This window comes from Aeromonas sp. 2MA4, assembly GCF_029237305.1.
In the GTDB taxonomy this organism is placed as follows: Bacteria; Pseudomonadota; Gammaproteobacteria; order Enterobacterales; family Aeromonadaceae; genus Aeromonas; species Aeromonas salmonicida.
Window position 1 is genome coordinate 57,672 of sequence record NZ_JAACFY010000007.1, and the last position, 115,343, is coordinate 173,014.

The following is a 115,343-nucleotide window of genomic DNA, read 5'->3' on the forward strand; positions in this document are numbered from 1 at the left end:
TCTCGGTCACCAGTTTCCGTGGCACCGAGCAACTGAAAGAGCAGCAACGTTTCATCCAGGGGCTGGAGCGCGAAGGCAAGCTGGATCGGGGGCTGGAGTTCCTGCCCTCCGATGAGGAGCTGTCCGAGCGGATGGCGGCAGGGCAGGGCTTGACCCGACCCGAGCTGGCGGTGCTGGTGGCTTATGGCAAGATGGTGCTCAAGGAGCAGCTCAACTGCCCTGAGATCACCGAGGAGCCTTTCCTGGCCAACATGCTGGTCACCAGCTTCCCGGCCAAGTTGCAGCAGCAGTTTGGTGCCGCGCTTGCCCAGCACCCGCTGCGTGGCGAAATCATTGCGACCCGGGTGGCCAACATGCTGGTCAACGACATGGGGCTCAACTTCGCCAGCCGGATGAAGGACGAGACCGGTGCCTCCGTGGCGGAAGTGGCTTGCTGCTTCGCCATGGCCCGTGAGGTGTTTGGCCTGGGGGCCCTGTGGCGTGACATCGAAGGGTGTGACAACCTGGTGGATGCCCAGACCCAGCTCGAGCTGATGTTCTACAGCCGCCGCATAGTGCGTCGCGCTACCCGCTGGTTCCTGCGTGCCCGCAATCGCAGCTGGAGCATCGCTGAGAACATCGCTTTCTTCCGTCCGGCGTTCGAGACCCTGGCGACCCACCTCTACGAGGTGATGGACGAGAGCGAGGTCGCAGAGCACCAGCAGGCAGTCGCTGCGCTGGTGGCCAAGCAGGTGCCGGATGCCATCGCCCGTCAGGTGGCTCACATGAGCAGTCTCTTCTCCAGCCTGGATCTGGCGCAGATTGCCGCTGAGCACAAGACCGACATACTGCGTGCCGCCAATGTCTACTATCGTCTCGGTGCCAAGCTCGATCTGCACTGGTTCCTTGAGCAGATCAACCATCAGCCGGTGGGTAACCACTGGCAGGCAATGGCACGGGCATCGTTCCGTGAAGATCTGGACTGGCAGCAACGCAGTCTCACATCTGTGGTACTGGAAGGGTGCAAAGAGCAGGGAGAATGCGCTACCATACTGGCCGACTGGATTTCGGAGCATGAGCAACTCTTGTCCCGTTGGACCCATATGTTGGCCGACTTCAAGACCACGAGTACCCACGAGTTCGCCAAGTTCTCGGTGGCCTTGCGAGAGTTGAACCTGCTCCAGTTGAATTGCCGAACCTCGGCATAACCCCGAAAGCCCCGGCCAGTTGCCGGGGCTTTTTTAAGGAGCAAAAATGTTGTACCCCCTCGCCAGGCATTTCTTGTTCAAGTTCAATCCCGAACAGGCACACGATCTCTCCATCAAATATTTGCCCCGCCTTCTCGGTACGCCACTTGATTGTTTCTTCCGCCATTCATTGCCCAAACGCCCCGTCACTGTCATGGGGCTTTATTTTGCCAATCCGGTCGGATTGGCAGCCGGGCTGGATAAAGACGGGGAGTGCATCGATGCATTCGGGGCCATGGGGTTTGGCTTTATAGAAGTCGGTACCGTCACCCCCAAACCCCAGAGTGGCAATGACAAGCCCCGTCTGTTCCGGGTTATTCCGGCAGAGGGGATCATCAACCGCATGGGATTCAACAATAAGGGTGTCGATCATCTGGTGGCGCAGGTCAAGAAAGCCAAATACCAGGGGGTCATCGGCATCAATATCGGCAAGAACAAAGATACTCCCATAGAGCAGGGCAAGGACGATTATCTGATCTGCATGGACAAGGTCTATGATCATGCTGGTTATATTGCCGTCAATATCTCTTCCCCCAACACTCCGGGCCTGCGTTCGCTCCAATACGGTGATGCCCTCGATGAGTTGCTCGCAGCCCTCAAAATGCGTCAGCAAGAGCTGGCCGCCCAATATAAAAAGTACGTGCCGCTCGCCGTTAAAATTGCACCGGACTTGAGTCTGGATGAAATTAATCAGGTCGCTGCATCCTTGATCAAAAACAGGATCGATGGCGTGATTGCCACCAATACCACCCTGGATCGGGAGATGATCTATGACATGCCCCATGCCGGTGAAGCCGGTGGCCTCAGTGGGCGTCCGTTGCAGTACAAGAGCACAGAGGTTATTCGCCAGCTGGCCAAGGCTCTGGACGGTGCACTGCCGATCATAGGGGTAGGGGGTATCGACAGCGCCATGGCTGCGCGGGAGAAGCTCGCTGCGGGTGCCAGTCTGGTCCAGATTTATAGCGGCTTTATTTATAAGGGCCCGAGTCTGGTCAAAGAAATTGTGACTCATATTTAAGAAATAAACGGGTGCCCTTTATTTAAAGTTGCTGAAATTCTCGACATGGAATAAAGTCGAGTAACGACTTTCAGTAAGGGCACCCCCATGTGTATCCAACCCAATGACAATTGGCAGTGGCATTATGATGCTCATGATGATCGTCTGATGCTGGATTTATCCGATCACATGATATTCGCGACCGAATATAAAGGGCGACAATTGGTGCCCAGCTCCTTCACCACCCAGCCTTTTTGTGTGGATGATGCTGCCCTCTATTATCAATTGATGGACAAGGCTGTCGAACTCGACTGGAGTACGCCACATCAGGTCCAGCTGGTACTCAATGCCATCGCTGTTAGCCGCTTTTATAAACCACTGATGCCACAAAGCTGGTTCTTTGGTGAGGTCCACCCCTTTATTATTCCTGAAACCGGATCCTTGGTGTGCATGAATACACCTCATGGCAAGGGGGAGTTCATGGTGATCGAAGCCGGTGAACAGGCCAGCGTGTGCCTCAATCTGACCGAAGATCTGATACTGACTACCAGCAAGATCCTGCCGCGCTTTGGTGTGATCAAGGTGATGAACAACCGCATGGCCGCCAGAGTTGCAACCCAGACACAATATCGTCAGGTGAGCTGATACTCATCCAAGTAAACGTGCTCAATATTTAGTCTGATTTTGTTCGTCCGATATTTTTTTGCCCCTTTGTTGTTGCTCCTCAATGCCCATCCTATTTGGTGAATAGCCCCTTTTCTGTCGCACCATAGTACTTTTTGCCTCTCATGTTATGCCCACAAAAAAGCCCTCCTACCAAACAGGATAAGAGGGCGTAAAACACACACGACAGAAGGAATGGATGGTTTGTTTCAACAGCCGGGTCATGTTAGAGGGAATTGTTTCTTCTGAAACCTGATAGATATGACAGTCCGGCATAAATAGGCTATCGCCAGGCCGCGCCCAAAAAAATAGCCCTCCCGGTTTACGGACGATAACGGGAGGGCAAAACACGGGGTTACAGAAAGGACTTGCTCTGTCGGAAAAATAATAACGTAATGAGCCTTGTTTGACGCCTGTCAGATATGGCAATTACTGTGAAGAACGGTGGGCCATTCATACCTGGATATAGGTACCATTACCTAGCGTCTTGCTCTGACGAGGCAATGAATATCCGGGACCATCTGATGACCGCTCGTCTATAGCTGACCCACAAGCTGACCCACATGAGCATCACATCTCCATCAGGTTCCTATATGTCAATTGGCCAAGCCTTCTTGCGTATGTCAGATAAATGGGGGTGGGGAGCAGGCTTGCCTGTACCTGTCCACGGGCCCTGTTTGTAGAGCCAGCGCGAAGCTTTTGCTGCTCCGGATCGGCTCTTAAGGTATAATGCGGCACTATTTTTATGGCATCCCCGTGAGCGTGATGAAAGAATTTTTTGCAACCTGCCCCAAGGGGCTGGAAAACCTGTTGGCCGACGAGCTGACCACACTGGGCGCAGAGCAGGTCCGTGAGACTGTCGCCGGCGTTCACTTCAAAGGCGAACTGGCTATTGGTTACAAGGCCTGTCTGTGGAGCCGTTTTGCTTCCCGCATCGTGCTGGTGCTGTCCGAATTCCAGATGAACGACGATCTGGATCTCTATCTGGGCGCCCACACCATCCCTTGGGAAGAGCACTTCTCCGGCACCTCCACCATAGCGGTGGACTTTACCGGTACCAACCCGGCCATTCGCAATACCCAGTACGGTGCGCTGAAGATCAAGGATGCCATCGTTGATCGCTTCACCAAACGCGGTCATGTGCGCCCGGATGTGGACAAAAAGGCGCCGGATATTCGCATCATGGCGCATCTGGGCAAAGGCAAGGCCAATATCACGCTGGACTTGTCAGGCCCGGCGCTGCACCAACGTTTCTATCGTCAGGGCACAGGCGAAGCACCGCTCAAAGAGAACCTGGCCTGTGCCATGATTGCCCGTAGCGGCTGGGCCGGTGAGCCCATGATGGACCCCATGTGTGGTTCCGGCACCTTGTTGATCGAAGCGGCCTTCATCGCCGCCGACATGGCGCCGGCGCTGCGCCGCGAGCGCTTCGGTTTCGATCGCTGGCTGCAACACGACAGCGAACTCTGGCAGAGCCTGATGATGGAAGCCCAGGTGCGCGCCAAGCGTGGCATGCAACGCTGCGAAGTGAAGCTGTTTGGCTGCGATGCCGACCCCCGTGTGCTCATGAAAGCCCGCGACAACGCCAAGGCGGCCGGTGTGGCCCACCTCATCACCTTCAAGCAAGCCGATGTGACCCAGCTTGAAAATCCGCTGCCGATGCCGGCCGTTGTTGAAGGGGAAGTGAGTCAGGGGGAAGCCCGTCAAGTCGGCATGCTTATCTCCAACCCGCCCTATGGCGAGCGTCTCGGCGAGTTTCCGGCCTTGCTCGAAGTGCATCAGGCACTCGGCGATGCCTTGCGTCGTGGCTTCCAGGGCTGGCGCGTATCCATTCTCTCTGCCTCGCCCGAGCTGCTGAGCTGTCTGCGTCTGCGTGCCGACAAGCAATATCGTCTGTTCAACGGGGCGCTTGAATGTCAGCTGCGCAACTACCAGATTGCACTGGATTCCGTGGCCTCCCAGAAAGAGGTGGCGCAGGACTTTGCCAACCGTCTGCGCAAGAATCTTAAAACCCTCGAGAAATGGGCGAGCAAAGAGGGCATCGACTGCTACCGCCTCTACGATGCGGACTTGCCGGAATACAATGCCGCCATCGACCGCTATCAGGATTACCTGGTGGTGCAGGAGTACGCCGCGCCCAAAGACATCCCCACCCAGAAAACTCGCCAGCGTCTGCTCGACATGGTGCAGGCCGCCATTAAGGTGACTGGCATGGACGGCGAGAAGGTGATCCTGAAGGTGCGCGAGCGTCAGGAGGGCAAACAGCAGTATCAGAAGCTCGCCGCAGAGCAGCACCGGATGGAGGTGCAGGAGTACGGTGCCCGTCTGTGGGTCAACCTCTACGACTACCTGGATACCGGCCTTTTCCTTGACCACCGTCAGACTCGCCGCATGCTGGGCCAGATGGCCAAGGGCAAGCGCTTCCTGAACCTGTTTGCCTATACCGGCAGTGCCACAGTGCATGCGGGTCTGGGCGGTGCCAGCGAGACCACCACGGTCGACATGTCTCACACCTATCTGAACTGGGCGCAGGACAACATGCGTCTCAACTCGCTGGTGGGCCGTCAGCACAAGTTTGTGCAGGCTGATTGCCTGAAGTGGCTGTCGGAAGCGGACGATCAGTACGACCTCATCTTTATCGATCCGCCGACTTTCTCCAACTCCAAGCGGATGGATGAGAGCTTCGACGTGCAGCGCGATCACCTGCTGCTGATGCAGCACTTGAAGCGTCTGCTGGCGGCCGATGGCACCCTGGTGTTCTCCAACAACAAGCGTCACTTCAAGATGGATCTGGCCGGGCTCGAGGCCGCTGGCCTCAAGGCGCAGAACATCACGAGCAAGACGCGTCCCAAGGACTTCGAGCGCAACCAGCATATCCACAACTGCTGGAGCATCACCCACGCCGACGTGCCAGCGGAGGCTTGATGCTGACCCTGTTTCACACCGACGGCTGCCACCTGTGCGAACAGGCATGGCAGCTGGTGGAGGAGGCCGGATTGGCCAGCCAGACCCGCCAGTGTGACATCATCAATGATGCCGAATGGCTCGCTGCTTATCGGGTACGCATTCCGGTGCTGCGCGATGAGGCCGGTCGCGAACTTGGCTGGCCCTTTACGTTGGCAGAACTCGGTGTCTGGGTAACTGCCCAGGCCAATCACGGCTGAGCACGAATAGAGAAAAAGGGGGGCAGAGAGTATCTGGCCCCGCTTTTTTCATCAGGTAAAAAGGAAGAAACATGGCTTTATTAACATTGCACGGCGCTTGTCTGTCGTTCAGTGATTTCCCGCTGCTCGACAATGCCGAGCTCAGCATTGAGCGCGGTGAGCGTCTCTGTCTGGTCGGGCGCAACGGGGCGGGCAAGTCCACCCTGATGAAGATCATTGCCGGCGAACTGCCGCTCGATGACGGGCGCATGGTACAGCAGCAGGATCTGAAAGTGACTCGCCTCGAGCAGGATCCGCCTGCATCGAGTGACCTCACTGTGTTTGACTACACGGCCGAAGGGCTGGCCGGTGTCGGCGAGCTGCTCAAGCAGTATCACCATATCTCCATGGAGCTGGCCCACGATCCGAGCGATGCCAACATACGCATCATGAGCGATCTGCAAGAACAGCTCGACTATCAGAATGGCTGGCAGTTCGAGACCCGCATCAGCCAGGTACTGACCCTGCTGAACCTCGATCCCGATGCAACCCTGGACAGCCTGTCCGGTGGCTGGTTGCGTAAAGTGGCCCTGGCCCGTGCGCTGGCCTGCGATCCGGATCTGCTGCTGCTCGATGAGCCGACCAACCACCTGGATATCGAAGCCATCAACTGGCTGGAAGATTTCCTCAAGGATTTTCGCGGCGCCATCGTCTTCATCTCCCACGATCGGGAGTTCATCCACAAGCTGGCGACCCGGATCATCGATCTCGACCGCGGCGTGATCACCTCCTGGCCTGGCAACTACGACGAATATCTGCAAGGCAAGGAAGAGGCACTGCGGGTTGAAGAGCTGCAACATGCCGAGTTCGATCGCAAGCTGGCCCAGGAAGAGGTGTGGGTACGTCAGGGCATCAAGGCGCGCCGTACCCGCAACGAAGGCCGGGTACGTGCCCTTGAGGCGATGCGGATGGAGCGTTCCCAGCGTCGCGAGCTGCAGGGCAAGGCCAAGCTGCAAATGGACGATGTGAATCGTTCCGGCAAGCTGGTGTTCGAAACCGAAGGGCTGGGGCTGGACTTCGGCGATCGTACCCTGTTCCAGGGGCTGGATCTGCAGGTGCTGCGTGGCGACAAGATCGCCCTGGTGGGTCCTAACGGTTGCGGCAAATCGACCCTCATCAAGTTGCTGCTTGGCCAACTCGAGCCCAGCCGTGGTTTGGTCAAGGGGGGCACCAAGCTGGAAGTGGCCTACTTTGACCAGTATCGCGATCAGCTCGATCCCGAGCAGACGGTGATGGACAACGTGGGGGAGGGCAAGCAGGAAGTGATGGTGCGCGGCCGTTCCCGTCACATTCTGGGTTACCTGCAGGACTTCCTGTTTGAACCCAAGCGGGCACGTACCCCTGTGAAAGCCTTGTCAGGGGGCGAAAAAAACCGTTTACTGTTGGCCAAATTGTTCTTGAAGCCCAGTAATTTACTGATCCTCGATGAACCAACCAATGACCTGGATGTCGAAACGCTGGAATTGCTGGAGGAGCTGCTGGCGGACTATCCTGGCACCCTGTTGCTGGTCAGTCACGATCGTCGCTTTATCGACAATACAGTGACAGGTTGCTGGTTGTTTGAAGGGGATGGACGTATCAGCGATTACGTGGGCGGTTATGCCGACATGATGGCGACGCGGGCCCAGCAGAGCACACAGCTGGCGGCAAAAGCGGCTCAGGTCAAAACGCCAGAGCCTGTCGCTGTGGCAAGCCCTGCTGCCTCTAAAGTCAAAAAACTCTCTTACAAGTTGCAGCTGGAGCTGGATAATCTACCGGCCCGACTGGAACAGCTGGAGACTGAGCTGAATGCTCTGCAGGCGGAGGTAAACCATCCCGGTTTCTTCGCGTTGCCGAGCGATCAAACCCAGCTCAAACTGGATGCCCTGAATGCAGCAGAGGCTGCATTGGAACAAGCCTTCTCCCGTTGGGAGGAGTTGGAAGCGTTGAAACATCAGGACTAAGGAAGTAGATGAAAAAGCAATTATCCATGCTGGCCATTCTGGTCAGCGCCAGCCTGCACGCCCAGGCGGCACAAAGCCCCTTTTTCACCATTGTCGACGGGTCTGACAAGGGATTCGCCAGCGCGATCAGTGCCGATGGCAACGGGCTAGTCGGGATCAACACCAAAAACGACATGGCCGAGCACTTCTCGACTGTGCGGTTTGCTGACTTCCTGGTCGATCGTTTCCGTTTTGAGCAGGGCTGCATGCTCTCGAACTCGGTTTGCAACGCCTTCTGGAACGACAAGAGCAACTTTGCGTATCAGTGGCGTGTCGACTTTCTGGCCAAAACCGATCAGCGCAGCAACGTGGGTGACCTAGTCAGCAACGAAACTGATGGCTTGGTTACCGCTTTGGGTGACGTAGCTGGCACTCGTGTGGGCTACAAGATGGATGGCAAGCTGCGCACCGCATTTGCCATCGTCGAGGAAGGTAACGCCGTCAGCCTAAAGGATGGCGCCAGCACCCACAGCCTGAGCGTGCCAACCAGCATCAAAAAGCTGGATAACGGCCAGTACCTGGTGACCGGCACCGCTGCCACTGGCAAGAACATCGCCGTCAATTCCGAGACCTACAACTGGTGCTTCTCCGGTAACGACGGCCAGTATGGCGACTACCGCTACTGCCCGGGCCTCAACACCCAGGCCAGCTTCTGGTTGCTCAACAGCACTGGCACCTTCAACAAGCTGATCCAGGCCAACGAGTATTCCCGTGGCCGTAACGAAGTGATCCAGACGGCGTCGGCCCTCGGGGTCGCCAACGTCAATGGCAGCTTGTATGGTGTGGGTTACTCCTCCACCGGTGAAATTGGCAGCAACTACCTGGATGGCCGCAACCTGGCGGCATACTGGACGCTGGATCTGGCCGGTGGCAAGGTCGGTACCACCCAGACCATACCGCTGGCCGAAGGCGAGCCGGGCAAGGATGACGCCAAGCTGCAACACAGCTGGGCTGTGGGGGTCAATGACAACGGTTATGTGATTGGCAACCAGCGCTATCGCATCAACAAGGGTCAAAACCGCCCGGTCGAGATGTTTGTGTTCAACTTGAATACCAAACAGACGGCGAGTGTACCGTTGCAAGACAGCCCAATCAGCGGTGCAGGCTCGGAAGCTGCCGCCATCAACAACCACAACATGGTCGTGGGCTGGCGTGATTCTCGTCACCAGACCCAACCTGTGGTCAATGGCACCAACCGCATGCAGGAAGGTTTCCTGCTCAACGCCGCGACCGGTAAAAATTGGTATCTGAACGACCTGATTTGTGGTCTCGACGATGCTGGCGCCAAAAAATGCGCTCAGAACGGCTACTTCTATCACATCGCATATGCCAGCGGCATCAGCACGGATGGTACTGTCGCTGCGACGGCTTTTCGCTATAACAGCGAGAGCGATCTCAACAATCGTACCAATTCAACCATCGTTAGCGTGAAGCTGACGCCAGCCGTTGCCGATTACAAGAACAACGAGCCTGCAAGCTATGTGGTCGCCAATGCGCCGGTCAATAACCAGACCGGTCAGGATGGTGGCAGTGGTGGTGGTGGCAGCCTGTTCTGGCTGACTCTGCTGGCCCTGCCATTTACCTGGCTGCGCCGTTACCAACGATAAAATGGGATGTCACTAAAAATTAATGTGGTTCAGTGTCTTGTGTCACAATGACCGGATAGCATGACATTTTTTGTTTGACCCTGCCCATCTCGTGGGGTAAAGATGAAAGCGACCGATGAAAAATTGGTCGCTTTTTTTGTTCCACGAAGAGGGTCGTAGATGATGAAGAGACAAAAACGGGACCGTCTGGAAAGAGCTCGCGCTCGTGGTTATCAGGCTGGCGTGGTCGGCAAACAGAAAGAAGCGTGTCCGTACCAATGCCTGGATGCCCGAGGGCATTGGCTTGGTGGTTGGCGAGACGCCATGGAAGGGCGGGGTTCAGGCCTCTTCATGAAGTAATTGGTACTTCATCACTCATTACAAAAGGAAAGGGGCCATTGAGGCCCCTTTACGTTATCTCTTCATTACCACTAAATCAGTCGATCAGAATGCAGTGGTATCTTTGAACAGGCCCACTTTCAGATCGCTGGCGCTATAGATGGGACGGCCATCGACTTCCACGACGCCATCGGCGATCCCCATGACCAGTTTGCGGTTGATGACGCGCTTGAAGGTGATCTTGTAGGTCACTTTCTTGGCGGTCGGCAGGATCTGACCAGTGAATTTCACTTCACCCACACCCAGTGCACGGCCTTTGCCCGGACCGCCTTTCCAGCCGAGGAAGAAGCCGACCAGTTGCCACATTGCATCCAGACCCAGACAGCCTGGCATAACGGGGTCACCCGGGAAATGGCAGTCAAAGAACCAGAGGTCCGGCGTAATGTCGAGCTCTGCCAGGATCTCGCCCTTGCCGTGCTCACCACCGTTGTCGTTGATCTTGACGATGCGATCCATCATCAACATGTTGGGGGCGGGCAGCTGACTGTTACCCTCACCAAATAATTCGCCACGGCTGCAGGCGAGCAGCTCTTCACGGGTAAACGAGTCTTTGCCTTGTTCACACAGGGAAAGGCGGGGATCAATGGTGGTATTGTCTACGGTCACGCTGTTTATCCTTCATATGGGTCAAAGCCGGGCCAATTTAGCGTACACTTGTGCGCTAAACAACTCCGATCTCTTCTTTATTACAGGCTGAACAACCGGCCCAGCAGGCGGCGGATCAAGCCCCCCTTGAACGCGGTGCCATTCAATTCGTCCAGTCGCTGCTGGATCCGGCCAAACAGGGTATCCGGCATGTCCGGCTCACCCGCTACACAGCCAGTCAGCAGCTCGATAGCCTCTTCCACATGGTCCACCGGATGAATGTGGAACTGACCTGCTTCGACGGCGGCAATCACCTCGTCTGAGAGGTTCAACTGCTGGATGTTGGTGCTCGGCAGAATGATGCCTTGCTTACCTGTGATGCCATGGATTTTGCACACCCGGAAGAAGCCTTCAATCTTCTCGTTCACACCACCTACCGCCTGCACATTGCCGAACTGATCGACCGCGCCGGTGACGGCAAAGTGTTGATAGATGGGCTGGCGGGCGAGGGCAGAGAGGAGGGCGCACAGGCCGGTCAGAGAGGCGCTGTCACCATCGATCTCATGATAGGACTGCTCGAACACCAGATTGGCAGAGAGCGGCGAGGGGGTTTCTGCACCAAATTTGTTGGAGAGATAACCATGAATGATCATCATCGCCTTGGCGTGGATATGGCCAGCCAGCTCAGCTTTTCGTTCGACATCCGCTATGTCGCCATCGCCCAGATGCACGGTCGCGGTGAGACGTACAGGTTCGCCAAAATCATAGGGATGACCCGAGACCTGAATGACGGACAGGCCATTGATCTGGCCGATCTCCTCACCATCGGTTTGCAACAGGATCTGGCCGTCAATGACGCCCTGATCAGACTGTTCAACCAGATAATTTAGGCGGTAGTCCTGCTCTTCAAGGGCCAACCGGATATGCTCATCAGTCACGGTTTCGGCTTCCATTTCACGGGCCAGGCTGTCCGCCATGCGCATGATGGCACCGAGCTGTATCTCGGACAGAGAGAGCCACTCCTGATGGTCACACAGGCGACTGGCATGGCGACAGAGGGCGGCGAGGGCGGCCGGGGTGAAGTCCAGCAATGTCCAACGCTCGCGCAACCATGCCAGAAACTGCAGAAATTCGGACAGGTCTTCATCAATGTTGACCTCTGATACCAGATCCGCGCGAAGGAAGATACGCTCGGACATGTCCCTGTCCAGCATCTGGAACTCGGATACCTCGAGGCGGTCACCGACCAGGATCAGCTTGAGCTTGATGGGGGTCGCTTCCGGGGTAAAGAAGGGGGTCAGAGTCTTGCCTTCCTGATAGGCGTTCCAATCCAGCTCGCTTTTCTGAATGGCATTCTTGAGCTTGAACCAGAGGTGTGGCTGATCCAGCAGCTCGTCGAGTTGCAATATCAGATAGCCGCCGTTGGCCTGACGCAACAGACCCGGCTCCAACAGATGTTGGTTGGCATAAACAGAGCCTTGCTCGGTTTGATAGTTGATGGAGCCGAACAGGGTATCCCAGTTCAAATCCCGGCCATAAACCACCGGAGCTTCCTGATCTTCATGGTGGATCAGCAGGTTGATGAGCACAGGGTGCTGGAATTCGAGTCCTTTAGCCACATGAGCAGCCAGATCGGAAAGAAAGTCATCGATCTTGGGATCGTTGTTCTGCTTGCGCATGATGCGAGTGACCAGACGCTCGGCATCCAGATGGTGGCTCATCAGTTTGAGAAGTTCACCCACCATTTCGCAAAACTCGATACCGGTACCAGGTTGCAGACGCAACCAGATCGGTTTGAACGGGTTGTTCAGGTTTTCCGTATAGCAGAGATCAAACAGGTCACCATCCTTGCCATTGGAGGCGGCGATCAATGTCTGGCACACACCTTCATAGTCAGCGCCGGGGAAACCATTGAGCAGCATGACCGGGCAATCACCATCAAAACTGGCGAGGCGCTTGATGCCGGAAATCACTCTGGGTTGCAAGGCAGCGAAGGGAATGGGTTCTAGCTCGCTAAGTGCAGGGAACTGTTCAATCGCGAAAGCGGGTTTTAGTTGTTCTGATGTTAATTCAGCCACTTAAGATATCCGGTCGGAGATAGGATCATTTGTTTCCATTATACACAGTTCAATTTAGGGGAACAGAAAACAAGATACTCAATTTAACATAATATACATTATGCGCGGTTTTGTTTATGAGATGAAACACGATACCGAGTTGGTGCTCATCATGGTTCATGACGTCAGCTCTTGCTCCTATCAGCGCGCGTGTTCGGTTGGCCACTGTATCACTCACATTGATTTGTTATCTCTCACCTTTCATCGACACACCAATACACGTTCATTCATGCAACCTATCAAGCGGTTTATGGTTGGCGCTTTCGTGCCGTTCACTGTTGCCGGTGTGCAGATATTTGGAGGTGGTGTCTATGCTGTCATGACCCGCGTCAGCTTGAACATGGGATAAGGGTCGACCATTGAGATTGATGTCATGGGTAATGCCGGTGTGGCGAATGGAGTGCGGCGTCAGATTGCACATCTCGGCGGCGTCCTGGGTAAAGCCGTCCTGTTCGGCCAGATTGGCGGCAGTCTGGATCACCGTCATTACCAGTTCACGTAGTTGACGGATACCGAGATTGGCATTGAGCTCTCCCTGTTCACGGCCATGCGCAGCGGCTTTATGGCGTACAAAGAGTGGTGTTTGTTCATTTGGGGCCGGCAATGGCGCTAGCCCCAAGAAAGTGCGATAGCGCTTGAGTGCTTCCAGCAAGGCCTGAGACACCGCCACAGTGCGTCGTTTTCCGCCCTTGCTACGTGGAATGTAATAGCCCCAGACGCCGGTTTTACCGTCACGGCGAAACTGGCCCATGACGGGCGTGAACCCGGGTCTGGCTGCCACTTCCGAGATGCGCAGATAGCAGGCATACATCAGGCTTATCAGAAAGCGGCTGCGCTCGTGCTGATCCGGTGATTCGGTTGCCAGTCGCTCGGCCGCTTGCATGACATAGGACCACTGCAGCTCGGTGAAGGCCTGGCTCTGCTCATCGGTCTCCTGCTGGACTGGTCGCTTGACTCGTTGCAACAGCAACGCCGGATTCCTGTCCATGTACTCTTCCTGGATAAGAAACTGGAAGAAGGCCGACAAAATGGCGAGTTTGGTCTTCATTGCCTGCTCACTCAGACGATACGGCAGTTCACGTCCCAGCTCCCGTTTGCCGAGGAACGGCCGCCACAAGGGATTGGGTAGCCGTTCTCCCCACTCTTTGTCGAGGATGAACTGCGCCACATTGCGGTAAGCAATCAGCTGGTCTGGTGGCGCCTGGCAATAGTCGAGATAGCGCATCATGATGCGCCGGGTCAGGTCTTTCGGGCTGATGGCCAGCTCGCTGAAACACCAGTGCAGAAATGTCGTCAGCTCGCTACGGTACGTTTTGTAGTTGTTCTCGTTATGGCGTTGCTCCAGCAGCCAGTCGACCGCCAGTTCGTAGACGAGGCCTGCATCGGGCACGTCGTTCAGGCTGAGGTTGGCCAGATACTGATTGACCTGGGGATTGCCCGCCTCCAGGTGAGCCAGGCCGTCAAACAGCGGCATGGCGGGTGGAAGTAACATTGAGGTCATGGTGGCACTTGCTTGGTCTATAGGATGGGAGCCGTGTGCTCTGTTCAAAAGCTGATGCCGATAAATGGGTTTATCGGCATCATGATATGACAAAAAATCCAGCTGTGTACGATGCCGCATCGGCTGTTGTAACCCGTTTGGGCGACTTTCTATGTTTATTCAATGGATATGCACCCTTGTTCGAAATTTCTCGGGGTAAATATCCGTAAAATTGACTGTAAATTCTTAAATTGTGAATATCTTGGGGTGTTTGAGCTTGCTGTTTCACTGCTTCAACCTAGCGCCCTACTCCCCTTGCCTTCACGCCACGCTCTTGAGGGATTTTCCCTTGGGTTTGTCAGCGTCAGCCTTCTCTTCCATTGGTTGGGGATCCTCTTTGGTACTCCCCTGCGCCTTGCCACCGCGCAGTACGTTTTGCAGTACGTCACGCTGTTCGGCCAGGTAGAAGGCCAGGGTCTCTTGCTGTTCGGGTTCCAGATTGACAGGTGCCCCCGCCAGCAAGGTCATCAACTCGTCGGCGGTATCCAGCAGCTTGTCATAGGCATCCGCCTCTTTCTTGCTGGCAAAGGTCATCTTTTCCACTCCCCCACGCACGACAACATATTTGATTTCAACAGCCATAATGGCGTCCTCCTCATGATGGTGAACACAAGTATATGTACGGATATACAGTATTGCAAATATCCAGATCAAGCGGGTGATGATGAGAGACTGTGGCCGATTACGCGGCCATTATCACATTGATGAAAGGGTCATTTGACATCCGCTTTAAGCAAGCTGGATGATGGGCTCATGACGATCACAAGACAACTGCTCATACTGCTGCTGGTTGAGGTGATGCTCCTTGGGGGCATCGCGCATCTGGTCATTGGCCTCTCCCCCCTGCTCTCCCTGCTGTTTGTGGTATTGACGCTTTTGGGGCTGCGCTGCCTGGTGGTATTGCTGACCTGGGGGTTCTCCCGCTTCTATCCGGCACCGGCCATCGGCTTGCGGGCCTGGTTACGCATGGTGGTTTGGGAGATGCTCGCCTATCTGTTTACCTTCACCTGGCTGCTACCATTTGAGCGGCTGCTGATGACGCCGGACAGGCTTACCCCCTCCCCCCTGCCCTTGCTGCTGGTTCACGGTTACGGTTGCAGTCGCGGGATCTGGCGGGTACAAAGAGCCCGTCTGGAAGCGGCCGGTCACGTGGTCGCCACCGTTACCTTGACTCCTCCTTTCGGTCATCTCGATGACATGGTACCCCTGCTGGCCAAGCGTATCGATGAAGTGCTGGCTGCCACGGGTGCCGCTCAGCTGGTGTTGATTGGCCATAGCATGGGGGGGCTGGTGTGCCGTGACTATCTTGCCCTGGCCGGCGGTGGCAAGGTGGCGCAGCTTATTACCCTGGCGACGCCCCATCAGGGCAGCCAGCTGGCGACCATTGCACTGGGTGACAACGCGCGGGAGATGGAGCCAGGCTCCGGCTGGCTGCAACGCTTTGCCGCCGTGCCGCTGTGTGTGCCCGGAATTTCGGTGCGCACCAGTCATGACAACTTTGTGTTGCCCCAGTCCCGTCAGCTGATGGCGGGCATGGAGGACATAGAGCTCGCAGCCCTTGGCCACCTCTCCCTTATCTACTCGCGCCGTACCACGGCCCTGCTGCTGACCCTGCTTGCCCGCGCCCAGCCAGAAACGAAAAGGGCCTGATTGTTCGGGCCCTTGGTGTTTGTGCTCTCTCTTGATCGATGAAAGCAGGTTAGAAGTGAATCCCCTTGATAAGGGTAGAGACCGCCATCTGATCCGCAGAGGCCTTGGACTCGCCGCCCTCTTTGGGATCCGAGAAGGTGCGAAAGCTGGTGTTCATGATCACCTGGGCCACTCGTGGCGCCAGGGCATGGATCACCTGACCGAATACCCCGAGGCGGGTAGCCAGCCGTACATGCTTGTTGATGATGGTGTCGCACACCAGATCGGCGGCCTCTTCCGGTGTCATCATGGGCACCTGCTCATACACCTTGGTCGGCGCCACCATGGGGGTTTTCACCAGCGGCATGTTGATGATGGAGAAGTTGAGCCCTTTATCCGCAAACTCGGACGCCGCGGTGCGCACCCAGGCATCGAGTGCCGACTTGGAGGCCACGTAGGCGGAGAAGCGTGGCGCATTGGTCAGCACCCCGATGGAGGAGATGTTGATGATGTGACCCTTCTTCTTCTCGATCATGGTGGGCAGCACACCCATGATCACCTTGAGGGTACCGAAGTAGTTGAGCTGCATGGTGCGCTCCAGATCGTGGAAACGATCGAAGGAGTCCTCGATGGCGCGACGGATGGAGCGGCCGGCATTGTTGATGAGGATGTCCACTCCGCCATGCTCGGCCACTATCTGCCGGGTGATCGCCTCCCCTTGGGCGAGATCCGCCAGATCCCCCTGATAGACCTGCAGGGTCAAGCCCTGCTCGGCAAACTCGGCCTGGGTCTGTGCAATCTTGTGCTCGTCCCGGGCAATGGTCAGCACTGTTGCGCCCGCCTCGGCCAACTTTCTTGCGGTGGCCTTGCCGATGCCGGAGGTGGCGCCGGTGATCAGCACCACCTTGCCCTCGACGCGGCCGCGCAGAGTGCGGTCGATGAACAGTTCGGGGTCGAGGTGACGCTCCCAGTAATCCCACAACCGCCAGGCGTAGCTGTGCAGCGGCGGCACTTCAATGCCGGTTCCTTTCAGTACCCGCTGGGCTTCGCGGTTGTCGAAGCGGGTGGGATAGTTGATGAGCCGGAAGATATCCTTGGGCAGACCGAGATCGGCGATGGCGGCATCGCGAATGCGGCGCACCGGCGTCAGTGCCATCAGCATGGCCATCAGGTGGCGGGGAATAAAGCTGAACAGGGCCGCATTGATGCGAATAGCTGGCTCGGGCGCGTGGGCCGCGCGGGAGAAGGTGCTCAGCATGTCGCCAACCCGCATCGGATGGGAGTCGGTCAGGTGAAATGCCTTGTTGTCCTCTCCGTCCAGATGGGCGATGTGATCGATGGCATCCACCACGAAGTTGACCGGCACCAGGTTGATGCGCCCCCCCTCGACACCGATGGCGGGCATCCAGGGCGGCAGCAGGCGCCGCAGCTTCTGGATAGTCTTGAAGAAGTAATAGGGGCCATCCACCTTGTCCATCTCGCCTGTGTTGGCATCCCCCACCACTATACCGGGTCGGTAGATGCGCCAGGGGATGGTGCTCTCCTTGCGCACTATGCCCTCGGCCTCGTGCTTGGTCTGGAAATAGGGCATGTCGAGGTGTTCTGCCTCATCGAACATGTCTTCACGAAACAGGCCGTCGAACAGACCGGCCACTGCGATGGAGCTGCAATGATGGAAGCAGCGAGCGCCGAGTCGTTCGGCCAGTTGCAGCGCCTGACGGGTGCCCTCAGTGTTGACCTGCTGCTGAATGCCCGCCTTGGCGTTGAGGTCATAGATGGCAGCGAGATGGAGGAAGTGATCGATATTGCCGACGAGTGGTTCCTGCTCGGTGGCGCTCACTCCGAGTTGGGGATGGGTCATGTCTCCGACGATCGGGATTGCCCTTTGCTCGTCGACTCCCCAGTAAGCCAGCAATTCGGGTACCCGCTCAAGATGGGCTGCGCGCATCAAGAAATGCACCCGGCTATTCGGGCGCTGCAGCAGTTTTTTTATCAGTCGGCGGCCGATAAAACCGCTGCCCCCCGTGATGAAATAGTCCATGGTATTTATTCCCTTACTGATTGGGCTGTTAGTTGTCGTTAGATATATCACGCTTCAATTGGAAATATGCATTCGAACATCATCTTCGTGACCGAGACCAAAATTACCACGACTGCCTGTTTCGTTATTAGGTAGAACCCTCTATTTTTTCCCCATAGACTGAGAATGAAAGCTCAGTAATGCCACAACGAATGTTCCAAGGTTGTTGTCATTACCTCATCCCACTCTCCAGTAAGGAAGCAATCATGGCCAAGAAATTGAAATCGCTGGCAAGCTCGGTGACCGATAACCAGCTCACCTCGACCATCAAAGAATCCACCCAGCAGATCTGGCTGGCGGGCTTGGGTGCCTATGCCAAGGCACAAGAGGAAGGGGGCAAGATCTTCGAAGCCCTGGTGCAGGAAGGCGAAGCATTGCAAACCCGCACCCGTCAGAGTGCCGACGAAAAGATCGCGGCCATCACTGACAAGACCACAGGTACCTGGGGCCGTCTGGAACAAGTGTTCGAGGATCGCGTGGCCCGCGCCGTTGCCAGCCTCGGTATCCCGACCCGCAAGGATATCGACAAGCTCTCCAAGCGCATGGCCGAGCTGACCGAAGTAGTACAGCAACTGGTCGATGCACAGGATGACACGGTTGCACCGGCTGCCGAAGCCAAACCTGCCGCCGCCACTGTCGCCAAGAAACCGGCGGCCAGGAAGCCACCGGTGAAAAAGGCTGCAGCCCCCATCGCCAAGGTGAAAGAAGAGGTCAAGGCGTTGGCGTCCGAGGTAGAAAAAGTCGCCAAGGATGTCAAGGAGAAGGGCGAGACCACCCCCTCCTGATCTGACCGGCCAGACCTGCTTGGCCTGGCATAGTGATTGACCGGCCCATGCCCTCTTGCTGGGCCGGTTTTGCTTGAGAAGGGAGGCTGTGTCATGAGCACGATTGCGATTGCCCTCGCTGGAGGGGGTCCTCTGGGGGGGATTTACGAGATCGGAGCCTGCGCCGCCCTGGCCGACAGTATCAAGGGGCTGCGTTTCGAACAGGCCGATATTTATGTGGGGGTCAGTTCAGGAGCCGTCGTTGCCTCGGCGCTGGCCAATGGCATTTCCCCCGACAAGCTGGTGCGGATCCTGCTCAGCGATGACAGCAGCGAGTTTTTCGACCCCTCGACTCTGCTGCGCCCCGCTTTCGGTGAATACCTTGACCGACTGACCTCACTGCCGCCATTGGCGTGGGAGTGCCTGGCCGATTACCTCTCCGCCCCCTGGAACAAAAGCTTGCTCGGCTCCTTGCAAGGCATGTCCAAAGCGATCCCGACAGGTTTGTTTGACAGCCGCGGGGTGGATCGCTTCCTGACCCAATTTTTCTCTCGCCGTGGCCGCAGCAATGACTTTCGCAAACTCAAGAGCCGCCTGTTCGTCATCGCCACCGAGCTCGACACAGGCCGCGCCGTGGCATTTGGCAGCCCGGGGCTCGACGATGTGCCCATTTCGGCGGCGGTACAAGCCTCTGCTGCCCTGCCCGGCCTGTTTCCACCGTCATTGATCAATGGCCGTCACTATGTGGACGGTGCGCTGATCAAGACGCTGCATGCCTCGGTAGCACTGCAGGAGGGAGCCGATCTGGTGTTTTGCATCAACCCGCTGGTGCCGTTCGATGCGGGGATCGCCAGCGAGCGCCCCGCCAATCTGGTGGACAGTGGTTTGCCTGTGGTGCTGGCCCAGACCTTTCGCGCCATCATACATTCGCGCATGCACGTGGGGATGGATCGCTACAAGCATCAGTACCCGGATGCCGACGCCTTGCTGTTCGAGCCCTCCCAGGCTGATGGCGAAATGTTTTTTGCCAATGTGTTCAGCTATCGGGATCGCCGCCACCTGTGCGAGCACGCCTTCCAGCATACCCGTCGTGATCTGTGGCAGCGCCGGGCTGAACTTGGCCCCATCCTCGCCAAGCATGGGCTTGAGCTCAATCTGGGGGCGCTGGCCGATCAGCAGCGCTCCCTGCTCACTCCGGGGACTGGCTCGGTCGCGGCACTGGATGCCTCCCTGACCCAATTGCAACATTGGTTGACCCATCGTTATGGCGGCAAGAGCCGCCGGCAACCGAAGGAGTAGCATGGAGAGCAAACCAAAGCGGCGAACGCGGGAGCGGATCCTGGCCACCGCCCTCACCCAGTTCAACCTGCTGGGTGAGCCGACCGTCACCACCTCCGCCATCGCGGCCGAGCTGGAGATGAGTCCGGGCAATCTCTATTACCACTTTCACAACAAGGAAGAGATAGTCAACGCCCTGTTCGGCGAGTTCGAACAGGAGATGGCTCATCTGCTCGACACCGTCACCCCTCCGCTGGATGAAACAGAAGATATCTGGTTCTTCTTGCACCTGATGTTCGAACTCATCTGGAAATATCGCTTCTTCTACTACGACATCAGCACCCTGATGAGCGGCAATCACAAGGTGGAGCTGCGCTTCTCTGCTCTGCTGCGGCGCAAGGAACAGACCGCCGCCGCCATTTGTCACAGCCTGTCCGGCAGTGGCTTGCTGCAGGGCAGCGACGCCCAGATCGCGGCCCTGGCGGCCAATATCGCGCTGGTGGGCACTTTCTGGATCTCTTATCAGCGCGCACTGCACCCGCGGGCCGATGCCGACATCGCCCTCGGGGTGTTTCAGGTAATGCAGCTGGTGGCCCCTCGTCTGCGGCCCAATGCCCGTGCCCATCTGGATGCCATCGCCATGCATTACTGCCCGTCCCTTGCGACGCGGGCACCCAATTCCGATTTTTAACAGGGAGCATAACATGACCATTTCACAGCAAAAATTGTCCGAGTTCACCCCGTTCCCCTGGCCGGACGCGGCCTATGACTACGCGGGGGCGGGCCTCAAACAACATTGGGCTCGCCTGCATCAAGGGGATGCAGAACCCTGGCCTCAGGATACTCAGGTGCAGGCGGCCTGGCGTGCCTACCATGCCGGTGACTTCGGTCAGGCGGTGGCATTGGGAAATGCGGCGGGGGACGCTGGCCTCAACGTGGTGAACAAGGCCCTGGTGATCCACGCCAGCTACCTGTTGGATGACAAGTACGCCAAGCGGGCGGCGTTCGAGCTGGCCGCCAGCAACGCCGAACAGTTGCAAAAGCGTCAGCCCAACAATGCCAACGGCTGGTATTTCCACGCCTTGGCGCTGGGTCGCTATAGCCAGGTGATCTCGGTCTCCAAGGCCCTGTCACAAGGGATAGGTGACAAGATAAAAACCAGTCTGGAAAAAGCACTGACACTGGCCCCCGAGCATGCCGAGGCCCACATCGCCTTCGGTGCCTGGCATGCGGAGATCATCGACAAGCTGGGCGCCATGATCGGCGGGATCACCTATGGTGCCAAAAAAGACGAAGCTGAGCGTCACTTCAAGGCTGCGTTGGCCATAGTGCCCCACTCCGCCATCGCCCGCATGGAATACGCCAATGCCATGGTGATGATGCATGGCAAGAGCAAGATGGCGGCGGCCGAAGCGCTCTATGCCGAGGCTGCCGAGTGTGAACCCATGGATGCCATGGAGCGACTCGATGTGGAAGCAGCCCGTGAGGAGCTGGAGGACGAATAACGCCGCCTTGTGGCCATGAAAGAGGCCAACCCAAGGGTTGGCCTCTTTGTTTTCCTGTAAGACAGCTTGCTCGGTACGCTTAGTCTCCTTGCAGCAGTTGCTCGAGTACCGCAGGGTCATAGACCAGATCCGGTTCCATCAGCACCAGCAACAGCAGTTGTTCAAACTCCACGGCAAAACGGTCGACGATAAGGTCAGGGTCCGGCACCCGCTTCTTGTCGGTGATGAGGCCAAGTTGCACCTTGTTGTCATAGGAGAGGATGGAGACACCGACACCTATGTCACCCGCCTGGGGCACCCAGAACAGGGGCTGGCGCAGACGGGCACCGGCCAGATAAAGGGTCTGCTGGGGACCGGGCACATTGGTGATGACGGCGCTGGCCTTGGCCGAGAGAATATCGATGGTCTGCTGTTGCAAGGCCTTGGGGGCCATGCCCATTACCTCCAGCAGGTTCAGCACCACGGCTGGTTGCAGGGAGGACTTGAGCGCCTGCATCCGCTCTCGCACCGTATGCAGCCGTTGCAGCGGGTGTTCGATATCCAGAGGCAAGTCCAGGGCCACCAGCCCGAACCGGTTGCCAAGGGCACCGTTGTCGTCGGGGGCGCGCATGTTGACCGGCACCAGGGCCCGTATTGCGACACCATCGGCGTCATCCCCTTTCTCAATCAGATAGTGGCGAAGCGCTCCTGCGGTGGCGGCAATCAGCAGATCGTTGACCGAACAGCCGAGCACCCGTCCTACCGCCTTCACATCCGGTAGCGGTATCTGTTCAGACCAGGCTACCCGCTTGGTGCTGCCGGTCTCCCCTTTCAGCCGAGTCCTGGCATCGTCTGAGAGGGTGGCGATGGTGTAGAGCTCGGCGGTCACATCCCGGCTTATCTTGAGGTAGTCCATCGCCTTGGTGGGATGGGTCAGCACTTCGACATACTTGGACCAGAGGGTGCCGGTCAGCTTGAGACCGGCTCGCAGCAAGCGACTGCCCTGATGAGCGTCTTGGTCGTCATCATGGTCGCTGGCCAGGGGCTCGGGCTGCGGGCGCGGCGCGGACACCGGGCTCTCATCCATCATGGTGAGCAGGGCGCGCACCAGGGAGAATCCATCTCCCATGGCATGATGAAAGCGAACCACCAGCGCCTGACCACCGAGGGAGGTATCCACCAGGTGCATCTCCCACAGGGGGCGCTGATGGTTGAGCGGGGTGGAGGCAAAGTCGGCCACCAGCCGCTCCAGCTCGGCCTTGCCAGCCTTGCCCGGCAGGATCACCCGCTTGAGGTGCAAATCGAGATCGAAATCGGGATCGTCACGCCAGTAGTACTCACCCCCCTCCAGGCTGGCCTTTTGGTGAAATCTGGGCTGTACCCGTATGGTGTACTCGAGACTGGTACGCAGCTGGGCCTCGTCGAGCTGACCGTCAAACATCAGCACACCGACGATTTGCATCAAGTTGTTGGGTCTGTCCATCCGCAGCCAGGCGGTATCGACACAGGAGATAAGTTCACACGGTGACATGGTTTTTCCCTACCGTTTCGCTTATTTGTCCGCCATCTTCCCATGAAGACTGCAATATCGATGGCGAACAAACAGGAGTCGTATATGTTGGTGCCAATACGCTTCGATTAATTTATTTCTGCCTGGGCAGAATGAAACGTGGCGACGTGAACATGGCATCGTAAAAAATAATTGTTCCGCTCGTCTTGTCTCCGGTTTATTTGTTATTCGGAGGTCATCGCATCGTTCAGTTAATATACAGGTGTGCTGTCTGGCATCTATTTTCGGCGACAGACAGACAGACAGACAGACAGACAGACAGAGCGAGTGTTGATGTTTCTGTGCGGCTTATCCCTGACTGGGACAAGGCAGGCGGTTATCGACATATTCGAGGATCTCCTGCTCCAGCACGCTGCGCACCGGCAGCAGCATCAGGCCGAGACGCACCTCCAGTTGCAGGTTTGTGTCGGTCAGGCAGAGAAAGCCATTGACCCCGGCACCGCGAAACAGCAACCGGGTCTCTTCCTCATCTTCCCATTCACAGTCGAGTTGGTACTCCTCGCTCATGTCTTGTGCAATGGCTTCGGCGGCGAGCCGCACACCGGCCAGCCCCAGAGGGTGCTGGCGATTGACCTGGATGGTCGACAGGCTGCTGCCGACAAGGGGATCGTATAGGAACATGCTAACTCTCTGAGCGATGACAACATTTATTGATATTAAACACATGAATCAAACAAGTGAAAGCCATTTGCAACATAATTGGGACTCACTTAACAAAGCCGCTTGAGCAAGGGCACCACGCATTTATCCCCTGCCCGCCCGCGAGTTACACTCAAGGAGAAGGATGTATCGGCGCGGTAGTGCACGCTACTATCCGTCTCACTATCCACTTATCATGTGCCCTGTTTTTATCCGTTCGCCAAACCGTTCGTTGCAGGTCACCAGAGAGCTGAATATGACCCAAGAGACACTCCTATCCGATGACCCGCAGTCCGAAGACGAGAGCACTCTGGGGCGGCTCTATCGTCAGCTCAATCGGGTCGCCTCCTTGCGCGAGCAGATGCGTAATCACCCGGAAGATCAGCTAGACAGAGACAGATTGCGTCAATGGCAGGCAGATCGCTTGGGCCGCACCCACAGGGATCTGCTGGAGAGCGAGCGCTACGGCCCGGCCGCCGAATTTTTCCTGACGGATCTCTATGGCCCCGGGGATTGTGCCCGGCGCGATGCGGACGTGATGCGGGTAATGCCGACCGCCGAGCGATTGCTGCCGGAATCGGGCCTCAAGGTGCTGGCCCAGGCGATTGAGCTTGACGCCCTCTCCGAGGAGCTCGACTACCTGATGGTGGTGGCGCTGCGTCGCAGTGGCGCCATAGGTCGGTTGACGGCAACAGCGTATGCCCTCGCCTATCGGGAAGTGGGCGAACCCGGGCGGCGCGCCCATCAAATAACCCTGGTCACAGAGCTGGGAATGACGCTTGACAGGTTGGCCCGCAAGCCTTTCCTCGGCACCACCCTCAAACTTGTCTCTGGGCCGGCTCATCTGGCGGGGCTCGGCGAGCTTTTCTCTTTTGTCGAGCGCGGCTATCGGGTCTGTCATCAGATGGGGCGGGCCAACGAGTTTCTGGAAACCATCGCCAGCCGGGAAACAGCCATCATGGAAGCGCTGTTTGACGGGGATGCCAGCGTGCTGGCCTGACTGGCGGCGCATGACGCTCCAATAAGAAGCGGGCCCCTGCGGCCCGCGTCTATTTCTGGTGGGAAAACCTGCGGATCAGATCACCAGCAGATCCATAAAGGCATGGACCGGTATGCTGGCCAGCTGCTTGCCATCCTGGCAGAGGGCGAGAATATCGTGCACCCGTTTGGCCGGGAAGCGTGTCGCCAGATTGTGCTGGAATTTTTCCACCAGTAGGGGTATCCCCTCCTCCCGCCGGCGACGATGGCCAACCGGATATTCCACCTCCACCTTGGCGCTGTGGCTGCCATCCTTGAAGAAGACCTGGATGGCATTGGCGATGGAGCGTTTGTCTGCCTCCAGATATTCGCGGCTGTAGCGCTTGTCTTCCTGTACCACCATCTTGGCGCGCAGGGCATCGATACGGGGATCGGCGGCCACGTCATCTTCATAGTCCTCGGCTATCAGGCGCCCGAAGATGAGCGGCACGGCCACCATGTATTGCAGGCAGTGATCCCGATCCGCCGGGTTGTTGAGTGCCCCCACCTTGCTGATGATGCGAATGGCCGATTCATGGGTGGTGAGCTCGATACGGTCGATCTCGTCGAGCCGACCCTTCACCTCCTCATGCAACTTCATGGCGCACTCGACGGCTGTCTGTGCATGGAACTCGGCCGGATAGGCGATCTTGAACAACACGTTCTCCATCACATAGCTGCCATAGCCCTGATGCAGGGCGAACTGATTGCCCTTGAACAGCACATCGTAGAAGCCCCACTTGGGTGCGCTCAGTACGCCGGGATAGCCCATCTCGCCGCTCATGGTGATGAGCGCCAGACGCACGGCGCGGGATGTCGCATCCCCGGCCGCCCAGCTCTTGCGCGACCCCGCGTTGGGGGCGTGGCGATAGGTGCGCAGGCTCTGGCCATCGACCCAGGCCTGGGAGATGGCATCGATCACCTGATCGCGATTGCCCCCCAGCATATGGGTCACCACGCCGGTACTGGCGACCTTCACCAGCACAACGTGATCCAGGCCAACCCGGTTGAAGGAGTTCTCCAGCGCCAGCACGCCCTGGATCTCGTGAGCCTTGACCATGGCGGTCAGCACATCGGCCATGGTGAGCGGCGCCTTGCCCTCGGCGACACGAGTGCGCGACAACCAGTCGGCGGTAGCCAGAATACCCCCCAGGTTATCGGAAGGATGGCCCCACTCGGCGGCCAGCCAGGTGTCGTTGTAATCGAGCCAGCGAATGATGGCGCCAATGTCCCAGGCCGCCTTGACCGGATCGAGGCAGAGCTGGGTGCCGGGCACCCGGGCACCAAAGGGTACGACCGTGCCCGGCACGATGGGCCCCAGATGCTTGGTGCACTCGGGAAAACGCAGTGCCAGCAGGCCGCAGCCCAGGGTATCCATCAGGCAGTAGCGGGCGGTATCGAGGGCTGCCTGACTGGTAATGGGGTGGTTGCAGACATAATCGGCAATATCGACCAGCACCTGATCGGGAGAAGGTCTGTGGTTGACGTCGACGTTGGCGGACATCGTGATTTCCTTATCGTTGTTGCAAAGAGACGAAATGACGGGGGGCCGGGCCGACGTAATCGGCGCTCGGGCGAATGATCCTGTTGTGTTCCCGCTGCTCCATCACGTGGGCGCACCAGCCGGTGACCCGTGAGCAGACAAAGATAGGCGTGAACAGCTTGGTCGGGATCCCCATGTAGTGGTAAGCGCTGGCGTGGAAGAAATCGGCATTGGGGAACAAGGCTTTCTCCTCCCACATCACCTTCTCCGCCTCGCAGGAAACGCGATAAAGACGTGAGTCTCCCACCGCATCGGCAAGTTTTGCCGACCACTCCTTGATGATGACGTTGCGGGGATCCGAGGTGCGATAGACGGCGTGGCCAAAGCCCATGATCTTCTCCTTGGCGATGAGTTTCGCCTGCAGCTCGCGCCGGGCCTGGGCTTCATCCTGCCAGGGCTCGATCATCGCCATGGCGGCCTCGTTGGCACCACCGTGCAGCGGCCCGCGCAGGGTACCGATGGCGGCGGTAATGCAGGAAAACATATCGGAAAGCGTGGAGGCACAGACCCGGGCTGCGAAGGTAGAGGCGTTGAACTCATGCTCCGCATAGAGAATGAGGGAGACATGCATGACGCGGCGCGCCAGCTCGCTCGGGGCTTTCTGGTGCAGCAGGGCCAGGAAGTGGCCACCGATGCACTCTTCGTCGGTGTCGAGCGCAATGCGCAGCCCTTCGTGGCTGAACTTGTACCAGTAGAGCAGTATGCCAGGGAAGGCCGCCAGCAGCCGATCAGCCACTTCATGCTCGTGCTCGAAGCCATCTTCCGGCTCCAGATCGCCGAGCATGGAACAACCGGTACGCAACACATCCATGGGATGGGCAGTGGCAGGGATGCGCTCAAGCACCTCCAGCAGGGCGGTGGGCAAGGTGCGCAGGCGGCGCAGCTCGCGCTTGTAGTCCACCAGTTGTTGTTCACTGGGCAAGGCTCCCTTGAGCAGCAGATAGGCGACCTCTTCAAACTGGGCGCCCTCTGCCAGCTCCTTGATGTCATAGCCGCGATAGGTGAGCCCGGTACCGCTCTTGCCCACGGTGCAAATGCTGGTTTCCCCCGCGCTCTGACCCCGCAGGCCAGCGCCGCCCAATGGCTTCTGTTGTCCCATAACCTTGCCTCCTAATCCCTGGATGTGAACAGACGATCCAGTGTCTGCTCGTAATGGTGATAGCCGAGGAAGTCATACAGGGCTTCCCGGGTCTGCATTGTGTCCACGACGGCTCTTTGGTGGCCATCCTGGCGAATGTGCTGATAGACGTTGAGCGCGGCCTGATTGGCTGCCCGGCTGGCACTCAGGGGATAGAGCACCATGTCGACCCCATGCTTGGCGAGCGCCTCTTTATCAAACAACTCGGTCTGGCCGAACTCTGTCATGTTGGCGAGGATGGGCACCCCGGCCGCCTGCTTGAAGCGATCATATTGACCAAGCTCGGTCACCGCCTCGGCGAAGATCATGTCTGCTCCGGCGGCCACATAAGCGGCGGCGCGCTCCAGCGCAGAGCCAATCCCCTCCACTGCCAGTGCATCGGTGCGCGCCATGATGACGAAGTCATGATCCTCACGGGCATCTACCGCCGCCTTGATGCGATCGCACATCTCATTGAGGGATACCACCGCCTTGTTGGGTCTGTGGCCGCAGCGTTTCTGGGCGACCTGATCTTCCATGTGTACAGCCCCCACCCCTGCCCGCTCGAAGGCGCGAATGGTGCGGGCGATATTGAAGGCGCCGCCCCAGCCGGTGTCGATGTCGACCAGCAAGGGCACCCTGGTGGCTGCGGTGATCCTTTCTGCGTCGATCAGTACGTCATTGAGGGAGGTCATGCCGAGATCCGGCAGGCCATGGGAGGCATTGGCCACACCGGCACCGGAGAGATAGAGGGCCGCAAAGCCGCTACGTTCGGCCATCAGGGCCATGTAGGCATTGATGGTGCCGACGATCTGCAGTGGCCGTTCGTTGGCAAGGGCGGTGCGAAAACGCAGGCCTGCCGAAGGGGTAAGGCTGGACATCATGACTCCTTTCATTTGTCTGGTCTGACTATCTAATATCACGTTTACGTTAACGTCAATCATACTTTCGTGGCAGAACGGCGCCAGGCAAGACAGGGCGCGGGTTTTAGGGTAAATTTCACCAATTCCTTCAACAGGTTGAATCGTATGTCGGATCCCAATCCCGTGATCGTCTGCCCGGCTTGCGACTTGCTGATCGAACGCAAGTTATTGCCAATGCGACGCCACGCTCACTGTCCTCGTTGCCATCAGCATCTGTATGGACGATACGCCTTTCGCCCCTCCCAGTTGATGGCCCTGACCATCACAGGTTTTCTGCTGCTGCCCTCCGCCTTCTTCGAACCGCTTATCTACCTGCGTCTGGCCGGGGTGAACTCGGATGCCAATTTGCTCAAGGGTATCCTGGTGCTGATGGTCGAACACGAATTCTGGGTGGCGGGACTGGTGCTCTGGTGCGCCGTGCTGGCACCGGTGGGCCTGCTGCTCGGTATCTTTTTGCTGTCCTGTGGCCTGGCCAAGCGCTGGCACATACTGGCCCCGACCCTGAAAGCGGTGGAGGTGTTTCGTCACTGGGCCATGCTGGAGGTCTACATCGTCAGCCTGCTGGTCGCGCTGTTCAAACTGATCGATATTGCCGATGTGCGCCTGGGGGGCGGCTTGTTGAGTCTGGGTATTCTGATGCTGCTCAACATGACACTGCTGACCCTGTTTGATCCCGCTCCTTACTGGGAGCGCGTGCCACTGGAGGAGCCGGGACATGACCCAGACCAGCGCCCGTGAGCTGGGGCTCTGCCGCTGTCACAGCTGCGGTTTGCTGGTGCGCCATCAGGCCGGCGCAGTTTGCCCCCGCTGTCACAGCAAGTTGCAGTTGCGCATCCCCCATTCGCTGGCCTGGTCATGGGGCTTGCTGGCACTGGCCACTTTCATGTTGCTGCCCGCCAATCTGCTGCCCATCACCCACTTCTATAACAAGGGATTATTGCAGTCCGATACCATCTTCAGCGGTATCATGATGCTCTATCGCAGCAAGATGTCGGGGATCGCCACCATAGTGCTGACCGCCAGCATCATAGTGCCGGTGGGTAAAATTTTGGGGCTGGGCTGGATCTGCTGGCAGTTGCAGCGCACCAAACCGGTGCGGCGCAAGCGTCAGCTCATCATGTATCGCATCATCGATTTTATCGGCCGCTGGTCCATGCTGGATTTGTTTGTCATCTCGCTGATGGTGGCGTTGGTTGATCGCGGCGTGTTGCTCAATGTGCGGGCGGGCCCCGGCGCTACGGCGTTTGCCTGCGTAGTGGTGCTGACCATGATGTCGGCCAGGATGCTGGATACCCGGCTGCTGTGGGACAAAGCGGCCCGCTGATACCCCTTGGATAATCTCCCTTTCTGTTTTTGGACAAGGTGACTTGTTGATGATTTGTTTGTATCTGAAGTGCTGTTCACATCAGCCAATTAAGGAGTCGGTATGATCGGGGCTGAACCCGTCATTGAGAAGCGTCGCTGGTTATCGCCAGTCTGGTTGTTGCCCTTCATTGCCCTCTTGCTGGCGGTCGGGTTCATCTACCAGCAGTTTGCGAGCAGTGGACAACTTATTCGCATCAATTTTGCCCAGGGCAACGGCATTCTGCCGGGCAAGACCCAGCTGCGCTATCAGGGGGTGGCCATCGGGGTGGTGCAGGATCTGGAGCTGGCTGAAGATGGCCACAAGATAGCGGTACTGGCCAAGATAGACAGCCGAGCCCGTTCGCTTATCCGCAAAGGCTCCGACTTCTGGCTGGTGAGCCCCAAGGCATCGCTGACCGAAATTTCCGGCCTCGATACCCTGGTCTCCGGCAACTACATCAACCTGCAGCCCGGCCGGGACAACAATCCGCTGGAAGAGGAGTTTGATGCACTGGACGGCCCTCCCCCGGGTTATCAGGCTCAAGGGCGCATGTTGCACCTGACTGCTGACTCGCTGGGGTCGGTCGGGATTGGCGCCAGGCTTTATTTCCGTGGTATCGAGGTGGGCAGCGTCATCAATACCCGCTTGGGCCAGGACAACCAGAACGTGATCCTGGATCTGGTGATCGAGCCGCGCTTCGAGCACCTCGTCAAGGCTGACACCCGTTTCTGGAACATCAGCGGCATCAAGGGGTCCTTCAGTCTGGCCGGCGTCAGTGTGGAGGCGGGCAGCCTCACCTCCATCCTCAGCGGCGGCATAGCATTTGACTCTCCCAAAGCATCCCCAGAGCCACAAAAGGGGCAGACCTTCACCCTCTACAAGGGGCTGGCCGAGGCCGCCCGTGGTGAGCGGATCGACATAGCCGCGGGGGATCTGCCCATCAAGGAGGGAATGCCCATCCTCTATGAGGGGATCGAGATTGGCCGTATTGACCCCATTCGCCTGACCGACAAAGGCCGGATCGTGACGGCTTTGATCAACCCGGAACAAGCATTTCGGATCACCGGCGAAAGCCGGCTGGTCTGGGAGACAGTTTCCCTCGGCGCCAGTGGTCTCAAGCACGCTGATCGCCTGCTGGCAGGGCCTGCCATTCGCCTCGACTATGTGGCGGGGGAAAGGGTCAAAGCCATCACCTTGAGCGGCCAGGATCAGGTCAGCGGCACCCGACTCACACTGTTGGCCGATGATCTGGCGGGCCTCAATGAAGGGGCTCCGCTCTGGTACAAGGGGTTGCAGATTGGTCAGATAAACCAGCTAAGCCTGGATGCAAACGGCAATGCCAGCGTCGCTCTGGTGGTCAATACGCAATATCAGCACTTGCTGAAACGGGCCCGTTTCTATCGGGCGTCACCACTGCAGATCGACGCCGATCTCAGCGGTATCAAGGTGGAAACCAGCCCGGCAAGCGCCTGGATTGGCGGCGGTATCAAGCTGGTGCAGGCCGTCACCGGTGAACGCATCAACCGCCTCTACCCGAGCCAGGAGCTGGCATTGCTCGGTACCCGGGACGCCAAGCCTCAGCGCTGGTTGCTCAAGGCAGAGCAGGCAGATGGTATCGGCATCGGCTCACCCGTGCTCTATCTGGGGCTTGAGGCGGGCAAGGTCAAGCAACTGCGCGCGGCCAAACAAGGGGTGGAGATCGAGCTGGAGATTGACGGCGTTTATGCTCCCCTGCTCTCCCGGCAGCCGCAGTTCTGGAAAAAACCGGCCCTGGATACCCGGGTGCGCGTCGATGGCGTACACGTCAAGGTGGGCAATCTTGCTACCCTGCTGCGCGGTGCCATCGAGTTTGACCGGCTTGGAACCGGCCGTAGCAGCCATCAACTGTTTGATAGCAAAGAGCAGGCACGGGCGAAAGTGCGCGCCCTCTCCCTGGTGGCCGACAACAATCCGGGTCTGGGGGTCGGCAGCCCGATCCGCTATCGCGGTGTCGACATCGGCAAGATTGAGCAAATCGAGCTGGAGCCATCGCTGGGTCAGGTGATCTTCAAGGCCGAGCTGGATGGTCAGTATGCGGAGCGCTTTATGCAATCCGGCGCCCGCTTTACCCTGGTACAAGCCAAGCTGGGATTGGGCGGCATAGCTCACCTCGATACCCTGATCAAGGGAGCCTTCGTGGAGGCTCAGCCAGGCCAGGGGGCGGGCAAGGACCGTTTTCCCTTGAGTCAGACGGGCCCGGTTGGGCTGGCCTTGACCCTCAAGAGCCCGTCGGTCAGCGGCTTGAGTGTTGGCAGCCCCTTGCTGTTTCGCAAACTGGTGGTGGGCAGCGTCACAGGCGTGGCGTTGGCACGCGATGGCAGCGAAGTGTTGATCGATGTGAGCGTGGATCAGGAATATGCCCACCTGGTTCGGGCCAACACCCGTTTCTGGAACGTCTCCGGCGTCAAGGCCGACATAGGTTTGACCGGGGGCACCATCGAAGTGGAAACCGTGCAGAGCCTGCTGGCGGGCGGCATCGCCTTCAATACCCCCGAGCGGGAGATGGGGCCGACCGTCAAGGCGGGCCATCGTTACCCCTTGCATGGCAAGGCAGAGAAAGAGTGGCTGGAGTGGAGCCCTCGCATTCTCCCCTGATCGTCTCTTTCCTATCACACCAGCCCGGCCATGACGCCGGGCTTTTTTATGTTGCCGGTCGGCACTGTTAAGAAAATTCCTAGCCTTGTGATAGGATATCGCCCCTTATTTTGGGTCAACGAGACGGCGCCGTGCACGACAATACCTATCTTCCCGATCACTTCTTGCACCATATTGCGGCGATCATGCCGGCTCATCTCTCCATGGATGAATTCGTAGCCAGTTGTCGGCGGCCGCTGCGGCGCAGCATCCGGGTGAACACGCTGAAGATATCTGTCTCCGATTTTGTGATGCAGATGCAGCCACTTGGCTGGCAACTCGATGCCGTTCCCTGGTGCGAGACCGGTTTCTGGTTGACTCGGGCCGATGAGTCCGTGCCCCTTGGCAATACGGCAGAGCACCTGAGCGGTCTCTTCTATATTCAGGAAGCGAGCTCCATGTTGCCGGTGACGGCGCTATTTGCCAGCGATCAGGTCAAGCGGGATGGCATGCTGCTGGATGCGGCCGCTGCCCCCGGCTCCAAGACCACCCAGATAGCGGCGCTGATGAACAATCAGGGCATGCTGGTTGCCAATGAATATTCCAGCAGCCGGCTCAAGGTGCTGAGTGCCAACATTCAGCGCTGCGGTGTCACCAATGTGGGCATGACCCACTTCGACGCCAAGGTGTTTGGCCAGTGGTTGCCGGAGACCTTCGACGCCATACTGCTTGACGCCCCCTGCTCCGGCGAAGGGACGGTACGCAAAGATGAAGATGCCTTGCGTAACTGGAGTATCGAGAGCATCGACGAGATTGCTGCGGTGCAGCAAGGGTTGTTGGAGAGCGCGTTTCACGCCCTCAAACCCGGCGGTGTGCTGGTCTACTCCACTTGCACCTTGAGCCAGCAGGAGAATCAGGCGGTCTGTCAGTCTCTGCTGGACAAGTTCGGCGATGCCCTGACCCTTGACTCGCTGGCCGACCTGTTCCCCAATGCGGAGCAGGCCTGTACGCCCGAAGGATATCTGCACGTTTGGCCCCAGATCTTCGACAGTGAAGGCTTTTTCGTCGCCAGATTGCGCAAGCATCACTCAGTGCCCAACACCATGTTCAAGCCGGGCAAACTCGGCAAGTTCCCCTTCTCGCCACTGCTGGCCAAAGAGGCAGAGCCCATGTTGCGCAAGATTGAAGCCAATTTTGGTGTGGTACCTCAAGGTCAGCTGTTTGGTCGCAATGACGAGATCTGGCTCTTCCCTCACCTGTTTGGGCAGGTGCAGGGCAAGCTGCGTTTCGATCGCATCGGCATCAAGCTGGCGGAGACCTTCAAGAAGGGCTATCGCCTTACCCATGAGTGGGCGCTGGCCTATGGCGACAAGGCGACACAAGGAGTTGTCGAACTCGACAGTGCCAATGCGCGAGAATTCATGATGGGGCGGGACGTCTGGCCCGAGCAGGAGGCTGGCACTGGCGAGGTGATCGTTCGTTATCAGGGGCACACCCTGGGCATGGGGAAGTGGGTCGGTAGCCGGGTCAAGAACGCCCTGCCCCGTGAGCTGGTGCGAGACAACAATCTGTTCGGTGCATAAGCGCCGCGCCTGATCGAGTCTGGAAAACCCACACTTCAGTTGAACTTTTATTCGGATCTTGAAAAGCCTTGAGCCTTGTCTAAGCTTAAGGCTATCCGAACACCAGTTAGCGCACGGCTCTGCAAAGAGCCAATTCCCCTATGCCAGGTACAAGGAATTCGTACCTGGCTTTTTTTATGTCCGGACGTTCTGTTTTCTGCCTTTCACTCAAGCACATCCGCCATCTCTTTCTCAACCTGGGGTTGGGATGACAACTCATGCTGATAGAGCAGATCGATCGCCTGCTCGATGAGCGAAGCCTGACTGTCTTCAAGGTGCATCCCCAATTCCTGTAACCGCTCGGCGTGGCGATTGCTTATCCAGCACTGCAACCGGCTATGGGTTTCCTGCTTGCGTTTCACATGCTGGCGCTGTCGTTCGGCATTGTTGTGTGGGGCAGCCGCTTGGGGCTCATTCACGTTTATTTCCTGGCTCATATGACCTTGCAATGTTCTGCTTTAACGTTTGTTATCTCTAACCTGTGGCGCATTGTTGCCTGAACAAGAAGGCTTTCCCCTCCCATCAGGCACTTTGCAAAGTGCGATAAATATATCATTAGATCAACAAGATGCAATTTAACATAAAAAATGCAGTGACGCGGAGTGTCACAACAAGCCATCCAGGGCGTGATCGGAAAACTTGTGGGCATCGTCGAAATACTCCTGCAGGGTACGCATGTCCTTGTGGCGAGTCACCTCTATGATCTTGTTCATGGGTTTGCCGGCGGTGACGGCCGAGGTGATAAATCCCCGTCGCAGGCTGTGGCCACTGACATAGAGATCATCGATGGCTTGGCCGGTACGCCGCTTGATCATCAGGTTTATTCCCTGGGGGCCGAGGGGTTCCGACATAAGCTGACCCCAGCGGTTCATGCGACGAAACAGCGCACCTTCACCGATCCGGCTTTTTTTAAGCCAGGTGTGCAGCGCCGAGACGGGGCAATACTGCTTGCCAGGAATGAGCGCTATCTCGGTTTCATGGAGCTGATGTTTGCTCGGCTTGAGGCGAAGCCGGATCCCCTGCCCCACAAAATCGAGATCGCTGACCTCGATTCTAGCCGCCTCCGAGCGGCGCAAGGCACCACTGAACATCAACAACAGCAGGGTGTGATCCCGTAAACCGGCCAGGTTGGAGGTGTCGATTTCATCGAGTACCCTGCCCAGCGGTTGCAGGGTCAGCGCCCCCGTCTTGCGCTTGCGGTTATCACCAAGACGCACTATGCCACGCATCATCTCCTTGATTTCGGCATGCTCGGTCGGCATGGGATGAATACCCTTCTGCTTGAAGGCGTAGCGGATCCCGGCCAGTCGCCTGACCAAGGTCGCAGGTTTACGTGGTTCACCGTTGCGCAGTTCCCCTTCCCCTTCCTCTTTATCCAGCCACACCCAGTCCGCCAATATGCCATCGGCCTGATCCGCCAGAAAATTCATGATGTCGTGATGAGTGGTTTGCAGCGGGTCAAGCCCGTGGAGCTGGCACCAGAATACGAAAATACGGGTATCAGCCTGATAGGCATTGAGGGTGGAATCCGCTTTGGCACTGCGCAAGAAGCGTCTCGCCCGACTATTGAGCTGAGGATCGAACACAGTCTGCAATGACTGATAAACAGGGGGTGAAACGGTTGGGTAAGCCACGTAAGTCTATGATTCAATGCGGAGTTTGGGAGGATCTTACAGGATCCTTCATATACATCAAGTATCGATAATGAATATTATCGATACTTATAGAACCGCTAATTAAAACCCCTGAACCTCGATGTTCACCTGCAGCAACATCATCTGTAATGAACAGGTATTCAACGACTTCATCGCGCTGACATTCAATGAGAAGTGAGAGATAACAAGTGGGATAGGCAGTGATAACGAGGGAAAGTATGCGGATGATTTGAAATAAAGAGGCCCCTTTATCCGGGGCCTAGTCATCTATTTTTTTGCCAACTTGAACAGTTCAAAGAAGTTTCGGCTGGTCACCTCTGCCAACTCGCTCAGCGGCATCTGACGAAGGTCGGCAATAAACTGGGCAACATCTCGCACAAAGGCAGGTTCGTTCTCTCTCCCCCTATGAGGCACAGGGGCGAGATAAGGAGAGTCTGTTTCAACCAGCAAGCGTTCAAGCGGCAACACCTTGACCACAGCTTGCAGCGCGGATGCATTCTTGAAGGTCGCTATGCCGGAAATGGAAATATAAAAACCCATCTCCATCGCGGCCTGGGCCATCTCCAGGGATTCGGTGAAACAGTGCAACACACCGCCCACCTGGTCGGCCCCCTCTTCACGCATGATCTGCAGGGTATCTTGCTGGGCATCACGGGTGTGAATGATCAGCGGCTTGTTCAAGGCACGAGCGACCCGGATGTGTTCGCGGAAGGAGGCTTGCTGCACCTCCTTGTTTTCCGGCGAGTAGAAGTAGTCGAGACCAGTCTCGCCGATGGCTACCACTCTTTCATCGCTGGCCTGCGCCAGCAACAGCTCGGCATCGACACCGGGTTCCTGATTGAGCGGATGCACGCCACAGGAAGCAAACACCTGGGGATAAGGGGCGATCGCCGCCAACATGGTCGGGAACTGTGCCTGAGTCACGCTCACACAAAGAAAGTATCCCACGTCCTGCTGCGCAGCCTTGGCCAGCACGTCGGCCATGTCGGTCTGCTTGCTGCCATAGCTGAGGCGATCGAGGTGGCAATGGGAATCAACGAGTAACATAAAGAACCTTTGCGTCTTGTCAGATTTATAACCAGCGGCTGAGCCAGTTCATCAGATGAATGGTGGAATTGGAGAGCTTGCCAGGTTGGCAGGCGGCCTTGAGCGCCACGAGCTGCTGCTCCGCCTCCAGCAACTTTTCGCTGGAGTTGCCCTCGGCCAACTGCTGGCTGAGGGCCGCCAGATCCGGCATCGCCAGCTGATGATGACCACAGCCGGCCTGAGTCTTGAGTGCATCGCACAAAAACAGCTGCAACCAGTGCAGCCTGACCTGAGTTTCATCCGCCAGCTGGCTGCAGACATGGGTGGCCCGAGTCGGGGTCAGTGACAGGGAGACGAAACTCTCCAGCAACTCCCGGCGTTTGCCATCCTGCTGCTCTTCGATGTAACGCAGCACCCGCAGTGGAGCCCCCTGGCAGATCCGCACCTGAGCCAATGTGGCCTGGTGACCCTGTTCGGCCAGCCAGCGTACCGTCTCCCCTTCAGTCGGCAACTGGCAGACGTGCTTGTGACAGCGGCTCAGGATAGTGGGCAACAGACGGGAAACCTGGGAGGCAATCAGCAGCAAGAGACTATCGCCGGCCGGCTCTTCCAATGTCTTCAGCAAGGCGTTGGCAGCGGACTCCGTCATGCGCTCCGCATCCGGGATGATCACCACCTTGCCCCGACCAAGCTGGGCCGAGTTCTGCAAGCGAGCGCAGATCTCGCGAATAGCTTCGACCCCTATGGTCTTGCTGTCGATTGTAACGGTACCAAGATCCGGGTGATGTCCCTTGTCAAACAGCTGGCACGAGTGGCACTGGCCACAGGGCTCTCCGCGATCCGGCTGCTGGCAGAGGTGCAAGCGCGCCAATCGTTCTGCAAGCTGTTCCTTGCCAAGGCCCGGATCGCCGAGCAGCAGCCAAGCATGGCCCAGCCGACCGGCCTGGGCCGTCTGACTCAGGGCATGCCAGTCCGGGATCAGCCAGGGATACATACGTGCTCGTTCGACAAGTAGTGGTCCAGTGCGGCCTCGATGGCCGTTTTGACCTGATCCGGAGTTTGTCCGGCATCGATCACCCGGATGGAATCATCCTTGGCGGCCAGTTCGAGATAACGGCTGCGAGTGCGCTCGAAGAAGCTGAGCTGCTCCAGTTCGATCCTGTCCAGCTCGCCACGATGACGGGCTCGCTGCAAACCAAGGGCGGGATCGATATCGAGATAGAGGGTGAGATCCGGTTTGAAGTCACCGAGCACCGCCTGCTTGATGGCGCCGATGAGCGCCGCATCGATGCCACGCCCGCCGCCCTGATAGGCCTGGGAGGAGAGATCGTGGCGATCCCCCACCACCCAGCGACCCTCAGCCAGAGCCGGCTTGATCCGGGTCTCGACCAGCTGCACCCGGGAGGCATACATCAGCAACAGCTCGGCTTCGATGGTAAGGCGCTCGTCGTGCACCTCCTTGACGATGGCGCGCATCCGCTCGGCCAGCGGGGTTCCCCCGGGCTCACGGGTGCATTCGATCTGGTCGATGCCGTGGCGTTGCAGATAATCGGTAACATAACGTACCGCGGAGCTCTTCCCTGCCCCTTCCAGTCCTTCAATCACGATAAATTTAGACATTAGGGTTTCTTCAATATGTATTCGCGAACCGCCCGATTGTGTTCATCGAGGGTCTTGGAGAAATAGTGGGCACCGCCCCCTTTGGCGACGAAATAGAGATAGTCGGTCGACTTGGGGTTGAGGGCCGCTTCGATGGAAGCCTTGCCGGGCATGGCGATGGGCGTAGGCGGCAGGCCATCGATCACATAGGTGTTGTACGGATTCACGTCCGTCAGATCGCTGCGGCGGATATTGCCATCGTAACGATCCTTGACCCCGTAGATGACGGTAGGATCTGTCTGCAGCTTCATGCCAAGACGCAGGCGGTTGACGAACACGGAGGCGATCTGCGCCCGCTCGTCCGGCTGGCCCGTCTCCTTTTCGATGATGGAAGCCATGATCAGCGCTTCATAAGGGGTCTTGTAGGGCAGATTGGCCTGGCGCTTGTCCCAGCTCTGTTGCAGGAAGACTTTCATGTCCTGATAAGCGCGACGCAGTATGGAGATGTCGCTGGCATGGGTGGTATAGGCGTAGGTCTCCGGCAGGAACCAGCCCTCCAGCTTGCCATTGTCGATGCCAAGCTCGTGGGCCAGGTCGGCTTCAGATTGCTCCACGGTCAGCCGCTCCAGATAGGGCGCGCCGGAGAGCTGCTTCAGCCAGTCCTCAAAGCGGGAGCCCTCGACGAAGGTGAGGCTGAAGTGAAACTCCTTGCCCGATGCAAACAGAGAGAGGGTCTCTTTAAGTGGTGCCCCTTCCTTGATCTCGTAGGTACCGGATTTGATGGCAACCAGCTCGGGGTGACCACGCAGCCAAAGCCGCACGGCCCAGGGACTGGTTTCCCCCTCCCCCAGCTCGGCGATCAGGCGCGCAGCATGGGCCCCTTTCTCAACGGTAAAGAGGCGTGTCGGCCCCTTGTTGGTGAGCGTCTCCACCTGCTGCCACTTGTGATATACATAGCCCCCGGCCACGGCAACTGTCAGCGCCGCGCCCGCGAGCAAGGTGTAAAGTCGATTAAACTTCAATGACCAAACGCTCCTGTAAACGGCGGATCAATACCGGGCTCGGATACTGAGTATCCCCAATGCCGGTCACCGGCACTATGCCCATCAGGGTATTGGTCAGCCATACCTCTTCGGCCTGCCACAGTGACTCCAGCGGAGCCTCCACGACACGCAGTTCAATACTCATCTGTTTTAGCATCGCCATCACATGGCGCCGCATGATGCCATCAATACCGCAGTGGGAAAGATCCGGTGTAAACACCGTCTTGCCACGGCGCCAAAACAGATTGGCACTGACACCTTCTACCAGAAATCCCCGACTGTTCAAGACTATACCTTCGACTCCCGAACGCGCCGCAAGTTCGCTTTTCAGCAAGACCTGTTCCAGCCGGTTCAGGGTCTTGAGTCCCGCCAGCATGGGGGCATCACCGAGCCGTTGCTGGCAAACCAGCAGGGGAATGCCGTTTTGCTGCCAACCCTGATAATGGCTCGGGTAATCGGCAAGGGAGACAATACGGGTTGGCGCTTCGCAGGCACTGCCGTCATAACCGCGCCCGCCAGTTCCCCGGGTCAGCATCACCTTGGCGACAGCCTGCGTCTGGCCAGCAGCCAATTGCGCCACCTCTCGGGTCAAGGTTGACCAGTCCATTCCGGCAAATCCGAGTCTGGCGCTGGCCTGCTGCAGCCGTGCCAGATGGGCAGACCACCAGACAACCTGACCGTTTCTGACCAGCATGGTGGTGAAATGACCATCCCCATAGGCCAGCCCACGATCCCTGGCGGACACAGCATCTGTCTGCATTCCATTGATAAGCAAAAGGATCCCTCCGATAAAAAAGGCCCGATACCGGCAGTATCGGGCCCGTGTCATCCGCCCTGGGGCGAATTATACGCGTTTGAAGATCAGTGAGCCATTGGTGCCGCCAAAACCGAACGAGTTGGACAAGGCATACTCAAAGTGACCAGGTTTGGCTACGTGGGGCACCAGATCCAGATCGCACTCTTCATCCGGATTGTCCAGATTGATGGTGGGTGGTGCCACCTGATCACGCAGCGCCAGCACTGTGATGATGGCTTCGATAGCACCCGCCGCCCCCAGCAGATGGCCGGTCATGGACTTGGTGGAGCTGATCATCAGGGCGCTGGCATGCTCGCCAAACACCTGCTTCATGCCGCGCAGCTCGGCCACATCACCCAAGGGGGTAGAGGTGCCGTGGGCATTGATGTAGCCGATCTGCTCGGGAGCGATACCGGCATCCTTGATGGCATTTTTCATGGCGCGCGCGCCACCGCTGCCGTCAGAGGGAGGTGCCGTCATATGATAAGCATCGCCACTCATGCCAAAGCCAACCAGCTCGGCATAGATCTTGGCGCCACGGGCCTTGGCGTGTTCATACTCTTCCAGTACCAGTACACCGGCGCCATCACCCAGCACAAAACCGTCGCGATCCTTGTCCCACGGGCGACTCGCCTTCTGGGGCTCGTCGTTGCGGGTAGAGAGTGCCTTGGCCGCCGCAAAACCGCCCATTCCCATGGGGGTAGAAGCCTTTTCGGTACCGCCGGCTACCATCACGTCCGCATCACCGTAGGCGATCATGCGGCCAGCCATGCCGATGGCATGGGTGCCTGTGGTACAAGCAGTAGTCACCGCTATGTTGGGGCCTTGCAGTCCCTTCATGATGGAGAGATGACCGGACACCATATTGATGATGGTGGACGGCACGAAGAAAGGACTTAGCTTGCGCGGGCCACCGTTGATCAGGCCGGTATGGTTCTGTTCGATAAGACCCAGACCGCCGATACCGGAACCTATGGCCACACCGACCCGCTCTGCATTGTCTTCATTGACAACCAGACCCGCATCATCGAGCGCCTGGATCCCCGCCGCCACGCCGTACTGGATAAAGAGATCCATCTTGCGGGCTTCTTTGCGGTTGATACCGTACTGTTCGGGATCAAACTCTTTGACCTGGCCTGCGAAACGGGTCGCAAACTCACTGGCATCAAAATGTTCGATAGGAGAAATGCCGCTCTGCCCGTTGAGCAGGGCTTGCCAGCTGGATTCGGCAGTGTTGCCCACCGGGGAAAGCATCCCCAAGCCGGTCACCACGACTCTGCGTTTTGACACTGAGGTAGTCTCCGAGAGGTATTTTGAAAGGGAGTAAACATAAAAGAAGCGGCCCTTGGGCCGCTTCTTTCAGAACAGGAACTTATTCCTGATTAGCGGTGATGTAATCGATAGCCGCTTGAACAGTAGTGATCTTTTCGGCTTCTTCATCAGGAATTTCGGTATCGAATTCTTCTTCCAGCGCCATTACCAGTTCAACGGTATCCAAAGAGTCAGCGCCCAGGTCGTCGACGAAGGAGGCAGCGTTCTTGACGTCTTCCTCTTTAACACCCAGTTGTTCGATGATGATTTTCTTTACGCGTTCTTCGATGTTGCTCATGACCTGAATTTTCCTTTAAAAATACGCTATTGCGTCTGGTTGGGGTAGTTTATTCAATTAACGTCAGTTTGCAAGTAGCTTGCCTCTGGTCAAACCACGAAATTCGCCAAACTTCGGCGTACTATCGCAAATTTGAACAGATCTCACGACAAATTGATTACACCATGTACATCCCGCCGTTAACATGCAGGGTTTCGCCAGTGATATAGGCGGCATCATCCGACGCCAAGAATACCACAGCTGCGGCAATTTCTTTTGGATCACCCAAACGGGCTGCTGGCACCTGATTCATGATGCCGGCACGTTGTTCGTCATTCAGTGCCCGGGTCATGTCGGTCTCGATAAAACCGGGCGCAACCGCATTCACTGTAATACCACGGGATGCCACTTCCCGAGCCAACGATTTGGTAAAGCCAACCAGACCCGCCTTGGCGGCTGCATAGTTGACCTGGCCTGCATTGCCCATGGTTCCAACCACGGAGCCGATGCTGATAATCCGGCCATGACGCTTCTTCATCATGGCGCGCAATACTGGTTTGCTCAGACGATAGAGGGAAGTCAGGTTGGTGTCGATGATTTCATTCCACTCGTCATCTTTCATACGCATCAACAGGTTGTCGCGGGTGATGCCGGCATTGTTGATCAGGATATCGATGTCGCCGAAACGCGCCTTGATGGCCGCGAAAACAGTCTCGATGGATTCAGGACTGGTCACGTTCAGTGCCATGCCACAACCCTGCTCACCCAGATAGGCGCTGATAGCCTCTGCGCCGCTGTCGCTTGTCGCAGTGCCGACGACTTTTGCGCCACGGGCCGCAAATGTCTCGGCAATCGCACGGCCGATACCACGACTGGCACCGGTCACCAACACAACCTTATCGGTAAAACTCATTATCTGCTCCTGTTTACTTGGACTGGGCCAGCGCCAGCTCGAAAGAGGCTACATCGTTGGCATGGATACCTTCCACGCGCTTGTCGATGCGCTTGGCCAGCCCGGTCAATACCTTGCCCGGCCCCATCTCGATCTCGAGGGTGACACCTTCATTGGCCATCCGCTCCACCGTCTCGGTCCAACGGACCGGACTGAATAGCTGACGCACCAGCGCTTGCTTGATGGCGGCCGGATCCTGTTCGCAGGATACGTCGACATTATTGATGACTGCGATGGTTGGAACCTTGATCTCGATCCCGTCCAGCGCAGCCGCCAGTTTTTCTGCGGCAGGTTTCATCAGTGCACAGTGGGATGGCACCGAGACCGGCAGCGGCAATGCCCGCTTGGCGCCAGACTCTTTCATCAGTACGTTTGCGCGCTCAACCGCTTCCTTGTGACCGGCGATCACCACCTGGCCCGGGGAGTTGAAGTTGACCGGAGAGACCACCTGACCTTGCGCCGCTTTTTCGCAGTTGGCGGCGATGGCTTCGTTATCCAGACCTATGATGGCCGCCATGGCACCGGTCCCTTCCGGTACGGCTTCCTGCATGGCCAAACCACGCAGTTCAACCAGTTTGACCGCATCCGCGAAATCCAGCGCGCCACTGCACACCAGTGCAGAGTACTCACCCAGACTGTGGCCGGCCATCATGGCGGGGGTGGCCCCACCCTGCTGTTGCCACAGACGCCACAGTGCGACGGAGGCCGTCAGCAACGCTGGCTGGGTACGCCAGGTTTTGTTCAGATCTTCAACCGGACCATCCATGACCAGGGCAAACAGGTCATAACCCAGCACCTGGCTCGCTTCGGCGAAGGTTTCCTTGATCACGGCGTGTTGCTCGGCCAGCTCGGCCAGCATGCCAACGGCTTGGGAGCCTTGTCCCGGGAAGGCAATGGCAAATTGGGTCATCATTGATTCCTTTAAGGTAAGACAAAACGAAATCGGTCACGGGATGATGCCTTGGCGCCATCCCGCTGAAGATCAGAGGCGGATCAGTGCCGAACCCCAAGCGAAACCACCGCCGAAGGCCTCCAGCAGTACCAACTGGCCCGGTTTGATCCGGCCGTCACGCACCCCTTCATCAAAGGCAATGGGCACGGAGGCTGCAGAAGTGTTGCCGTGTTTGTCGAGGGTCAGCACCACTTTATCGAGGCTCATGCCGAGCTTCTTGGCGGTCGCGCTGATGATGCGGAAGTTGGCCTGGTGCGGTACCAGCCAGTCGAGTTCGCTCGGCGCTATGCCAGCGGCTGCCAGCGTCTCGGTCACGATCTCGCTCAACCGCGTCACCGCGACCTTGAACACATCGTTGCCCTTCATATACATGTAGGCTTCGAGCTCGGCGCCCGGCATGCCGCGACGAGGGTGTGGCAGCTTGAGCAGATCGCCATAACGGCCATCGGCATGAAGGTGCGTTGACAGGATCCCAGGCATCTCGCTCGCGCCAACAATCACAGCCCCTGCCCCGTCACCAAACAGTATGATGGTGCCGCGATCTTGCGGGTCACACATGCGGGACAGCACATCGGCGCCAACAACCAGCACATGGCGGGCGGCCCCGGATTTGACGAACTGATCGGCAATGGAGAGCGCATAGGTGAAACCGGCGCAGGCGGCGGCCACGTCAAATGCAGGAATGCCTGGCACACCGAGTAATCCCTGCAGCTCGCAGGCGGCAGCCGGGAAGGCGTTTTCGGCGCTGGTGGTCGCCAGCACTATCATGTCGAGATCGACAGCGGTCAGACCCGCGGCTTCCAGGGCGCGCAGGGCGGCCTGGTGAGACAGGGTGGCGACAGTTTCGTCGGCACCGGCAATACGGCGTTCACGGATCCCGGTACGTTCCACGATCCACTCATCACTGGTTTCAACCATTTGCTCGAGATCGGCGTTGGTACGCACTGAACTCGGCAGATAACTGCCAGTACCCAGAATTTTGCTATGCATAGAGTTCTTATAGATCCCTGTCGGAAAAGACAGATTCAAGGCGATCTGCTATTTGCAATGGAAGTTGATGCTTGGCCTCTTGTGCGGCCAGCAGGATCGCATTACACAGAGCGTGCCGTTCGGCTCGCCCATGGCTTTTTACCACAATGCCGCGCAATCCTAACAGACTTGCACCGTTATACTGGTCGGGGTTCAGGTAAGAAAAACGTCGTTTGAACATAAATCCGGCGAGTCGGCCAAGAAAACTGCGTTTTTTGCGGGGATATCCGGCCAGCTGGGCCATCATCCGCACTACCCCTTCCGCCGTTTTGAGGGCGACATTGCCAACAAAACCATCGCAGACAATAACATCACACTCGCCGCTGAAGATGCGATCCCCCTCGACAAAGCCAACGAAATTGAGTGCGCTGCACTGACGGAGCAACTCTGCGCTGTGACGCACCAGGTCATTGCCCTTTATCTCCTCCTCCCCCACGTTGAGCAAGGCAACCCGGGGCGACGCAATGCCTTCAACCTTTTCGGCCACCACCGACCCCATCACAGCGAACTGCAACAGGGTGTCGGCATCGCAACTGACATTGGCCCCCAGATCCAGCATCACGGTACGCTTGCCGCTCAAGGTCGGCAGCGCCTTGATGAGCGCAGGTCTGTCGACACCGGGCAAGGATTTGAGCACACACTTGGCCATGGCCATCAGGGCACCGGTATTACCGGCACTGACGCAGGCATCGGCCTCACCGGCTTTCACCAGATTGAGCACAACCCGCATGGAGGAGTCTTTCAGAGTTCTCAGCGCCACGATCGGCTTGTCGCCCATGCCAACCACCTGGGATGCATGTACGAAACGAACGCGAGGATGAGTCAGCAAGCCATGTTGCTGCAATAAGGCAGTGGTCTGGTGTTGATCACCAACCAGAATGAGTTTTAGCTGGGGCAAAAGAGACAGTGCCTGCACAACGGCAGGCACTGTTTCCGAGGGGCCAATATCTCCCCCCATTATGTCTAGCGCGACAGTTTGCGTAGACAAAGGCAATCCTTAAGCGATTACCTTTTTACCGCGGTAGAAACCATCGGCAGTCACATGGTGACGACGATGAATTTCACCACTGGTCTGATCAACAGTCAGAGCTGCACTGGTCAGCGCATCGTGTGAACGACGCATGCCACGCTTGGCACGGGTTTTACGGTTCTGTTGTACGGCCATTGTAGGCTAACTCCTAGATTCACTTACGTTTAAGCTCTTCAAGAACTGCAAAGGGATTCGGCCGCTCATCAGCAGGTTCGATATCACCCCAAGTCATGTCCATGTTACCGCGAGGGCACGCATCCATTGGATGCATTGCCACCTGAGGCAACGAGAGGATGAGTTCATCCTCCAGAACTTGATGAAGATCTATCTCGCCGTTTTCGTCCAACTCAATGGGCTCATAAGCTTCCGGCAGTTCTTCCTCGTTTGTTTTTTCAAACAGCGGAGTGTAGATAAAATCAGCTTCACAAAGGTGCTCGAATGTCTCTCCACAACGCTGGCAAACCAGGTCAACCTTGGCATGGGCAGTGCCTTTCATAACGGTCAACTTCTGGACATCTTTGCCAAAGTGCAGTGATACATCAACATCACTCTGCAAGCCTGCAGTTGATTCCTCCAGCCTGGGCATCTGCGACTTTTCCACTATCCCGACATAGTCGAGCAGCTTCAAGGCATTACGGACTGGATCAACCTTAACGGGCAACTTCACCTTTTGCATAGGGCGCGAATATTATAGGTCCAACAACTGATAGTCAAAGGAAAAAGTCCTTACCGCCGATGATTTTAACCATACAAGTCCCTGAGATGCCGGGACTTGTTCTCATCGGTGGCTGATTATGCCATAAACAGCAGGATCCTACACAGGATCCTGTCCGGATTTACTGCTCACCCAGAATGACAACCCAAGTGCCATCCACATCATTGCTGGTCCAGCATGGAAACCTTATCGGAGATTTGCCCAGCTCACGGCGTGACGATACCATCGGCATCTGACTGCATCGAATCAGGACATCACAACACAATGCCAACACAGCTTATCCTCGCCTCCACGTCCCGCTATCGCAAAACCCTGTTGGAAAAACTCGGCCTTCCCTTTGCATGTGCAGCGCCCGAGGTGGATGAATCTCCCCTGCCCGGCGAATCTGCCGAGACGCTGGTGGCGCGGCTGGCCTATGCCAAGGCTAATGCCATTGCCAACCAGCGTGATCAGGGATTGATCATAGGGTCCGATCAGGTGTGTGTCTGCGACGGTCAGATCCTGGGCAAGCCGGGCACTGTGGAGAAGGCTGTGGCACAACTGATGGCCGCACGGGGCCGCAGCATCACCTTTTATACCGGCCTGTGCGTACTGGATGCCGCCAGCGGCAAGGCAGAACAGCTGGTGGAGCCCTTCACTGTGCACTTCCGCACTCTGGATGAGACCGCCATTCGCCGCTACGTGGCAGCGGAGATGCCCCTTGATTGCGCGGGCAGTTTCAAATGTGAAGGTATGGGGATAGTGCTGTTCAAGGGGCTGGAGGGGCGCGATCCCAACGCCCTGATCGGCCTGCCCCTGATCGGTCTGATCGAGCTGCTGGAACGCCACGGCCTCGCCCTGCCCTGACGGGAATGGCCTATCCACGACGAGCTAAACGAACAACGGGAGCCCAGGCTCCCGTTTCGTCATTTATTCAACTGGCATATGGCAAGACTAACCCAGCAGCAGCTTCAACTCGTCCATGGTATCGACGACCGCAAGCGGATCATGTGTCTGCAAGCGCTTCTTGTCGTGCACACCCCAGCTTACGCCGATCCGCGGCATGGCGAGCGCTTCTGCCATCGCCATGTCGTGGATGGAGTCACCGATCATCACTGCCTGATGGGGAGCAAAGCCCAGCTCATCCAGAATTTGCGTCAACATCAGAGGATCGGGTTTGGAGTTGGCCTCGTCCGCGCCACGGGTGGCAGCAAACAGCGGTCGCAGGCCAGTATCATCCAGCACCCGATCCAGGCCGCGGCGAGACTTGCCGGTGGCCACCGCCAGCGCAATCCCCTGCCCGTGCCAGTGGTGCAGCAGCGCACTCGCCCCGACAAAAAGTGGGCTGGGCGTGCCATCATGCACATAATGGTGACGATAGCGGGCGATCAGGGCGTTGACCCGCTCGCCGCCCGGCGCCAGGTCAAACAGCAGCGGAATGCCGACCTCCAGGCTGAGCCCTATTATCTGATGTGTCTGCACCGCAGTGGGCACCGGCTCGCCGCAATCGCGCGCCGCGCCCGCGACGCAGGCAACAATCCGCCCCACCGAGTCCATCAGGGTACCGTCCCAGTCGAAAATGGCGAGTCGGATAGCCTTCATCAGCGTGCCAACTTGTTGAGGAAATTGTCGAGCTCAGGCGCGAGCGGTGCCTCGATCAGCACCTCGCGGCCATCAACCGGATGAGTGAATGTCAGCTTCCAGGCGTGCAAAAATAGCCGTTTCAGCCCTTGGCTGCGCATTTTCTCGTCAAAGGCGGCTTCCCCATACTTGTCATCACAGGCAATGGGATGACCTGCATGCTGGGTATGGACCCGGATCTGATGGGTACGCCCTGTGATCGGGCTGCACTCGACCAGGGTCGCCTCGGCAAATTGACGGGCGATGCGGAAACGGGTTTCGGATGGCTTGCCATCACTGCTGACCCGCACCACCCGTTCACCGGATTGCAGATCATTCTTGCGCAGTGGCGCATTGACCACCTTGACGTGGGGCTGCCACTGACCGCGCACCAATGCCAGATACTGCTTGCGCATGGTTTTGACCCGCAGCTGCTCATGGAGGCTGCGCAGCGCACTGCGCTTCTTGGCAACCAGCAGTACGCCAGAGGTGTCACGATCCAGCCGATGCACCAGCTCCAGGAAGCGGGCGTCCGGGCGCAGGGCTCGCAGTCCCTCTATGACGCCAAAGCTCAGACCGCTGCCGCCGTGCACGGCCATGCCGGACGGTTTGTTGAGCACTATCATGGCGTCGTCTTCAAACAGGATCTGGCTCTCCAGACGCTGGATGCTGCCAAGGTTGGCAGAGGGCAGTTCGTTTTTCTCGGCAACCCGCACGGGGGGAACCCGCACCTCGTCGCCCGGGCAGAGTTTGTATTCCGGTTTGATGCGCTTTTTATTGACGCGCACTTCCCCTTTTCGAAGGATGCGATAAATCAGGCTCTTGGGGACGCCCTTTAGCTGAGTCTTGAGAAAATTGTCGATGCGCTGCCCTTCATGCTCAGCTTCGATGGTGAGCAGCTGCACTTGTTGTTGTATCTGTGTCATGGCGCGGATTTTAACACTGCCGGCGCCCCTTGGCTGCATGCTTTGTTGAAAAATGGCGCCTTGCTATAAAAGTGGTTTAAATGGGATAATAAACAAGGTTTTGTCATTGTGTTCAAGCCTTGTACTAAGTGGCCAATATTTATGCCACCCAATCCCAAAACACCGTGTATACAAGAACATGACGGTTCCCGGGTGCGAGGTACAACGCATGGAGAACACAAGCAGAACCGATTATTTGTCTCCACATCGGCATCCTTAATTCATGCCTTCTCGAGAAGGCCGAACCAGAGCGCCCTTAGTTTGCGCCTCATGCATACCCCAACCGGGAGGTTGCCCAAGTATGCTGAAGACCCGAGGCCGGCGCCGGCAGGATCCTGTGGAGGAAATCAAAATGACAAAATAACGAGAACTCAATGAAAAGAATGCTAATCAACGCGACTCAGGAAGAGGAGTTGCGCGTAGCGCTGGTTGACGGACAACAGCTCTACGATTTGGATATTGAAAGTCCGGGCCATGAGCAGAAAAAAGCGAACATCTACAAGGGTAAGATCACCCGCGTAGAACCCAGTCTCGAAGCTGCTTTTGTCGACTACGGCGCTGAACGCCACGGTTTCCTGCCGTTAAAGGAAATCGCCCGCAATTACTTCCCCTCCGGTTATTCCTATCAGGGTCGTCCCAACATCAAAGAAGTGGTCCGCGAAGGCCAGGAAGTGATCGTCCAGATCGATAAAGAAGAGCGTGGCACCAAGGGTGCAGCCCTCACCACCTTTATCAGTCTGGCCGGTAGCTACCTGGTGCTGATGCCGAACAACCCCCGTGCAGGCGGCATCTCCCGCCGCATTGAGGGCGATGAACGGACAGAACTGAAAGAAGCCCTGAGCGGACTGACAGTACCGGACGGCATGGGCCTCATCGTGCGTACCGCCGGTGTGGGCAAATCCCCGGAAGAGCTGGAATGGGATCTCAACGTTCTGCTCAACCACTGGGACTCCATCCACAAGGCGTCACAGGACCGAACTGCTCCCGTGCTTATCCACCAGGAAAGCAACGTGATAGTACGCGCCATTCGTGACTACCTGCGTCGCGATGTCGGCGAGATCCTGATCGACGACCCTGTCATCTTTGAACGTGCCCGTGCTCACATCGAGCTGGTTCGTCCCGATTTCCTCAACCGCGTGAAGCTGTACAAGGGTGAAGTTGCCCTGTTCAACCACTTCCAGATTGAGAGCCAAATCGAGTCGGCCTTCCAGCGCGAAGTGCGCCTGCCCTCCGGCGGCAGCATAGTCATCGATCCGACCGAAGCACTGACCTCCATCGATATCAACTCCTCCCGCGCCACCAAGGGCGGCGATATCGAAGAGACGGCGCTGCAAACCAACCTGGAGGCGGCCGATGAAATTGCCCGTCAATTGCGTCTGCGCGACCTGGGTGGCCTGATCGTCATCGACTTCATCGACATGACGCCGGTTCGCCATCAGCGCGAAGTGGAAAACCGTCTGCGTGAAGCGGTACATCAGGACCGCGCCCGCATCCAGCTGGGCCGTATCTCCCGTTTCGGTCTGCTGGAAATGTCCCGTCAGCGTCTGCGCCCCTCCCTCAACGAGTCCAGCAGTCATATCTGCCCCCGTTGCCAGGGCCAGGGGGTCATCCGTGACAACGAATCACTGGCCTTGTCCATCCTGCGTCTCATCGAAGAAGAGGCCATGAAGGACAACACAGAGCAGGTTCATGCTCAGGTGCCGGTTGATGTTGCCGCCTATCTGCTCAACGAGAAGCGCGCCTCCATCGCCAGTCTGGAACAGCGTAATGAAGTACGTCTGTACATCATTCCTAACCAGCATCTGGAAACCCCGCACTACGAAGTGACCCGCATCCGTCAGAACGAGATCCCGGAAGCGGCCAGCTACGAGCTGAAAACCGAAATTGCCAAGCCGGTCTACCAGCCCAAGCAAGCTCAGGTGATCGAGCGTGAGCAACCGCTGCTGCAAGGCTTCGTCCAGGCACCTCAACCTGCTGCGCCGGCTGCAGTTGCTGCCCCCATCGCGGCGCCAGCCCCCGTTGCCGCCAAAGCGGAAGCGGGTCTGTTTGGCAAACTGTTGAAGGCCATTTCAGGTCTGTTCGGTTCCGACGCGGCCCCTTCCGATGTCAAGGCACCAGCCGAGAAACCGGCAGTGCAACGGGAAGCACGCAAGGACGAGGCTCATCGTCATCAGCGTGATGACACCCGTGGCCGTGGTCAGCGTCCCCGTCGTGACGACAACCGCAACAGCCGCAACACAGCTGAAGCGGGTGAAAAGCGCGAAGGCGCCGCCAGTCGCGAGGGTGGCGAAAGCCGCAACCGTCGTCCGCGCAAAGAGCGCGAACCTCGTCAAGAGCGTGAGCCCCGTCAGGAACGTGAAACTCGCACTGAAGTGCGCAGCGAGCAGCGTGTGGAACGTGAGCCCCGCGAACCGCGTCAGGAACGTGAACCGCGCGCCCCGCGTCCGGCTCGTGAGCCCCGTGCACCGCGCGAGCCCCGTGCCGAGGTGGTCGTTGAAGCGGTAGAAACCGTTGAAACTGCCCTTGTCAGCACAGAGCCGCAGCAGGAAAAAGAGCAGAAAGTCGCCGAGCGCCGCGAACGTCGTCAACTGCGCAAGCAGATCCGTTCCGACGTACCGGCCAGCGATGTTGCTGTTGTGCCGACCGAGGCTCCCGTTGCTGTCGTGGCGGATGCCGTTGAGCAGAGTGACGAGCAGGCCGACGGCCAGCGTCGTTCCCGTCGCACCCCGCGCACTCAGCGTATCGAGGGTCAACGCCGCAAGCGCATCAACGAAGATGCTCGCAGCCAGCGTGATGATGACGATCAGCAGGCAGACACCGCAACCATGACCACAGCCGCCCAGGCGGATGCTGCTCAGGTGAAGGTGGAAGAGCCGGCTGTGCCTGTCGTCACCATCCCGAGCGCCGCTGCCATTGCCGCTGCCGTGCAAGCCTCTTCCGCTCTGACCGAGCACGTAGTGGCAGAAGCCGTTGCCGAAGAAGCACGTGAGCAAGCAGAAGCCGCAGTAGCCCTGGTCGCAGCACCTGTCGTGACCGACACTGTTGCCGCCGTTGCTGAAGCTGACGCAGCCCCTGTTGCTGCCGAGCAGGTTGTGGCAGAGGCAGTGACTGCGCCAGTCGTTGCCGAAGTGACCCCCGTCATTGAAGCAGCACCTGCCGATGTCAAGACTGCTGAGGTCGTTGCAGCAACGCCTGCTGTTGAGGCCCCTGTTGTTACCGAAGCAGCCCCTGTTGTTACCGAAGCAGCCCCGGTTGTCGAAACTGCGCCCATTGAGGCAACTCCTGCTGTCATCGAAACTGCGCCGGTCGTGACTGCTGACGTTGCTGTGGTTGAACCGGTCGCTGAGCCTGCGGCTGAACAGCCTGTTGCCAAGGCAGCGGTTGCAGCCCCTGTGACCAAGCAGGTCAACAAGGGTGCCGGTCTGCTGGCCAGCGCTCGCAAGGCTTCAGCCCCTATGGCAACGCCTGCTGTGGCACCAGCCCAGCCGGAGCGTGAGCCGGTAGAGCAAGCACCGCTGGTTCGCAGCGAAGTGGCAAGCTCTGGCCGTCATGCGGGCAGTACTGCTGCCGTCAATGTGGCAACCAGCCCGGCTGGTCGTCCTTGATTGCTGGCTAACTAGCCTGATAGAAAAAAGAGCCACACAGTGTGTGGCTCTTTTTTTATCCTCAATTCGGGGTGAGGGGTTCGTACTGCAATATCCCCCGCTCTGCCGGTATATAAGATTCCCCTGCCTCGCACCACTCAGCTGATACCGTTCCTTTAGCAACGCTAGCAAGCCTTTTTTCCTCTCCAGCCATCGCTTCATTAGGCAATGATGCCTGGCCTCGCGCTTATGATTGATGCTTGCCTGTCATCACCCCTCTCTCTGACAAAGGCGCTGTTGAGCAAGAGCCCTGCTCGCCCTTGTCTACTCGTATCTGCCTTGCGACTAGCAAGCAGAGACTCTGTTTAGCCAGGATGGGTATCTGCGGTAATGGAGAACATGTTGGCATGTGTTGCCGGGATAGGTATATCCATGTCGGATAGGCCGTGTTATTGGGCGAACAACGCTTCTAGTTTGATGGCATACATAATATAACCAGAAAGCCCATCCTGTTTGGTCAACGCTTTGTATTGCTTCGAGACGAAGCAGACGGACTCTGCTCCACAGCAATGAAAAAAGGGCCCGCAGGCCCTTCGTCAATCAACAAGATTTCGCTGTTATCAGCCGCCAAACAGATGGTGACTGATAAGGAACAGACCACCCGAGAGCAACATGGTCAGCGGCAAGGTCAGCACCCAGGCCATCAGTATGGTCTTGATGGTCTGGCTCTGCAGGCCGGATTTGTTCGCTACCATGGTCCCCGCTACCGCAGAAGAGAGGATATGGGTGGTGGACACAGGCATACCGGTCAAACTGGCAACACCGATGGAAGCAGCCGCAGTGATCTGGGCGGCAATGCCCTGGCTGTATGTCATGCCGGTGGTGCCTATCTTCTCACCCACCGTGTAGACGATACGACGCCAGCCTACCATGGTGCCGCAACCCAGCGCCAAGGCGATGGAGACGATGACCCAGGTCGGTGCATATTCGGCGGTCGCTGTCAGATCCTTGCGCCATTTGGCAAGGTCAGTCAGCTCTTTGGCCGGCAGCGGCAGCTTGGACACCTTGCGGGCTGTGTCGTCAATACACAGCAGCAGGCGACGCACTTCCCGACGATTGGTCAGGTCCATCTCTTCATAGGTACGCACAGCGCCCAGACGGGCATCCAGGGTTGCCATGTTTTGCAGCGTAGCGTCCGCAGAGCAATGGGTCATCAGCGCTTCCTGAGCCTGGGCAGGCACCTTGAAGTCCACGACCTGCGACACCAGCTCGTGGTTGCGCTGATAGATCTCCATGATGCGCTGGTTGGCATCCTGGGTGCGATCCAGCTCGTAGGAACGGCTGTTCATGTCCAGTGCAAAATAGGCGGGGGCCATGCAGATCAACACCAGCATCACCAGACCAATGCCCTTCTGACCATCGTTGGAGCCGTGCACGAAGCTTACTCCCATGGCAGAGGCTACCAGGGTAAGGCGCGCCCAGAACGGCGGGTGCTTCTTGCCATCCACCAGCAACCGCTCTTCCGGAGTCTTGTGGATCTTGCTACCCAGCCAGACTCGCTTCATGGCAAACAGCAACAGGGCGGCCACGATGAAGCCCACGGTCGGCGAGATGATCAGGGAAAGCATGATGTCGATGGCTTTGGCGACGTTGATGCCCTGAGTCAGCGGCTGATGGTTGAGCCAGGCATAGGCACCGCCTACCCCCAGAATGGAACCGATCAGTGTGTGAGAACTGGAGGCCGGAATGCCCAGGAACCAGGTCCCCAGATTCCAGACAATGGCTGAAAACAGCAGGGAGAACACCATGATCAAACCCTGGCTGGAATCCATGCCCAACAGCAAATCAATCGGCAGCAAATGGACAATGGCATAGGCTACGCCCAGACCGCCGAACATGACGCCAAAAAAGTTGAAGATCCCGGATGCGACTACCGCCAGGTGAGCCGGCATCGCTTTGGTGTAGATAACCGTTGCTACCGCGTTGGCGGTATCGTGAAAGCCATTGATAAATTCATAGGCAAGCACAAAAAAAACGGCCAATACCAAACCGATTGACCACCACAAACCCAAACCACTAAACATTTCAAACATACAAAACGAACCTGTTTATGAGTTGCGGCGGATTATGCCAGAAGGCTGGCGGTGCCATACCCGTTGTTGAAATATTTCAGTAAGAAAAAAAAAGGGCATTCAGTAGGGAAATAGCTTACAGCCAGTCTCCATGCGGCTTGTCTTTGATTAATTAAACAAACTTGAGCTGACAAAAACAGTTCCCAAACGGGGACAATTCATCACATTCAGGCAGCGCAAGGCAGATCTTCTATCGGTTCCAGCGTCAATTTTCGGCCGACCGACACCTGAGAATGGAGACATAAGGGCAAGCAATCAGCCCGCTCCCCTGCCCCAACCACTTGGGTCTCCTGCGCCCTGTCACTGGGCACAATCGCAAGCCCAACAGCAAGGGGCGCCATGGGCGCCCCTCTTTCAACACTCAGCAAGTGGATCACATCAGGGGATATCAATCCTGGTTGATGCGGCTGGCAACGGCGCCCTGCTGACTCTTGTACTTGGCGTTTTCCCGCTTGTTGTAAGGGCGGGCGGCTGGGCCGGAGAGCATCTCGAAGTTCAAGGCACCGATCTTCATCTTGGGGCGCAGCGCCAGCGGCAGTTTGCCACCGTTGTAGAACTCCAGCACGATACGACCAGACCAGCCCGGATCGATCCGGTGCGCCGTGACGTGCACCATCAGACCGAGACGGGCCAGGGAGGAGCGGCCATCCAGCCAGCCGACAATATCCGCAGGCAAGGTGACTGATTCATAAGTCACCGCCAGCGCCAGCTGGCCCGGGTGCAGATAGAAGGCTTCGCCATCCGGAATGTGGATCTCGTCGCTCATCACCCGATCGATGGCGTCGGCCATCTCGCTGTTCGGGCCGCTCAAATCAATATAGGGAGCGGTATGATCACGAAATACCCGAAACTCGTTGCCCAGCAGCACATCGACGCTGACGCCGCTGATCCGCTCAACACCGGGCCTTGGCTCAATGACGATCTTGCCCTCATCCAGATGACGTTCAATATCGGTATCACAAAGACGCATTGGGCGACTCTCCTGACAAAATGTTCATTTAAAAAAGCCGGGCATCACCCGGCTTGTTTCATCTTAACCAATCAACATGTGGCGAATGCGCGCCTTGAGCATGTCGATGGCGATGCGGTTCTTGCCACCGCGGGGCACGATCACGTCCGCGTACTGCTTGGAAGGCTCGATAAACTGCAAAAACATGGGGCGCACGGTTTTCTGATACTGCTTGAGTACGGAATCCATGGTACGACCACGCTCCTGTACGTCACGCACCAAACGGCGCAGCAGGCAGATATCCAGCGGGGTATCCATGAAGATGGAGGCATCCATCAGATCCCGCAAGCGACTGTCAGTCAGCAGCAGGATCCCTTCCAGAATGATCACCCGACGCGGGGCGAACGGTGTCACCTCGTTCATGCGGGTGTGCTCTGTATAAGAGTACTGGGGGATATTGACCGCATCCCCTTTTACCAGCTGGCTCAGATGCTGCACCAGCAGATCGTGATCCAGGGCATTGGGGTGGTCATAGTTGGTTTTGACCCGCTCTTCCATGGTCAGGTGGGTCTGATCACGGTAGTAGCAATCTTCGGTGATCACACCAATCTGACCTGCGCCCAGTTCGGCCACCAGCTCTTCATAAATGGTTTGAGCGATAAGACTCTTGCCAGACGCGGATGCGCCAGCAATACCGATGATCACACACGAATGTTGAGTATCAGACATTGAAAATACCTAAAGAGAAGAGCAGTGGGGATTGTTTAAACCGATCCATTATATAAAAAAGGGTGAGCCATGCCCACCCTCAAATCCACCTCAAACAGCCGACAGCCGATTATTCATCCAGCGCCATGGCATAGAGAGGGGTCGCAATCGGTTTACCGCTGAAATAGAGTTCAGCACCCACCCGACGAGCCAGCTTCAGATAGGCCTGGGCCAGGCTTCCTTCCGGTGCCCCGAACACGGTTGGGCAGCCATCATCCATGTGTTGACGGATATCAATGTGCAGCGGCAGCTGACCCAGCAGCGCCACTTGATACTGCTCTGCCATCTTCTGGCCGCCACCTGTCCCGAACAAGGACTCGCGATGACCGCAGGCACTGCAGACGTGATAGCTCATGTTTTCTATGATGCCGAGCACGGGCACATTGACCTTGTTGAACATGGCGACCCCCTTGCGGGCATCGGCCAGCGCCACATCTTGCGGCGTAGTGACGATCACGGCGGCAGACGTGGGTACCTGCTGGGCCATGGTGAGTTGTATGTCCCCCGTACCTGGCGGCATGTCCACCACCAGATAGTCCACCTCTCCCCAACGGGTCTCATGGAGGATCTGGGCCAACGCCTTGCTCGCCATGGGGCCGCGCCAGATGGTGGCATCCTGCTCGGCCACCAGATAACCGATGCTGTTGCTCTTGAGGCCACAGGCGATCACCGGCTCCATCAACTTGCCGTCAAGGCTGCTGGGACGCTCCTTGAGGGTACCCATCATGGTCGGAATGGAGGGGCCATAGATGTCTGCATCCAGAATGGCGACCCGCGCCCCCTCTTTTTGCAGCGCCAGCGCCAGGTTGACAGCGGTGGTGGACTTGCCGACCCCGCCCTTGCCGGAGGCGACCACCAGGATGTTGCGAATGCCCTGCACCGCGGCCAGCCCTTGCGCCCGCGGCATGCTGGCCACCTCGATGTCACAGGTCCAGTCGATGCGGGTCGCACCGGTAGCGGTGCGCAGGCGAGCGTCGAACTCCTGCTTGATCTGCTCAAACAGGGAAGATCCGGCAAAGGGCAACACCAGTTTGATGACCAGGCCTTGCCCTTGCTGCTCTATGCTGCGCGCAAACCCGGCCGCAACCAGATCCTTGTCCCACCCTGTCGGCTTAAATTCGGCCAGGATCTGTTTTACTGAATCAATCACCAGTAACTCCTCATTATCTTGTCATTATCTTGAGGTGAACTGTTACCGCACACAAATCAGTGGCTTGCCTGCTTGCCAACCAGCGCGAGCACCAAGGCGGACAGCGCCGCCACCCTAGGCAGGCGACCCCCAATTCGGGTAACATGCACGGCACTGTATCATCCCAACAAGCACATCAAGAACGACTATATGGCAACTGATCCTCGTACAATGCTGGTAACCTGCGCCCTCCCCTACGCCAATGGCTCCATCCATCTTGGCCACATGCTGGAACACATCCAGGCCGATATCTGGGTTCGTTATCAGCGAATGCGTGGCCATCAGGTGCACTTCATCTGTGCCGATGATGCCCATGGCACCCCCATCATGCTCAAGGCGCAACAGATGGGGATCACCCCGGAAGAGATGATCGCGGCTGTATCCAAAGAGCACCAGACCGACTTCGCCGGTTTCAATATCAGCTTCGACAACTATCACTCCACCCACAGTGATGAGAACCGCGAACTGGCGGAGCTGATCTACGGCCGTCTGAAAGACGGTGGCTTTATCAAGGGCCGCACCATCACTCAGCTGTTCGATCCGGAAAAATCCATGTTCCTGCCGGACCGCTTCGTCAAGGGCACCTGCCCCAAGTGCAAGTCTCCGGAGCAATACGGCGACAACTGCGACAGCTGCGGTGCCACCTACAGCCCGACCGAGCTCATCGATCCGAAATCCGCCGTCTCCGGTGCGACCCCGGTGATGAAGGACTCCGAGCACTTCTTCTTCGACCTGCCCCAGTTCGAAACCTGGCTGGCTGGCTGGGTACGCGGCTCCGGCGCCATTCAGGAAGAGATGGCCAACAAGATGCAGGAGTGGTTCGAGAGCGGCCTGCAGCAGTGGGACATCACCCGCGACGCCCCCTATTTCGGTTTCGAGATCCCGGGTGCCCCTGGCAAGTACTTCTACGTCTGGCTGGATGCTCCTATCGGCTATATGGCGTCGTTCAAGAACCTGTGCAACAAGCGCGGCGATATCGACTTTGACAGCTACTGGAAGGCGGACTCCGAGGCAGAGCTCTATCACTTCATCGGCAAGGACATCGCCTACTTCCACTGCCTGTTCTGGCCATCCATGCTGGAAGGAGCGGGTTTCCGCAAGCCAACCAAGGTCAACGTACACGGCTATGTGACCGTCAACGGTGCCAAGATGTCCAAGTCCAAGGGCACCTTCATCAAAGCCTCCACCTACCTGAACCACCTGGATCCTGAGTGCCTGCGCTACTACTACGCCGCCAAGCTCAACAGCCGCATCGACGATCTGGATCTCAACCTGGATGACTTCGTGGCGCGGGTCAACGCCGACGTGGTCAACAAGCTGGTCAATCTCGCCTCCCGCAACGCCGGCTTCATCGCCAAGCGTTTCGACGGCAAGCTGGCCGCTACCTGCGCCGAGCCCGAGCTCTATGCCGAGTTCGCCAACGCCAGCGCCTCCATCAGCGAGGCCTATGAAGCGCGCGAATTCAGCCGCGCCATCCGCGAGATCATGGCACTGGCCGACAAGGCCAACCGCTATGTGGATGAGAAGGCGCCCTGGGTGCTGGCCAAGCAGGAAGGCGCAGACGCCGAGCTGCAGGCGGTCTGCTCCGTGGGCATCAACCTGTTCCGCGTGCTGATGGCCTACCTCAAGCCGGTCATGCCACTGTTGGCCGAGCGTGCCGAAGCCTTCCTGGGTGAGACCCTCACCTGGAATGGCGTGGCCCTGCCGCTAACCAACCATCAGCTGACCCCCTTCAAGGCACTGTTCTCCCGCATCGAGCCCGCCAAGATTGAAGCCATGATCGAGGCCTCCAAGGAGGACCTTGCCAAGGAGCAGGCTCCCAAGATCACAGGCCCGTTGGCAGATGACCCCATAAGCCCAACCATCTCCTATGAGGATTTCGCCAAGCTTGATCTGCGCGTGGCGCTGATCAAAAAGGCGGAAGCGGTACCGGAAGCGGACAAGCTGCTCAAGTTGCAACTGGATCTGGGCGGTGAAACCCGTCAGGTCTTCGCCGGCATCAAGTCCGCCTACAACCCGGAAGATCTGGAAGGCAAGCTGACAGTGATGGTGGCCAACCTGGCGCCGCGCAAAATGCGCTTTGGCATGTCCGAAGGCATGGTGCTGGCCGCAGGCCCGGGCGGCAAGGACCTCTGGATCCTGGAGCCGCAGGAAGGCGCCCAGCCAGGCATGCGCGTCAAGTAAGCTTGCTTGACGCGCCACATGAGAAGAGAGGCCATCTGGCCTCTCTTTTTTATGCCATTTTCCCACAGCATGGGCAGACTCGCCCCCTATCCCCCACACATAGGCGGTTGTTGCCGCGGCACAATTTGCCTAGACTGCCTTTTCACCAAGGGGCGCACATGGGCCCGTCACTCATCAGACAAGGAGCAAACATGATCACCTTATACGGAACCCCGGTCAGCCGGGCACTGCGCATATCCTGGTTACTGGAAGAGTTGGGCGTGGCGTGGCAATTTCAGTTTCTCGACTTCGCCAAGGGCGAGAACCGCAGCGAGTGGTTTCTGGCGCTGAACCCGAGCGGCAAGATGCCGGTGCTCAAAGATGGGGATTTCGTACTGACCGAATCCGCCGCCATCATGCAGTACCTGGCCGAAGTCTATGGCTCGGATTGGCTGCCAGCCAGAGGGACGCAGGCATCGGCGTTGCATGCCCAGTGGGTCAGCTTCATTACCTGTGAGCTGGAGCAACCCTTGTGGACCATCGGCAAGCACAAGTTTGCCCTGCCGGAACCCCAGCGCCTGCCAGCCATCTTCCCCACAGCCAAGTGGGAGTTTGACAAGGCGGCGGCCATCGCCGAGTCCTGGGTGCCCGAGCAGGGCTACCTGCTCGGGGAGCAGATCACCATAGCGGATCTGCTGCTGGCCCATACCCTGATGTGGGCCACCCGCTTCGAGCAGACCATTCCTCCCAAACTGGCCGCCTATCGGGATCGCCTGGCCAAACGCCCTGCCTTGCAAGCCGTGCTGGCCAAGACCCAAGCCATCGCCGACGCCGCCCAGGCCAGCTGACGCCAACATAGGCAAACGGGAGCCCCGATGGCTCCCGTTTTTATGCGTGGCATGGCGGTTTCCCTCCGCTCAATTGGTGTGAAATCCCCCTTTCTGTGGTGGCGGTGCCTCTTCATACTCCATCCTGGTCACCTCGGCGGTGCGCGGCCCGTGCTCCAGCCAGCCCAGCATCATCTGCACCCCGTGCTCGGGACCACAGATCAGGATCTCCACCGAGCCATCAGCCAGGTTGTAGGCGTAGCCACGCAGTCCCAGTTGCAACGCCCGCTCACGGGTAAAGTAGCGAAATCCCACCCCTTGCACCTGACCCCAGACGTGCACGACAAACGATTGCTCTCCCATTTCTCACACCTTTCCCTTAAGAAATTTCTCTCCAAGGCGATAATGAGCGCGACACTCTCTTCCCCCTTGCAGGACGCAATATCATTATGAAAGAAGTAAAATTCCGGTGGGTTGACCGCTATCTCATTCATCTCACGATCAGTGAAAAATTTCTCATTACCTTCTGGTGCCCTCTGCTGTTTATCGCCTTTCTCACCTGGTATCTGCTGGCCGATGGTCATGATCAGCAGATGCAGATCAGGCTGGATCAACTCCAACAAAGGGTCCAGACCAGCGCCCAGCTGGTGAGCCAGCAACCGACCCTCACTCTGCCTGCGGATCTCACCCTGAGTCCGACCGGCAGTGTCGGCCTGACCCAACAGGGAGACAACTACCGCTTCAGTGCCAGCGCAGGCCAGGCCGGCTTCGTGACCGGCAGCCTGGATGCCGGCCGCTACTCCATGTGGGACGGACAGGGCACCACCCTCACCATCATCGCCGTGCTGGCGGCCTTGCTGGCCCTCATCACCCACTACCTGATGACCTTTGTCTCCGGCGCCCTCTACTCCACCAACAAGGCGTTGCAGACAGTGGCTGACGGGGATCTCACCTTCCGTCTCAACTTCTTCCCGGTGCGGGACGAGTTCTCCATCCTGGCGGGCAGCATAGACAGATTCACCGACCGCCAGCACAAGATAGTGCAGCTGGTGGAAGAGTCTGCCGAGGCACTTACCATGGCCGCCGACGAGTTTCGTGACCACGCCAGCGAAGGAGAAACCATGGCCCGCTCCCAGCGCCAGCACATGGACTCCTTGGCTGCCGCCATGGAGCAGATGTCGGCCGCCATTCGGGAAGTTGCCCGCAACGCCAACGACACTCTGCAGCAGACTCGCCAATCGAGCGAAGAGGCGGCCAACGGCGCCGCCCGGGTATCGCGTACCATAGCCGCCATACGCACCCTGGCCGACGAGATAGGCAACGCCTCAGGCGCTGTGGAGCGACTGACCCACAACGCCAATCGCATCAACGAGGTGGTCAACGTCATCAATGCCATCTCCCAGCAGACCAATCTGCTGGCCCTCAATGCCGCCATCGAAGCCGCTCGCGCGGGTGAGCAGGGTCGTGGCTTTGCGGTGGTGGCGGACGAGGTGCGCACCCTCGCCAGCCGCACCCAGCAGGCCACTGTGGAGATCCAGCAGATGATCGAAGAGCTGCAGGCCGGCACCGGCGCCCTCAACGACATCATGGAGAAGACTGTCGGCCGCGCCGCCAGCAGCCAGGCGCTGATCAGTGAAGTGGGGCTCGACATCGACAAGCTCAGCAACCACAGCGATGCCGTGCTGGAGATGAGCACCCAGATAGCCACCTCCAGCGAGGAGCAGAGCTCGGTCGCCGGGGAGATCACCCGCAACCTGGACCAGGTTCGCCACGAAGCGGGTCAGGTGGAGGAATCCGCCAGCGCTTCTGTGGCCGGCACTGCCGGTCTCAAAGGCACGGCAACCGAGCTGGCCCAGGCACTGAAGGGGCTCAAGATCTGATCTGAAGCAGATGCCAGATCAGACAAGCCGGGCTCTCTTGCCAAGGTTGTTTGAGTTTTACCAGCGGGCCACATAGAATGTGGCCCCTTTTCTTTTTACCATCGGCAAACACCCATGAGCGTTTTCATCTATCTCGTCAAAGGCCGCGAAAAATCCCTGCTGCGCCGTCACCCCTGGATCTTCTCCAAGGGGATTGAGCGGGTTGAAGGCAACCCCGTTGACGGCGATACCGTCGAGATCTACGCCAACGATGGCCGGTGGCTCGCCCGTGGTGCCTGGTCAGGCAGCTCCCAGATCCGTGCCCGGGTCTGGACCTTCGATAAAGAGGAGACAGTCGATCTCGACTTCTTCTTGCGTCGCCTCAAATATGCCCAGGAGTCCCGCGATCCGCTGATCAAGCGTCAGGGCCTCACCGGCTATCGCCTGTGCGCCGCCGAATCCGACGGTTTGCCGGGTCTGACCATAGACCGTTATGCCGATTTCCTGGTGTGCCAGATCCTCTCCGCCGGTGCCGAGTTCCAGCGCGAGCTGATCACCCAGGCGCTGCGTACCCTCTACCCGGAGTGCAGCATCTATGAGCGCTCCGACGTGGCAGTACGCAAGAAGGAAGGATTGAAAGAGCGCACCGGCGTCATCCATGGCGAGACCCCGACCGAGCCTGTGGTGATCGAAGAGAACGGCGTCAAGATCCTGGTGGACATCCGCAACGGTCACAAGACCGGCTTCTATCTGGATCAGCGCGACAACCGTCAGGCTGTCTCCAAGTACACCTCGGCTAAGCGGGTGCTCAACTGCTTCAGCTACACCGGTGGCTTTGGCATCTATGCCCTCAAGGGTGGCGCCAAAGAAGTGGTCAACGTGGATCTCTCCCAGACTGCGCTGGATATGGCCCGCCAGAATGCCGAGCTGAACGGGCTGGATATCTCCAACACCCAGTTCATCCGTCACGATGTGTTCAAGCTGCTGCGTGAATACCGCGAGAAGGGTGAGAAGTTCGACGTTATCGTGCTGGATCCGCCCAAGTTTGCCGAGAGCAAGGCCCAGCTGCTGGGTGCCTGCCGCGGCTACAAGGACATCAACATGCTGGCGTTCCAGCTGCTGGCGCCGGGCGGCGTGCTCTTGACCTACTCCTGCTCCGGCCTGATGGAGCAGAGCCTGTTCCAGAAGATCGTTGCCGATGCGGCGCTCGACGCCGGTCGCGATGCCCAGATCCTGGAGCTGTTGTCACAAGCCTCTGATCACCCCATTGGCACCGCCTATCCGGAAGGCTTCTATCTCAAAGGGCTGGTGGTTCGCGCCCGCTGATCGTCAATACCCGTTCCCTTTGATCAAACAGGCCCGCATTGCGGGCCTGATTTTTAGGCATCGCTGCGTATAATGCCCGAGCCAGACGCGGCTCCCTTGCCCCCCTCATTCTTCTTCCGCCTGTTATCTTTCCCTGTCTTTATTTCACTGCTTGAACTGTTGTTGTACACAATCCGTGCACACTTTATGACTTTAATCACACCCGTATGACTCTCTTTTGGGTAGTGTGGTCCCGCCTGTGACCAGCATGAGTCAAGGCTGCGGAGTCATCAGGTTTGATGCCCCTGCACAACAACAAAATCGATGTCAGGCCAAGCTGAACATCGCAAGGGATACCATCATGAATCAATCATTGCCGCTGTTGACGCCGCTGCGGGGCATCGCTGCCCTGATGGTGGTGCTGTTCCATGCCCGATTGCTGCTCTTTCCCCAGTGGATGGAGTCGATCGCAGGCCACACCCAACTCATCGAGAACGGCTACCTCTGGGTCGATCTCTTCTTTATTTTAAGCGGCGTGGTGCTGGCCCATGTCTATGGGGAGGCTTTCAGTCACAGGCCCCGCACCATCGGCTATGGCCGCTTCCTCTGGCTGCGGCTGACCCGGGTCTACCCCCTCTACCTTGTCACCCTAGTGCTGCTGGTGGGCTGGGAGCTTTACAAGGCCCGGCACGGGATTGGCTTCTATGCCGGCCCGCTGTTCAAGATGTGGGAGTGGGAGGGGATGCCGCCCTTCGGTTCACCCTTCACCCCGGCCGAGGCGCTGCCGAGTGCCTTCCTGCTGCTACAGGTGGTAACCGATCACGGGCTGACCTGGAACTTCGCCGCCTGGTCCCTGAGCGTAGAGTGGATAAGCTACCTGCTGTTCCCGCTGCTGATCCCGCTCGCCGTGACCCGCAGTCGCTGGGGCCATCTCGCGCCGCTGCTGGCGCTGACGGTGCTTGCCTTTATAGTGCACAGCCGGGGCACCCTGGATATCACCAGCGGGGCGCTGGCGGTGGGACGCGGGGTGAGTGAATTCGTGCTCGGACTCTGGCTGCTGCCCAGGGTCAAGGCCGCGCGACGCTTGCCCATGATGCAACGGGATCTGCCGCTGCTGATCGCCTTTGTTCTGCCCTTCGTGCTGATGCAATTCACTATGACGCCGCAGCTGACCCTGTTGCTGATCGGCGCCTACGTGTTGCTGATCTGGATTGCCGCCGCTCAGGGGGAGCGCCAGAGCCCGCTGCTGCGCCTGCTGGACAACCGCCTCACCAACTGGCTGGGGGATCTCTCCTACTCCATCTACCTGCTCCATGTGCTGGTACTGCTCACCGGCTGCGAGCTTATTCACTATCTGGCGCCGGGGTTCACCGAGTGGTGGTATGCCCAGACCAGCCCGCTGCTGGGGGTAGTGGCGACCCTGTTGATGCTGGCAGTGCTGATTGGCCTCTCTTCTTTAAGCTACAACCTGCTGGAACGGCCGCTGCAACGGCGCCTGCGCCGCTGGGGCAAGTCGCAGCAACCGGCGATGGAGCGAATCAGTTAAACAAGCAAGTGACCAAGCCTGGATAACCCATCGGTCAGCGTCTCCAGGTTTGCTCAGACGACTCGGATGCTAGCTAAAACCGATGCTGTTGTGCATGGGACCATGGTTACCAGCACCCTGCCCGTCAATCCTTGCCTCCCCCAATAATCTGAAAAAGGGGCCACCTTAAGAAGGGGCCCCTTGATACCGGGTTTAGCCATGATATGGCTCACCGCAGTCGGCTTATTTAACGCCGTAACTGGTCAGGATCTGATCCATGGTCCCGTCTGCACTAATGATTGCCAATCCCTTGTTGAAAGCCTCGATCAACTCCTGGCTGCGCGGGTTTTTCACGCCACTGGCGATATGGAGCGGGTTGGTGGAGAGTGCGTTGGCCGTGAAGGCAAACTTGCTGGCATCCATTCCCTGCTGGGCCATGATGGCCCGGGCAACAACCTCGTCTTCCAACGTCAAATCGATACGCCCATCAAGCAGCTTCTTCAGATTGGTCGGCAAGTCACCGGCCTCCTGACGGTTTAGCTCAGCCTGCATGAAGTCGTCACCGTAGCCATAACCCCGCACTATGCCAATGCTCTTGCCTTTGAGGCTGGCCAAGCCATTCAACTCGAAACTGCCGCCAGCCAACTGGATAAATTTGACCTGATTCTTCAGATACTCGTCACTGAAACGCAGTGACTTGGTGCGAGCTTCGGTGAACCATGCCCCTACCAGAATGTCGATATTCCCTTCCTCAACTTCCGACAACGCCCTGGCCCAAGGCATGATCCGCATGTCGAGCTCATAACCCTGGGTGGCAAGTGCGCGTTTGACCAGCTCTACCGAGATGCCTTTGTTGGCATCAATGACAAAAGGCGGCCAGGGATCTTGCGCAGCCGTCACACTCGCGGCATGCGCCCCAAAGGTCGACAGCGCCAGCAGTAATCCTATCATCCATGATTTCATCTCATACCTCTTGCCTGTGTGGGGAAACCCTTTGAGATAAGAGGAGCGAAGGACACTTTGTCAAGGCAGCAGAGACGACAGGCTATTGTGATTCGAACCCGCAGAGTCCTTGTGGCATAATGCCCTGTCCAATGGCCCGCTCAGGGTCATCTCCTTTTGCCTGATATACGCTGTTTCATCTTGAGAAACAGCCAAACAAGGGGTAATCATGTCTTCCATTCGTCTGACCCAATACAGCCACGGGGCTGGCTGCGGCTGCAAAATTTCTCCCAAGGTGCTCGACACCATTCTCAAGAGCCAGATCCCGGGCTTTGACGACCCGACCCTAGTGGTTGGCAACAGCAGCAAGGATGACGCGGCCGTGGTCGATATCGGCAACGGTCAGGGCATTGTTTCCACCACCGACTTCTTCATGCCCATCGTCGATGATCCCTTTACCTTTGGCCGCATCGCGGCCACCAACGCCATCAGCGACATCTACGCCATGGGCGGCAAGCCCATCGTTGCCATTGCCATCCTTGGCTGGCCCATCAATACCCTAGCCCCGGAAGTGGCCCAGCAGGTGATAGATGGCGGCCGCCAGGTGTGCCATGAAGCGGGCATATCCTTGGCTGGCGGCCACAGTATCGATGCCCCCGAGCCCATCTTCGGCCTCGCGGTGACCGGCATAGTGCCGCTCAATGCCATCAAGCAGAATGACACCGCCCAGGCGGGCGACATCCTCTACCTGACCAAGCCCCTTGGCATCGGCATCCTCACCACGGCCCAGAAGAAGGGTAAATTGAAGCCAGAGCATGAGCAGCTGGCCCCCAACGCCATGTGCACCCTCAACAAGATTGGCCAGCGCTTTGCCGAACTGCCCGGCGTGCACGCCATGACGGATGTGACCGGGTTTGGCCTGGCGGGCCACCTGCTTGAGATGTGCGAAGGCTCAGGGGTGTGTGCCACCCTCGATTTCAAGGCGCTGCCACTGCTCGACGAAGTAGATTACTACCTGTCCGAGGGCTGCGTACCGGGCGGTACCCTGCGCAACTTCGATTCCTATGGCGCCAAGCTCGGTGCCATGGATGAACGCACTCGCAACATCATGTGCGATCCGCAGACCAGCGGCGGCTTGCTGGTTGCCGTCGGTAAAGAAAGTGAAGCCGAGCTCCTTGCCATCGCGACACAAGCGGGGCTGCCCCTCTCCCCCATAGGCCAGCTGAAAGCCTATACCGGAAACCAGTTTATCGAGGTTATCCAATGAGTCAGCAGCTGCTTGCTATTGATGCGGATCTGGCTCGGACGTCTCTGGAGGTTCTGAGATGAGCCAACTGCCACTCACCTCGGATCTGGCCCGGATTTTTCTGGATGATGTCCCGCTTATCGACTTGCGTGCCCCCATCGAGTTCAAGGAAGGGGCCTTCCCCTGCTCGACCAGTCTGCCCCTGATGACTGACGATGAGCGTGCCCAGGTGGGCACCTGCTTCAAGCAGCGAGGCCAGGCGGCGGCGATTGAACTGGGTCACCAACTGGTGGGGGGCGTCGTGCGTGCCGAACGGCTCGACGGCTGGCTAGCACAGTTGCGAAAACAGCCCGATGCCCTGCTCTACTGCTTTCGTGGCGGCCTGCGCTCACAAACCGTGCAACTCTGGTTGCATGAGGCCGGGATCACCCGTCCCCGGGTAGCCGGTGGCTACAAGGAGATGCGCCGTTTCCTCATCGACACCCTGGACAAGGCAGCGGCCGAGTGTCACTGGACAGTGCTGACCGGCATGACCGGCTCCGGCAAGACCCATATGCTGGAGCACGTGACTCAGGCGGTGGATCTGGAGGGGCATGCCCATCACAGGGGCTCGTCATTTGGTCAGCTTCCAGGGGGCCAGCCCAGCAACATCAATTTTGAAAACAAGCTGGCCATCGAACTGCTCAAGCGCCGCCACCAGGGTGAACATGCCTTCGTGGTGGAGGACGAGAGCCGGCTCATCGGTCGCTGCTGCCTGCCCAACCCCCTGTTTGATGCCATGTGCGAGGCACCGCTGGTGGTGGTGGATGTACCGCAGAGCGAGCGTGCCGAACAGATCCGCCAGGACTATGTGCACGATCTCTGGCTACGTTATCAGGCCATGTTTGGCGCCGAAGAAGGCTGGCCACTGTTTGCGGCCTATCTCACCGATGCGCTGGCCCGCCTCAAGCGCCGCCTTGGCGATCAAGCACACCGCGAGCTGGACCAGCTGATGCAAATCGCCCTCGCCGAGCAAGCCAACAGCGGCACCACCGAGCGCCATCTGGCCTGGATCACCCTGCTGCTGACCCGCTACTACGACCCCATGTATCTCTATCAACTGGGCAACAAGCGTGAGCGCATCGTGTTCCGGGGTGAGAAGCAGGCCTGTCTGGACTTCTTTGCCGAGCAACACGCAGCCCGGCAGCAAGACTGACTCCCCCCGTCAAACAAGAGGACCCCTTATGTTGAAATTCGAGGTGATCCCGGTCACTCAATTCGCCCAGAACTGCTCCCTCATCTGGTGTGACGAGACCCACCAGGCGGCGCTGATTGATCCGGGGGGCGAGGCCGACAAGCTGCTCGCAGCCATCACCAAGCGCGGGCTTACCCTGACCCACATCCTGCTGACCCATGGCCATCTGGATCACGTGGGCGCTGCCGCAGAGCTGCGTGAAACAACCGGCGTTGCCATCACAGGCCCCCACAAAGAAGATGCCTTCTGGCTCGACATGCTGCCCCGGCAGAGCCAGATGTTTGGCTTCGCCCATACCCCTGCTTTCACGCCGGACAGCTGGCTTGAGCAGGGTGACAAGGTGCGAGTGGGCAACTGCGAGCTGGAGGTCTATTTCTGTCCGGGCCACACTCCGGGCCACGTCATCCTGCTCAGCCAGGCCGAAAAACTCGCCTGGGTCGGTGACGTGCTGTTCGCCGGCAGCATAGGCCGCACCGACTTCCCACGCGGTGATCACGCCACCTTGATAAAGTCGATCACTGAAACCCTGCTGCCGCTGGGTGACGAGATTGTCTTTATCCCGGGCCATGGCCCCAGCTCCACCTTTGGCCGAGAAAAGACAAGCAATCCTTATCTGACCCAACCCGTCTGGTAACAGCAAGCAGGCTTGTCACTGACGCCAAGAGGGCGACCCCGGGGTCGCCCTCTTCCATGACTTGCTGCAAGCGTCATCAAACGCCAGACAGCAAAAAGCCACTCCTGAGAGTGGCTTTTTCTTCAACCAGATTGGCTCGCTATTAAACGCGAACGAAATCCAGGTGAACCAGCTTCGGCTTAACCGGGTGACGCTGGATAGCCTTCACTTTAACGTTGACTTCTTCACCGTTGATGACCAGGGTCAGCACGGATTCGTAGAATTCCGGCTTCTCTTGGGCGATGATGAATTTTTTGTGGTCAACAGTGATGGACTGAGCTTCTTTGCCGGCACCGTAGATGATGGCAGGAACTTGGTCAGCGTGACGCAGGCGGCGGCTCGCACCTTTCCCCAGGTCAGAACGGACTTCAGCTTGGAATACGAAAGACATAGTGGTTATCTCATATAGATGAATTTATGGTGCTGACTGCGACCGGTCAGCACCTCGCAAAACGAGGGCGCATACTAGCATGGGCCCTGAACAGTGACAAGATACCTTAACGCCCCTGCTCCAGTCGGGCAAAACGCTGCTGCCGCTGTGCCGGACTCAGGGCATCGAAGCGCGCCAGCGTCTGCGGCGCAGGGCAGTAGAGGGTATCCCCCGCCTTCACCCGGATGCCGTTGCCCATCAGCGGGCGATTGTCATCGACAATGGCCAGCAGATAGCTGTAAGTGTCCCCCGCTATGCCCGTGACAGTGCCGTTCTGAGCCAGGGTCGCAGCAATGCGCCACAGGGTTTCTCCCGATGCCACCCGATGACAGACCTGCTTGCCACCGGCAGCGGGAGCCGCCAGCGTCAAGGTTGTGTTGACGGATGTCGGTGTGACAACGGGTTGCGATTCTCTCTTCGCCTCGTCTCGGGCGACACTCACCAGCATGGCCTCCGGCGCCAGCCAGGTTGCGTGCAGATTGAGGCTCACCAGCAGCGGCTCAGCTCCATCACGGATGGTTCTTGGCTGACCGGGCATCACAGGCGAAGAAAATTCCGCCATAAAGGGTACCTGACCAAGGCTCGCAGCCTGTTGGCTCTGCCTCTGATCCAAGGCAGGCAGCAGAGGCGCAAGCCCGTAGGCGGCCTCATCGATACGCCTGAGCCGGGCCAGATACGCCTTGGAGAGTTGAGCCTCCCCCTCGAACAGGTCAAAGGGGGGCACCAGCCGGGCCGGAAACAGCACCTGCCAGCGGCCCTTCTTTTTCTTGAGCTCAAGGGGGGGGAATTGATTGCCCCGCCAGGCCACGAACATGGCCGGCGGAGTACGGTGTAGCGGGTAATACTCCGGGTTCAGTTGTACCCAGGTTTGCTCGGCTATGGGTTGATAGCCACTGATGTTGACCATTGCCACGCTTAACCAGAATCCAAGCATCCTTGCTCCTCCGTTAGCCTTTTCCTGGTCGGCGGCAAGGGCCACCGACACGAAGACCTGCCTGTCTCCTACAGCAGATTAGCACTGGGCGATGGCGTTGAGCACCCGTTTATCTGACACCGGATAGGGGGTCCCCAGATTCTGGGCGAAGAAGGAGACCCGCAACTCCTCGATCATCCAGCGGATATTGGCCACTTCGGTCGGGATCAACTGGGATTTGGGGATCTTGGCCAAGAGAGCTTTGTACTCGGCTTCAACGCTCTGCACCTTGAGCATGTAAACCCGATCCCGGTTGGGATCGATGGCCAGCTTTTCCATCCGGCGCTCAATGGCTCGCAGGTAGCGCAGCAAGTCCGGCAGCCGCTGCCAGCCAGTCTCGGTCACGAACCCCTTGTGAATGAGGTTGCCCAGCTGAAGCTGGATATCCGACATGGCAAAGGCGGTGTCGAGCTGCATCTTGCCCTTGAGCCGCTTCTTGATTTCGTGAGAAAGCGTCAGTACGGCTTCCACCTGGCTGGCCACTTCCACCACGGCATCGTTGAGCTCGGCGCGCACAAATTCCTTGAGCGCCTCGAAACCGGCCTCATCCCAGGCCAGGCCGCCATGCTGTGCAATGAGCTTGTCGCAACCGCAGGCAATGCAGTCATCGATAAGCTCGGCCACCTTGCCAAACGGATTGAAATAGAGCCCCAGCTTGGCCTTGTTGGGCAGCTTCTCCTGCAGGTACTTGATGGGTGATGGCACGTTGAGCAGCACCAGTCGGCGCTGGCCCGCCCACATCAGCTGCTGCTGGGCCACAGCGCTCTCCACCAGCTGGATGGAGACAGAGTCCTTCTCATCCACCAAAGCCGGATAAGCCTTCACCTCGAAGCCGCCGCGCTTCTGGCTGTATTCCTGCGGCAACTCGCCAAAGCTCCACAGCGTCAGGCCTGATTGCTCTATGTCGTCGTCCGCCACCTGGGACAGCGTCTCCTGCACACGCCCACGCAAGGATTCTTTCAGCGCCTCCAGATCCTTGCCTTCCGCAATAGGCTTGTGCCTATCGTCCACCACCCGGAAGGTGAGTTTCAGGTGATCGGGCACCGCAGCCCAGTCCCATGCCTCGCGGGGCACAGTCACCCCCGTCATGCGCCGCAGTTGACGCTCCATCTCGTCCAGCAGTGGTCCCTGCTCGGGGTTGAGGCTGGCGAGCAGCGCATCGGCGTAGTTGGGGGCCGGTACGAAATTCTTGCGCATCGGCTTTGGCATGGATTTTATCAGCGCCACCAGCAACTCATGGCGCAGCCCGGGGATCAGCCACTCGAACCCCTTTACCTCCACCTGATTGAGCAATGGCAGCGGAATATGCAGGGTAACGCCATCGGCCGCCTCCCCCGGTTCAAACTGGTAGCTCAATTTAAGTTTGAGTCGCCCCTGCTGCCAGAAGTTGGGATAGTCGAGATCACTGATGTGGGCCGCATCCCCCTTCATCAGCATCTCCCGCTCGAAGTTGAGCAGCTCTGGGTCCTGCTTTTGTGCCTCTTTCCACCAGTTGTCGAAGTGGCGACTTGATATCACCTCTTCCGGCAAACGGGCGTCGTAGAAGCGGAACAAGTCCTCATCCTCCACCAGAATGTCGCGACGGCGGGACTTGTGCTCCAGCTCCTCCACCTCGGCCAGAAGCTTGCGGTTGTCGCCAAAGAAGCGGTGACGGGTCTCGAAATCCCCCTCCACCAGGGCACGACGGATAAAGAGCTCTCGACACAGCACAGGATCGAGGCGGCTGAAGTTGATGGTGCGCTCATTGACCAGCGTCAGACCAAACAGGGTCACTTTCTCCTTGGCCATGACGGCGCCATTCTTCTTCGACCAGTGGGGAGCGCTGTGGTGCAGCTTGATGAGGTGAGCCGCCAGCGGCTCCACCCACTCGGGTTCAATCTTGGCATTGACCCGGGCATAGAGGCGGGAGGTTTCCACCAGTTCGGCGGCCATCACCCACTTGGGCGGTTTCTTGAACAGACCCGAGGCCGGGAAAATGTGGAAGCGGCCGTTGCGGGCGCCGAGAAACTCGGGCTTCTCCAGATCCTTGTTGCCGATATGGCTCAGGAGGCCGGTCAGCAAGGCGCAATGCACCGTCTTGAAATCCGCCGGTTCATGATTGGCTTTAAAGCCCAGCTCTTTCACCGTCTGGCGTAACTGGAAGTGAATATCCTGCCACTCGCGCACTCGCAGGTAGGAGAGGAACTCCTTCTGGCACATGCGACGGAACGGGTTGCTGCCCAGTGCATCCTGCTGCTCTTTGAGGTAATTCCACAGATTGACGAAGGCAAGGAAGTCAGAATCCTTGTCTTCAAAGCGTTTGTGTTGCTCGTCGGCGGCCTGCTTCTTCTCCATGGGCCGCTCGCGGGGATCCTGGATGCTGAGGCCGGCGGTGATCACCATGACCTCGCTCAGGCAACCGGTTTGCGCCGCCGTGATCACCATCTTCGCCAAACGGGGATCAAGGGGAATGCGCGACAGCTGACGACCTATGTCGGTCAACTGCAGTTTGGGTTCCTGATCCCGGGTGCCAGGCAGCTCTCTTACTGCCTCCAGCTCCTTGAGCAGGCTCAGGCCATCCTTGATGTGGCGCGACTCGGGCGGCTCGACGAAGGGAAAGGCCTCCATGTTGCCAAGCCCCAGCGCTAGCATCTGCAAAATGACGGAGGCCAGGTTGGTACGCAGGATCTCGGGATCGGTAAAAGCGGGACGATTGTTGAAATCCTCCTCGGAGTAGAGGCGAATACAGATACCGTCCGCCACCCGGCCACAACGCCCTTTGCGCTGGTTGGCACTGGCCTGGGAGACCGGCTCTATGGGCAGGCGCTGCACCTTGGTACGCCAGGAGTAGCGACTGATGCGGGCAGTGCCCGGGTCTATCACATAACGGATGCCCGGCACTGTGAGAGAGGTTTCCGCCACATTGGTGGCGAGCACGATGCGCCGCCCGGCGTGTTGCTGGAACACCCGGTTCTGCTCTGTGTTGGAGAGGCGCGCATAGAGCGGCAGCACTTCGGTATCTCGCAGGCCCAGTTTGTTCAAGGCATCGGCGGTATCGCGGATCTCCCGCTCGCCGTTCATGAAGATGAGAATGTCCCCCAGTCCTTCCTCGGCCAGCTCCTGCACCGCATCGAAGATACCCTGCAACTGGTCGCGATCGTCACTCCCTTCCAGCAGCGGCCGATAGCGTACATCGACGGGATAAGTGCGGCCGGAGACCTCGATCACCGGCGCCTTGTTGAAATGGCGGGAGAAGCGCTGGGGGTCTATGGTAGCCGAAGTGATGATCACCTTGAGATCGGGGCGCCTTGGCAGCAGCTGCTTGAGATAACCCAGAATGAAGTCGATGTTGAGGCTGCGCTCGTGGGCCTCATCGATGATGATGGTGTCGTACTGGGTCAACATACGGTCGTTCTGGATCTCCGCCAGCAAGATACCGTCTGTCATCAGCTTGATGTGGGTCTGCTCGCTCACCTGATCGGTAAAGCGCACCTTGTAACCCACGTACTGGCCGAGTTCTGACTCCATCTCCTCTGCGATACGGGCAGCCACAGTACGGGCAGCCAGACGGCGCGGCTGGGTGTGGCCGATGAAGCCCTTCACCCCGCGCCCCAGCGCCAGGCAGATCTTGGGGATCTGGGTCGTTTTGCCCGAGCCGGTTTCACCGGCGATGATCACCACCTGATGCTCACTGATCGCCTTGGCGATCTCTGCCTGCTTCTGGCTGACAGGCAAGTTGTCCGGGTACGTGACCTTGGGGACACCGGCCAGACGGGACTGATAACGCGCCTGCGCTGCGTCCAGATCGGCGGCAATGGTCTCCAGCACTGTGATCTGCTTGCCCTCGGGCAGCTTCTTGATCCCGTTCAGACGACTGGAAAGACGACGGGCATCAAGGTTCATGCAGGCTGATAGACGGCGGCGCAGCGCCTCGATAGAGAGAGACAAGGTACAAATTCCTTAATAGAGAGCCCGGCATGGGGCCATATCGACAAGCTTCGGCAGATCCTAAAGAGCGGGCGGGAGCGGTGCAAGCCTTAAAGCGACTGGGGTAGCGATGAAAGCCGGAATAGATCCGGTATGAAGAGAATGCCTGAATAAAAAGAGCAGGCACCCGGCCTGCTCCTGATGACGCCTTCCACTCAACCTGATCAGACCCGGGCCTTGTGCACGAAGCAGGTACCCAGCTGGGCATGGATCGCCTGCATCACATCGTGACGGCTGATCACCCCGAGCAGGCGACCCTCCTCCACCACCGGATAGATCTTGGGCTTTTGCCCCATCATCATCTCGGCCAATTCCAGAATGCTGGTATCAGGCCCGACGGCCAGCACCTCATTGCGCATCACATTCTTGACCTGAGCCACCTGCTCGCAGTGATAGGCCTCTTTGAGCATGACGGCGATACAGTCCTGCTCGGACACCCAACCAATGAGATGACCCAGTGCATCCACTACCGGGCCACCGAGCTGGCGGCTATTGAGAAACTTTTCCACCGCAGATTGCACCATCATGTCAGCGCTGAACGTGATGGGCCGGTGCTGCATGTAATCCTTTGCTTTTAGTGATTCCATTGTGCTTCCCCCAACCAGCCTCCCGGGCGGGAGGCGCAAGTCAGACACTATGTCCGACCCACACCAAGCATAGCTCGCCCAATATCAGGAGATGGATTGCAGCAGCAACAGCAATTCGTTCTGGCTGTGGCAGTCGGTTTTCTTGAAGACCCCTTTGAGGGTCGAGCGGACTGTTTCCACCTTGACACCGCGCAGCTCGGCGATGTCGTTGCTGCTATAACCCTTGCTCATCAGCACCAACAACTCTTTCTCGCCGATGGTGAGGGGGTAAAGGCTCGCCAGTGCCTCGATATCGGGATTGAATGAGTGTTCGGGATCACGCAGCACCACTTCCACATAACGCTCAAACCGGCTGAGGCCGCTCATCAGGGTGCACTGGATCAGCAAGGGCCTTAAATTGGCCTGACGGGGAATGGACATATAAGCGCTCGCCCCCGGCAACAGGTAAGCAAAGCCATTCAATATCTCTTTGAACTGGCGTTGCTGCTCCTTATTTTGCAGCGAGAAGATACCATTGATGGCTCGCAGCTCCACATTTTCATCTGAGATACGGTTGAAGGCCACATTGGAATAATGGATATGGCCTTTGTCATCGACGATGGCACTGGGCTTATTATGATTTTTAACCAGCTGCTGCAGCTGGTAGTTCTGGGTCTCCAGGGCCAGCAGATTCCAATAATGGTGGCTCCAGGCAGCCAGGCCGGAATAAACCTCTCCCAGTGAGGAGATATCCTGAGCACTGAAATCATCCTGGCTGGCACCACGATAGGTACACAGGCTGCTAAGGCCCCGCCCCTTCACCCGGCAGACGCCACCCGCCGCAAACTGGGCGCCGAAGCTGGCCAGCAATCCTGCCGAATTGGACAGGGTGGTGGCATTGACTATGCCCTGGCAGCCCTTGTCCAGATAATGATTGAACCACACATCCTGGCGATGGTGTTGCACATAGAACTGCTGCTGAGCCTCGGTCAGGCCGCTTGAGAAGAGTTTTATCCCGTCGCTTTTGTCATCATCCCGTAACAAAAATAGCGAGGAACTCCCCGACACATCGGTGCGGAACTGATCCACCACCAACTTAATGTCAGAATCATTAATACCGCACTCATATAACTGGCTTATATAGGGCGATACCCTTTCCTTTACTAATGCCTTCACACCCGAACTCCTAATTCTTATTTTTATTGAGGAGGCATCTTACTCTGCAATGAGAAACGCGAAAAGTAGTCAAATGAACAAAGGTTTTATAACTGTTCCGTAAATAGTAATGATGAAACGACATAAGGGTGAGCGAAAGCGAAAATTTAAAATCCAAGTTAATGTTTTTTATGCTTTTTGTCGCTATGGATTTTTTTGTCGATCTAAAGATTCCTGTCTCTGTGACATCCTGATTACCCGACAGGCCTCACATTTTATCCCTTTTGCCATGACTGCGGGTCCAGCCCGGATAAAAGCGCGACACCCTGCAAGCCCGCGGCGCTGCGATACCGGGTCTACGCAGACAAGCCACAGGTTATCTATTCCATCGTTCTGGCGCCTGAACCAAAAACCCTCATCCCAAAGAGCCGGGCAAGCCTTTTGTCGTCTGGGTCCCCTCATAAAAGACTCAAATTGAGCTTGTTTCTCAATGGTTAATTTTGTGTTTTATTTGTGAAGACGGAAATGTATTGTATATACAATTTGTTCGATGGATGTCGGACAGGTATCAACCACAAGGAGAGTGTATGGAACCGGAAAATGCATTGATAGCGCCCACCCGATCATCGGCGGGGATCAAGCTGCTGCTAGCCAGCCTGTTTGGTATCGCCATCTTCTTCATCCCCTTTGAACTGGCAGGCCGCAGCACCATCATGGTGGACCACCTGGCCGGTTTTCTGATAGCGCAGCGCCCACTGGCGGTGGGGTTGATCCTGTTGCTGATTGGCTATGGTGCCATCACACCCTTGCTGGATGGTCGCTGGCGCGCCCGTCCCATCGACCGGCTTCTGAGCCTGTTCAAGCTGATCGGCCTGGTACTGGCACTCATGTATGTTGCCAATCTGGGGCCGGCCTGGCTGATGACGCCGGATCGTCTGCCCTTCCTGTTTGACAAGCTGGCCATGTCGGTCGGTCTTATCGTGCCCATTGGTGCCATGGCCCTTACTTTCTTGCTCGGCTTCGGTCTGCTGGAGCTGATAGGCGTACTGATGCAGCCCGTTATGCGGCCACTGTGGCGCACGCCGGGGCACTCTGCCATTGATGCGGTCGCCTCTTTCGTCGGCAGCTATTCGGTGGGACTGCTCATCACCAACCGGGTCTTTCTCGCGGGTAAATACACTGTGCGCGAAGCCGTCATCATTGCGACCGGGTTCTCCACCGTATCGGCCGCGTTCATGATCATAGTGGCCAAGACCCTCAACCTGATGGAACACTGGAACTTCTATTTCTGGTCCACCCTGGTGATCACCTTTGTCATCACCGCCATCCTGGCGCGCGTGCCCCCCATCTCCAACATGGCCCATCATGGGGAAACCGACGAACCATTGCCCGCCGGCAAGAACCGCTGGCAAGCCGCACTGGCATCCGGGTTGATCCAATCCAGCATGGCGCAACCCGTACTGCGCCAGTTGCAGGACAACCTCAAGGATGGCCTGCTGATGGCGGCTGCCGTGGTGCCCACCATATTGTCGGTTGGTCTGCTCGGTCTGTTGCTGGCGCAACACACACCGCTGTTCGACCTGCTGGGCTGGCTGCTGTGGCCGCTCACCTGGCTGCTGGAACTGGGCGAACCGCTGGAAACTGCCAGGGCACTTTCAGCCGGGCTGGCAGAGATGTTCTTGCCCGCCATTTTGCTCAAAGATGCCGACCTGCTGGTGCGCTATGTCACCGCAGTGGTATCGGTCAGCTCGGTTCTCTTCTTCTCCGCCTCCATACCCTGCATCCTGGCCACCCGGATCCCGGTGAGTGTGGGCCAGCTGGTGGTGATCTGGCTGCTACGCACCCTGCTTGGCATAGTGCTTGCCGCACTGTGCGGCAAGCTTGCCATGGCAGCAGGCTGGCTGAGTTAAGCAAGGTGGCAACACCCCAGTGATGACGCGCAAGCGCGTGCACAAACCAAGAAGGCGCCCGAGGGCGCCTTCTTTTGGCTTAGGGGCAGCCATTACACCAGCCCGGCACCGGGGCGCTTAATCGGAAAAAACGCCATAAAAAACGCAGCTGACACAGATTCCTGTATCAGCTGCGTCCTGGTCACGCTTGATAGGGCTTGCGATGCCAGATGAGGAACGAATGAAACACCCATCCTGCGCCACATCGCAAGGAGCATCAGACCGATCTGGCCCTTAGCCCGCCCCCTATCGACGCATTGGATTTACGTCAGCATCCTTAGAAGGGCAGCTTCATGCCTGGGGGCAGTTGCATGCCACCGGTCAGCTCGCCCATCTTGCTCTTGCTCTGCTCTTCCACACGACGTACGGCATCGTTGACGGCGGCAGCAACCAGATCTTCGATCATCTCTTTGTCATCTTCCATCAGGCTCTGATCGATCTCGATGCGACGCACGCTGTGACTGCCAGCCATGGTGACCTTGACCATACCAGCACCGGCTTCGCCGACTACTTCCATCTCGGCAAGCTGCTCTTGCATCTTTTGCATGCGCTCTTGCATCTGTTGGGCCTGTTTCATCAGGTTCCCCATTCCACCTTTACCAAACATATGTCGTCTCTCGTCTTGAAATCCGGCATCCAGCGCCGGGCTGTGGGCTTGTTCTGTCCTAAATGGGGACAGGCAAACCCCTTTTCAACCGGGCACTGGGCCCGGCATGGGTTTTAACGAATCGTATTCAACTGCTCAGCGGCTCTATGCTCTCCTGGTGGAGCACGGCGCCAAACCTTTGTCTGAGAAATTGCACATTGGGATCCTGCTCCAGATCCCGGCTCACCTGCTCGCGCACCCCCAGATAGAGGCGATGCTCGATCTCAAGGGGGGTTTCCTGATCCGGCACAGTCCCCAGTGTCACCTCCACCTGCACGGCTTGGCCAAGCTCGGGGCCTATGATCTCGGCCAGATCGACACGGGCCCTGTCGCTGACCAGATGACGCTGTTCGGGTTTCAGGGTCAACAACACCTTGTCTCCCTGCCGGGTCATAACAGAGTTGATCGCAAGCTGGCGCAGCCGGCCACCGACGCCAGTACGGGCAATCAACTCAGCCCAGGGATCGCCGCAATTGACCAGCAAGGAAGACGGGATCAGTCTGGCGACCTCTTCCCCCTCCTCGGGTTGGTTGTCGCTCTCCAGCTCATCCCAGTCTATGGTCTCCATCACGGAGGCAACCATGGGCGCTGACTCGCTGGTAGCAACCGCTTGGGGTATCACGGGTGCGGCACTGGACACGGCAGGCGCTACCTGCGCCCTCGCGGCCGGTGTACCGTCCAGATCCCAGGGCGGCAGATCATCGGGGTTGGGGCGAGCCCTGGTGGGCGCCTGAGCCGGGGCAGCCTGACCATAGGCAGGCACGGCACTGGCTCCCGAAGCCGCCGTCTGTGCCACATTCGCCATTGACGCACTGGCAGCAGACTCGCCAAAGCCTTGATTCAGATACTCTTCATAGTCGCTGCCCCCCTCATCATATGCATCCAGCGGCGGCAATTCGTCATATGCCGTCACAGGGGCTGAATGATGGACAGGCGCCACAGCCGCTCCTTGCCAGGGAGCTGATGGTGGCGTGACGGCTGGCTGCGCGACAGGGCGCCCCTCGGGCGCAGCCACCGGTTTGATGGGTGCAACACGCGGGGCCTGGGCTGTCGCAGGCTCGCTGCGCAATCGACTACGCAGCAGATTGCGCTTGCCAAGCAGGCTCTGCATGCTGGACGCGGCAGACGGCGCGGCTTCAGGCTCAACCACCGACTCGGCGACTATCTCAGCCGGCACCTCGGTGGGTTGCTCAGCTGCCACTGCCATGTCTGAAGGAACGTGCTGCATCGCCTCATCGGCAACCACAACGGTGCTGATCGAGGCGCTCGGCGCATCCATGACAGGCTGCGCCTCGTAGCCCATCTGCTGCGCTTCGCGCAGCAACTCGTCCTGTTCGACAAAGAGCGGCGCGCTCAGCGCATCGCTGGCCATCTCCTGCTCATCCGTCTCGAGCACGGCATGCGCAACAAGGGGCACCATCTGGGTGGCGGTATGTTCTGCCGACACGGAGCCGGGGGCAGCAGGGTGAGCCACAATCGCAGTGGCCAGCGTCGGGGCGAAGTCAGCCCCGCGGGACTTTCCCAGCTGGGCCGGCGCGGCTCCCATCCCTCCCGCCATGGAGGGTGGCAGAACCGTGAGATTGGCAGGATGCACGGCCTCACGACGCGGGGAGAAAGCCAGCATGCGCAAGCACGTCATCTCCAGCGAGGTGCGACCGTCCGGTGCCCAGGGCAAATCTTTTCGTCCCCCCAGCACGATTTGGTAGCAAAGCTGCACCTCTTCCGGGCTCATGGCCTGGGCAAGTTGCAGCAGAGACTCGGCATCGGCCCCCTGCTCCTGCACTGTGGCAGGCAACAGCTGTGCCATGGCAATGCGGTGCAGCAGACCTTCCAGCTCGGCATGGAGCTGATCAAAATCGGGGCCCAGGGTAGCGATTTCAGTGATCTTGGCCATGGTGGCCGCAGCATCCTGGCGCAGGATCGCCTCCAGCAACTGGTGCAGGTGGCGATGGTCCAGGGTGCCCAACATGGCCAGCACGCTTTCAAGGCGCACGCTGCCATTGCCATGGGCCAGCGCCTGATCGGTCAGACTCAGGGCATCGCGCATGCTGCCATCGGCCGCCTTGGCCAGGGCCAGCAGGGCACGCGGTTCGAACGGTTGAGCTTCCTGATCCAGCACCCACTCCAGCTGCTTGGCAATCTGGGTCTGATCCAGACTCTTGAGATGAAACTGCAAGCAACGGGAGAGAATGGTAATGGGCAGCTTCTGCGGATCCGTGGTGGCCAGCAGAAACTTCACATAGGGAGGCGGCTCTTCCAGGGTTTTGAGCAGGGCGTTGAAGCTGTGACGCGACAACATGTGTACCTCATCGATGAGATACACCTTGAAGCGTCCGCGGGCCGGGCGGTACTGCACGTTATCGAGCAGCTCGCGGGTATCTTCCACCTTGGTGCGGGAGGCGGCGTCAATCTCCAGCAGATCGACAAAGTTGCCCTGATCGATCTCGCGGCAGGTGTCGCATACGCCGCACGGGTGACTGCTGATCCCCTGCTCGCAATTGAGACTCTTGGCCAGAATGCGGGCTATGGTGGTCTTGCCGACCCCTCGGGTACCGCTGAGCAGATAGGCATGATGCAACCTCCCCTGATCCAGGGCGTTGGTCAAGGCGGTCAGCACATGATGCTGGCCTACCACTTGTTCAAACGTATGGGGGCGCCATTTACGCGCCAGAACCTGATAGCTCATAAATCTCGATGCAGGGATAACAAGGCATTGAGGCAGAATGCTAACACAAATGGATGTTGGGCTGTATCGGCTATCGGCGAGGTCGGGAGGGATCGCTTGAATTTCAAACCGATGCCCGGACGGGCACCGGTTTCAAGACGCGCAACAGGCTGACGAGGCCTGCTTTGCATACTGGGGGATTATTCGCCGGCCAGTTCGACCAGTGAGACGACCTTGATGCCGGCGGCAGTCAGGCGGGTGTTACCACCCAGGGACGGCAGTGAGATGATGAAGGCCGCATCGGCCACCTCACCACCGGCACGGCGGATCAGCTTGACGGTCGCATCGACGGTACCGCCGGTCGCCAGCAGATCGTCAACCACCAGCACCTTGTCACCCGGCACTATGGCATCGGTGTGCAGTTGCAGGGTGTCGGTGCCGTACTCGAGGGCATAGGACTCTTCAATCACGGCGCGGGGCAGTTTGCCAGGCTTGCGCACAGGCACAAACCCCAAGCCCATGGCGAAGGCGACCGGCGCACCGAAGATGAAGCCGCGGGCTTCCGTACCGACGATCTTGGTGATCCCTTGATCACGATAATGCTCGGCCAGCAGATCGATGGTGGCCTTGAAGGCCTCCGCATTCTCTATCAGGCTGGTGATGTCACGAAACAGAATGCCCGGCTTCGGATAGTCGGGAATGGTCTTGATGCTCGCTTCGATAAATTTCAGGGTTTCCGGATTCATGGTTTGACCGTTTGTTTTTCGACCCAGATGGCCGTTTATCTCATCTTCCCGCCAGCGGGAAATAAAAAGGCCCATCACGCAACATGACAGGCCGACTCCATAGCATTATTGCAGCAATAGCTTAGGGACTTCACTTCTCCATTGCAACTGGCTCCAGTACTGGCAAACGTATTAACCAGGTGAGCAGGATCACCATTATGGCAATGAGCAGCAATCTGACCCACAGCAGAGGCACCACCGCCAGGGACACAGAGAAAGAAAGCAGGATAAAGACGACAGCGCGGCGGCGGGCATGACGGCGAATGCCGCGGTGCAGCTGCCAGTCGACGATGGGCGGCCCGAACCAGGGGTGAGCCAGCAACCAGCGGTGAAAGCGGGGAGAAGAACGGGCAAACAGCGCCGCCGCCAGCAACATGAAGGGAGTGGTTGGCAGCAGTGGCAGCACTATCCCGACAATGCCGGTCACGAAGGCCAGCCAGCCCAACCCCATCAGACACCAACGTTTCATGGCTGCTCCTTTACAATGCACCTCTGCTTAGCCTAACAGAATTGGCCCAAAAGCCGACAACGTCGGCTATCTCCACAGCAATCTGCGGCTCATCAGCCTCCATGAAGCTGCCAACGGCTATCATCTCTGCAATCCCTTGCCTTCGGAACCGGTTATGCGCGTTATCATGTTCATCCCCTTGCGCTAGGTGGCTGATTCATCCCGACGTGTGGGCCGACGGCTGACAACGCCGGCCATTGCCACTACAATCTGCGCTCTTTTTTCTCCCCTTGTCTTCGGAAGCAGCTATGCGCGTTATTTTGGCCCCCATGCAGGGGGTGCTGGATCACCTGATGCGGGAGGTCCTCACCTCCGTCAACGACTACGACCTCTGCGTGAGCGAATTTATCCGTGTGGTCGATCAGCTGCTGCCTGCCAAGGTGTTTTATCGGATCGCGCCCGAACTCAAGCAGGGCGGCAAGACCCGCGCCGGCACACCTGTGCGAGTACAACTGCTGGGGCAGCACCCTGAATGGCTGGCAGAAAATGCTGTGCGTGCCATCGAGCTCGGTTCACCGGGGGTCGATCTCAACTTTGGCTGCCCTGCCCCCACAGTGAACAAGAGCAAGGGGGGCGCCGTCTTGCTCAAGGAGCCCGAGGCCGTCTACCGCATCGTCAAGGCGGTGCGTGAGGCGGTGCCCGCTCATCTGCCGGTCAGTGCCAAGATCCGTCTCGGTTACGATGACAAGGATCTCTACCTGGAGAATGCTCAGGCTGTCTATCAGGCTGGCGCCAACGAGCTGGCGGTCCATGCCCGCACCAAGCGCGAAGGCTACAAGGCGCCGGCTCATTGGGAGTATGTGGACGCCATCCGCCGCGCCCTGCCCATCCTCGTCACCGCCAATGGCGAGATCTGGGATCACCAGGATGCCCTGACCTGCGCCAATGTCTCCGGTTGCGACGCCCTCATGGTGGGCCGGGGCGCCATCTCCCTCCCCAATCTGGCCAACGTGATGAAGACCGGTTGCGCTCACATGAGCTGGGCAGCAGTGTTGCAGCTGATGGTGAGTTACACGGAGCAGGATCTGGCGAGCGAGAAGGCGGATTACTATCCCAGCCGCATCAAACAGTGGTTCAGTTACCTCAAGCGGGAATACCCGCAAGCCGACCTGTTGTTTCGTGATATCCGCCTGTTCAAGGAGACGGATCCCATTCGCGAGGCCCTGTTGCAAGCCACGAAAACTGTGATCTAACCGTCCTTTACTTGACGCATATCATCTTGATAATCCTGTCGCTTCCCTATACTGCCCTGGATTTGTAATTCGTCTGTTGGGGGCTAGTGTGTGTGAAATGACGCAAGCCCGGTTGGCCGTGTGGCGTGAACGCCTGCTGGCTGACTGGGCGCAAGTAAGAGGAGAGCTGATCGATCAGCTCAAAGCCTGCCGGCGTGACGAGTGGGCGGAAAAAGTGGATCACTGCGAGCGGGATCAGCTGGTTGATCTGACCAGTCGTCTCGATTTGCCCAAAGTGGAGCAGAGTGTGGCGAGCCTCAAGCGGATCGATGCTGCTCTCTGTCAAATGGATCTGGGCCTTTATGGTCTTTGCTCCGATTGCGAGGAGCCGCTCTCCATCGAGCAACTCGAGCAGGATCCGACCCTGCAACGCTGTCCGCGCTGCGAAACCCGTTATGACAAGGGGTTCCACGCTCACGAACTCTAAGGGATGCACATTCGTGCATCCTCTCTTCCCGGCTGGTCAGGCTGTCGCTTCTATCCAATAATCAACAACAACCGTGCTGAACAGGGATGTTTCCGTGTACAGAGTCTTGTTGTTATGGTGTTTGTGTTTCACCGCCTGGGCACAGGAGTCACTGAGCGTGGGCTGGTCAAGCTGGCACCCGTTCAGCTTTCGCGATGAACAACAGCAGTTGCAGGGGCTGGACATAGAACTGCTGGAGGCCATCTTCAACCGGACCGACTTCGAGGCCCGCTACATCGAAATGCCCTGGGCCCGTACTCTGCGCGAGCTCGAGTTCGGCTCCCTCCAGATGACGATGACGGCCAACAAGACAGTTCAACGGGAACAGTTTGCCCGCTTCTCCATCCCCTATCGCCATGAAAGCACAGTGCTGATCATCCGACGCCAGGACAAAGCACGCTGGCAAGGGGTCGACCAGCTATCCGAGCTGCTGCCCCTCACCCAATTCACCATAGGCGTGCTGCGCGACTTTGATTATGGGGCGGATTTTCGCACCTTTATGCAGGCCCCCCAGGTGACGGACCGTCTGATCGTCAGGTTGCGGATGGAGCAATTGATCAAGCTGCTACTGGCGGGGCGCATTCAGGGGGTGGTCATGGATCCCATGGGCATGCAGGAACTGGCCCTCGCGGGCATATCCCTCGATAAACTGACCACCTTGCTCGATATCCAGCAAAACCCCGTGCATTTGATGCTAAATCGCCGCACTACCACAGAGCCGCAGTTGCAGCGCCTTGATGAGGCCATACGGGCGCTGATGCAAAGCCCGCAATACGCCGAAATCCTTGCCCGTTATCACTACCCGCTGCACTGAGGCAGATATAAAAAATGGGCCCAGCGGCCCATCTCTCTTTTGGTATCTGTTATTGGGCCAGCAAATGACCCACCAGCTCATGACGCCACCCTTGCAGCAACATGGGCTTGTCGCTGCGGGCGCGCTCTTCATCGCTCATGCGCCAGCTCCAGGTGAAGTACTGGTGAATGATCTTCTTGCTCGCCACCAGTTCAGGCGGAATATTGCAGGCCTTGGCCTTCTCTTCCACCATCCCCTTGATGCGCTTGAGTTCAGCCTTGTACTGGGGATAATCCACCAGTCGGCGGATCGGCTCGGGCCAGCTATCCGGCTCGCTGCGCTGGGCCTGGGCCACTATGTCCAGCATCCGCTTGCCATGGATCTTGATTTCGATGGGGGCCAGACCCAATTCGTTGAGGTCGCGCAGGGAGGCCGGACGACGCTCAGCCACCTTGAACAGGTGCAGCTCCTTGACCACGAAGTTGAGGGCCAGATCCCGGCGAACCGCTTCCTGCTGACGCCAGGCAGCCAGTTCGCGCAGTATGGCCAGTTCGCGGCGCCCCAGTTGCCAGGCGTTGATAATGTCGAGATAGGCTTGATAGGGATCGCTGCCCTGGGTCTTGCGAGCCGAGTGGTTCTGGCACTCCTGCTCGAACCAGGCGAATTTGCCGCTTTCGTGCAGTTTGGCCATCACCTTCTCGTAGAGGGGCATCAGGTAGAGCACATCGGCGGCTGCGTATTCGAGTTGACGTTCGGTGAGCGGGCGAGCGAGCCAGTCGGTACGCGCCTGATCCTTGACCAGTTCCACCCCGAGAAACTCCTTGGCCAGCGCACCAAAACCCACAGAGACACCATAGCCCAGGAAGGCCGTTGCCAGCTGGGTGTCGTGCATCTGATTGGGCAGGTGACCGGCTTCATGCTGGATCAGCTCAAGGTCTTCGCCGGAGGCGTGCAGTATGGCGATCTGCCCTGCCCGACCGAGCCGTTGCCAAAGGGGGGCGAGATCCAGGGTGAGTGGATCCAGCAACGCCAGATGCTCACCATCATAGATCTGGAACAGGCCCAGCTGGGGGTAATAGGTGCGGGTGCGAACGAATTCAGTATCGATGGCCAGGGGAACATCGGCCAGGGAGGCGAGATACTGCTCCAGTTCGGCTTGCTGAGTGATAAGTTGATAGTGCATCGTTGCCTGCGCGTTGATCAGGGCCAAAAGAAAAAACCGTGGATTGACCCACGGTTTTGCATGACAGCGGCGGATCGCCCGTTATTGCTTGGCAATTTCCTCGTCGCGCAGCACGCGCCGCAGGATCTTGCCCACATTGGTCTTGGGAAGTTCGTCGCGAAATTCTACCAGTTTCGGCACCTTATAGGCAGTCAGATGTGTGCGGCAGTGGGCAATTATCTCGTCCTCCTGCAACTTTGCATCTTTCTTGACCACGAAGATCTTCACCAGCTCGCCAGATACCTTGTGTGGCACACCGACCGCGGCCACTTCCAGCACCTTGGGATGGAGCGCCACCACGTCCTCGATCTCGTTCGGATAGACGTTGAAACCCGAGACCAGGATCATGTCCTTCTTGCGATCAACAATCTTGAAAAAACCCTGCTCGTCGCACACGGCGATATCACCGGTACAGAGCCAACCATCCTGCATCACCTCGGCGGTAGCTTCCGGTCGCTGCCAGTAACCTACCATCACTTGCGGGCCGCGCACCTGCATCTCGCCCGGCTTGCCGAGCTCGGTGATCACCTGACCTGCGTCATCCACCAACCGGATATCGGTAGAGCAGACCGGCAGACCGATGGAGCCGTTGTAATCGAGCAGATCGTAGGGGCAGACGCTCACCAGAGGGGAGCACTCGGTCAGCCCATAACCTTCCAGCAGCGGGGTATCGGTCAGCCCCTTCCACTGTTCGGCAACCGCCCGTTGCACCGCCATACCACCCCCTATGGTCAACTTGAGCTTGCTGAAATCCATCGACTGGAACTCGCCGTTGTTGACCAGGGCATTGAACAGAGTGTTGACCCCTGTGATGCAGGTGAAGGGGTATTTTCTGATCTCTTTGACAAAGCCCGGTATGTCGCGCGGGTTGCTGATAAGCAGGTTGTACCCGCCCATGCGCATGAACAGCAGACAGTTCACCGTCAGGGCGAAGACGTGGTAGAGCGGCAGCGCTGTGACCACAAACTCCTTGCCACGCTCCAGCATGGGGCCGTAGACACCAAGGCACTGCTCGACGTTGGCAATCATGTTGCGGTGGGTCAGCATGGCGCCCTTGGAGAGACCCGTGGTGCCACCTGTGTACTGCAGGAAAGCGAGATCGTCGTTGGTGATCTCGGGCTTGATGTACTGCAGGTAGCGACCCTTGGCGAGGGCCTGGCGCATAGTGCTGGCGTGGGGCAGGTTGTATTTTGGCACCAGCTTCTTGACATATTTCACCACGAAGTTGACGAGTGTGCCCTTGGCCAGCCCCAGGTTGTCACCCATGCGGGTCAGGATGACATGCTTGATCGGGGTGTCGTAGACCACTTTTTCCAATGTATGGGCAAAGTTGGAGACGATGACGATGGCCTTGGCGCCGGAGTCCTTGAGCTGATGTTCCAGCTCACGGGGGGTATAGAGGGGGTTGACGTTTACCACTATCATGCCGGCGCGCAGTATGCCGAACACGGCAATGGGATATTGCAGCAGATTCGGCATCATGACCGCTACCCGATCCCCCTGACTGAGCTTGAGGTCATTTTGCAGGTAGGCGGCAAAGGCGCGGGACTGCTCTTCCAGCCGGCGGTAGGTGATGGTCTGCCCCATGTTGACGAAGGCAGGTTGATCGGCAAACTGGGTTACCGACTCTTCAAACATCTCGACCAGGGAGCTGTATTGGTCTGGATTGATCTCGGCGGGGACCCCTTCCGGATAACGCTTCAGCCAGACTTTTTCCACGAACTTCTCCTGCATAACTAGCACCTGTGCGCTCACTGTGTTGCCTCCGTCCCTGTTCACATCCATTTCAATTGGTTGTTTTAAGCTCATGCTCTAATGCCGCACATACTTACATAGGGCAACATCAATTAACAGCAAATTAACAACAGAAAATGTGAGGAGGAAGACAAACCTGGAATGATTCAAAGCCGGTGATTCTAACGAATTTGACAAAATTTTTCGATACAAACGGCGGTATCGGCCGAATTTTCCATATGAAAGTGGTGGTTTCCCGCCAAAACGACCCTTTCTATCCGCTCGAATGCACCATGACGCAGCTGCCACTGCGCCAGCAGACTGACAAAGCCCTGCTCACCCCGGATAAAGAGCACAGGACAACGGATGGCACGGATCAGCGCCTGGGCCTGACCTTCGCTCATGCGCATCGGCGAGAGATCCCGCAGGCGGGGATCGCTGCGCCAATACCAGCGCCCTGCCCGTTCAACCAGCTGCCGTTCGCAGATAAGGCGGGAGGCCGATGGGGCTATATCCGCCACCTTGCAACGAGCCATTACCGCTTCGTCGATGGAGGCGAAACCATTGGGGGCTCGCTCGCGAGTGCGGCTGCGATTCAAGATCGCTTTACGCAGTTGCTCCGGCACTGTGTCATCGGGCTGGGTCAGTGGTCCTAGCCCCTCCAGCATGATAAGTCGCTCAACCTGCTCGGGAAAGACACCGGCATAAGCAGAAGCGATCAGGGCACCGAGGGAGTGACCGAGCAGGATAAAACGGGACCAGCCGGTGGCCTGAGTGATCTGGTAGAGATCATCGAGCCAGTCGACAAAAACATAAGGGCTAGCCTTGTGATCTGAATGACCATGACCCGGCAGATCGACACAGACCAGATGAAAATCTGCCAGATAGGGTGCCAGAGGCAGAAAACTGGCGCCGTTGTCGAGCCAGCCGTGCAGCGCGATCAGCAGCGGCTTGCCCTGCTGATCAGGGGCCGGTTGTTCGTTCTCAAGCAAGGCCACCCGCCGACCATCGGCCAGGGTGACCATGTTCTCCTGCATGGTGACAGTCATGAGCAACCTTAGCGGCGCAGCGGCCGTCTCGGCCAGAAGGGATCATAGAAGGGGTCGTAGAAGTCAGGGTCCATGTAGCGGATCTCCACCTCCTTCACCGGCGGCCACAGCTTGCTGGAGTTGGCATTGAGCACGGAGAAGCGATATTTGTGCTCGCCAATCTGGCTGTCTACCGGTTTGTCTATGGTACCCAGCACCGTCAGGCTGCGTCCCTTGGCGTAGAGGGTCGGATCGACAAATCCCTTCATGATGGCCAGAAATCGGCCCGGGCTCTGCTCGGTCTGCTCCGGCACGCCGTTGGACTTGAGCGGCAGATAGACTACCTCGACGACGCTCTGATCCGCCTTGTTGTGTACCGCAGAAATGACCCCGCTCCAGCGGGCAGGCTTGCCTTCCTGACCAACCAAGCCGGGCTGATAAGCCACCAGCTGGTTTGCCGGCTCATACGCCAGCTCCTTGGGTACCGAGCTGCATGCACCGAGCAGCAAGCCGGCCAACCCTATCACCATCGCACGCTTGATCATGTCACTCTCCTTTTTGGGATACAGATACCGGGCGCGTTACCAGCTCTGTTGGTATGCAGCAAGAGCACCATCCATGCCACGGCTCTTCGCCGTTATTCGCGGCCCGGCAGTTTTTTCCAGGTCACCTTGTCTCGCAAATAGACAGGCGTGGCCTGCTCCACCGGCACCGCCTCCCCCGCCAGCCAGGCGGCGCGTGCCAGCGGCAGCATGTCAACCGCGGCCGGGAAGCGCACCTGGCTCACCACCAGCTCTGCAGCAAGATCAGCAAGGGCTTCGCCATAAGTTTCAAAACCTGTGCCAACGCGGCTCCAGCTGCCAGTCAGCTTGCCGTGTGCCAGCGTACGGTCAGCCACCAGAGTGACCGGATCGCTCACCACTTCGTCACCTACCAGTTGCATGCGGCCATCCTTCAGCTCGTACTGACCGAAGTAAACCTCCCCCATGCGCGCATCGATGGCGGTCAACACCCCCTCGGCCCCCTCCAGCCGGTGAGCCCCCTGCGCCATGGCAGCCAGTGTGGAGATGCCGATGAGCGGCACGCCAACGCCGAACGCCAGCCCCTGAGCCACACTGATCCCGATCCGCACGCCGGTAAAAGAACCCGGGCCACGGCCGAAGGCGATGGCATCAAGCTCGCCCAGGGTTATCCCGGCATCGTCCAACACAGCCTGAACCATGGGCAAAATTTTACGGGTGTGATCCCGAGGCGCCTCTTCCCAGCGGGAGAACAGCGTGTCACCCACCAGCAAGGCGGCAGAGCAGGCTTCGGTGGCGGTATCAACGGCCAGGATCTTCAACTCGTTCATGCTTTCCAATCTCTATAACATCAGTCAATTACATAACCGGCAAGTCCAGGACGAACTCACTGGCTGTTCAAATCAGTGTATTTTTTCAGCGCAATCCGTGCAGGGCAGGCTGAAGAGGGCGCACCGGCAGGCTCACTCACAGCGATCGAAGAAGTTACCCAGCGTCCCCAACGCCCGCGTACGGGGAATGGCAGGCAAACTCTTGATAAAAGTGGCGCCGTAGGGTTTATTGACCATGCGTGGATCACAGATGACCAGCACGCCGTGATCACTGCGATCACGAATGAGCCGCCCGACCCCCTGTTTCAAGGCAATCACCGCCTTGGGCAGCTGTATATCGGCGAAGGGATCGCCCCCTTTGAGCTTGCAGTCATCGACCCGCGCCTTGAGCAACGGGTCGTCGGGGCTGGCAAACGGCAGCTTGTCGATGATAACACACGACAACGCAGCCCCCCGCACGTCTATCCCTTCCCAGAAACTGCTGGTGGCCACCAGCACAGCGCGGCCATTCTCCACAAACTCCTTGAGCAGTCGCTGCTTGTTATCCTCCCCCTGCAGCAAGACGGTGCGGCCAATTTCACGGCGCAGCACCTCGGCCACCTGACGCATCACCTGATGACTGGTGCAAAGGAAAAAACAGCCCCCCGGCGTCTTGTTGATAAGGGGGATCATCAACTGGGCCAGCTGTTCACCCCGCCCGAAGGCATTGGGCTCGGGCAGAAAACGGGGCACGCACAGCCGCGCCTGCTCGGCGTAGTCAAACGGGCTGTCGAGAATAAGTTCGGCGCTGCCGGCCAGTCCCAGCTCGGCTTTGAAGTGATCGAAGCGCATATCCACCGTCAGGGTGGCAGAGGTAAAGATCCAGGCCACCTCGGGCCGCAGCACCTCGGCGCCAAACCGCTCGGCCACCGACAGCGGGGTGATATTGAGGGAAAAATGAAGCCGCGAGCAGTCATACCAGTAGGAGAAACCGGTCTGGTTGATGGCCAGCACCTCCCCCAAACGGGTGCGCAGTTCGCAGATCCGCTCGAAGGCATGATCCAGCTGCTCACCACGCCCCAGCGCCAGTTTAAGCACCTCGTAACAGAGCCCGAGGGCATCATTGAGGCGGGCCAGCGCCTGGGCCCAGAGCGGATGGCGCAACATGTCGCGGGTATTGCCACGCCCGCCATCCACCCCGAAGGCGAGACGCAAGTCCTGACTGGCGATGGAAAGCCGGTCCGCCGCCTTGCCAAGCTGCCCCATATCGTGCGCCTCGGCCCGATAGGCCAGCTGGATATCCTGCGCCAGATCCTGGATGGTGCGACTGCCCACCGACTTGCCGAAGTAGTTGGTGGCGATCTCCGGCAGCTGGTGCGCCTCATCGAACACATAAACTTGGGCTTCGGGCACCAGCTCGCCAAACCCCGTGTCTTTCACCGCCATATCGGCGAAGAAGAGGTGATGATTGATCACCACCACCTGGGCATCCATGGCGCGGCGACGGGCCACCACCAGATGGCAGTCGTCGTAATAGGGACAATCTCGGCCGAGGCAGTTGTCGTTGGTGCTGGTGACGTGGGCGAGGATCTCGGCGTTCTCCTGCAATCCCGGAATATCCCCCACATCGCCATTGTCGGTGGCGGTAGACCAGGATTTGACCTTCACCAGATCATTGAGGATGTCGGGTTTTTGCAGATGGGATTCGCTCAAGAACCGGTTCATCCGCTCTATGCACAGATAGTTGCTGCGCCCCTTGAGCAGGGCCACAGGCGGGGTGTAGGAGAGCGCCTCTGTGATGGTCGGGAGATCCCGGTAGAAGAGTTGCTCTTGCAGGTTCTTGGATCCGGTGCTGATCACCACCCGCTTGCCGGATTCCAGCGCAGGCACCAGATAGGCGTAGGTCTTGCCGGTGCCCGTGCCCGCCTCCACCAGCAGGCGGCCACCCCCCTTGATGGCGCTGGAGACCGCCTCGGCCATGGCAAGCTGCGGGGCGCGGGCAACAAAGCCGTCGATGTGGCTGGCCAGAGGGCCATCTGGCTTGAACAGGGTCTGGATGGTCAAAGGGGCGTCCCGCTGCAAAAGCGGGCATTATGCCAAAAGCGTGGCGAAAGCGGGACTGATAATGCGTTCAGACGAAGAGATCGATCTGATGGTCGGGGTCCGGCTTGTGATCATCCTCTTCAACCTTTGGCTGATCACGCTTGGCATTGGGATAGGCTTGCTGGCGTTGCTGGGATTCGCCGTTGTCCGTACTGGTCTTGCGCAACTGGTGTTTCTTGCTGATCTGGGTCACTTCCCGCTTGATGTCGTCAGGATTCGGGGCTGCAGGCGCTCTGGGCAAAATGGGGAATAACAGGTCCTGGCTTGGCATGATCTCGACTCCTCTGGGGCATCTTGTCTAGTTATCGACCAGAAAACCGTTTTCTTCACTTTAATCGATGAAATCACAATTTCGGGTTGCTTTTTCTGTCAAGGAAGGTAGTTTAAATCGGGCGTCAATTACGACATCTTCTTTGTAAAGGATTGATTACATGAAGTTCACCCTGCTGAAGACTCATCACCACCATCATCATCCCGACTAGTCTTTCAGGAGGTTGACTGCTGGAAGACACTTAACTGGTGACTTCCAAAAGGACCGCAAGATTCATAAACCCTCGGAAGCACATACTTCCGAGGGTTTTTTCGTTTTTGACTAGAAGGAAATCGAGCAAATGGAAACACAACGCCTGCGTATCGCCATGCAAAAGTCCGGTCGTCTGAGCCAGGACTCCCAAGCCCTGTTCAAGAGCTGCGGCCTCAAGATAAACCTGCGGGAGCAGCGCCTCATTGCCCATGTGGAAAACATGCCCATCGACATATTGCGGGTGCGTGATGACGACATCCCCGGTCTGGTGATGGAAGGGGTGGTCGACCTTGGCATCATAGGCGAGAACGTGCTGGAAGAAGCGCAGCTCATTCGCGCCTCCCAGGGGCTGCCTGCGCAAGTGAAAACCCTCAAGCAGCTCGATTTCGGGGGTTGCCGCCTCTCGCTGGCAGTACCGGACGATGTCGCCTACACAGGGCCCGAAAGTCTGGCAGGCAAACGCATCGCCACCTCTTACCCGGGTCTGCTCAAACGCTTCTTCGATGAGAAGGGACTCAATTTCAAGAGCGTCATGCTGGGCGGCTCGGTGGAAGTGGCACCGCGCGCGGGTCTGGCCGATGCCATCTGCGATCTGGTCTCCACCGGTGCCACACTGGAAGCCAATGGTCTCAAAGAGGTGGAGGTGATCTACCGCTCCAAGGCGGTGTTGGTGCAGGCACCCAACCCCTTGAATGAGGCCAAACAGAAGCTCATCGACAAGTTGCTGCCCCGCATCCAGGGGATGCAGCAGGCCCGCGAGAGCAAGTACATCATGCTGCACGCCCCGAAAGACAAGCTCGATGCCATCACGGATCTGCTGCCGGGCGCCGAGCGCCCCACCATAATGCAGCTGGCCGGTGACACCAATCAGGTGGCCCTGCACGTGGTATCCAGCGAGACCCTGTTCTGGGAGACCATGGAGCAGCTCAAGGCCCTGGGTGCCAGCTCCATTCTGGTGCTGCCCATCGAAAAAATGATGGAATAAGGAAGGGACATCATGCAGACCCTGATCTGGAAAACCCTCTCCCCTGCCCAGCAGGCCGATGTGCTGACCCGCCCTGCCCTCAATGACGAGGCCGATATCGGCGCAGTGGTCAAAGAGATCATCGCAGCGGTGCGCAGCCGTGGCGACGAGGCCCTGCGCGAGCTGAGCCTGCGCTTCGAGCGCGCCCCCCGTGAACAACTGCGGGTCAGCGAGACCGAAATCGAGGCCGCCTGCGGGCGTCTGGATGACGACATCAAAGACGCCATCAAGGCTGCCATTGCCAATATTCACACCTTCCATGCGGCGCAAGCACAACCCGTGGTGCGGGTAGAGACCCAACCCGGCGTGGTGTGCGAACTGCGCAGCCAGCCCATCAGCCGGGTCGGTCTGTATGTGCCTGGGGGCAGCGCGCCGCTCCCCTCCACCGTCATGATGCTGGCCATTCCGGCACGCCTGGCCGGTTGCCGTGAAGTGGTGCTCTGCACCCCGTCTCCTGCCAGCGACGAGATACTGTTTGCCGCCCGCGCCTGCGGGGTCGAGAAGGTATTCGCCATCGGCGGTGCTCAGGCAATCGCCGCCATGGCTTATGGCACAGAGAGCATTCCCAAGGTGGACAAGATCTTCGGCCCGGGCAACGCCTACGTGACCGAGGCCAAGGGGCAGGTTTCCCGCGACTGGCGCGGTGCCGCCATCGATATGCCCGCCGGCCCCTCCGAGGTGCTGGTGATTGCCGACGAGAGCGCCAATCCCGCCTTCGTGGCGGCAGATTTACTTTCTCAGGCCGAGCACGGCCCCGACAGCCAGGTAGTGCTGGTCACCACATCGCCGCTGCTGGCCGATGCCATTGCGGGCGAGATCAAGCGCCAGTTGGCCCAACTCAGCCGCCGCGAGATCGCCGCCAAGGCGCTAGGTTCAAGCCTGGTGATCCTCTGTGACACGCTGGATGAGGCCTGCGCCATCTCCAATGCCTACGCCCCGGAGCACCTGATCGTGCAGACCCAATCGCCCCGCGAGCTGCTGGACCAGCTCGAGAACGCCGGTTCCATCTTTCTGGGCCAATGGACGCCCGAGTCGGTGGGGGATTATGCCAGCGGCACCAACCACACCCTCCCCACTTACGGCTATGCCCGTACTTGCTCGAGCCTGGGGCTGGCCGATTACCAGCGCCGCTACACTGTGCAGGAACTCAGCGTCGAGGGCATCCAGGGGCTCGGCCCCATAGTCCAGCGCATCGCACAGGCCGAGGGGCTCGATGGACACAAAAATGCCGTGACGCTGAGATTGAATGCACTGCAAAAGGAGCGGACATGAATAACACCGCACCAAGGGGGCTCGATGCCCCCATCAATAACGCCGTCACCCTCAGGTTGAACGCCTTAGCCATTGAGTCACAGCAAAACGCACAGCAGAAGGATTTGTCATGAGCATCGCCAATCTGGCACGCCGCGTGGTGCGGGCCCTCACCCCCTATCAATCCGCTCGCCGCATCGGCGGCAAGGGCCATGTCTGGCTCAACGCCAACGAGGCGCCGCAGGCCTATCCCTTCACCATTGAGGGAAATCGTCTCAACCGCTATCCCGAGTGCCAACCGGCCGAGGTAGTCAACGGCTACGCCGCCTATGCGGGGGTCAACCCCGACCAGGTGCTGGTCAGCCGTGGCGCCGACGAGGCCATCGAACTTCTGATCCGCACCTTCTGCGAAGCGGGGGAAGATCAGATCCTCATCTGCCCGCCTACCTACGGCATGTACGCCATCAGTGCCGAGACCTGTGGCGTGGGCATAGTCGAACAGCCGCTTACCGCCTGTCGTCAGCCGGACTGGCCCGCCATCGCTGACCGCCTGTCTGATGTGAAGCTGGTGTTCCTCTGCTCCCCCAACAACCCCACAGGGGATCTGGTGGGCCGAGACGGCCTTATCGCCCTGCTGGAGAAAGCACGCAATCGCGCCATTATCGTGGTGGACGAGGCCTACATCGAATTTTGCCCCAAGGCGTCCGTGGTGGACTTGCTGGCCCGCTTCCCCAATCTGGTGGTGACTCGTACCCTCTCCAAGGCCTTTGCCCTGGCCGGGATCCGCTGCGGCTTTACGCTGGCAAGCCCTGAGGTCATCTCCATGCTGGCCAAGGTGATCGCCCCCTATCCCATCCCGGATCCCATCGCCCAGATAGCGGCGCAGGCGCTCTCCCCCATGGGGCTGGAGCTGATGCAGGAGCGGGTCGCCGAGCTCAACAAGCAGAAGGCGCTTATCAAGACAGCACTGACAGCGCTGCCTTGTGTGAGAGAAGTATTCGAGGACAAGGGCAACTTCATACTGGTGCGCTTCGTTGACAGCACCGCCGTGTTTGCCGCCATGAAAGCTGCCGGCATCATATTGCGGGATTTCTCCACCAAACCGGGCCTTGAGAACAGCATTCGCATTACCATCGGCTATCAGAACGAAATGGACGCCGTGCTTGCAGTCCTGCGTGATCAGCCCGTCAGTTTATAAGGATGTAATTTATGAAGACCCCGTTTTTGTTTATCGACCGCGACGGCACCCTGATCGAGGAGCCGGTGACCGACAAGCAGGTGGACAGCCTCGCCAAGCTGCGCTTCGAGCCCATGGTGATACCAGTACTGCGCGAGCTGCAGGCTGCCGGTTACGTGCTGGTGATGGTGACCAACCAGGATGGACTGGGCACCGCCAGCCTGCCGCTGGAGAACTTCCAGCCCCCTCACGACCTGATGATGCATCTCTTTGAATCCCAAGGGATCAGCTGGGAGCAGGTGCTGATCTGCCCGCACTTCCCCACTGACGGCTGCAGCTGCCGCAAACCCCACCTCGGGCTGGTGAAGGAGTATCTCGCCTCGGGTCGCATCGACTTTGCCAACTCCTTCGTGATTGGCGATCGCCAGACCGATCTGCAGCTTGCCGAGAACATGGGCATTGGTGGCATTCGCTACCACCCGCAGGATCACAACTGGCTCACCATTCGTGATCAGCTGCTATCCAAGGGGCGCGTGGCCGAAGTGGAGCGCTACACCAAGGAGACCCGCATCAAGGTAGCCGTTGATTTGGACCCTTCTGCCACAAACAAGAGTGGCGGCAACCAGATCGCCACCGGCATCGGCTTTTTTGATCACATGCTGGATCAGATAGCGACCCACGCAGGTTTCAGGCTCAAGCTGAACGTCAGCGGTGATCTGCACATCGACGATCACCACACGGTGGAAGATGTGGGACTGGCGCTGGGTCAGGCCATGCGCCAGGCCCTTGGCAACAAGCGCGGCATAGGCCGTTTCGGCTTCGTGCTGGCGATGGACGAGGTGCAGGCCGTGATCGACGCACGTCCCCTCACCGAGCAGGAAGTGAGTACGGCTCTGGATCTCAGCGGTCGCCCCTACTTCGTGTTTGACTGCCCGAGCGGCTTTGGCCGCGACAGCGTGGGCGAAATGGCAACCGAAATGGTGCCCCACTTCTTCCGCTCCTTGTCGGATGCCATGGCCATCACATTGCAGATGAAGGTGGGCAGCGGCAACACCCACCACCAGGTGGAAGCACTGTTCAAGGGCTTTGGCCGCGCCCTGCGTCAGGCCATCCGGGTGGAAGGGAGCGAGCTCCCCTCCAGCAAAGGGGTATTGTGATGGATATGAGCAAACAGAAGCGGGTCATTATCGGCACAGCCGTGATGGTGAAAATCTCGCCAATCGACATAGGTAAGGCACGATGAACAATCAGAAACTGGTCATCATCGACACCGGCTGCGCGAATCTGGCCTCGGTCAGAATGGCGTTTGAGCGCCTCGGCGTGCAACCGCTGGTTTCCAGCAAGGCGGCCGATATCGAGCAGGCTGACAAGCTGATCCTGCCCGGCGTCGGCACGGCGGTGGCCGCCATGAAGAACCTCAACGAACGGGGGCTTGTGCCCCTTATTCGCGCCGCCAAACAGCCGCTGCTGGGCTTTTGCCTCGGCATGCAGATGCTGGCGGAAGCCTCCGAAGAGAGCATGATGACTGATGGCAGTGAAGGCCAGCTCATCGACTGCCTTGGCATAGTGCCTGGCAGGATCCGGCTGATGGATGTGGGCAATTTGCGCCTGCCCCACATGGGCTGGAACCAGATTGAGCACGACGGAACGCACCCGCTGCTGAGCGGCATTCCAAGCGGCAGCTACTTCTACTTCGTCCACTCCTACGCTTTGGAGGTGACGAAGGCGACACTCGCCACCTGCGATTATGGCCAGCCCTTTACCGCCATCGTGAGCCGGGACAACTTCTTTGGCGCCCAATTCCACCCGGAGCGCTCAGGCACAGCCGGTGCCCGTTTACTGAAAAACTTTCTGGAGCTGTAACAAGGATGATTATTCCCGCCATCGATTTGATAAATGGTCAGGTCGTACGTCTCTATCAGGGGGACTATGACCAGAAGACCGAATACAGCAGCAGCCCCCAGGCCCGCTTTGATGAATATGTCTCCCAGGGCGCTGTGCAGCTGCATCTGGTGGATCTGGACGGCGCCAAGGATGCAAAGGCCCGCCAGTTGCCCCTGCTGACCCAGCTGCTGTCGGCTACTGAAGCGCCTGTGCAGGTCGGTGGCGGCGTACGCACCGAGCAGGATGTGGCAGACCTCTTGGCCGCCGGTGCCAGCCGGGTGGTGATCGGTTCCACTGCCGTCAAATCGCCGGATCTGGTGGCAAGCTGGATGGAGAAATATGGCCCCGAGCAGATAGTGCTGGCGCTGGACGTCAATATCGATGCCCAGGGCAATCGCCATATCGCGGTGGCAGGCTGGCAGGAGAACAGCGGCGTGACCATAGAGGCGCTGATCGAGCGTTTCCTCCCTGCCGGCCTCAAGCATGTGCTCTGCACCGACATCAGCCGCGACGGCACCCTTTCCGGCACCAACGTCGAGCTCTATCGGGATCTCTGTGCCCGCTACCCGAGTGTGGGCTTCCAGGCCTCGGGCGGTATTGGTGGCATCGCGGATATAGAGGCGCTCAAGGGCACAGGGGTCAAGGGGATCATCCTTGGTCGCGCCCTGCTGGAGGGCAAGTTCTCGGTGGGCGATGCCATCGCCTGCTGGGCCAATGGCACGCCAGGCTGACGGCCTGGCCAGCAGGCATGACAGAACAGAGGTTGGACAAACGCAGCTCCATCAAGGGGTAGGTCGAGGTAAGTCCTTATTACTCGGTAACAATTGACTCTATACTCGACTGATTGAAACAAGTCATGGAGGACTTATGTTCACATCTCACTCCGCCACCATACTGATCGTCGATGACTCGCCCGAGAATTTGATGGTGCTGACCGACCTGCTCTCGCCCACCTACCGGGTGCTGGCAGCCCAAAGCGGAGAGAAGTGCCTGCGGATTGCCACTGGCAAGACACTGCCAGATCTCATTTTGCTGGATGTAATGATGCCAGGCATGGATGGTTATGAAGTGCTCAAACAGCTGCGTACAAGTCCTGAAACCAGCCGCATCCCTGTGGTGCTGCTCACCGCCCTCGCCGACAGCCAGAGTGAAGAGTACGGACTGTCGCTGGGAGCGGCCGACTACATTACCAAGCCCATCAAGCCGGCCATTGTTCAGGCTCGGGTACGCACCCAACTGGAGGCCAAGCAGGCCCGCGACGGCCTGCAGAGCCAGAATACGGCACTGGAGGCCGAAGTGGCGCGGCGGATGACAGAGAACGATCTGATCCAGCAGGTCTCCATCCGCGCCCTCGCTCACCTGGCGGAGATTCGGGATCCCGAAACCGGCAATCACATCTTGCGTACCCAGGGCTATGTTCGACTGCTGGCCAATGCCCTCGCCAGCCACCCCCGTTTTATCGATACCCTGACCCCCCGCTACATCGATCTGCTGAGCCGCTCCGCCCCCTTGCACGACATCGGCAAGGTGGGTATTCCCGACCAGGTGCTGCTCAAGCCCGCCAAGCTGACAGTAGAGGAGTGGGAGGTCATGCGTACCCACGCCAAACTCGGTAGCGATGCCATCGAGGAGGCCGAACGGGATATAGAACAACCGCTGGCGTTTCTCACCCTGGCCAAGGAGATCGCCCACTGGCACCACGAAAAGTGGGATGGCAGTGGCTATCCGGACGGCCTGCGTGGCGATGAAATTCCTCTCTCGGCCCGCTTGATGGCGCTGGCCGATGTGTTTGATGCCCTCATCAATGTACGGGTTTACAAGGCCGCCATGCCCTATGACGAGGCGAGAGCCCTGATCCTCAGTGGCACAGGCCAGCATTTTGATCCGGACGTGGTGACGGCATTTGACAACCATTTCGACCAGTTCGTTGCCATCGCAGAGCGCTACACGGATGAAAACGAGGCTCCGCATGGCTGATCAGCCGCCACTCACCCGAGCCTATGTTCTCAATATCGTCCTCACTTATGCCGCCGTGGCTAGCCTGTGGATCCTGCTCTCCGACAAGGCGGTGGAGTGGCTGTTCAGCACACCCAACCAGTTTGCGCTGGCCAGCACCATCAAGGGCTGGCTGTTTATCCTCATCACGGCGCTCATGCTCTATACCATGCTGCGTCGCCGTATCGACATGCCGACGGTCACCGCAGTACCCTCCCGTCGTCAACTGCTGCCCTTTATCCTGATCAACGGTCTGATCCTGGCGCTGACCGGCATGGCCATCGCCCAGAATATCAGCCACACCCAGGACAAGGAGGTGGCCCGGATCGAGGCGATTGCCGATCTCAAGAGCAAACGCATCACCGAATGGCTCAAGGCCCGTGAACGGGATACTCATCTGCTGGCCGAAAACACCCTCTACACCGGGCTATATCGCCAGAGAGATGACGCCCCCCAGAGTAATGGCCGTGAACAGCTGATGGCCCAGCTGGTCGAGTTCATCTCCATCAGGGGCTTCAGTGCAGCGACCCTGTTTAGCCCGGCAGGAAAAACGCTATGGCAGACATCTGGCGCGGGCAGCTTGAATTCAAGACTGCGTCATGCCTTTACCAAGGTAGAGGCAGGCCATGTCATGCGAGTGGGCCCCTACCTCGATGAGCAGGGTCAATCCAGACTCGACTTCATCGCCCTACTGCCCATCAAAGGAGCCCCTTCCCCCTTCATCGTGCTGCAGATCACCTCAAGCAATTGGCTCAACAATATTCTCAAGCAGTGGCCCATCCCGGACAGCAGTGGTGAAGCCCTGCTGTTTCGCAAGCAGGGCTATCAGGTGCAGTTTCTCAATGACGTGCGCTACCGCCCCGCCTCGGCCCTCACCCTGCAGATCCCCATCAGTAACAGCACCTTGCTGGCAGCCCAGTTTCTCAATGGCGGCGCCCGTGAAGGTCACCAGCAGGTGTTCTTTGGCAAGGATTACCGCGGTATCGAGGTCTTTGGCACCATCCACTCCGTCATGGGCACCGACTGGTATCTGCTGGCCAAGATAGACAAGGCAGAGCTCAACCAGGCCGCCTTCAGGGAGAGCGTCTGGATCGGGCTCATCGGCCTGCTGGTGCTGTTCATTGCCAATACGGGCATCATATTGTTGCGCCAGCATACCCAGCTCTATATGGCCGAGCAGATCCGGCTATCCCAAGCGGGCCGCCTGCAGGCGCTGCAACTGCTCTCCGCCATTGCCGACAGCTCGGAAGATGCCATCTTCGCCAAGGACATGGAGGGCAAATACATCCTCTTCAATCGCGCCGCCAGCCAGTTCGTCGGCAAGTCAGCTGCCGAGATGCTGGGCCAGGATGATCAGGCCATTTTCCCCCCGGATCAGGCACGCATGCTGATGGAGCTGGGCCGGCAGGTGATCGCAAGCAACAAGGTGCAAACCCAGGAGGAACATCTGACCCTGCCTTGCGGGGAGCGAGTATTCCTCGCCACCAAGGGTCCCTTGCAAGACAACGATGGTCAGGTGATCGGCATCTTCGGGATCTCCCGAGACATCACGGACGTCAAACGTGCAGAAGCCGGCTTGCGGGAACGGGAAGGGCTGTTTCGCGCTCTGGTGGAACAGTCTCTGGCCGGCATCTATATCATCCAGCAGGGCCGACTCTGTTACATCAACCCGGGCTTCGCCCGTCTGTTTGGCCACAGCTCAACTGCCACCTTGCTGAAGGTGGGCACCCTGCATGGGCTGGCCAGTCCGAAAGACAGCGCCAGGGTCGCGGAACAGTTGCAGCGCAGTGAAGAGGAGGACACCGAGATACACACCCGCTTCACCGCCTTGCACCACGACCATCAGAACATAGAGGTAGAGCTGTACGGGCGACGCGTCGATTATCGCGGCAAGCCTGCAGTACTGGGTCTGTTGCTGGACGTCACCGAGCGGGAACAGGTCGAACAGGCACTGACCCAGCAGGCCACTGAGCTGCGTCAGCAAAACAACGAGCTGGAACGGTTCAACAAGGTGATGGTGGACAGGGAGCTGACCATGCTGGCCCTCAAGCACCAGATCAATACACTGTCAGTCCAGCTGGGACAACAGCCGCCTTATCCCCAGGCCCCCACACCGCCGGAGGAACTCCTATGATGAGCTGGTCTCAGCTGTTGCATGTCCGCCAGCCCTGGCAGCAGTGGGGGGCGTGCCTGCTGGCCGTTCTGCTACCCATCCTCATGTTGCAGATCCGGGTACAACTGCCCATCGCCTTTGGTGAGCGACCGCTGCTGGTGCTCTTCATGTTGCCCATCATCGTCTGCGCCCTGCTCGGTGGCTTACTGCCCGGCCTGCTCAGCACCCTGGTGAGTGCATTGGCAACGGCATTTTTTATGTTGCCACCCCTCCACTCTCTCACCATTGCCGCCGGTCAGGATCTGGTGCAATGGGGGATTTTGAATGCCAATGGCATCCTGATCAGTTTGCTCAGCGCCGCCATGCACAGATCCCGTGCCATGGAAAGCCAACGCTGGCAGGAGCTGATGAATATCCAGTCCCGTCTGCAACAGAGCGAAACCCGCTTCCAGGCCACCTTCGAGCAGGCCGCTGTGGGCATTGCCCTTGTCGCTCCTGACGGCAAGTGGTTAAGGGTCAACCAGCGACTGTGCGACATGGTCGGTTATCAGGCTGACGAGTTGATGGGCATGACTTTTCAGCAGATCACCCACCCGGACGATCTCTTTATCGATCAAGCCTATGTTGGCCAGATGCTTGCGGGCGAGCGGCCTCACTACACCCTGGAAAAGCGCTACCTGCGCAAGGGGGGCGACATACTCTGGATCACCCTCACAGTGGCGCTGGTTCGCGATCTCAAGGGAGAACCCGACTACTTCATCTCGATCATCGAGGACAATCAGCAACGCAAAGAGACAGAAGCAGCCCTGCGGCGCAACGAGGTGATACTGCATGAATCCCAGCATCTGGCCAAGATCGGCAACTGGCGCTGGCACATCGCCAGCAACAGCCATTTCTGGTCGCCGGAGATCTACCGCATCTATGGCCGTGACCCGGGCTTGCCCCCTGCCGTCTATCCCGAAGTGAAAAAGTACTTTACCCAGGAGGGGTGGCGCGCCATCGCCCAGTCTGTCGAGCACTGCCTGCAAAACGGCCAGCCCTACGAGTGCGATGCAGAGGTGATCCACGAACAGGGTGACCCTGTCTGGGTCATCGCCCGTGGCGCCGCCTTGCGCGACAGCAGTGGGGCCATCGTCGAGCTCTATGGCACTGTGCAGGACATCACCGAGCGCAAGCTGGCCGAACAGCAACTGCTGCACAATCAGCAGGTGGCGCTCGATACCCAGCGCCGCGCCCGGCTGGCGGCACTGAATCTGATGGACGATGCCATCAGCGCCCGTATTCGCGCCGAAACCACCAGCACGGCCTTGCGCGACAGCGAGCAGCGCCTGTTGATGGCCCAGGAAGGAGCCCACGTCGGCATCTGGGAGTGGGACATACTGAGTGGCCGCCTCTTCTTCTCCCCCGAATGTGCCCGCCTCTATGGCCGCAGCGTGGAGCAACTCTGCGAATTTCACGTCTGGCAAGGCAGCCTGCACCCGGACGACAGGGCCCGCATCGACCAGCTGTTGTCCGAGCTGCCACACACAGGCACACCGCTCGATATCGAGTTTCGCATCTTGCTGCCCACTGGCGAGGTACGCTGGCTGGTGAGCAAGGGCAGCGTATATCGGGATGCCCAGCAGCGCCCGGTGCGCCTGCTCGGCATCAATCTGGACATCACGGAGCGCAAGCAGGCAGAGCAGCAGTTGCGCCAGCTGTCACTGGCACTGGAACAGAGCCCGGACGGCGTCTTCATCACCGATATCCAGGGGCGCATCGAATACGTCAACGTCGCCTTCCTCGCCGCCAGCGGGTATCAGCAACACGAGGTGATTGGCCAGACCCCCACCCTGTTGCGTTCGGGCCTCACCCCCAAGGCCACCTACATCACGCTGTGGGATGCGATTCATCAGGGACAGCGCTGGCATGGCGAGTTCATCAACCGGCGCAAGGATGGCTCACACTACCAGGTGCTGGCCACCGTCTCCCCCATCCGTCAGGAGAACGGCGAGGTCACCCACTATGTGACGGTACAAGCCGATATCACGGAGAAAAAGCAGCTCGGCGAGGAGCTGGATCAATACCGCTACCACCTGGAGGAGATGGTCAACGAGCGTACCCTGCAACTGGCCCAGGCCCACCAAAGGGCGGAGAGCGCCAACCGGGCCAAGAGTGCCTTTCTCGCCAACATGAGCCACGAGATCCGCACCCCCATGAATGCCATTCTGGGGCTGACCTATCTGCTCAAGCGCGATACACCGGATCACACCCAGCACGATAGGTTGGAAAAGATCGACAATGCCGCCCAGCATCTGCTCACCATCATCAACGACATTCTGGACCTTTCCAAAATCGATGCGGGCAAGATGGTACTGGAGCAGGGCGACTTCTCCCTCACCGCCATGCTGGACAACGTCAGTGCCCTGATGAGCGAACAGGCCCGCGCCAAGGGGCTCACCATCATTGTCGATATCGGGGATTCCCCCGCCTGGGTCCACGGCGATATCACCCGACTGCGTCAGGCACTGCTCAACTATGCGGCCAACGCCATCAAGTTCACCGAACAGGGCTCCGTCACTTTGCGGGTACGGGTCGAACGGCCGCTATCCAATGGGTATCTGCTGCGCTTCGAGGTGGAAGACACTGGCATCGGCATCAGCCCGGAGCAGCGCGAGAAACTGTTCCAGGCCTTTGAACAGGCCGACGCCTCTACCACCCGGAAATACGGCGGCACCGGGCTGGGCCTCGCAATCACCAGTCGGCTTGCCACCCTGATGGGGGGAGAAGTCGGCGTGGAGAGCACCCAGGGCAAAGGCAGCTGCTTCTGGTTCACCGCCCTGCTTTCACTGGGCCAGGGCGAACCGCAGCAAGCAGGACAGCTCGAACAGGCAGTGCAGCAGGCGCTCTTTTTCTCCAACCATGCCAGGGTGCTGCTGGTGGAGGACAATGCCATCAACCGCGAGGTGGTACTGGAGCTGCTCAACAACAGCGGCCTCATCATCGAAACTGCCGTCAATGGCCAGGAAGCGCTGGAGAGAGTCAGTCAGCATCCCTTCGATCTCATCTTGATGGACATACAGATGCCGCTGATGGATGGCTACACAGCCACTCGCGCCATCCGCACCCTGCCGGGTTGGGAGCAGACGCCTATCCTGGCGCTGACGGCCAGCGCCTTTGAAGAGGACAGAAAGGCGTGCAAGGCTGCGGGCATGAACGACTTTATCGCGAAACCCGTCACCCCGGCCAAGCTGTTCGAGGCGCTGCAACAGTGGTTGCCCACCAGCACACCCGTACAGCCCAAATACCAGCGCCGGGCCAGCGACACCCTGATCGCCCCCCTCGTCCGGTTGCAAAACCTGCCGGGACTGGATCTGCAACAGGGGTTGGCCACGCTGCAGGGCAACCAGACCAAATACGTCGCCCTGTTGCGCCATTTCGCCAGCGAACACAGCCAGGACATGGCACTGCTGACCAGCCATCTGCAAGCAGGCGATCAGACCAGTGCTACCCGACTGGCCCACACACTGCGCGGTGTCGCCAGCACACTGGGATTGGTGAGTCTGGCAGAGCAGAGCCTGCAACTGGAGCAAACGCTCTCTGGGGATGGCAGTGAACTGACCGACCAGATGTCCGCCATTACCGAAGTGCTTGCCACCCTGCTCGAACAACTGGGGGAGGAAGATCCTGCCCCCGCAACCATGCCAGCCCCCCTCACCAGCCATTGGCAGCAGCAGTTGCTGCGCCAGATTGAGGGCCTGCTGCTGCAAAGCGACACTGCCGCCATCCCCTTGTTCGAACAATATGCCGGCCCCCTGCTCATCAGTCTTGGGCCCAAAGGGGACACGCTGGCGCGGCAGCTGAAAATGTTCGATTTTGACGGCGCCCTCATCACCATCCACAGCCTGCAAGCAGAAGAGGGACACTCGCCGGTAGCCCCCGATGCATCAAGCCGGCATCAGGGGGCGACGAATCAAGATAAAGGGTTGAATCACTGAATAAAGTCATGCATATAGTGTTGGTTCCCCTGTCGAACACGTTCCCTTGCGGCCACGTTTTCGCCCGGCTGGGCACCACCTGTTGAAGCATGCCGACGATCTTCACTCATTGGCCGTCTGACGCCCGCGTCATCCGGCAATAACGATGTTTTTAACCGTGCGTTACATGGAGCAACGAGCATGTTGTCAAAGCGTATTATCCCCTGTCTGGACGTCAAAGATGGCGTCGTGGTCAAGGGAGTGCAATTTCGAAATCATGAAGTGATGGGCGGTATCGTCGAGCTCGCCCGCCGCTACGCAGAAGAAGGGGCCGACGAGCTGGTGTTCTATGACATCACCGCCTCCAGCGATGCCCGGGTCGTTGACAAGAGCTGGGTAAGCCGGGTGGCGGAAGTCATCGACATCCCCTTCTGCGTCGCCGGTGGCATCAAAAGCGTTGAAGATGCCCGCCAGATCCTGGAATTTGGCGCCGACAAGGTTTCCATCAACTCACCGGCTCTGGCGGATCCAAGCCTCATCACCCGTCTGGCGGAGCGCTTTGGCGTTCAGTGCGTGGTGGTGGGAATCGACTCCTACTTCGATGCCGACACTGGCCACTATCAGGTCAAGCAGTTTACCGGTGACGAGAGCCGCACCCGCACCACCGCCTGGCACACTCTCGATTGGGTGCAGGAGGCGCAAAAACGCGGCGCCGGTGAAATCGTGCTGAACGTGATGAACCAGGATGGCATGCGTCAGGGCTACGACCTCGATCAGCTCAAGCTGGTCCGTGCCGTCTGCAAGGTGCCGCTCATCGCCTCCGGCGGCGCCGGTGCCATGGAGCACTTTCGCGATGCCTTCACCCTCGCCGATGTGGACGGGGCCCTGGCCGCCTCCGTGTTCCACAAGGGCCTTATCCCCATTCCCGAATTGAAACGCTGGCTGAAAAATGAAGGAGTCGCCATCCGTGAATAATCAAGCTGTAAACAACGAGCTACCGCTCGCCGAGCGCCTGGACTGGGCAAAGTGTGACGGCATGATCCCCGCCATCGTCCAGCATGCCGCCAGCGGCGAGGTGTTGATGCAGGGTTACATGACCCGCGAAGCGCTGGCAAAAACCCAAACCACAGGTCAGGTCACCTTCTTCAGCCGCAGCAAGCAGCGCCTCTGGACCAAGGGCGAAAGCTCGGGCCATGTGCTCAAGCTGGTCGCCATCAGCACCGACTGCGATCAGGACGCTCTGCTGATCGCCGCCAATCCTGTCGGCCCCACCTGCCATCTGGGCACGCCCTCCTGCTTCGACGGTCACCCTGTGCCGCCGCTCGGTTTCCTGGCCGAACTTGAGCAGATCCTGGCATCGCGCAAAGGTGCCGATCCGGCCACCAGCTACACCGCCAGCCTGTACGCCAAAGGCACCAAGCGCATCGCCCAGAAGGTGGGTGAAGAAGGTGTTGAAGTGGCACTGGCCGCCATGGCCAAGGATCGGGAAGAGCTGATCAACGAATCCGCCGACCTGCTCTACCACCTCACAGTCCTGCTGCAAAACGAGGGGCTGGAGTTGAAGGATGTGGTGCAGCGGCTGTATGAGCGCCATAACAAGTGATCGTAAAACCGATTTGAAAAACGGGCCCTGATGGGCCCGTTTCTCCTTATGACATTCAGTCATGGGCTCCTGTACCAGAAGCCTGCATGGGTAGTTTTCTTATTTAACCTATGCGAGTCCAGAAACTCATATTCACCGAGTCCATCTCCAGCAGGGTCAGATACTCCCCTGCGACCTCATCGTGCAGCCACTGCTGGCAATACGCCTCGGCCAATGACTGGCTGGGAGCCATCACCAGATCGGCATAAACGCCATCAGCACCGCGCAGCAGGCAGTGAATGATGAGTTCGGACTGCTTGGCAAGAAACTCGGCCTCCACCCGCTGTGACAAAACGAGCAGATCCTGCTCAGTCACTCCCTCCTTGAGCCTGAAGGTGGCAAACTCCAGCCCCCCAACCCCTTGCATGCTGCCATTGATTATCATCTCGCACTCTCCATTGATATCCGTGTGTTTGGAGAAGCCAGCATAGAAGGGAGCCACTGACAGCCTTGTGTCAGTAGCCGGCGCTATTTTTTAACCTCCAGAGGCGCCATCAAGCAGGGGATTTTCCGCCTGGCGCACGGCCAGGTAGTTCGCCAGCGTCACACCTGTGGGCACGGAGTCCTCTTTGGAGCACGGTTCTAGGCTGCCGATTCGATCCACTCTAAAGTCCCGGTATGCCAGGCGCAGTGTGCACCAGGCCCCCAATGTCCAGCATCCACCCCAGTAAAAGAGCCCCAGAGGATAGATGCGGCGCCGGGTCTGTCGGGCCAAGGCATCATCGTAGTCGATCTCCAGCCAGTGACCCGCAGTGATGGCGTCGTGCAGCTTGTCCCAACGGACGTACTCAGGACGCGCAGTCCGGTAGTCGGGCACTCGCACCACGGGAGTTTGCCCGCGGCCAGGCCCCCTTTCTGGCAAGGCGGCTTCTATCTTGGCGAGCAGTGCCCGAGCCGGATCCGCCATCCCCTTGCCGGTCAGCACAGCCACCAGGTTCACTCCTGTGATCAGCGCTTCCAGTTCGGCGTCGCTCAACTGCAGGGGAGCCAGCTCAAAACCCTCGCTAAGCCGATAGCCCCTTCCTGCCTCCCCATAGACGGGGATACCCGCCAGGGAGAGATCGTCCATGTAGCGATAGATGGTGCGCTCTGATACGCAGAGACGCTCCGCCAGTTCGCGGGCGGTCAGGGGCTGATGAGCCCGCAACAGATTGGTCAATTGAAACAGTCGATCCGATTTTCTCACGGGCAACCTCTTGCTTGCCGAACCTGGCTGGCATGGTAATCCGGGAGGAGACACCTTGACACGCCTTTGTAGTTCGAGCGCCTCTCATGGGCCCTCAACACGATGACAAGCTAAGGCCGCAAGCATTGCCGGCCATCGCCGGGTCGGCACACAAAACGGGCCCATCAGGGCCCACTGCATTTCTTAAATGGCGCTATATTCCCATTACCCCAGCTGCTGGCGCAGCATGTATTTTTGCACCTTGCCGGTGGAGGTCTTGGGCAGGGGGGTGAAGATGATCCGCTTGGGAGCCTTGAAGTGGGCCATCTGCTCGCGGCAAAACGCAATGAGCTCGGCCTGGCTCAGCTCCCTGCCCTCCTTGAGTTTCACGAAGGCGCAGGGCACCTCCCCCCACTTCTCGTCCGGCATGGCGATCACCGCCACCTCGTCCACATCGGGATGGCGATAGAGCACGTCTTCCACCTCCAGGCTGGAGATGTTCTCCCCGCCGGAGATGATGATGTCCTTGGATCTGTCCTTGATCTCCACATAACCATCCGGGTGCCATACCGCCAGATCGCCACTGCGAAACCAGCCCTCCGCCATCACCTCGGCGCTGGCCGCCGGATTTTTAAGATAGCCCTTCATCACCAGGTTGCCGCGCAGCACTATCTCACCCAGGGTCTTGCCATCCAGGGGCACAGGCTCGCCGCTGACCGGGTTGATGATCCGCATCTCCCCCTGCAGCGGGGATGCCACCCCCTGGCGCGCCTTGAGGCGGGAGAGCGCAGTGGCATCCTGCCCCTGCCAGCTTCGCTGGGGTTCACACAGCACGCAGGGACCATAGGTTTCGGTGAGGCCATAGACGTGGGTCACGGCGATCCCCATGACCTCCATGCCGGCGATCACGGTGGCGGGCGGCGCCGCCCCCGCCGTCATCACCTTGATGGGGTGATTGAGCCCGTATTTAAGCGCAGGGTCGGCGTTGTTGAGCATGTTGAGGACGATGGGCGCGGCGCAGAAGTGGCTCGCCTTGTGCTCGCGCAGGGCATCAAAGATGGCCCCCGCCTGCACATGACGCAGGCAGACACTCACCCCGGCGGTGGCCGCCAGAGTCCAGGGGAAGCACCAGCCGTTGCAGTGAAACATTGGCAGGGTCCAGAGATAGACACTGTGCTTGGGCAGCTCCCATGAGAGCACGTTGTTGATTGCATTGAGGTGGGCACCGCGGTGGTGATAGACCACCCCCTTGGGGTTGCCCGTAGTGCCCGAGGTGTAGTTCAGGGAAATCGCCTGCCACTCGTCATCCGGCAGCCAACCGGGCTCATCCCCGTTTCCCTGGGCAAGAAACTGTTCATAGTCGAGCTCGCTTATCAGCTCCCCCTCCCGATAGAGGGGATCGTCAATGGCGATAAGCAGCGGTTGCGTCTTGACAAGGGCCAGCGCCTTGCGCACCACGGCGCCGAACTCCCTGTCCACCAGCACCACCCTGCTCTGGGCATGCAGGAAGATGAAGGCCATGGACTCGGCATCGAGCCGGGTGTTGAGGGTGTTGAGCACGGCGCCGCTCATGGGCACCCCGAAGTGGGCTTCGAACATCGCCGGGGTATTGGGGGCGATGATGGAGACTGTATCCCCCTCGCCTATGCCATGCCGACGCAGGGCCGAGGCGAGCTGGCGGCAGCGCCGCTCGGTCTGGGCCCAGTTTTGACGCAAGGCCCCATGGATCAGCGCCGGATAGTCGGGATAAACCCGCGCCGCCCGGGCCAGGAAGCTGATGGGGGTCAGCGCCTCGAAATTAGCGGGGCTTTTATCAAGGCCGGCCTCATAGATGTTCTGCTCTGTCATCGGGTTCCTTCCTCGCAGGTGGCACAAAGCGGCTGGATCGAATTGGGCGGGAGATCTCGCCGGCATCATGCACTGCACAGATCTCTTATGGGGCTGACAGCCTAGCAGCAGGGCCATGCCGGCAGGTATTAGCAAAACGTCTTAGGCGATGGCGCTGCCTGAGTTTTCACCCTGTCAGGCCTGTCATGATGCCGGGCATTGCCAGCCTTGAATAATATCTATCCATTATCAAACCGGCATGGGCTGCCATGCATTATTTACATATTAATTTGCAGCCTATGGCATTGTTGCCAATTATATCCACCAAATGAATAGAGATAATCATTGAATATAATGACTCCGTATGGGCATGGCATTGCAATTAACGACAGTTTCATCAGCCAATATATTCTGTGAGCCAGCCCATAAAGCGAGCCGCGCTTCCTATTCATCCCGACACCAGCAGGTTATGGTTACATGGTGAAACAATCTACCGCATGCCCAATATCAGGCCAGACTTCTCGCCAACGAGTGCGCCATTACCAGTAGATCTGCGCACTTCTGCCCAATGACGAAGGAACCCTGTCGCCCCGATATTCCGCCGAGCCCGAACCTGCTTTATCGAGGAGCATTTATGTGTGCCGAGCCGAATACCCAGCCACGCAGACAATTTCCCACTGCCTTTACCATTTTGTTTCTTATTATGTTGCTGGCCATTGCCCTGACCTGGATCATTCCGGCAGGGGCCTATTCCAAGCTCTCCTATAACCCGGCCAACGACACTCTGATGGTCAATAGCCCGAAGGGGGAAATAAGCCGGGTGCCCGCCACCCAGAGCGAGCTTGAAAAACTCAATATCAATATCGGGGTGGAACAATTCACCAGCGGCACCATCCGCAAGCCCATCGCCATTCCCGGCACCTATGAGCGGTTGGCGCAGGCCCCCAAGGGACTCGCCGACGTGGCGGTCAGCATGGTCAAAGGCACCATAGAGGGGGCTGACATCATCGTCTTCATCCTGGTGCTCGGCGGGCTCATCGGCGTCATCAACAAGACCGGCGCCTTCAGCGCCGGGCTGGTGGCGCTGTCGCGCAAAACCCGTGGCAACGAATTCATGTTCGTGGCACTGGTTTGCGTCGTCATGGCGCTGGGGGGCACCACCTGCGGGCTGGAGGAAGAGGCCGTCGCCTTCTACCCCATACTGGTGCCCATCTTTCTGGCGCTCGGCTATGACGCCATCGTCTGCGTGGGTGCCATCTTCCTCGCCGCCTCCATGGGCACCACTTTCTCCACCATCAACCCCTTCTCTGTGGTGATCGCCTCCAACGCAGCCGGCATTCCCTTCACCGAGGGGCTGATCTTTCGCGCCGTCGGCTGTCTGGTGGGCACTCTGGTGGTCATTGGCTATCTCCACTGGTACTGCAAGAAGATCAAGGCCAACCCGGCCTTCTCCTACACCTATGAGGACAGAGACAGCTTCCGCGCCCGTTTTCTCAAAGAGGGCGCTCTGGATGAAGGGGTCCCCTTCACCCTGCGCCGCAAGATCATTCTGACCCTGTTCATCCTCGCCTTTCCGCTCATGGTGTGGGGCGTCTCCATGGCTGGCTGGTGGTTCCCGCAGATGGCGGCCTCCTTCCTCGCCGTCACCATCCTCATCATGTTTATCTCGGGACTGAAGGAAAAAGAGGCGGTCGAGGCCTTCACCCAGGGCGCCTCCGAACTGGTGGCGGTGTCGCTGATTATCGGGCTGGCGCGCGGGGTCAATCTGGTGCTGGATCAGGGGATGATCTCGGACACCATACTGGCTTACGCCTCCGACTTGGTCTCCGGCATGCACGGCGCCGTGTTTGCGGTGGCCCAGATGCTGGTGTTCACCCTGCTGGGGCTGGTGGTGCCCTCTTCCTCGGGGCTGGCCGTGCTCTCCATGCCCATCATGGCGCCGCTGGCGGATACAGTGATGATCCCGCGCTACATAGTGGTGTCGGCCTACAACTGGGGACAATACGCCATGCTGTTCCTGGCCCCCACCGGGCTGGTGCTGGTCACCCTGCAGATGCTCGGTATCCAGTTCAACCAGTGGGTCAAGTTCGTGCTGCCCATGGTGGGCTTCGTGCTGGGCTTTGGCGCCCTGATGCTGGTGGTGCAAGTGATGTTGATCTGAGGCGAACCTCACCAGAGCGCGCCCGGCCCACAGTGCCGGGCGCTCTCTATGCGGCCTGGCTCCAGCGGCTCGGGAAAACGCCCTCTCACTCGTGCATCAATGGCGCACCCTGCCCTGTTGGCGAAAACAGTAGAGCTTGAGGCTGATGTCGACTATGTCGGCGGGCAGCTCCTGCGCCACTTCGGAGAGAGGTTGATAAAGGGATGCCAGCAGTAATTGAGCCTGCTGCTGGGTGATAATCCGGGCCTGTACGGCCGGCTGTATCCATCTTGGCAACATCGACATAAGTCCCCCTTGCCGATTCTCTCTTTCATTCGCTACGCGATGACGACGGTGTCACTTCATCACCGTCCTTTCGCTCTCTTGCCAAAAGACCAAGCATAATGCTTGCCGTGATCTCTTATCGGCAATGGGAGCGCTTCATCACAGCGATTTATCAAGCAGTTGCCGCGCAAGTCGGTGCACGCGGACAAGCCGCTCAAGCCCGCGTCAGGGGACAGGCGCGGCAGTGGTTTGACGCAAAATGAGCACAAAGAGCCCATATGAATCGCAAAATGCGACGTATCCACCCGATCCCGAGCAACATGCCCACGTCCCAGCCAGACCTCCACGGCCTTTGTCGCCAAAGCCCGACACCTTTTTGACGAGGGACTTTTCGGTGCAGTCAGAGGCTGTCGTGCCTGAGCGGTGCGTGCCTTGTTCATCCTCCGGGTTGTGCCAAGATCGCGGCAAGCAACAGCCGCATCAGGTGATGCATTTCAGGAGAACGAAAAATGAACAAATCCATGTTGGCAGGTGTCGGGATCGGTGTGGCCTCTGCGCTGGCATTGTCGGCCGCAGCCAGCGGATCCCTGTTTTCATCCAAGCCCCAGTTTGCCGAGGTACTGGCCAGCAAGCCGGTGACCGAGACCATCAAGACACCCCGTCAGGAGTGCCGCAACGTGACAGTGACCCACCGCAAACCCGTGCAGGATGAAAACAAGATCCTGGGTACAGTGGTTGGCGCCGCGCTCGGGGGCGTGCTTGGCAACCAGTTTGGCGGTGGCAGTGGCAAGAAGGTCGCCACAGCCGCGGGGGCCGTGGCCGGTGGTTACGCAGGCAATCAGGTGCAGGGCAATATGCAAGCGGGTGATACCTACACCACCACGCAGCAGCGCTGCAAGACGGTGCAGGAGAGCAGTACCCGTACTCTTGGCTACGACGTCACCTACCGCCTCGCCGGACAAGAGGGGGTCATCCGCATGGAGAAGGCCCCCGGCGCCACCATACCGGTCAAGGATGGCAAACTGGTGATCGACAGCACTCAAGGCTGATCCTTACCCGTCAGGCTCCTGCGCCAAAGGAAGGCTCATCATAGCGATGGGCCTTTTTTTATTGCGCACGCCCCTGTGCTGCTCACCAGCAAGGCATTGGACTCGCCAGCAGCCTGAATTCAGAGGGTGGCCACTGCCGGCAAGGATCGTCTTGCACGCATCCTTGCCAGTCAAAAGGCCAGCAAAAAGGGGCCCGCAGGCCCCTTGCTCATCCTTTTTCAATCAATGGCGACCAAACGGCCACCAGGACTTGTCGTTGTCCTTGATATCGACCAGGGTCTCCTGCACTGCGCCCGGTTTGCCCCCCTGCAGCTGACGCAGACTCACCTTGAACTGCTCTGTGGACTCGACAAACCAGTCATCCAGGATCAGCACCTTGATGGACTTGCTGCCCCCCTCACCGGCGGCCCAGCTCACCGACTGGCTGAACCAGGGCAGGAAATCCAGCCCCCAGCGCGCCGTGATCCCCTCAAGGCCCAACTGGGCACGGGCCG

At 58.6% G+C, this 115,343-nt stretch carries 99 protein-coding genes and 1 other annotated feature (2 of these 100 cut by a window edge); of the genes, 45 read left to right on the forward strand and 54 right to left on the reverse strand.

What is annotated here, in order from left to right:
• The 8 genes from GWQ31_RS09380 to rmf all read left to right on the forward strand — a co-directional run.
• Nucleotides 1-1,187, forward strand: partial view of an NAD-glutamate dehydrogenase gene (locus GWQ31_RS09380; protein ID WP_275909201.1) — the 3' end only. 3,655 nt of this gene lie to the left of the window's left edge; only the last 1,187 of its 4,842 coding nucleotides appear in the window; the start codon falls outside the window, past its left edge; its stop codon occupies nucleotides 1,185-1,187.
• 46 nt (nucleotides 1,188-1,233) lie between these two features.
• Complete coding sequence (gene pyrD / locus GWQ31_RS09385) at nucleotides 1,234-2,244, forward strand: quinone-dependent dihydroorotate dehydrogenase (RefSeq protein WP_265462299.1); 1,011 nt, start codon at nucleotides 1,234-1,236, stop codon at nucleotides 2,242-2,244.
• Between the two features lie 87 nt (nucleotides 2,245-2,331).
• A complete protein-coding gene (locus tag GWQ31_RS09390; protein ID WP_275909202.1) occupies nucleotides 2,332-2,868 on the forward strand; it encodes a cell division protein ZapC in 537 nt (178 codons plus the stop codon).
• A 747-nt stretch (nucleotides 2,869-3,615) separates the two neighbouring features.
• The gene (rlmKL, locus tag GWQ31_RS09395) at nucleotides 3,616-5,811 is read left to right on the forward strand and encodes a bifunctional 23S rRNA (guanine(2069)-N(7))-methyltransferase RlmK/23S rRNA (guanine(2445)-N(2))-methyltransferase RlmL (protein ID WP_275909203.1); all 2,196 of its coding nucleotides are present in this window, start codon (nucleotides 3,616-3,618) and stop codon (nucleotides 5,809-5,811) included.
• A complete protein-coding gene (locus GWQ31_RS09400) occupies nucleotides 5,811-6,050 on the forward strand; it encodes a glutaredoxin family protein (protein ID WP_275909204.1) in 240 nt (79 codons plus the stop codon). The genes rlmKL and GWQ31_RS09400 overlap by 1 nt, the downstream gene beginning before the upstream one ends.
• A 71-nt stretch (nucleotides 6,051-6,121) precedes the next feature.
• Complete coding sequence (locus GWQ31_RS09405) at nucleotides 6,122-8,032, forward strand: ABC transporter ATP-binding protein (RefSeq protein WP_087755692.1); 1,911 nt, start codon at nucleotides 6,122-6,124, stop codon at nucleotides 8,030-8,032.
• Between the two features lie 8 nt (nucleotides 8,033-8,040).
• On the forward strand, nucleotides 8,041-9,678 hold the full coding sequence (locus GWQ31_RS09410) for a DUF3466 family protein (RefSeq protein WP_275909205.1): 1,638 nt from the start codon (nucleotides 8,041-8,043) through the stop codon (nucleotides 9,676-9,678).
• Between the two features lie 162 nt (nucleotides 9,679-9,840).
• Nucleotides 9,841-10,017: a ribosome modulation factor gene (gene rmf / locus GWQ31_RS09415; RefSeq protein WP_010674759.1), complete on the forward strand. Its 177-nt coding sequence runs from the start codon at nucleotides 9,841-9,843 to the stop codon at nucleotides 10,015-10,017.
• 84 nt (nucleotides 10,018-10,101) lie between these two features.
• On the opposite strand, the gene fabA is transcribed toward rmf, so the two are convergent.
• From fabA to GWQ31_RS09435, 4 genes are all read right to left on the reverse strand, one after another.
• The gene (gene fabA / locus GWQ31_RS09420) at nucleotides 10,102-10,662 is read right to left on the reverse strand and encodes a 3-hydroxyacyl-[acyl-carrier-protein] dehydratase FabA (protein WP_005315696.1); all 561 of its coding nucleotides are present in this window, start codon (nucleotides 10,660-10,662) and stop codon (nucleotides 10,102-10,104) included.
• Nucleotides 10,663-10,742: 80 nt separating this feature from the next.
• Nucleotides 10,743-12,719, reverse strand: a complete 1,977-nt coding sequence (locus tag GWQ31_RS09425) for a Lon protease family protein (RefSeq protein WP_275909206.1) — start codon at nucleotides 12,717-12,719, stop codon at nucleotides 10,743-10,745.
• 262 nt (nucleotides 12,720-12,981) lie between these two features.
• The gene (locus GWQ31_RS09430) at nucleotides 12,982-14,259 is read right to left on the reverse strand and encodes a site-specific integrase (RefSeq protein WP_275909207.1); all 1,278 of its coding nucleotides are present in this window, start codon (nucleotides 14,257-14,259) and stop codon (nucleotides 12,982-12,984) included.
• A 300-nt stretch (nucleotides 14,260-14,559) separates the two neighbouring features.
• A complete protein-coding gene (locus GWQ31_RS09435; protein WP_021138886.1) occupies nucleotides 14,560-14,880 on the reverse strand; it encodes a YebG family protein in 321 nt (106 codons plus the stop codon).
• Between the two features lie 171 nt (nucleotides 14,881-15,051).
• On the opposite strand from GWQ31_RS09435, the gene GWQ31_RS09440 reads away from it, so the two are divergent.
• Entirely contained in the window at nucleotides 15,052-15,948 is an 897-nt protein-coding gene (locus GWQ31_RS09440) for an alpha/beta fold hydrolase (RefSeq protein ID WP_275909208.1), read from the forward strand.
• Between the two features lie 49 nt (nucleotides 15,949-15,997).
• Here the strand turns inward: GWQ31_RS09440 and GWQ31_RS09445 are convergent, their stop codons facing one another.
• Complete coding sequence (locus GWQ31_RS09445) at nucleotides 15,998-17,968, reverse strand: SDR family oxidoreductase (protein WP_265462308.1); 1,971 nt, start codon at nucleotides 17,966-17,968, stop codon at nucleotides 15,998-16,000.
• A 245-nt stretch (nucleotides 17,969-18,213) separates the two neighbouring features.
• On the opposite strand from GWQ31_RS09445, the gene GWQ31_RS09450 reads away from it, so the two are divergent.
• The 4 genes from GWQ31_RS09450 to GWQ31_RS09465 all read left to right on the forward strand — a co-directional run bounded on the left by GWQ31_RS09450 (nucleotide 18,214) and on the right by GWQ31_RS09465 (nucleotide 21,554).
• The gene (locus tag GWQ31_RS09450) at nucleotides 18,214-18,792 is read left to right on the forward strand and encodes a phasin family protein (protein WP_275909209.1); all 579 of its coding nucleotides are present in this window, start codon (nucleotides 18,214-18,216) and stop codon (nucleotides 18,790-18,792) included.
• Nucleotides 18,793-18,885: 93 nt separating this feature from the next.
• On the forward strand, nucleotides 18,886-20,070 hold the full coding sequence (locus GWQ31_RS09455; RefSeq protein ID WP_265462310.1) for a patatin-like phospholipase family protein: 1,185 nt from the start codon (nucleotides 18,886-18,888) through the stop codon (nucleotides 20,068-20,070).
• A 1-nt stretch (nucleotide 20,071) separates the two neighbouring features.
• Nucleotides 20,072-20,740 (forward strand): TetR/AcrR family transcriptional regulator, encoded by a 669-nt coding sequence (locus GWQ31_RS09460; RefSeq protein WP_275907029.1) that lies wholly within the window; start codon nucleotides 20,072-20,074, stop codon nucleotides 20,738-20,740.
• Nucleotides 20,741-20,753: 13 nt separating this feature from the next.
• Nucleotides 20,754-21,554 (forward strand): hypothetical protein, encoded by an 801-nt coding sequence (locus tag GWQ31_RS09465; protein ID WP_275909210.1) that lies wholly within the window; start codon nucleotides 20,754-20,756, stop codon nucleotides 21,552-21,554.
• Between the two features lie 79 nt (nucleotides 21,555-21,633).
• Here the strand turns inward: GWQ31_RS09465 and GWQ31_RS09470 are convergent, their stop codons facing one another.
• Together GWQ31_RS09470 and GWQ31_RS09475 are read right to left on the reverse strand one after the other, a co-directional pair.
• Nucleotides 21,634-23,064, reverse strand: a complete 1,431-nt coding sequence (locus GWQ31_RS09470; RefSeq protein WP_275909211.1) for a wax ester/triacylglycerol synthase family O-acyltransferase — start codon at nucleotides 23,062-23,064, stop codon at nucleotides 21,634-21,636.
• Nucleotides 23,065-23,391: 327 nt separating this feature from the next.
• Entirely contained in the window at nucleotides 23,392-23,769 is a 378-nt protein-coding gene (locus GWQ31_RS09475; RefSeq protein WP_085941456.1) for a polyhydroxyalkanoic acid system family protein, read from the reverse strand.
• Between the two features lie 229 nt (nucleotides 23,770-23,998).
• Between GWQ31_RS09475 and GWQ31_RS09480 the strand changes: the two genes are divergently transcribed.
• Nucleotides 23,999-24,742, forward strand: a complete 744-nt coding sequence (locus GWQ31_RS09480) for a hypothetical protein (protein ID WP_275909212.1) — start codon at nucleotides 23,999-24,001, stop codon at nucleotides 24,740-24,742.
• Nucleotides 24,743-24,817: 75 nt separating this feature from the next.
• Here the strand turns inward: GWQ31_RS09480 and GWQ31_RS09485 are convergent, their stop codons facing one another.
• Genes GWQ31_RS09485 through prpB form a run of 3 tightly spaced genes read right to left on the reverse strand, consistent with a single transcriptional unit; the run spans nucleotide 24,818 to nucleotide 28,300 of the window.
• The gene (locus GWQ31_RS09485; protein ID WP_275909213.1) at nucleotides 24,818-26,263 is read right to left on the reverse strand and encodes a bifunctional 2-methylcitrate dehydratase/aconitate hydratase; all 1,446 of its coding nucleotides are present in this window, start codon (nucleotides 26,261-26,263) and stop codon (nucleotides 24,818-24,820) included.
• 10 nt (nucleotides 26,264-26,273) lie between these two features.
• Nucleotides 26,274-27,401, reverse strand: a complete 1,128-nt coding sequence (gene prpC, locus GWQ31_RS09490) for a 2-methylcitrate synthase (RefSeq protein WP_275909214.1) — start codon at nucleotides 27,399-27,401, stop codon at nucleotides 26,274-26,276.
• Between the two features lie 11 nt (nucleotides 27,402-27,412).
• Nucleotides 27,413-28,300, reverse strand: coding sequence for a methylisocitrate lyase (gene prpB, locus GWQ31_RS09495; protein ID WP_096119498.1), 888 nt, complete (start codon nucleotides 28,298-28,300; stop codon nucleotides 27,413-27,415).
• A 147-nt stretch (nucleotides 28,301-28,447) separates the two neighbouring features.
• Here prpB and GWQ31_RS09500 point away from each other — a divergent pair, with 147 nt between their 5' ends.
• The 4 genes from GWQ31_RS09500 to rsmF all read left to right on the forward strand — a co-directional run bounded on the left by GWQ31_RS09500 (nucleotide 28,448) and on the right by rsmF (nucleotide 33,883).
• On the forward strand, nucleotides 28,448-29,080 hold the full coding sequence (locus GWQ31_RS09500) for a paraquat-inducible protein A (RefSeq protein WP_275909215.1): 633 nt from the start codon (nucleotides 28,448-28,450) through the stop codon (nucleotides 29,078-29,080).
• Nucleotides 29,058-29,666 carry a paraquat-inducible protein A gene (locus tag GWQ31_RS09505; RefSeq protein ID WP_005311518.1) on the forward strand — a complete coding sequence of 203 codons (609 nt, stop codon included), beginning with the start codon at nucleotides 29,058-29,060 and terminating at the stop codon, nucleotides 29,664-29,666. Before GWQ31_RS09500 ends, GWQ31_RS09505 begins: the two co-directional genes overlap by 23 nt.
• A 102-nt stretch (nucleotides 29,667-29,768) precedes the next feature.
• Nucleotides 29,769-32,321, forward strand: a complete 2,553-nt coding sequence (locus GWQ31_RS09510; protein WP_275909216.1) for an MlaD family protein — start codon at nucleotides 29,769-29,771, stop codon at nucleotides 32,319-32,321.
• Between the two features lie 131 nt (nucleotides 32,322-32,452).
• Nucleotides 32,453-33,883: a 16S rRNA (cytosine(1407)-C(5))-methyltransferase RsmF gene (rsmF, locus tag GWQ31_RS09515; protein ID WP_265462318.1), complete on the forward strand. Its 1,431-nt coding sequence runs from the start codon at nucleotides 32,453-32,455 to the stop codon at nucleotides 33,881-33,883.
• Nucleotides 33,884-34,086: 203 nt separating this feature from the next.
• Here the strand turns inward: rsmF and GWQ31_RS09520 are convergent, their stop codons facing one another.
• The 15 genes from GWQ31_RS09520 to yceD form a co-directional block, all read right to left on the reverse strand.
• Nucleotides 34,087-34,359, reverse strand: coding sequence for a RepB family protein (locus GWQ31_RS09520; RefSeq protein WP_005311516.1), 273 nt, complete (start codon nucleotides 34,357-34,359; stop codon nucleotides 34,087-34,089).
• A 168-nt stretch (nucleotides 34,360-34,527) separates the two neighbouring features.
• Nucleotides 34,528-35,556 (reverse strand): site-specific integrase, encoded by a 1,029-nt coding sequence (locus tag GWQ31_RS09525; RefSeq protein WP_275909217.1) that lies wholly within the window; start codon nucleotides 35,554-35,556, stop codon nucleotides 34,528-34,530.
• 288 nt (nucleotides 35,557-35,844) lie between these two features.
• Entirely contained in the window at nucleotides 35,845-36,624 is a 780-nt protein-coding gene (locus GWQ31_RS09530; RefSeq protein WP_265448902.1) for a YchF/TatD family DNA exonuclease, read from the reverse strand.
• A gap of 25 nt (nucleotides 36,625-36,649) precedes the next feature.
• The gene (gene holB, locus GWQ31_RS09535; protein WP_265462319.1) at nucleotides 36,650-37,597 is read right to left on the reverse strand and encodes a DNA polymerase III subunit delta'; all 948 of its coding nucleotides are present in this window, start codon (nucleotides 37,595-37,597) and stop codon (nucleotides 36,650-36,652) included.
• A complete protein-coding gene (tmk, locus tag GWQ31_RS09540) occupies nucleotides 37,582-38,223 on the reverse strand; it encodes a dTMP kinase (RefSeq protein WP_099993209.1) in 642 nt (213 codons plus the stop codon). Before tmk ends, holB begins: the two co-directional genes overlap by 16 nt.
• Entirely contained in the window at nucleotides 38,223-39,224 is a 1,002-nt protein-coding gene (mltG, locus tag GWQ31_RS09545) for an endolytic transglycosylase MltG (protein ID WP_275909218.1), read from the reverse strand. The genes tmk and mltG overlap by 1 nt, the downstream gene beginning before the upstream one ends.
• Nucleotides 39,214-40,074, reverse strand: coding sequence for an aminodeoxychorismate lyase (pabC, locus tag GWQ31_RS09550; RefSeq protein ID WP_125598511.1), 861 nt, complete (start codon nucleotides 40,072-40,074; stop codon nucleotides 39,214-39,216). The genes mltG and pabC overlap by 11 nt, the downstream gene beginning before the upstream one ends.
• Nucleotides 40,075-40,089: 15 nt before the next feature.
• A complete protein-coding gene (fabF, locus tag GWQ31_RS09555) occupies nucleotides 40,090-41,331 on the reverse strand; it encodes a beta-ketoacyl-ACP synthase II (protein WP_275909219.1) in 1,242 nt (413 codons plus the stop codon).
• 82 nt (nucleotides 41,332-41,413) lie between these two features.
• Complete coding sequence (acpP, locus tag GWQ31_RS09560) at nucleotides 41,414-41,650, reverse strand: acyl carrier protein (protein ID WP_005300909.1); 237 nt, start codon at nucleotides 41,648-41,650, stop codon at nucleotides 41,414-41,416.
• Nucleotides 41,651-41,807: 157 nt separating this feature from the next.
• Nucleotides 41,808-42,542, reverse strand: coding sequence for a 3-oxoacyl-ACP reductase FabG (fabG, locus tag GWQ31_RS09565; RefSeq protein ID WP_219615690.1), 735 nt, complete (start codon nucleotides 42,540-42,542; stop codon nucleotides 41,808-41,810).
• A gap of 13 nt (nucleotides 42,543-42,555) precedes the next feature.
• Nucleotides 42,556-43,491, reverse strand: a complete 936-nt coding sequence (fabD, locus tag GWQ31_RS09570; protein ID WP_034281768.1) for an ACP S-malonyltransferase — start codon at nucleotides 43,489-43,491, stop codon at nucleotides 42,556-42,558.
• 72 nt (nucleotides 43,492-43,563) lie between these two features.
• Complete coding sequence (locus tag GWQ31_RS09575) at nucleotides 43,564-44,523, reverse strand: beta-ketoacyl-ACP synthase III (RefSeq protein ID WP_275909220.1); 960 nt, start codon at nucleotides 44,521-44,523, stop codon at nucleotides 43,564-43,566.
• A 7-nt stretch (nucleotides 44,524-44,530) separates the two neighbouring features.
• Complete coding sequence (gene plsX / locus GWQ31_RS09580; RefSeq protein WP_011898705.1) at nucleotides 44,531-45,550, reverse strand: phosphate acyltransferase PlsX; 1,020 nt, start codon at nucleotides 45,548-45,550, stop codon at nucleotides 44,531-44,533.
• A 9-nt stretch (nucleotides 45,551-45,559) separates the two neighbouring features.
• Nucleotides 45,560-45,727: a 50S ribosomal protein L32 gene (gene rpmF, locus GWQ31_RS09585; protein WP_005311492.1), complete on the reverse strand. Its 168-nt coding sequence runs from the start codon at nucleotides 45,725-45,727 to the stop codon at nucleotides 45,560-45,562.
• 19 nt (nucleotides 45,728-45,746) lie between these two features.
• The gene (gene yceD, locus GWQ31_RS09590) at nucleotides 45,747-46,268 is read right to left on the reverse strand and encodes a 23S rRNA accumulation protein YceD (protein WP_005311491.1); all 522 of its coding nucleotides are present in this window, start codon (nucleotides 46,266-46,268) and stop codon (nucleotides 45,747-45,749) included.
• A gap of 303 nt (nucleotides 46,269-46,571) precedes the next feature.
• Here yceD and GWQ31_RS09595 point away from each other — a divergent pair, with 303 nt between their 5' ends.
• The gene (locus tag GWQ31_RS09595; protein ID WP_265462323.1) at nucleotides 46,572-47,153 is read left to right on the forward strand and encodes a nucleoside triphosphate pyrophosphatase; all 582 of its coding nucleotides are present in this window, start codon (nucleotides 46,572-46,574) and stop codon (nucleotides 47,151-47,153) included.
• Between the two features lie 87 nt (nucleotides 47,154-47,240).
• Here the strand turns inward: GWQ31_RS09595 and GWQ31_RS09600 are convergent, their stop codons facing one another.
• Together GWQ31_RS09600 and rluC are read right to left on the reverse strand one after the other, a co-directional pair.
• Nucleotides 47,241-47,888 (reverse strand): HAD-IA family hydrolase, encoded by a 648-nt coding sequence (locus GWQ31_RS09600; protein WP_155602706.1) that lies wholly within the window; start codon nucleotides 47,886-47,888, stop codon nucleotides 47,241-47,243.
• Complete coding sequence (rluC, locus tag GWQ31_RS09605; RefSeq protein ID WP_005311488.1) at nucleotides 47,888-48,832, reverse strand: 23S rRNA pseudouridine(955/2504/2580) synthase RluC; 945 nt, start codon at nucleotides 48,830-48,832, stop codon at nucleotides 47,888-47,890. Before rluC ends, GWQ31_RS09600 begins: the two co-directional genes overlap by 1 nt.
• Before the next feature lie 413 nt (nucleotides 48,833-49,245).
• Here rluC and rne point away from each other — a divergent pair, with 413 nt between their 5' ends.
• The gene (rne, locus tag GWQ31_RS09610) at nucleotides 49,246-52,476 is read left to right on the forward strand and encodes a ribonuclease E (RefSeq protein WP_275909221.1); all 3,231 of its coding nucleotides are present in this window, start codon (nucleotides 49,246-49,248) and stop codon (nucleotides 52,474-52,476) included.
• Nucleotides 52,477-53,075: 599 nt separating this feature from the next.
• On the opposite strand, the gene GWQ31_RS09615 is transcribed toward rne, so the two are convergent.
• The 4 genes from GWQ31_RS09615 to apbC all read right to left on the reverse strand — a co-directional run bounded on the left by GWQ31_RS09615 (nucleotide 53,076) and on the right by apbC (nucleotide 57,457).
• The gene (locus GWQ31_RS09615; RefSeq protein WP_275909222.1) at nucleotides 53,076-54,548 is read right to left on the reverse strand and encodes an inorganic phosphate transporter; all 1,473 of its coding nucleotides are present in this window, start codon (nucleotides 54,546-54,548) and stop codon (nucleotides 53,076-53,078) included.
• 427 nt (nucleotides 54,549-54,975) lie between these two features.
• Complete coding sequence (dcd, locus tag GWQ31_RS09620) at nucleotides 54,976-55,557, reverse strand: dCTP deaminase (RefSeq protein ID WP_005311470.1); 582 nt, start codon at nucleotides 55,555-55,557, stop codon at nucleotides 54,976-54,978.
• Nucleotides 55,558-55,620: 63 nt separating this feature from the next.
• On the reverse strand, nucleotides 55,621-56,265 hold the full coding sequence (gene udk, locus GWQ31_RS09625) for a uridine kinase (RefSeq protein ID WP_021138915.1): 645 nt from the start codon (nucleotides 56,263-56,265) through the stop codon (nucleotides 55,621-55,623).
• Between the two features lie 109 nt (nucleotides 56,266-56,374).
• Entirely contained in the window at nucleotides 56,375-57,457 is a 1,083-nt protein-coding gene (gene apbC / locus GWQ31_RS09630) for an iron-sulfur cluster carrier protein ApbC (protein WP_256688398.1), read from the reverse strand.
• Between the two features lie 186 nt (nucleotides 57,458-57,643).
• Here apbC and metG point away from each other — a divergent pair, with 186 nt between their 5' ends.
• Together metG and GWQ31_RS09640 are read left to right on the forward strand one after the other, a co-directional pair.
• On the forward strand, nucleotides 57,644-59,677 hold the full coding sequence (metG, locus tag GWQ31_RS09635; protein WP_234576641.1) for a methionine--tRNA ligase: 2,034 nt from the start codon (nucleotides 57,644-57,646) through the stop codon (nucleotides 59,675-59,677).
• A 191-nt stretch (nucleotides 59,678-59,868) separates the two neighbouring features.
• A complete protein-coding gene (locus GWQ31_RS09640) occupies nucleotides 59,869-60,504 on the forward strand; it encodes a glutathione S-transferase family protein (RefSeq protein ID WP_058394365.1) in 636 nt (211 codons plus the stop codon).
• A 69-nt stretch (nucleotides 60,505-60,573) separates the two neighbouring features.
• Here GWQ31_RS09640 and yccX read toward each other — a convergent pair whose 3' ends face one another.
• A complete protein-coding gene (yccX, locus tag GWQ31_RS09645) occupies nucleotides 60,574-60,846 on the reverse strand; it encodes an acylphosphatase (protein ID WP_058394366.1) in 273 nt (90 codons plus the stop codon).
• 86 nt (nucleotides 60,847-60,932) lie between these two features.
• On the opposite strand from yccX, the gene GWQ31_RS09650 reads away from it, so the two are divergent.
• The 3 genes from GWQ31_RS09650 (at nucleotide 60,933) to GWQ31_RS09660 (ending at nucleotide 65,193) form a co-directional block, all read left to right on the forward strand.
• On the forward strand, nucleotides 60,933-62,363 hold the full coding sequence (locus GWQ31_RS09650) for a methyl-accepting chemotaxis protein (protein WP_275909223.1): 1,431 nt from the start codon (nucleotides 60,933-60,935) through the stop codon (nucleotides 62,361-62,363).
• Between the two features lie 114 nt (nucleotides 62,364-62,477).
• Nucleotides 62,478-63,668 (forward strand): class I SAM-dependent methyltransferase, encoded by a 1,191-nt coding sequence (locus GWQ31_RS09655; RefSeq protein WP_042467370.1) that lies wholly within the window; start codon nucleotides 62,478-62,480, stop codon nucleotides 63,666-63,668.
• 340 nt (nucleotides 63,669-64,008) lie between these two features.
• Nucleotides 64,009-65,193 (forward strand): acyltransferase, encoded by a 1,185-nt coding sequence (locus tag GWQ31_RS09660; RefSeq protein WP_265462330.1) that lies wholly within the window; start codon nucleotides 64,009-64,011, stop codon nucleotides 65,191-65,193.
• A gap of 222 nt (nucleotides 65,194-65,415) precedes the next feature.
• Here the strand turns inward: GWQ31_RS09660 and GWQ31_RS09665 are convergent, their stop codons facing one another.
• Nucleotides 65,416-66,135, reverse strand: a complete 720-nt coding sequence (locus tag GWQ31_RS09665) for a transporter substrate-binding domain-containing protein (RefSeq protein WP_181455222.1) — start codon at nucleotides 66,133-66,135, stop codon at nucleotides 65,416-65,418.
• Between the two features lie 205 nt (nucleotides 66,136-66,340).
• On the opposite strand from GWQ31_RS09665, the gene selD reads away from it, so the two are divergent.
• The 3 genes from selD to GWQ31_RS09680 are packed head-to-tail and all read left to right on the forward strand — an operon-like array spanning nucleotide 66,341 to nucleotide 69,228.
• Nucleotides 66,341-67,381, forward strand: a complete 1,041-nt coding sequence (gene selD, locus GWQ31_RS09670) for a selenide, water dikinase SelD (protein ID WP_265448812.1) — start codon at nucleotides 66,341-66,343, stop codon at nucleotides 67,379-67,381.
• Between the two features lie 58 nt (nucleotides 67,382-67,439).
• The gene (mnmH, locus tag GWQ31_RS09675) at nucleotides 67,440-68,555 is read left to right on the forward strand and encodes a tRNA 2-selenouridine(34) synthase MnmH (protein WP_275909224.1); all 1,116 of its coding nucleotides are present in this window, start codon (nucleotides 67,440-67,442) and stop codon (nucleotides 68,553-68,555) included.
• 28 nt (nucleotides 68,556-68,583) lie between these two features.
• Entirely contained in the window at nucleotides 68,584-69,228 is a 645-nt protein-coding gene (locus GWQ31_RS09680; protein WP_275909225.1) for an MBL fold metallo-hydrolase, read from the forward strand.
• A 142-nt stretch (nucleotides 69,229-69,370) separates the two neighbouring features.
• Here the strand turns inward: GWQ31_RS09680 and rplY are convergent, their stop codons facing one another.
• From rplY to GWQ31_RS09705, 5 genes are all read right to left on the reverse strand, one after another.
• Nucleotides 69,371-69,658, reverse strand: coding sequence for a 50S ribosomal protein L25 (gene rplY, locus GWQ31_RS09685; protein WP_005311442.1), 288 nt, complete (start codon nucleotides 69,656-69,658; stop codon nucleotides 69,371-69,373).
• A gap of 106 nt (nucleotides 69,659-69,764) precedes the next feature.
• Nucleotides 69,765-70,631 carry a LysM peptidoglycan-binding domain-containing protein gene (locus GWQ31_RS09690; RefSeq protein ID WP_111587885.1) on the reverse strand — a complete coding sequence of 289 codons (867 nt, stop codon included), beginning with the start codon at nucleotides 70,629-70,631 and terminating at the stop codon, nucleotides 69,765-69,767.
• A gap of 78 nt (nucleotides 70,632-70,709) precedes the next feature.
• A complete protein-coding gene (hrpA, locus tag GWQ31_RS09695; RefSeq protein WP_275909226.1) occupies nucleotides 70,710-74,597 on the reverse strand; it encodes an ATP-dependent RNA helicase HrpA in 3,888 nt (1,295 codons plus the stop codon).
• Nucleotides 74,598-74,800: 203 nt separating this feature from the next.
• Nucleotides 74,801-75,223, reverse strand: coding sequence for a CBS domain-containing protein (locus tag GWQ31_RS09700; protein WP_005311439.1), 423 nt, complete (start codon nucleotides 75,221-75,223; stop codon nucleotides 74,801-74,803).
• Between the two features lie 84 nt (nucleotides 75,224-75,307).
• Nucleotides 75,308-76,378, reverse strand: coding sequence for a LuxR C-terminal-related transcriptional regulator (locus GWQ31_RS09705; RefSeq protein WP_034523647.1), 1,071 nt, complete (start codon nucleotides 76,376-76,378; stop codon nucleotides 75,308-75,310).
• Between the two features lie 566 nt (nucleotides 76,379-76,944).
• Between GWQ31_RS09705 and GWQ31_RS09710 the strand changes: the two genes are divergently transcribed.
• On the forward strand, nucleotides 76,945-78,267 hold the full coding sequence (locus tag GWQ31_RS09710) for a YjiH family protein (RefSeq protein ID WP_275909227.1): 1,323 nt from the start codon (nucleotides 76,945-76,947) through the stop codon (nucleotides 78,265-78,267).
• Nucleotides 78,268-78,583: 316 nt separating this feature from the next.
• On the opposite strand, the gene GWQ31_RS09715 is transcribed toward GWQ31_RS09710, so the two are convergent.
• From GWQ31_RS09715 to GWQ31_RS09730, 4 genes are all read right to left on the reverse strand, one after another.
• Complete coding sequence (locus GWQ31_RS09715) at nucleotides 78,584-78,913, reverse strand: YbaB/EbfC family nucleoid-associated protein (RefSeq protein ID WP_011898717.1); 330 nt, start codon at nucleotides 78,911-78,913, stop codon at nucleotides 78,584-78,586.
• A gap of 127 nt (nucleotides 78,914-79,040) precedes the next feature.
• On the reverse strand, nucleotides 79,041-81,638 hold the full coding sequence (gene dnaX, locus GWQ31_RS09720) for a DNA polymerase III subunit gamma/tau (protein WP_275909228.1): 2,598 nt from the start codon (nucleotides 81,636-81,638) through the stop codon (nucleotides 79,041-79,043).
• 179 nt (nucleotides 81,639-81,817) lie between these two features.
• A complete protein-coding gene (gene apt / locus GWQ31_RS09725) occupies nucleotides 81,818-82,363 on the reverse strand; it encodes an adenine phosphoribosyltransferase (protein WP_275909229.1) in 546 nt (181 codons plus the stop codon).
• A 130-nt stretch (nucleotides 82,364-82,493) separates the two neighbouring features.
• The gene (locus tag GWQ31_RS09730) at nucleotides 82,494-82,871 is read right to left on the reverse strand and encodes a YbaN family protein (protein ID WP_005311418.1); all 378 of its coding nucleotides are present in this window, start codon (nucleotides 82,869-82,871) and stop codon (nucleotides 82,494-82,496) included.
• A gap of 287 nt (nucleotides 82,872-83,158) precedes the next feature.
• Here GWQ31_RS09730 and dusC point away from each other — a divergent pair, with 287 nt between their 5' ends.
• The 3 genes from dusC (at nucleotide 83,159) to GWQ31_RS09745 (ending at nucleotide 85,422) form a co-directional block, all read left to right on the forward strand.
• On the forward strand, nucleotides 83,159-84,103 hold the full coding sequence (gene dusC, locus GWQ31_RS09735; RefSeq protein WP_275909230.1) for a tRNA dihydrouridine(16) synthase DusC: 945 nt from the start codon (nucleotides 83,159-83,161) through the stop codon (nucleotides 84,101-84,103).
• Nucleotides 84,104-84,200: 97 nt separating this feature from the next.
• Entirely contained in the window at nucleotides 84,201-84,569 is a 369-nt protein-coding gene (locus GWQ31_RS09740) for a TraR/DksA C4-type zinc finger protein (protein ID WP_021139343.1), read from the forward strand.
• A gap of 94 nt (nucleotides 84,570-84,663) precedes the next feature.
• Complete coding sequence (locus tag GWQ31_RS09745) at nucleotides 84,664-85,422, forward strand: transporter substrate-binding domain-containing protein (RefSeq protein ID WP_275909231.1); 759 nt, start codon at nucleotides 84,664-84,666, stop codon at nucleotides 85,420-85,422.
• A 49-nt stretch (nucleotides 85,423-85,471) separates the two neighbouring features.
• On the opposite strand, the gene rnd is transcribed toward GWQ31_RS09745, so the two are convergent.
• The 7 genes from rnd to GWQ31_RS09780 all read right to left on the reverse strand — a co-directional run bounded on the left by rnd (nucleotide 85,472) and on the right by GWQ31_RS09780 (nucleotide 93,089).
• Complete coding sequence (gene rnd / locus GWQ31_RS09750; protein ID WP_219593854.1) at nucleotides 85,472-86,584, reverse strand: ribonuclease D; 1,113 nt, start codon at nucleotides 86,582-86,584, stop codon at nucleotides 85,472-85,474.
• Between the two features lie 81 nt (nucleotides 86,585-86,665).
• Nucleotides 86,666-88,342, reverse strand: coding sequence for a long-chain-fatty-acid--CoA ligase FadD (gene fadD / locus GWQ31_RS09755; protein WP_271788280.1), 1,677 nt, complete (start codon nucleotides 88,340-88,342; stop codon nucleotides 86,666-86,668).
• A gap of 197 nt (nucleotides 88,343-88,539) precedes the next feature.
• On the reverse strand, nucleotides 88,540-89,406 hold the full coding sequence (locus GWQ31_RS09760) for an alpha/beta hydrolase (RefSeq protein ID WP_275909232.1): 867 nt from the start codon (nucleotides 89,404-89,406) through the stop codon (nucleotides 88,540-88,542).
• Between the two features lie 8 nt (nucleotides 89,407-89,414).
• Entirely contained in the window at nucleotides 89,415-89,930 is a 516-nt protein-coding gene (locus GWQ31_RS09765) for a Slp family lipoprotein (protein ID WP_275909233.1), read from the reverse strand.
• Nucleotides 89,931-90,022: 92 nt separating this feature from the next.
• Nucleotides 90,023-90,736: a tRNA (adenosine(37)-N6)-threonylcarbamoyltransferase complex dimerization subunit type 1 TsaB gene (gene tsaB / locus GWQ31_RS09770; protein WP_275909234.1), complete on the reverse strand. Its 714-nt coding sequence runs from the start codon at nucleotides 90,734-90,736 to the stop codon at nucleotides 90,023-90,025.
• Between the two features lie 132 nt (nucleotides 90,737-90,868).
• A complete protein-coding gene (locus tag GWQ31_RS09775) occupies nucleotides 90,869-92,779 on the reverse strand; it encodes an ATP-dependent DNA helicase (protein WP_275909235.1) in 1,911 nt (636 codons plus the stop codon).
• 67 nt (nucleotides 92,780-92,846) lie between these two features.
• Complete coding sequence (locus tag GWQ31_RS09780) at nucleotides 92,847-93,089, reverse strand: hypothetical protein (protein ID WP_021139335.1); 243 nt, start codon at nucleotides 93,087-93,089, stop codon at nucleotides 92,847-92,849.
• Nucleotides 93,090-93,275: 186 nt separating this feature from the next.
• Nucleotides 93,276-93,400 (forward strand) — a sequence feature (His leader region).
• Between the two features lie 29 nt (nucleotides 93,401-93,429).
• Between GWQ31_RS09780 and hisG the strand changes: the two genes are divergently transcribed.
• The 11 genes from hisG (at nucleotide 93,430) to hisIE (ending at nucleotide 108,344) form a co-directional block, all read left to right on the forward strand.
• Nucleotides 93,430-94,326: an ATP phosphoribosyltransferase gene (hisG, locus tag GWQ31_RS09785; RefSeq protein ID WP_005311391.1), complete on the forward strand. Its 897-nt coding sequence runs from the start codon at nucleotides 93,430-93,432 to the stop codon at nucleotides 94,324-94,326.
• A 12-nt stretch (nucleotides 94,327-94,338) separates the two neighbouring features.
• Nucleotides 94,339-95,637 (forward strand): histidinol dehydrogenase, encoded by a 1,299-nt coding sequence (gene hisD, locus GWQ31_RS09790; protein ID WP_275909236.1) that lies wholly within the window; start codon nucleotides 94,339-94,341, stop codon nucleotides 95,635-95,637.
• Between the two features lie 109 nt (nucleotides 95,638-95,746).
• Nucleotides 95,747-96,814 carry a histidinol-phosphate transaminase gene (gene hisC, locus GWQ31_RS09795; protein WP_265422035.1) on the forward strand — a complete coding sequence of 356 codons (1,068 nt, stop codon included), beginning with the start codon at nucleotides 95,747-95,749 and terminating at the stop codon, nucleotides 96,812-96,814.
• An 11-nt stretch (nucleotides 96,815-96,825) separates the two neighbouring features.
• Nucleotides 96,826-97,950, forward strand: coding sequence for a bifunctional histidinol-phosphatase/imidazoleglycerol-phosphate dehydratase HisB (gene hisB / locus GWQ31_RS09800; protein WP_275909237.1), 1,125 nt, complete (start codon nucleotides 96,826-96,828; stop codon nucleotides 97,948-97,950).
• Nucleotides 97,951-98,032: 82 nt separating this feature from the next.
• Nucleotides 98,033-98,656 carry an imidazole glycerol phosphate synthase subunit HisH gene (gene hisH / locus GWQ31_RS09805; protein WP_275909238.1) on the forward strand — a complete coding sequence of 208 codons (624 nt, stop codon included), beginning with the start codon at nucleotides 98,033-98,035 and terminating at the stop codon, nucleotides 98,654-98,656.
• Between the two features lie 5 nt (nucleotides 98,657-98,661).
• On the forward strand, nucleotides 98,662-99,408 hold the full coding sequence (gene hisA, locus GWQ31_RS09810) for a 1-(5-phosphoribosyl)-5-[(5-phosphoribosylamino)methylideneamino]imidazole-4-carboxamide isomerase (RefSeq protein ID WP_111587898.1): 747 nt from the start codon (nucleotides 98,662-98,664) through the stop codon (nucleotides 99,406-99,408).
• Nucleotides 99,409-99,544: 136 nt separating this feature from the next.
• Entirely contained in the window at nucleotides 99,545-100,654 is a 1,110-nt protein-coding gene (locus tag GWQ31_RS09815; protein WP_265422037.1) for a two-component system response regulator, read from the forward strand.
• The gene (locus GWQ31_RS09820; protein WP_265422038.1) at nucleotides 100,647-102,806 is read left to right on the forward strand and encodes a PAS domain S-box protein; all 2,160 of its coding nucleotides are present in this window, start codon (nucleotides 100,647-100,649) and stop codon (nucleotides 102,804-102,806) included. The genes GWQ31_RS09815 and GWQ31_RS09820 overlap by 8 nt, the downstream gene beginning before the upstream one ends.
• Nucleotides 102,803-106,762, forward strand: a complete 3,960-nt coding sequence (locus tag GWQ31_RS09825) for a PAS domain S-box protein (RefSeq protein WP_275909239.1) — start codon at nucleotides 102,803-102,805, stop codon at nucleotides 106,760-106,762. Before GWQ31_RS09820 ends, GWQ31_RS09825 begins: the two co-directional genes overlap by 4 nt.
• 180 nt (nucleotides 106,763-106,942) lie before the next feature.
• On the forward strand, nucleotides 106,943-107,716 hold the full coding sequence (gene hisF, locus GWQ31_RS09830) for an imidazole glycerol phosphate synthase subunit HisF (protein ID WP_021139327.1): 774 nt from the start codon (nucleotides 106,943-106,945) through the stop codon (nucleotides 107,714-107,716).
• Entirely contained in the window at nucleotides 107,709-108,344 is a 636-nt protein-coding gene (gene hisIE / locus GWQ31_RS09835) for a bifunctional phosphoribosyl-AMP cyclohydrolase/phosphoribosyl-ATP diphosphatase HisIE (RefSeq protein ID WP_275909240.1), read from the forward strand. The genes hisF and hisIE overlap by 8 nt, the downstream gene beginning before the upstream one ends.
• 103 nt (nucleotides 108,345-108,447) lie before the next feature.
• Here the strand turns inward: hisIE and GWQ31_RS09840 are convergent, their stop codons facing one another.
• The 3 genes from GWQ31_RS09840 to GWQ31_RS09850 form a co-directional block, all read right to left on the reverse strand.
• Complete coding sequence (locus tag GWQ31_RS09840; RefSeq protein ID WP_096119544.1) at nucleotides 108,448-108,768, reverse strand: hypothetical protein; 321 nt, start codon at nucleotides 108,766-108,768, stop codon at nucleotides 108,448-108,450.
• 90 nt (nucleotides 108,769-108,858) lie between these two features.
• Nucleotides 108,859-109,542, reverse strand: a complete 684-nt coding sequence (locus tag GWQ31_RS09845) for a YafY family protein (RefSeq protein WP_275909262.1) — start codon at nucleotides 109,540-109,542, stop codon at nucleotides 108,859-108,861.
• A gap of 231 nt (nucleotides 109,543-109,773) precedes the next feature.
• Nucleotides 109,774-111,396: an acyl-CoA synthetase gene (locus GWQ31_RS09850; RefSeq protein WP_275909241.1), complete on the reverse strand. Its 1,623-nt coding sequence runs from the start codon at nucleotides 111,394-111,396 to the stop codon at nucleotides 109,774-109,776.
• A gap of 613 nt (nucleotides 111,397-112,009) precedes the next feature.
• Between GWQ31_RS09850 and GWQ31_RS09855 the strand changes: the two genes are divergently transcribed.
• The gene (locus tag GWQ31_RS09855) at nucleotides 112,010-113,536 is read left to right on the forward strand and encodes a YfcC family protein (protein ID WP_275909242.1); all 1,527 of its coding nucleotides are present in this window, start codon (nucleotides 112,010-112,012) and stop codon (nucleotides 113,534-113,536) included.
• 96 nt (nucleotides 113,537-113,632) lie between these two features.
• Here GWQ31_RS09855 and GWQ31_RS09860 read toward each other — a convergent pair whose 3' ends face one another.
• Nucleotides 113,633-113,821, reverse strand: a complete 189-nt coding sequence (locus GWQ31_RS09860) for a hypothetical protein (protein ID WP_034523758.1) — start codon at nucleotides 113,819-113,821, stop codon at nucleotides 113,633-113,635.
• A gap of 488 nt (nucleotides 113,822-114,309) precedes the next feature.
• Between GWQ31_RS09860 and GWQ31_RS09865 the strand changes: the two genes are divergently transcribed.
• A complete protein-coding gene (locus tag GWQ31_RS09865) occupies nucleotides 114,310-114,849 on the forward strand; it encodes a glycine zipper 2TM domain-containing protein (RefSeq protein WP_275909243.1) in 540 nt (179 codons plus the stop codon).
• Nucleotides 114,850-115,071: 222 nt separating this feature from the next.
• On the opposite strand, the gene GWQ31_RS09870 is transcribed toward GWQ31_RS09865, so the two are convergent.
• Nucleotides 115,072-115,343, reverse strand: the 3' end of a protein-coding gene (locus tag GWQ31_RS09870; protein WP_275909244.1) for an ExeM/NucH family extracellular endonuclease. 2,947 nt of this gene lie beyond the right edge of the window; 272 of the gene's 3,219 nt are visible here — the last part of the coding sequence; its start codon lies beyond the right edge, outside the window — the gene reads right to left on this strand; the stop codon is at nucleotides 115,072-115,074.

Excerpts from the sequence above, each read along its gene's own strand:
- rplY (WP_005311442.1), bottom strand. The coding sequence starts at position 69,658 with ATGTCTTTCGTATTCCAAGCTGAAGTCCGTTCTGACCTGGGGAAAGGT.
- prpB (WP_096119498.1), bottom strand. The coding sequence starts at position 28,300 with ATGTCCAGCCTTACCCCTTCGGCAGGCCTGCGTTTTCGCACCGCCCTT.
- tsaB (WP_275909234.1), bottom strand. The coding sequence starts at position 90,736 with ATGAACGAGTTGAAGATCCTGGCCGTTGATACCGCCACCGAAGCCTGC.
- GWQ31_RS09450 (WP_275909209.1), top strand. The coding sequence starts at position 18,214 with ATGGCCAAGAAATTGAAATCGCTGGCAAGCTCGGTGACCGATAACCAG.
- GWQ31_RS09865 (WP_275909243.1), top strand. The coding sequence starts at position 114,310 with ATGAACAAATCCATGTTGGCAGGTGTCGGGATCGGTGTGGCCTCTGCG.
- GWQ31_RS09465 (WP_275909210.1), top strand. The coding sequence starts at position 20,754 with ATGACCATTTCACAGCAAAAATTGTCCGAGTTCACCCCGTTCCCCTGG.
- hisD (WP_275909236.1), top strand. The coding sequence starts at position 94,339 with ATGCAGACCCTGATCTGGAAAACCCTCTCCCCTGCCCAGCAGGCCGAT.
- acpP (WP_005300909.1), bottom strand. The coding sequence starts at position 41,650 with ATGAGCAACATCGAAGAACGCGTAAAGAAAATCATCATCGAACAACTG.
- GWQ31_RS09430 (WP_275909207.1), bottom strand. The coding sequence starts at position 14,259 with ATGACCTCAATGTTACTTCCACCCGCCATGCCGCTGTTTGACGGCCTG.
- yccX (WP_058394366.1), bottom strand. The coding sequence starts at position 60,846 with ATGGGAGAGCAATCGTTTGTCGTGCACGTCTGGGGTCAGGTGCAAGGG.
- GWQ31_RS09575 (WP_275909220.1), bottom strand. The coding sequence starts at position 44,523 with ATGCATAGCAAAATTCTGGGTACTGGCAGTTATCTGCCGAGTTCAGTG.
- GWQ31_RS09440 (WP_275909208.1), top strand. The coding sequence starts at position 15,052 with ATGACGATCACAAGACAACTGCTCATACTGCTGCTGGTTGAGGTGATG.
- GWQ31_RS09680 (WP_275909225.1), top strand. The coding sequence starts at position 68,584 with ATGTTGAAATTCGAGGTGATCCCGGTCACTCAATTCGCCCAGAACTGC.
- rmf (WP_010674759.1), top strand. The coding sequence starts at position 9,841 with ATGAAGAGACAAAAACGGGACCGTCTGGAAAGAGCTCGCGCTCGTGGT.
- udk (WP_021138915.1), bottom strand. The coding sequence starts at position 56,265 with ATGTCTGATACTCAACATTCGTGTGTGATCATCGGTATTGCTGGCGCA.
- fabD (WP_034281768.1), bottom strand. The coding sequence starts at position 43,491 with ATGACCCAATTTGCCATTGCCTTCCCGGGACAAGGCTCCCAAGCCGTT.
- GWQ31_RS09485 (WP_275909213.1), bottom strand. The coding sequence starts at position 26,263 with ATGTCCGCCAACGTCGACGTCAACCACAGACCTTCTCCCGATCAGGTG.
- GWQ31_RS09840 (WP_096119544.1), bottom strand. The coding sequence starts at position 108,768 with ATGATAATCAATGGCAGCATGCAAGGGGTTGGGGGGCTGGAGTTTGCC.
- rlmKL (WP_275909203.1), top strand. The coding sequence starts at position 3,616 with ATGCGGCACTATTTTTATGGCATCCCCGTGAGCGTGATGAAAGAATTT.
- hisB (WP_275909237.1), top strand. The coding sequence starts at position 96,826 with ATGAAGACCCCGTTTTTGTTTATCGACCGCGACGGCACCCTGATCGAG.
- GWQ31_RS09455 (WP_265462310.1), top strand. The coding sequence starts at position 18,886 with ATGAGCACGATTGCGATTGCCCTCGCTGGAGGGGGTCCTCTGGGGGGG.
- metG (WP_234576641.1), top strand. The coding sequence starts at position 57,644 with ATGGCAACTGATCCTCGTACAATGCTGGTAACCTGCGCCCTCCCCTAC.
- mnmH (WP_275909224.1), top strand. The coding sequence starts at position 67,440 with ATGAGCCAACTGCCACTCACCTCGGATCTGGCCCGGATTTTTCTGGAT.
- GWQ31_RS09460 (WP_275907029.1), top strand. The coding sequence starts at position 20,072 with ATGGAGAGCAAACCAAAGCGGCGAACGCGGGAGCGGATCCTGGCCACC.
- GWQ31_RS09740 (WP_021139343.1), top strand. The coding sequence starts at position 84,201 with ATGACGCAAGCCCGGTTGGCCGTGTGGCGTGAACGCCTGCTGGCTGAC.
- pabC (WP_125598511.1), bottom strand. The coding sequence starts at position 40,074 with ATGACACGGGCCCGATACTGCCGGTATCGGGCCTTTTTTATCGGAGGG.
- GWQ31_RS09600 (WP_155602706.1), bottom strand. The coding sequence starts at position 47,888 with ATGAAGGCTATCCGACTCGCCATTTTCGACTGGGACGGTACCCTGATG.
- GWQ31_RS09640 (WP_058394365.1), top strand. The coding sequence starts at position 59,869 with ATGATCACCTTATACGGAACCCCGGTCAGCCGGGCACTGCGCATATCC.
- hisC (WP_265422035.1), top strand. The coding sequence starts at position 95,747 with ATGAGCATCGCCAATCTGGCACGCCGCGTGGTGCGGGCCCTCACCCCC.
- GWQ31_RS09520 (WP_005311516.1), bottom strand. The coding sequence starts at position 34,359 with ATGAGCCAGGAAATAAACGTGAATGAGCCCCAAGCGGCTGCCCCACAC.
- GWQ31_RS09690 (WP_111587885.1), bottom strand. The coding sequence starts at position 70,631 with ATGCTTGGATTCTGGTTAAGCGTGGCAATGGTCAACATCAGTGGCTAT.
- hisG (WP_005311391.1), top strand. The coding sequence starts at position 93,430 with ATGGAAACACAACGCCTGCGTATCGCCATGCAAAAGTCCGGTCGTCTG.
- GWQ31_RS09780 (WP_021139335.1), bottom strand. The coding sequence starts at position 93,089 with ATGCCAAGCCAGGACCTGTTATTCCCCATTTTGCCCAGAGCGCCTGCA.
- GWQ31_RS09820 (WP_265422038.1), top strand. The coding sequence starts at position 100,647 with ATGGCTGATCAGCCGCCACTCACCCGAGCCTATGTTCTCAATATCGTC.
- GWQ31_RS09730 (WP_005311418.1), bottom strand. The coding sequence starts at position 82,871 with ATGAAACGTTGGTGTCTGATGGGGTTGGGCTGGCTGGCCTTCGTGACC.
- GWQ31_RS09715 (WP_011898717.1), bottom strand. The coding sequence starts at position 78,913 with ATGTTTGGTAAAGGTGGAATGGGGAACCTGATGAAACAGGCCCAACAG.
- GWQ31_RS09475 (WP_085941456.1), bottom strand. The coding sequence starts at position 23,769 with ATGTGTTTAATATCAATAAATGTTGTCATCGCTCAGAGAGTTAGCATG.
- GWQ31_RS09860 (WP_034523758.1), bottom strand. The coding sequence starts at position 113,821 with ATGTCGATGTTGCCAAGATGGATACAGCCGGCCGTACAGGCCCGGATT.
- rne (WP_275909221.1), top strand. The coding sequence starts at position 49,246 with ATGAAAAGAATGCTAATCAACGCGACTCAGGAAGAGGAGTTGCGCGTA.
- hisH (WP_275909238.1), top strand. The coding sequence starts at position 98,033 with ATGAACAATCAGAAACTGGTCATCATCGACACCGGCTGCGCGAATCTG.
- hisA (WP_111587898.1), top strand. The coding sequence starts at position 98,662 with ATGATTATTCCCGCCATCGATTTGATAAATGGTCAGGTCGTACGTCTC.
- GWQ31_RS09710 (WP_275909227.1), top strand. The coding sequence starts at position 76,945 with ATGGAACCGGAAAATGCATTGATAGCGCCCACCCGATCATCGGCGGGG.
- GWQ31_RS09400 (WP_275909204.1), top strand. The coding sequence starts at position 5,811 with ATGCTGACCCTGTTTCACACCGACGGCTGCCACCTGTGCGAACAGGCA.
- GWQ31_RS09435 (WP_021138886.1), bottom strand. The coding sequence starts at position 14,880 with ATGGCTGTTGAAATCAAATATGTTGTCGTGCGTGGGGGAGTGGAAAAG.
- GWQ31_RS09405 (WP_087755692.1), top strand. The coding sequence starts at position 6,122 with ATGGCTTTATTAACATTGCACGGCGCTTGTCTGTCGTTCAGTGATTTC.
- GWQ31_RS09760 (WP_275909232.1), bottom strand. The coding sequence starts at position 89,406 with ATGACTGTCACCATGCAGGAGAACATGGTCACCCTGGCCGATGGTCGG.
- GWQ31_RS09815 (WP_265422037.1), top strand. The coding sequence starts at position 99,545 with ATGTTCACATCTCACTCCGCCACCATACTGATCGTCGATGACTCGCCC.
- GWQ31_RS09850 (WP_275909241.1), bottom strand. The coding sequence starts at position 111,396 with ATGACAGAGCAGAACATCTATGAGGCCGGCCTTGATAAAAGCCCCGCT.
- rnd (WP_219593854.1), bottom strand. The coding sequence starts at position 86,584 with ATGCACTATCAACTTATCACTCAGCAAGCCGAACTGGAGCAGTATCTC.
- rluC (WP_005311488.1), bottom strand. The coding sequence starts at position 48,832 with ATGACACAGATACAACAACAAGTGCAGCTGCTCACCATCGAAGCTGAG.
- dusC (WP_275909230.1), top strand. The coding sequence starts at position 83,159 with ATGCGCGTTATTTTGGCCCCCATGCAGGGGGTGCTGGATCACCTGATG.
- GWQ31_RS09655 (WP_042467370.1), top strand. The coding sequence starts at position 62,478 with ATGAGCGTTTTCATCTATCTCGTCAAAGGCCGCGAAAAATCCCTGCTG.
- hisF (WP_021139327.1), top strand. The coding sequence starts at position 106,943 with ATGTTGTCAAAGCGTATTATCCCCTGTCTGGACGTCAAAGATGGCGTC.
- GWQ31_RS09650 (WP_275909223.1), top strand. The coding sequence starts at position 60,933 with ATGAAAGAAGTAAAATTCCGGTGGGTTGACCGCTATCTCATTCATCTC.
- pyrD (WP_265462299.1), top strand. The coding sequence starts at position 1,234 with ATGTTGTACCCCCTCGCCAGGCATTTCTTGTTCAAGTTCAATCCCGAA.
- GWQ31_RS09505 (WP_005311518.1), top strand. The coding sequence starts at position 29,058 with ATGACCCAGACCAGCGCCCGTGAGCTGGGGCTCTGCCGCTGTCACAGC.
- tmk (WP_099993209.1), bottom strand. The coding sequence starts at position 38,223 with ATGTCTAAATTTATCGTGATTGAAGGACTGGAAGGGGCAGGGAAGAGC.
- GWQ31_RS09855 (WP_275909242.1), top strand. The coding sequence starts at position 112,010 with ATGTGTGCCGAGCCGAATACCCAGCCACGCAGACAATTTCCCACTGCC.
- GWQ31_RS09445 (WP_265462308.1), bottom strand. The coding sequence starts at position 17,968 with ATGGACTATTTCATCACGGGGGGCAGCGGTTTTATCGGCCGCCGACTG.
- dcd (WP_005311470.1), bottom strand. The coding sequence starts at position 55,557 with ATGCGTCTTTGTGATACCGATATTGAACGTCATCTGGATGAGGGCAAG.
- GWQ31_RS09510 (WP_275909216.1), top strand. The coding sequence starts at position 29,769 with ATGATCGGGGCTGAACCCGTCATTGAGAAGCGTCGCTGGTTATCGCCA.
- dnaX (WP_275909228.1), bottom strand. The coding sequence starts at position 81,638 with ATGAGCTATCAGGTTCTGGCGCGTAAATGGCGCCCCCATACGTTTGAA.
- GWQ31_RS09660 (WP_265462330.1), top strand. The coding sequence starts at position 64,009 with ATGAATCAATCATTGCCGCTGTTGACGCCGCTGCGGGGCATCGCTGCC.
- GWQ31_RS09390 (WP_275909202.1), top strand. The coding sequence starts at position 2,332 with ATGTGTATCCAACCCAATGACAATTGGCAGTGGCATTATGATGCTCAT.
- GWQ31_RS09765 (WP_275909233.1), bottom strand. The coding sequence starts at position 89,930 with ATGATCAAGCGTGCGATGGTGATAGGGTTGGCCGGCTTGCTGCTCGGT.
- rpmF (WP_005311492.1), bottom strand. The coding sequence starts at position 45,727 with ATGGCCGTACAACAGAACCGTAAAACCCGTGCCAAGCGTGGCATGCGT.
- GWQ31_RS09615 (WP_275909222.1), bottom strand. The coding sequence starts at position 54,548 with ATGTTTGAAATGTTTAGTGGTTTGGGTTTGTGGTGGTCAATCGGTTTG.
- GWQ31_RS09500 (WP_275909215.1), top strand. The coding sequence starts at position 28,448 with ATGTCGGATCCCAATCCCGTGATCGTCTGCCCGGCTTGCGACTTGCTG.
- GWQ31_RS09410 (WP_275909205.1), top strand. The coding sequence starts at position 8,041 with ATGAAAAAGCAATTATCCATGCTGGCCATTCTGGTCAGCGCCAGCCTG.
- prpC (WP_275909214.1), bottom strand. The coding sequence starts at position 27,401 with ATGGGACAACAGAAGCCATTGGGCGGCGCTGGCCTGCGGGGTCAGAGC.
- yceD (WP_005311491.1), bottom strand. The coding sequence starts at position 46,268 with ATGCAAAAGGTGAAGTTGCCCGTTAAGGTTGATCCAGTCCGTAATGCC.
- GWQ31_RS09480 (WP_275909212.1), top strand. The coding sequence starts at position 23,999 with ATGACCCAAGAGACACTCCTATCCGATGACCCGCAGTCCGAAGACGAG.
- GWQ31_RS09825 (WP_275909239.1), top strand. The coding sequence starts at position 102,803 with ATGATGAGCTGGTCTCAGCTGTTGCATGTCCGCCAGCCCTGGCAGCAG.
- holB (WP_265462319.1), bottom strand. The coding sequence starts at position 37,597 with ATGTATCCCTGGCTGATCCCGGACTGGCATGCCCTGAGTCAGACGGCC.
- fabG (WP_219615690.1), bottom strand. The coding sequence starts at position 42,542 with ATGAGTTTTACCGATAAGGTTGTGTTGGTGACCGGTGCCAGTCGTGGT.
- apt (WP_275909229.1), bottom strand. The coding sequence starts at position 82,363 with ATGAATCCGGAAACCCTGAAATTTATCGAAGCGAGCATCAAGACCATT.
- GWQ31_RS09700 (WP_005311439.1), bottom strand. The coding sequence starts at position 75,223 with ATGGAATCACTAAAAGCAAAGGATTACATGCAGCACCGGCCCATCACG.
- GWQ31_RS09665 (WP_181455222.1), bottom strand. The coding sequence starts at position 66,135 with ATGAAATCATGGATGATAGGATTACTGCTGGCGCTGTCGACCTTTGGG.
- GWQ31_RS09595 (WP_265462323.1), top strand. The coding sequence starts at position 46,572 with ATGCCAACACAGCTTATCCTCGCCTCCACGTCCCGCTATCGCAAAACC.
- GWQ31_RS09530 (WP_265448902.1), bottom strand. The coding sequence starts at position 36,624 with ATGTTACTCGTTGATTCCCATTGCCACCTCGATCGCCTCAGCTATGGC.
- GWQ31_RS09470 (WP_275909211.1), bottom strand. The coding sequence starts at position 23,064 with ATGTCACCGTGTGAACTTATCTCCTGTGTCGATACCGCCTGGCTGCGG.